This is a genomic window from Rhodococcus sp. RS1C4 (genome assembly GCF_002258225.1).
Lineage (GTDB): Bacteria > Actinomycetota > Actinomycetes > Mycobacteriales > Mycobacteriaceae > Rhodococcoides > Rhodococcoides fascians_E.
The window spans coordinates 1-115,343 of sequence record NZ_NOXZ01000014.1; the positions used below are offsets into that span (position 1 = coordinate 1).

A 115,343-nucleotide genomic window follows, 5' to 3' on the forward strand; every position below is an offset into this window, starting at 1 on the left:
GGTCAAAGGGCCTACGCGCCAGTCGATGTCCTCCAGAGCTACGCCTTCGTCCCGTACCAAAGCGCGGGTCCAGGTGTTACCACTGTCCGGCCATCCGGTCAGGCCCACGGTGGCCCCGCGCAACTGTGTGAGCGAGTGCAACGGCGAGTCGCTGCGAGTGATGATGCATCGATGTCGAAACCCTTGCATGACGAACACCGGTAGTGCGGTCACCGAGTGGTCCCCGCGGGCTCGGTGTTGGACGTACTGGCTGAACGAGGTCTCGGCAACGTCGATCCGTGGTTCGGCGTAGATGTTCGGGGTGCTGTCCGACGTTCGAAGTGCAGGTCGACTCCTTCGGCCGTGACGTCTCCCAGCGCGAGTGGCAGCAGGTGGTCCCAGTGCCGCGCGACGAATGTCAGCGTCATGCCGCCCCTCGATCCGAGGTTGTCGCCTGTCTGATGGACTCACCCAGCACGACGAATCCGGCCACCGCGAGAGTCAGCACTCCAGCGGGGTACACCAGCAGGTGCGGTGCCGCCTGGAAGTAGTTCTGTGCTGCCGACAATTGCAGACCCCACGACTGCGCCGGAGGTTGCAGGCCGATTCCGAGGTAGGTCAGCGTCGCCTCGGCGGAGATGACTGCGCCGATCTGCAGTGTCGCCAGGACTATGACCGGGCCGACGGTGTTGGGCACCACGTGGCTGACCAGTATGCGTAACGTCCCGAGACCGGACGATCGTGCAGCGACGATGAAGTGGCGGTTTCTGATCGACAACGCTTCCCCGCGGGTCACGCGCATGGCGGTGGGCCAGGCGAACACCGCGAGAACGACGCTCAACAACCAGACACTGCGCCCTTGAATGGAATTGAGTACCACGATCGCGCCGAGCAACAGTGGTAGCGCGAAGACGATCTCGGACAGTCGCGAGACGAAGGCGTCGACGAGCCCGCCGAAGTAACCGGCCGCAATCCCCAGGACCACAGCAACGACGGACGTCAGCAGGGTCACCGTCACTCCGACGACGATCGATGCACGAGCGCCGTGCACGACACTGGCGAACAGGTCGCACCCCTGCACGGTGAACCCGAACGGATGTCCGGTGGACCAGTCGGGAGCGCCCCTGCTCAGTGACAGTTCGCACACACGCGGATCCCCGTGACCGAAGAGTCCGGCGATCGGGCCGGGGAGTACTGCGATGAGGAGGAAGAAGGCAACGATCGGAGCGCCGATCCAGAAGCCGGGGCTGCGTTTCAGGCTCGTCCAGACTCGTCCGGTCTCGATGTCTTCCCCGGGTGGAAGTTGGATCATCTACTTGTCCTGTCGAATACGTGGGTCGAGCAGGTGATGCGCGATCTCGACGACGATGTTGACCGCGACTGCGACCAGCACCAATGCCGACACGATCCCGACCACCACGGTTCCCTGTTGTGAGCTGATTCCGGTGAACAGTTCGCCACCGACACCGGGAAGATTGAAGATCCCCTCGACCACCACCGATCCGCCCAGTAGGCCACCGAGATCGAGACCCAGGTAGGTCACTACGGACACGAGGGCATTACGCAGGATGTGCCGCACCGTCAGTCGTCTGGTCGAGATGCCCTTGGCACGAGCAGTTCTGACGAAATCCGCCGACCGCGTCGACAACACACTCGACCGAGTCAGACGCGCAACCGGCCCGAATCCCACTGTGGCCAGGCAGATTGCAGGCAGCAGGTACGACGTCGGCCAGCCCTCGGAAATTCCGGCCACCGGGAGGATGCCCCAGGACACCCCGACGATCGACTGCACGAAGAAGGCCAACACGAACGTGGGAACCGCGAGCGTCAGTACCGTCGCCGCCAGTACCGCTTTGTCCAGCAGACCGCCAGGTCGCAGCGCGGCGAGCGTGCCCGCGGTGACACCGACGATCAGTTCCAGGACCCACGCTGTCAGAGCAAGTTTGATCGTTACCGGCCAGGCACGCGCGAGAATGGTTCCGACGTCCTCACCGCCGACGGTGGTACCGAAGTCTCCGCGAGCGATACCCGAGACATAGCTCCAGTACTGCACCAGCAGTGGATCGTCGAGATGGTATTTGGCGCGGATGGCCGACTCGACGGCGTCGGTCAGTACTGCGTCGCCGATCAGTGCTTGCACCGGATCACCAGGGAGGGCGAACACCGCGACGAACACTATGAGTGACGTGCCGATCAGAATCAGCAGGGCCTGGCCCAGCCGCGCCGCAATCCGTCGTGCAGTTCGTGTCTTCGTGGCGCCCGCGGTGGAGGCGGACCGAGGCTGTTCTCGGTCCGCCACCGCGAGTGCCTGCTCAGGCAACGGTCACCGTGGTGAACGGGCTCTTGTTGAACGGATCCTCGGTGTAGCCCTCTACGTTGTCCGCGACTGCGACCGCCCGCCCGGCACTCCACAGCGGAATGTTCGGAAGCTCGTCGAGCAGGATGTCCTTGGCCTGGTCGTAGAACTGGGTCGATTCCTCGTTGGTCGCCGCCGCCGCCTGATCCAGCAATGCGTCGAATTCGGGGTTCGAATAGCCGTTGTAGTTGGTGCCGCCTCCGGTCCGGTATGCATTGCCCAGCAACGCGAACGGCGACGGGTAGGCAACAGGGGTGTTGAGCGACACCGGGTTGGGGACTTGCCTGCCCCGAAGTGCAGCATGGGTGTTCTCCGACGGAATGAATTCCAGTGTCACATCGGTCAGACCCAGCACCGTCGCCCACTGGTTGAGGACGGCCTCACTCCACTCGTCGCGTCCGGTGCCGGTCACGACCGTGATCTTCACCTGGCCGTCGATACCGCCTGCTTCGTCCCACAGCTGCTTCGCGCGTTCAGGGTCGTAGTCGAGGTTGGTCGAGTCGGTGTCGGCACGGTAGCCGTTCCCGGACGGCGCACTGAAATCGGTCAATGGCTGGGTCGACGAGTCGAGGAGCGCGTCGATGATGCCCTGACGGTCGATCGCCAGCGACAGTGCTCGGCGGATTCGCGGATCCGCGTAGGCCGGGCTCCAGGTCGGCACCCCGAGGTAGGTGAAGTTGGAGCTGGCCGACTGGACGAACTTGTCGCCGAGGGTTGCCTTCGCGCTTTCCACGTCCTGCTGCAGCAGTGCGGTCACGTCGACTGCACCGGCCTGGAAATCGCGGTAGGCGACGTCGTATCCGGTGTAGATCTTGAAGGTGACGCCGCCGTTCTCGGCTTTCTCACCGCCATACTCGTCGTAGCGGACGGTTTTGATCTCCGGTCCACCTGTCCACGGCTCGCTGATCTCGTAGGGGCCGTTGCCGATCGGCTTCGCCGCGAAGGCTTCGAGATCATCCAGCGCTGCTGCCGGCAGAGGATAGAACGCCGGTTGGCCGATCTGGTACAGGAACTGGCTCTGTGGTTTGGTCAACGTGACGGTGAGGCTCAGCGGCCCGGTGACCTCGACGCCGGACAGGGAGTCGGCGGTCGGTGCGCCTTCGTCGGGGTTGAGCGCGTCGTAGCCTTCGATGCCTGCGAGCTGCGAGCTGCCGACCCAGGCGTTGGCTGGGTCTGCTGTGGTGTTCCATCCTCGCGCGAAGGACTCGGCGTCGACGACCTCGCCGTTCTGGAAGGTCCATCCGTCCTTCAGCGTGATGTCCCAGACCTTCTGATCCTCGGTCTCGATCGAGTCGGCAACGAGGTTGACCGGTTCCCCGGTGTCGCTGTCGTACTTCACGAGTCCGGAGAACAAGGTCTCGGAGACCGACAGTGCGAAGTACCCGCCTGAGTTCCCGGGCACGATGGATGTCGGTTTCTGCGTCGCGACGCGGAGGATGTTGTCCGACGGCTCGCCGGACGCCTCACTGGACGAACCTCCGCCGCAGGCGGTCAGTACTACTGCTGCGACAGCGAGCAGAGCACTGCCGATCAGGGGTGTGCGTTTCATCTGTTCTTTCCATTCGACTTGCCCGAACCTGGTCAGGTTCGGTTGTGCACCGTTGTGTTTCAGACTTCGATCGGCACGCGAAGACCCGGAACGGCACCGAGCAGTTCTCGGGTGTAATCGTGTTGCGGGTTGTCGAACACCGTTGTTGTCGAGCCGTATTCGACGATCTTCCCTTTGGTCATCACGGCCACGTCGTCGGCGATCCGGCGCACGACGCCGAGGTCGTGCGAGATGAACAGGTACGTCAACCCCAGATCTGTCTGCAGTGTCTGCAGCAGGTCGAGCACCTGCGCCTGGACCAGGACGTCGAGCGCGGAAACCGGTTCGTCGCAGACGATCAGCTCGGGTTCGGCGGCGAGAGCACGGGCGATGGCGACGCGTTGGCGTTGCCCACCGGAGAGTTCACTCGGTCGCCTGCGCAACGTGGCCGCCGCAAGTCCCACAAGGTCGAGCAGCTCGACTGCACGGGCCTTGCGGGAGGATCGATCACCGATACCGAACGCAGACAGGGGCTCTCTCAAGATTCGGTCGACGGTGTACGTGGGGTCGAGCGAGGCGTACGGGTCCTGAAAGATCGGCTGGACGCGCCTGCGAAACGCACGAAGTTCGCGCCCCTTCAACGACGCGACATCGGTGCCTTCGAAGAATACGCGGCCCGCACTCGGGGTGTTCAGACCGAGGCACGACCACGCTGTCGTGCTCTTTCCCGAGCCGGATTCCCCGACGAGTGCCAGCGTCTTGCCTCGCTCGAGAACGAAGGACACGTCGTCCACCGCGGGTACTCCGCCGAAGCTCTTGGACAGGTTTCTCACTTCGAGCACGATCGACGCCTCAGCCGGGGTCGCGGCTTCTCGAACCGGCCGCGCCGAGGGGACGGATGCCAGTAGCGCCCGGGTGTAGTCGTGTTCGGGTTGGCCGAATACCGCAGCTGCAGTGCCGGATTCGACGACACGGCCGTGACGCATCACGACGATTCGATCGGCGCGTTCGGCGGCGAGCGCAAGGTCGTGCGTGACGAGAAGAATCGCGGCACCGGAACCGGCGACGACCTCGGCCAGGTTGTCGAGGATGCGCCGTTGCACGGTGACGTCGAGCGCTGAAGTGGGCTCGTCGGCAATCAACAGTGCGGGCGAATTCACCGACGCCATGGCGATCAACGCGCGCTGACGCATACCGCCCGAGAATTGGTGCGGATACTTCCGGCGCTCGGCACCGGGAAGGCCTGCACGAGTGAAGGCCGACGCAGTCTCGTCGTGCACCTCTGCGCGCGGCAGGCGCCTGTGCGCCCGCACGGCCTCGTCGACCTGGTGTCCAATTCGTAGCACCGGATCCAGGTTGGACATCGGGTCCTGGGGCACGAGGCCGATGCGGCGTCCTCTGATCGTTCGCCAGTCGTTCTCTTTCCAGCTCGTGGTGTCCGAACCGTCCACCCGAATGGTGCCGGAGGTGACGGACGCGGAACTGGGGAGCAGTCCGAGGATGGCCGATACGAGAGTGGACTTGCCGGACCCCGATTCTCCGACCACAGCGACCACTTCGCTCGGTCCGATCTGCAGGTCCACGCCGTCGACGGCGACGTGCTTGTTCTTGCCCGATCCGAACTCGACGACCAACCCGGCGATGTCGACGATGGAATTCGACTCGGGCACTGCACTTTCCGACACTGGCTGCATCCTTCGCTTCTCAACGCTTGCTCGCTTCGGTTTGAAGCGAGCCAGGTTTTGCTCGGAAGCACCCCGCCGCTGAACGAGGGTTGCTGTCCACCAGCCGAGCCATACGGTGGATCTCTGAACCGAGTTCGAAGATAGCGACTTACTGATGAGTTGTTTAATTTACATACCTATGACTATTGCCACTATCCAGTAACCACGGACGAGGTGGACCCGTCGTGACCTGCGCAAACGACCCACCGGCCGAACCATCTCATTTCGGACATCGGCTCACGTCGGAATCAGACTGAACGAATATATTGACAAACTCGGGTTACAGCGCGTCGTAGAAGAACGATGCGACTTTGGGGCCGTCCAGGCCTGAGAATCGGATGGAAACCTTCCACTCCCCCGGCGCTGGGACGACCAGGTGCTCGCTGCGCCAGATGGTTCGGTCACCGTCGTGCACAGGTTCGGTGAGTTCGACGGGCAATCGGGCGACGTTGGCGTCCACCGAGGACAGGTCGGCGCTGACGCCGACGTCGGAAGCCCCCGCACCTTCGTACGTGACGGTGAGCTGCTGGGGTCCTCGCCTGATCGAGTCGATTCCGATGTCGAGGACATCCGAGGAACCGAAGTCGAGGGTGGTGGCGATGTTCGTCGTGTACACGTCCTTGGCCGGCGTGTGCGAGGACAGGATCGAGGTCAGAGCCAGAACCGTCACGGCCACTGCGGTTTCCACGAGAAGGGTCCGGCGTCGGAATCGTCGGTACGCCAGATGTCCGAGGCCGACGGCGAACGCGACTGCGAGAACTTTGGCCAGCAACACTGCTCCGTACGACGTCCTCCACAGCGCCGGCAGCGGCTGGACCTGCAGCAGCGACAGACCGAGGCCCGCAACGACCACGAGTCCGACGTGCACCGTCGCGATGCGGTGCCATCGCTGCAGTCGGGGTGCCGCACGCAGTACGAGCAGCATCACCGCGAGGCCGCCCAGCCACACCGTCATGCCGTAGACGTGCAGGAGCGTCGCCAGGAACGCCCACGGCCATCCTCCGGCAGAGCCGCCGTGGCCGCTGAGAGTCACGGCGAGAATCGCCGCGCCGGCGTACACGAGACCGAACACGATCGGGGTGCGCCCGATTCCGGCCGCAACCATCGACAATCCCACTGCCACAAGCAAGGCCGAACCGTGCGGCGTGACGAGCACAGTACCGAGTCCGGCGGTCGAGATCTCTCGTGCGCCCCCGGATTGTTGCGCGACGAGTACGAACAGTCTGCCTGCCAGTCCGAGAGCCACTGCGAGAGCACCGATTCGGTACACCACCCGAAAACGGGTCGTACCCACCGCTGATCTCCACACGAGCAACGAGGACAGCAGAACACCCGCAGTGGCCACCAAGCCCAAATAGGCAAGGGTTTTGGCCGGGTAGTTCAGGTATTGTTCGACGCCACCGCCGGACTCCCCTGCGTCGAATTTTCCCTGCTGAGTCACCGATCCGACGGTGAACTGGATCGACAACGACACCACGTGTGTGTCGGCCGAGACGACGCGAGCCGTGGCCAGGTACGCACCGTCCTGGACGGTGACGGCGGGGACGAGGACGATCCGGCGTCGACCGTCGTCCACGCGTACGTCTGAGAAGTCGAATGTCTTTCCGTCCCCGTCGATCAGCTGCGCCGACCCCTCGATGAGGGTGACGGGTTCGTTCAGCTGCAGAGTCAGCTCGCTCGGGGCGTCGTCGACGTGCGTTCCGGTGGTCGGAGTCGCCGAGATCAGACTTGCGTGTGCGGACGCGGTCCCGCTGCCGAGCAGTAGCCCGGCGGCGAGCACCACGAGCACGATGCCGAGGTCACGAACCCGCGCCACGACCCCGCCGCACCACCAGTCCCAACCCGGCGATCGCGGCTACGGCGAGCACCAGGCTCACCACCGAGACGGTCGGCCACACCCAGGTGGTGCCATCGGTTTCGGTGTCCTCGTGCCGGGCCGACGCGGTGTCCCCGTGTCCGTCGCCGTGGCTGTGCGCGTCCGACGCCGCCACCAACGCGACCTCGGGTGCGGGGTGCTCGGGTTCGCTGGCGTCGTCGACGGCGACCTCGTTCCAGGACACGACCGAGCCGTCCGAGTAGGCCTGGTCCGACGGCAGTGCGATGGAGTCGACGTCGTCCGGCCACGGTCCGCCGGAGAACGAGAAGTCACGGAATTCGTCGACGCCGTATCCGCCTGCGGGGTCGGTGACCGTCCAGCTGATCCTGGCGACGCGGCCGGTGTCGCCACCTTCACGCTCCACGGTCGCCGTCCACCCGGGGACGGGAAGGGTGCGCGCCGACGTCAGGTCGACGCCGTCCGGCAGCGTCACTGTCAGCCGGACGGTCGACGCCTTGGCCGATTCTCCCGGCACGATCAGTCGGACGATGCCGTAGCCGCCCTGGGGGACCGGATCGCCGTCCGTCCGTACGTGTGCTGCCGCGGGTGCCGCGAACGCGAGGAGTGCCACCGCTGCCGTCGTCGTGACGGCACCTGCCCGGCGCAAGGAATGGGTCATCGTCTTCTCTCTCGTCAGTTGGTGTGTGCGGCAGTCACAGGGATGTTCGCGCCGTGGTATTTCGATTCGAGGAACCGTGCGGTTTCGGGGCTTTCGAGCGCGTGCGTCAGTTCGAGCACCCGCTCGTCGCCTGCGAGACGTGACGGGGCGACGACGACGTGTGCGTACGGATTCTCGGGTCCTGGTTCGACGGCGAGTGCGTCGGTCGCCGGGTCGAGTCCGATGGACTCTGCCTGCTTCGGGGTCAGGACGACGGCGTCGTAGTTGTCGTACAACCCGTCGACGAATTCGCCGTACTCGAGCGGTAGCAGGGACAGGTGCCGCAGCGAGTCCACCACGTTCGCTTCCGTGACGGTCAGGTCCTGCACGGTGGTGCCGCCGAAGGGTCGGTCCAGCTGCGTCAGGCCGGCGCTCTGCAGCAAGTAGAGTCCGCGGGCAAAGCCGGTCGCGGTGTTCGGCAGGACCACCTTGGAGCCGTGCGGCAGGCTACTACCGGTGACCTGGTCCTCGACGAGGTCGACGTTCAGCCAGTCGGCAGTGTCGGCGAGGTCCTTCCATGTCGACGAGTACAGCCCGTAGGGAACGACATTGACCTTGGACACGATGCTCAGCGCGTCCAGGCCGTTCTCCTGCTGGTCCGCCTCGAACGCCGGAATGTGCTGGTAGTACGACAGATCTCCCTCCCCGGCCGCCACCTTGGAATTGGAGTGCTCGTCGGCATCGATCAGTTCGAGCCGAAGGTCGGGTAGCAGAGTGTCGGCCGCGTACTGCAGGATCTCGCGGTCGTCACCGGCACCGACGTACACCGTCAGTGTGTCGGTGCCGGCCGAACCGTCGTCGATCCGAATGTTCGAACCGCACGCGACCAGCAGCGGAATGACGAGTGCTACCAGTGTTGTTCGGTATCTCATCTACTCGTGAGTCCTCGTTGCCATCCGGTCACCTTCCACTCGACGCCGGTCATGACGGCGTTGACCAGAATGCCGATCAGGCCGAGAGTGAGGATGCCTGCGTACATCTGCGGAGTTTGGTAGCGAAGTGCCGCGTTGTTGATGTAGATGCCGATGCCTTGTGCACCGCCGACGAGTTCGGCCGCGACGAGCGCCGTGAACGCGTTGGCAGCGGCCAACCTGATGCCGGGGAAGATGCCGGGAATGGCGGCGGGCAGCACGACCTGGGTGAAGATGTACACCCGTCCTGCACCGAGCGTGCGTGCTGCATTCAGCAGGATCCGTTCGACGCTCGACACTGCGCCGACGGCGGTGATGAAGATCGGCCAGAAGCACGCCCAGAAGACGATGGCGATCTTCGATTCCTCACCGATGCCGAGGAAGACGACGAACACCGGCAGCAACGCCAGCAGCGACAGGTTGCGGAAGAACAGCAGCACCGGCTCGGTGAGCTTCTGGAAGATCTTCACCGAGCCGACGAGGATGCCGAGCGCGATACCCCCTACCAACGCGAACGCGAACCCGACGAGTGCGCGCTGCACGCTCGGCCAGATCTCCGACGTCAGGGTGCCGTCGACCAGGCCGTCGACGAACGCCGAGAACACGTCGAGCGGCTTGGACAGGTAGAGGTCGGAGACGTAACCGAAATCGACGACAGCCCACCAGACGACGAGAAATCCGACCAGTCCGATCGCGCCGTAGACGAACCGGTCGTACTTGTCGAGGAAGGGATTTCTTCCTTTGGGAGGCGTCGTCACCTCCTCCTGCTCATCGAGCGCCGAGGACATTGTTCACCTCGTCTTCCAGGACTCGGGCGACGCGGGAGCGAACGTGCACGAACTCCTCGGAGCTGCGGATCGCATTGTCGCGGTGGCGTGGCAGATCGACGTCGATGATGTCCTTCACCCGGCCGGGAATTTTGGTCATGACGGCGATGCGGTCGGACAGGAAGACCGCCTCGTCGATCGAGTGGGTCACGAACAGGACCGTCTTCTTCTTCTCGCCCGACTCCCAGATGCGCAGTAGCTCGCCCTGCAGGAATTCACGGGTTTGCGCGTCGAGGGCCGCGAACGGTTCGTCGAACACGAGTATCTCCGGTTCGTACGCGAGCACGCGGGCGATCGCGACGCGCTGACGCATACCTCCGGACAGCTGGTGGGGCAGCCGGTCGGCGGCGGATTCGAGCCCGACGGTCTTCAGTACTTCCGCGGCACGCGCCCTTCTCTCGGCCTTGGGCACACCGCGGATCTTCAGGCCGACCTCGACGTTCTTCTGCGCGGTCAGCCACGGGAACAGAGCGTATCCCTGGAAGACGACGCCCACGTTCTTGTCGACGCCGTCGACGCGCTTGCCGTCGATCAGGACGGCGCCACCGTTGTAGGACTCCAGGCCGGCAAGGATGTTGAGGTACGTCGACTTTCCGCATCCACTCGGTCCGAGCAGGGACACGAATTCGCCGCTCTCGATCCGTAGGTCGAAACCGTCGAGCACGGTCGTGGTCCCACGCCGTGTCCCCGGCGTGGGGTACAGCTTGACCACCCGCTTGGCTTCGATCTTGGCGTGTGTCGTGTTGTTCGTCGCGCTGCGTGCGCCGTCGAGCAGTTGTTGACTCATGGCAGTTCACCTGTTCCGATCCGTGGTGGTCATTCTTCGAGTCCCTCGATGTCGACCAAGTGGGTCTTGAAGATTCCGTCGTTCTGTTCCTCGGTGACGATTTCGGTGTTGAAGTCCTGGGACTCGATCAGGTCGGCCGACGTGGCGTACGGGTTGAACGCGTTGGTGGCGATGTCCTCGGGCTTCAGGTGCTCCGAGCCCGGCAGCGGTGTTCCGACTTCTTCGACCAGGTCCCACCACAGTTGCAGGCTTGCTTTGTCGAGCAATGCATTCGGTGCGTAATGCCAGTTGGTGGTCTGCTCGACGGGGTAGCCGGTGGTCTTGCCTGCGATCTCGGCGGACTCCTTGGGGTGTGCGTTGGCCCAGTTCGCCGTGCGGGCGATGACACCGACGAATGCGCGTGCAGCGTCGGGGTTTTCCTTCAACCATTTGTTGCTGGCCACGTACGGGGCTTGGCCACCGAGCGGACCCCAGTCCTCGTAGGAGGTGAACGCCTGGGTGAACTTGTCCGGCTGGCTGAGCAGAACTCCGATGAGCGGTGGGTGGAAGACACCGAGGTCCACTTCTCCGCGCTCGATGGCCGGTGCGATCAACTCGTTCTTGAGTTCGAGGAAGTTGACCTTGTCCAGGTCCACACCGTTCTTCAGCAGGTACCGCTTGAGGACGAGGTCGGTGCAGCTGTTGAAACCCGAGAGCCCGACGGTTTTGCCCTCGATCGCTTTCAGGTTGTCTCGCGTGATGTCGGAGCCCGCCTGGGTGAAGTACGACATGTGCGGTTCTTCGGGCAGATCGAGCATGCTCGACGCGATGGCCGTGAACTCGAATCCTTTGACCTTGCCGTCGATGTCGTTGTTGAACATGCCGGTGGCGATGTCGATGGCGCCCTGGTCGAGGAGTTGCACGGCAGGGACGGCCGTTGCGGGGCCGACGTATTCGGGCTTGACTCCGGCGTCGTCCCAGTAGCCGAGTTCGTCGGCGATGCGAACGAGGGACAGCGCAGTGGGTGAGTTGGCGAACCGGAAGGTGACGGCTCCGTCGTCGGCGGAGCTGGTGCATCCGGCCAATAGTGGCGCGGCGACGAGTGCGGCGATGATCGGCACCAATTTCTGGATGGAACGGATTCTCATGCCGATGTCCGCTGATGTGTTGTGGAGCTGCTCAAGACATTTCCTCTCGTGCACGTATGTCGGATTGGAGGAACCATAGACAACTGTGCATCCCGACCACCATGAATAGATTCATCGTGATTGCAGGTCGAAATTCGGATGAAGTAATTCTGTACGGTTTTCTGAAATCCCGAAGATTCGAATTGTCATTCGGAACCTTCGACTGAATTACTTTGGCTGTAGTACGCATTCGATTCGAAAGGTTGTCGATGACCACCGCCACCGAAGTAACAACAGACCCGAGAACCCATCCGGTATATCGTGAGTTCGCCCGCCTCGTCGAGGAGGTCATCGCGCCTCGTGCGGTGGAGATCGACCGCACCGAGGTGCCGAGATCGCACATCGAGGCGTTGCGGGAGGTCGGGTACCACCGGTGGTTCGTTCCGGCCGAATACGGAGGTCTCGATGTTCCACGGGAGGTGCAGAACGCAGCGGAGGAACTTCTCTTCGGCGCGGACCCGTCGACGGCCACCATCGTCACCCAACACGGTGCACCCGTCGTACCGGCCATCAAGGCCGGGACGCCCGAAACACTCGCTTTGCTACCGCAACTGGCGACCGGAGCGCTGATCGGCGGAGCCGGGATGGGTCACGTCCGATCCTGGCCGCAGCGCCGAGGAACGATAGCCCGCAAGGTGCCCGGCGGATATCGCATCGATGGGGTGATCGGCTGGCACTCCGGCTGGGGCCTCACCGATGTGGTCTGGCTCGGCGCTGTCGACGAGGCCCGCGAGGACTACGTGTTCGGTATCGCGCCGCTCGACCAGCCCGGCGTCTCCGGCCGAGTGTCGAGACTGACGGCCGTGTTCGGCTCACGGACTGCCACGCTGACGTTCGAGGATGTATTTCTGCCGGACGAGTTCGTGTCCGAGGTAGTTCCGGTCGCGGAGTGGAAAGCGCGCGACGGAGTGCTCGGCCTGGACGCGCGACGGGCGCTTCAGCTCGATCCGACGGTCGACCCCGCCACCGTGACGACGTATCCGCCGGTGGGTCCCTACGGTCTCGCCAGGGCTGCACTCGACGACGCGGCGGCACTGTTCCCCGACGACCGATCGTTGGCCGCCATCTCCGATGAACTGGAGCTCGCGTACGCGACTCCGCTACCGGATCCGCACTGGCGCGTGGTCCTCGACGAGATCGCAGTTCGTGCCACGACCGCGGGTGTTGTGGCACGCGGTGGCGTCGGGCTGCTCGAGGACGACATCGCGCAAGTACGAGCCCGCGCAGCTCAGTTCCTCCAGGTACGCGGGCTCGCCCCGGCCGTCCGGGCGGCTCATTTCCAGCGTTACACCCGCTAGCCCCTTGTGAGTAGTGGCAGCAGCTGGTCGCCGATGCGCGCGACCTCTCGGGCGTAGGGGGTGTCGGACAGCACGAAGTGGCTGACGCCAAGGTCCGCGTAGCGCTCCAGGGCCGCCGCGACTTCTGCTGCCGTTCCGACGAGCCAGGTGGTTCCGGCTCCGCCTCCGCCGTGCCTCCCCGGCGCGGTGTAGAGGTTGGTGTCGAGAACATCGCCTCGTTCCGCGAGGTCCAGAAGCCGCTGCTGTCCGGTGGCGTCCCGAGGATTGGCCGGGCGCAGCGGATCTTTCCGGCCCGCCATCTGCGCCACCTTGGCTTCGGCGTCCCGCCACGCTTCCTCGGCGGTGTCACGGATCAGAGTGGTGACGCGAAGACCGAACTGCAGTGGTTCGTGTTCTCGTCCCACTTTGTCGCTCAACACCTTCAGGCGGTCGATGCGTTCGGCGACGCCGTCGAGCGGCTCACCCCAGAAGAGTTGAACGTCGGCCTCGGCGGCCGAGACTTCCTCCGCGGCAGCGGACGCGCCACCGAAGTACAGCCGGGGTCGGCCACCGTCGGGCAGCCGGGGAACGACGGTCGAGTTCTCCACCTGCCAGAACTCGCCGTCGATGCTGACGTTCTCCTCGGCCCACAACGTGCGCACGATCTTCAGGAATTCCCGCGTGCGGTCGTACCGTCGTGACTTGTCGAATTCACCGTCGCCGTAGGCTCCCAGATCGTCGGTGCCACTGACGATGTTGACGAACACCCGCCCTCGGGTCAGCGAGTAGAGCGTCGCTGCTGCGCTCGCGAAGTGAGCGGGCTGCCAGTACCCGGGCCGGATCGCGATGAGCGGGGTGAAGTTCTCGGTCCGCGCCGCGAGAGCGGTGGCGACGGTGAAGGTGTCCGGCCTCCCCCATCCCGTTCCGATCAATGCTCCTCCCCAGCCGTGCTTTTCGGCGAGGAGAGCCTGCTCGACGGAGAATTCGAGCGTCCCCCAGCCGTCGACGGTGTCGTCGCCTCGGTGGCCTGGTGAGGTCGTGTTGGGGATGTACCAGAGGAATTCGCGGCTCACGTGAAGGTTCTCCGTTTCGTCGTGCGCGTGGGTGTCAGGAAGGGAGGGGCGCTTCGGTGCCCAGGTTCTCCGGCTGAATCGAGCGATGCCCTGCCACCTGATCGGCCAGCTTCGCGAGCCTGGCTTCCTGATCCGCCGTCAACGTGACCGCCAGCGCACCCGCGTTCTCGCGGACGTACTCGGCGTGCCGAGTTCCAGGAATGGGCACGACGTCGTCGCCGCGTCCGAGAATCCACGCCAACGCCACCTGCGACGGTTTCACACCGAGATCGGCTGCGACCGCGACCACCTCGTCGGCGAGGGCTTTGTTGGTCTGGAAGTTCTCGTCGGCGAAGCGGGGGTGGTCCACCAACCTGCCCTTGATGTCCTCTTTGGTGTGCACTGCGCCGGTCAACCACGCGCGTCCCAGCGGGGAGAAGGGCACCAGCGCGATGCCCAGTTCTCGCGCGACGGGCACGGTGGATGTCTCGATGTCCCGGCTGAACAGTGACCACTCGCTCTGAATCGCTGCGATCGGGTGTACGGCGTGAGCGCGGCGGATGGTGTTCGGTCCTGCCTCGGACAGTCCGATGTGGCGGATCTTGCCGGCGTCGACGAGTTCCTTCAGCGCGCCGACGGTGTCCTCGATGGGGACCGTCGGATCCACGCGGTGGAGGTAGTAGAGGTCGACGTGGTCGACGTCCAGCCGTCGCAGTGACGCGTCGATGGCGGTCCGGACGTACTCGGGGCTGCCGTCGATTTTCGCGTTCGGATTGGTCTCGCGGTCGAGCGGGTTGCCGAACTTGGTTGCGAGGACCACCTTGTCGCGTCGACCCTGCAGCGCTTTGCCGAGCAGGATCTCGCTGTGTTCGGGTCCGTACACGTCGGCGGTGTCGAAGAACGTGATGCCGGAGTCCAGTGCCGCATCCACGACGTCGGTGGCGGCACGTAGGTCCTCGGGGCCGGAGCCGGTGCGGAAGCTCATGAAGCCGAGGCCTGTCGGCGAGACCACTGGTCCGTCGGTGCCGAGCTGTCGTGTCGATGTGTCCGTCATGTCTTCTCCTTGTTTGTTGTCGATCGGTCGGTCGCGATGTCAGCCTGTGTGTTGTGCGAAGTTGTCGCGCAGCGTGGTTCCGGAGTATTCGCGGCGGTGTACTCCGCGTTCCCACAGCAACGGAACGATGTGGTCGGCGAACTGCGGCAACGACTCCACGAATACCGTGAACCCGTCGGCCGCTCCGCGCTCCGTCCACCCGATCAGGTCGTCGGTGATGGACTCCGGGGTGCCGAAGACCCGGCGATGACCGCCTCCGCCGAGGACGATGAATCGGCGGAGCGTGAGGTCGCGGTTGCTGCGGGCGAAATCGGCTCCGCCCTGGGCGAAGCCGATCGATCGTGTGTTGTCGGTGACCGCCACCTGGGGTGGTACCGGTCCGTCGAGGTCGATCTCGTCCGGGTCGAGGTCGAATCTGGATGCGAAGCGGTGCAGCGCATCCGTTCCGTCGAGTGCGTTCTCGGCGTCGTGCAGCAGGCGATCCACCTCGTTCGTGGTACTTCCGACGGAGAAGAAGATGCCGGGCAGAACGAGGACGCCCTCGGATCCACCGCGGGTGTTACGGGTCTCCTTGTTCAGTCGCTCGCGGTAGTCCCGGGACGCGTCTTCCGTGAGGCCCACCGAGAACACCGCGTCGGCGAATCTGGCTGCGGTCTCGATTCCTCGATCGGACCCACCCGCCTGGAACAGCACCGGTCTGCCCTGCCGGGAACGCGGTAGTTGCAACGGGCCTGCGACGGAGAAGAATTCGCCGACGTGGTCGACGGGCTCTCGTCGGAGATTCTCCAGGTCCCAGTCCTCGGTGACCTCGTCGCGCCACGAATCCCAGAGCGCCAGAACCACCTCGGTGAATTCGTCGGCCCGACGGTACCGTTCCTCCCGCGGCGGTGGTTCGCCGACGCCGAAGTTCCGCGCGACGGTCGGGTCCATCGTGGTGATGATGTTCCACCCGGCTCGGCCGTGGGAGATGTGGTCGAGCGACAGAATCGACCGAGCCAGCGCGTACGGCGTCGAGTAGGTCGTCGACGCCGTCGCTACGAGACCGACGTGCTCGGTCTCCCGGGCAAGCGCCGGCAGCACTGTCAGCGGATCCAGGTACGCGAAGCCGCGCCCGCCGGGCGGAATGCCCTGCGAGTCGGCGAAGAACACCGCGTCGAGCCTCGCCTGCTCGGCGAGTCGAGCCGAGCGGACGAAGTCGTCGATGTCGACGAACGGATGCGTCGCGCCCGGCCCTTGCAGAGCGCCCGGGATGAGATTGGTGGTGAAGCGCAGGTACCGGCTCATGCGCCGTGGAACGGCTCTCCCGAGACTGCCTCGGACTGTCGTCCGTCGACACCCACCGGTACGTCCCCTTCGAGCGTGACGCGGTAGAGCACTCGGTCGTGGCCGAGGTGTCCGGCGTCGGCGATCGCGAGGTGAGCGGTTGCGCGGTTGTCCCAGAACGCGACACTGCCGGGCTTCCACTGGAATCGGACCGTGTACTCGGTCTTCGACGCCTCGGCCCACAGCAACTCGAGCAGCCGCTCGCTCTGGTCCGGGGTGAATCCGCGGATTTCGCGTGCGCCGCGCGTGAATCCGGGGCTGACGAACAGCGCACGCTCGCCGGTCAGTGGGTGGACTCGAACAGCCGGGTGGTAGGCGACGAGGTTGGCTTCCTTGATCTTTCGGTCGCGCTGGCTGCCGGCGGCTGCTCGTGCCTGGAACTGGTGCTTGATGTCGAGTGTGTCGACGAAGTTCCGCAGTTCCTTCGGTAGGTTCTCGTACGCGGCGACGAGGTTGGCCCAGGCGGTGTCACCGCCGTAGGGCGGGAGGATGTCCGCCCGCAGGATCGACGCTGCCGGCGGGTTGATCAGGGCGGTGACGTCGGTGTGCCAGCTGTGGTCGTAGGACGTTCGTTTGCGGCCGAGGTTCTTGTCGTAGCGCCTGCTGTCGATCGGCAGGATCTCCGGGAATCCTTCCGGCGGGTTCTCCTCGTGCGGATGAGCCGGGGTGACCTTGCCGAACTTGCGGGCGAACGCGACCTGCTCGGCGTGCCCGATCTGCTGGTCGCGGAAGAACACGACCTTGTACTGGTTCAAGGCGCCCTGGATCTCGGTGACGGTGGCGTCGTCGAGGTCGTCACGGAGGTCGACGCCGGTGATCTGAGCGCCGATGTAACCGGCGACGGGAACGACGTCCAGGCCTACGGCTGTGTCCGGTGAAGCGGTCATGCTGTGTCTCCTTTTTCGTTGGGCTCCCAGGTGGGGATCGATCGGACGAGCTTTCGGGTGTACTCGCTGGTGGGCGCCGAGAACACGTCCTCGGTGCGGCCTGCTTCCTGGACGACTCCGCGGCGCAGGACGGTGACCGTGTCCGACAGCTGGCGTACGACGGACAGGTCGTGCGAGATGAACAGGTAGCTGACGCCGAGCCTGACCTGTAGCTCGATCAACACCTGCAGGATCTGTGCCTGCACGGTGACGTCGAGCGCGGACGTCGGTTCGTCGAGCACCAGTACTTTCGGGCTCAGGCTCAGTGCCCGGGCGATGGCGACTCGTTGTCGTTGGCCTCCGGACAGCGCGCGTATTCTTCGGCGCAGGAACGTCTGGTCCAGTCCGACGAGATCGAGTACTTCGACCGCGCGTTCCCTCCGCTCGGTTCGTGAACCGATCTTGTACCGCACGAGCGGTTCCGCCACGAGTTGCTCCACGGAATACGTCGGGTCGAGCGAGTGGAAAGGGTTCTGGTACACCAGCTGTAGGTGCCTGCGGGCATCACGCAGTCCACGTGTACCGAGGTGGGAGATGTCCTGTCCGGCCACGACTATCTGTCCGGCGTCCGGTTCCTCCAGTCGCAGGACGAGCCTGGCCAGGGTCGACTTGCCGGAACCCGATTCGCCGACGAGTGCGTGCGTCCGGCCTGCCGGGATCTCGAAGGACACACCGTCGAGAGCTTGAATGCGGTGCCGACCGACGTCGAAGGCCTTGTGGATGTCGACGACCGACAGGGCGGGTTCGGTATCAGGCAGGGCGCGTTCGGCCTTCGCCGCTGCGAATCGATCGGGGTCGATGCTGGGAATGTCGCCGATCAGGTTCCGTGCGTACGTGGACTTCGGATCGGCCAGGACCTCCGCCGACGTTCCGGACTCTTCGACTCTGCCTCGGTTCAGCACCACGACGGTGTCCGCGCGCTCGGCGGCGAGTGACAGATCGTGGGTGATGAGCAGAACCGACAGGTCCCGCTCGGTTTTCAACCGATCGATCAGGTCCAGGATCGTCTTCTGGATGGTGACGTCGAGCGCCGACGTCGGTTCGTCCGCGACGATCAACGCAGGTCGCTGCGAGATCGCGATACCGATGAGCACGCGCTGCAGTTGACCGCCGGACAGTTGGTGCGGGTACGAGTGCAGCGCCCGCTCCGGCGTCGGGATCCCCACCGAATCCAGCAGTGCGACAGCCTGATCGTGGAAGTTCCTCGGCTGTGCGTATTCCGGGAGGCCGGAGGATCGGAACGCCTCGAATATCTGGCGATCGATCCGCCGGACCGGATTGAGCGACGCCGTGGGATCCTGCGGCACGAACCCGATGCGCCGTCCGCGGATTCGTCGAAAGTCGCGCTCCCGCAGCCGCAGGATGTCCCGCTCTCCGAACTCGACCGTCCCACCGACGGCAACGCGGTCGCCGAGAAGTTTCAGAACGGCGCCGACGACCGTCGACTTGCCGGATCCCGATTCGCCGACGATCGCCACCGTGCTTCCGGCTCGAACGTCGAACGAGACACCCGAGACCGTCGGGTGATTCAGGTTGCCGTCGTACGCTACCGCGAGATCACGGACGGCCAGCAGTGGTGCCGGGTCCGAGATCGAGTGGGCGTTCTCGCGCAGTTCCGCCGTTGCCGTCATGTCACCTGTCCTTGTTTCCGATGGACTTGCTGAGTTGCTGGAGAGCGAGCACCGACGCCACCATCACGACGCCCGGGGCGTAGACGAACCAGGGGTACCGGTAGAAGAAGTCCTTCCCCTCGGCCACCAACAGTCCCCAGTCCGGGCTGGGTGGCGGGTTGCCGTAGCCGAGAAACGCGAGGGCGGAGACGTTGATGATGGCGAGCCCGAACTGCAGGACTGCCAGCGCCAGCACCGATCGATACACGTTCGGGAGTACGTGTTGGAACAGGACCGTCAGCGTGCCTCCGCCGATCAGCTTCGAGGATTCGACGAAGGCCGAGTTCTTCACTCGGAGCGTTTCGGAACGGATGAGCCGGGCGAACACGGCGATCGACGAGATACCCACGGCGATGGCGGTATTGACGCTCGCGAACCCGAGTGAGACGACGACGATGACGGCCAGCAGGAAGCCGGGGATCGCGAGCAAGGTGTCGATCACGCGGCCGAGGACGGCGTCGACGCCGCGCCCGAAGAATCCGGCGACGAGCCCGACGATGCTGCCCGCGACCGATCCGATGGCCACCGCGAGCAATGCGGTGAGTACGGCCGACCGAGTGCCGTGGATGACGCGGGTAAGAATGTCGCGGCCCAGTTGGTCGGTGCCGAACAGGTGGCTCCAGGACGGCGGCAGGAACTTGTCCGCGGTGGTCCCGAGGTATGGGTCCTGGCTGGTGAACAGGCCGGGTGCGATCGCCCATGCCGCGATCAGCAGGACGAACAGCAGCGCGGCGACGGTGTAGCCGTTGCGTGCCTTGGTGGCGGATCCGAGCACGGCAACCGCTCCCGTGACGGTGGCGGTGCGTGGGCGGTCGAGGATGCTCATGCCGTCACCGTCCGACGCAGGCGCGGGTCCAGGACGGGATACACGAGGTCGACGACGAGGTTGATCGCGAGGAACAGCACCGCCGCGAGTACCACGGCCGCCTGCAACACCGGCACGTCCTGCTCGCCGACGGCTTTCTCGACGACGCTGCCGACGCCGTTTCGGCCGAAGATCGCTTCGGTGATGATCGACCCGCCCAACAGATCGCCGACGATGATCGCGGTGATCGTCAAGGTCGGCAGCGCCGCGTTGGGCAGCAGGTGCCTGGTCAGCAATTCGAATCTGCCGATTCCCTTGGAGACGGCGACGGTGGCGTACTGCTCGGACCGCGCGGTGTCCAGCGCGCTGATGAACACCTGTGCGATCGGCGCCGACGCCGGGATGGCGAGGGTGACGGCCGGGTAGATCAGCGAGTCCACGCTGCGGAAGTCGCTGAGTACGAACAGTCCGAGCTGGAAGGAGAACACGTTGATGACGACGAGCCCGATCAGGAAGTTGGGCAGCGACAGGAACAGCGACGGGAATGCTCGAAGTACCCCGCCGCCGAATCTCGTCGGCAGGAAGAACGCGCCGACGGCGACGGCGGCTGCGAACACGATCGCGATGACGAACGCCGTGCCCGCGAGCTGCAGGGTGGACGGAACTCCCGACCACAACAGCGTCGACACCGGAAGGTTGGACGCATACGACAGGCCGAGATCACCGTGCAGCAGTCGTTCCAGCGCCACCCACAGCTGCTCCCAGGCCGGGCGGTCCAGTTTGAAGTAGACGAGCATCTCGGAGATTTCGTCGGCGGTGTATCCGTATTCGGGGTTGCTCAGCCTGCCGGACACGGGATCGCCCGGCAGCAACGTGACGATGACGAACACCACGATGTAGACGAGAAACACCGTCAGCAGAGCCTGCCCGATTCTCGAGAGCGCGTACCGCGTCGTGTGAGACAAGAGAATGAAGTCCTTACGTCGTTCGCCGGTTCGACTCGTCGATCCAGGCGTCGTAGAAGTTGATCAGCCCGAGACCGTCGACACTCAGGTCCTTCAGGTGGTTCGCGGCGCCCCAGGTCTGACGGAACTCGTGGATCGGTATGTACAGGGCGTTGTCGATCACGTACTCCTGCACCGCCTTGGACGCGTCGATGCGAGCGGGCTCCGATGTCGCCTGCACCAGCGTGGTGAGCAGGCCGTCGAGTTCCTCGCCCGGGGTCTTGAACTGATTGGCTTGCGAGCTGTGCCACCACCGCCACATCTCGCTCTGACTGCCTGCAAGCCAGTGGTTCTCGTACAGCGGCACGTCCGGCTGGGCCGTCACGGTGTTGTAGTTGGAGAAGTCGGTGCCCTTGATCTCGAGCCGAACCCCGATCCGACGCCAGTGCTGGGCGACCAACTGCAGGTCGGCCTCGGAGGTGGTAATGAACACCGAGGGGTAGATCAGCAGGCTGAGCTGCTCGCCGTCCTTGACGCGGTATCCGTCGCTGTTGCGGTCCGTCCACCCCGCCTCGTCGAGCAGACGGTTCGACAGGTCGGGGTCGTACGCGAATCTGTCGCGCAGATCCAATGTCCCTGGCACGATCTCGTTGAACGTCGACTTCGCTTCGGTCCATGCGCCGCTCGGGTAGTTGGTGGCGATGATGTCGGCGCGGTCGACGCCGTGGGTGAGCGCTCTACGCACTCGGATGTCGTCGAGATGTGCTGCGGTCAGGCGGAGTTGAAGACCCCAGACGCTGCCGAAGAACGTCGGTGCGATGAGGGTGAATCCGTCGGTGACGAACGGCTCCTCGGTCGGTTGGACGTAGTGGATGATGTCCACCTGGCCTGCCTGGAGCGATCCTCCGCGCAGCGAGGGTTCGATCACCTGCTGCACGGTGATCTTCTCGAGGTAGGCCGGGCCGTCGTGCGCGGTATCACTGCGCGGCCAGGAGTAGTCCTCTCGGCGGCGTAGCACCACCTCCTTGCTCGGGAGCCATGATTCGACGACGAACGGCCCGGTCCCGAAGATCTTGCTCAGATCGGACTGATCGGCGAGGCCGGCGTCGATCGTCGCGGGGGCAAGAATTCCGACGGTCGTCCACGCCCCGAGTTTCTGGATGAAGTCACCGAACGGTTCGGTCAGGCGGATCGTCACGTCGTACTCACCCGTCGCCTCCGCTACGTCGTAACTGGGCGGGAAGTACGCGGCTCTCGGGACTCCTCGCCCCTTGTCTCCCGTGCCCAACAGGTTCAGGTTCGACGCCACCGCGGCGGCGTCGAGCTTCTCGCCGTTGGAGAAGGTGACGCCCTGCCTGATGGTCAGGCCGAACTCGGTGCGGTCGTCGTTCTCGGTGAATCCTGTTGCCAGGTGCGGACGGAACACGCCGTCGGCGTCGTAGTAGAACAGCCTCTCCACCACTTGGTTCCACACCTGCGCCACATGCCAGGATCCGGTGCTCTGCTGCTGGTATCCGTCGATCAACTTCTCGTTGAGGTACGTGACGGTACCGCCGGGTGTCGGGGAACCCGATGCCGTGGCACTCCCGGTCGGACTGGTGGCGCCGCCGCATGCAGCCAGAAACCCGGTACCGACCAGCGCAGCCCCGAAACCGAGGAAGCGGCGTCGATCGAATTCGTGAGTCATGTGAGGAATTTCTGGCCCTTTCAGGATGATTCGTGGCATCGCCGGGGGAACGCACTCAGTGTGGGGTCCGTCGCCGCGAATACCAACGAAGTTCATCTACCGAAATGGTCAATTACAACTTAACGATGCGAATTCGGGCCTCCTACCTGCACGTTCGCCGCGACCGTCCGAAGGCAAGGGATGAAATCATGGTGAGCGTTACACGCTCTGGAATCATGCTGAGTGGAACTCGTGAATTCCGTGACCGAAGGGGTTACGTTGTGCGATGGCCGTTGTCGCAGCGTCGACCAGCTCGGCCTCGAACGTCATGGAGGTGGACGACATCACGGATCTCGTAGCGGACCAGGTGATCACGACAGCACCGTCGGAATCCGTCCTGGGCCTCATCGGAAACACACCTCTGGTGGACCTGGGAAGACTGGGATCCAGCACCGAGGCAACACTTCTGGGCAAGGTCGAGTTCGTCAATCCCGGAGGATCGGCCAAGGACAGAATCGCGGCGTCGATGATCGAACATGCCGAGCGCGAGGGTGCGTTGACCCCCGATTCTGTGATCATCGACGCGACGTCGGGCAACACCGGCGCCGGTCTTGCGATGATCGCGGCCGCCAAGGGGTACCGAACCATCCTGGTGGTGGCGGACAAGGTGTCGCCGGAGAAGATTTCGGTTCTTCGTGCGTTCGGTGCGGAGATCGTCCTGACCAGCGCCCAGTATCCGCTCGGCCATCCTCGAAACGCCCGTACCATCGTGACGCGTCTGGTGGAGCAGGTGCCGAACGCGTGGACCTCGGCGCAGTACGACAACCCTGCCAATCCCGCCGCGCACTTCCGCGGGACGGGGCCGGAACTGTGGGAGCAGACGGAAGGCCGGATCACCCACTTCGTGGCCAACATCGGAACCGGTGGAACCATCAGTGGCACAGGGCGTTATCTGAAGGAAGTATCCGACGGCCGGGTCCAGATCATCGGAGCCGATCCCGTCGGATCGGCCTATTCGGGCGAGGTCACTCCGTACTACGTGGAGGGTGCGGGCCGCGCGATGCCCGACGGCGACTGGCCGACCACGTACGACACCGACATCGTCGACCGCATCATCCGGATCGACGACGCCTCCAGCTTCCGCAGCGCTCGGGCGCTGGCCCGCAACCATGGGCTGCTCGTCGGGATATCCTCGGGAACGGTGGCGGCTGCGACGGTCGAGTTGGCGCGCGATCTGCGGGCGACGGACACGGTCGTCTCGTTGCTCATCGACTCGGGTCGGGGATACCTGGGCAAGCTGTTCGACGACGCGTGGCTGACCGAGCGGGGACTGCCGACTCCCGCCGACGAAGGATACTCCGACGTCGTCGACGTGCGAGACGAGGGTCGGGAACTGGCCGCCGACCTGGCCCATTTGGCGCCCACCTACTGACGTTATCGTTTCGTTATCACTCGGTGATGGCACCGTGATGGAACGATTTACGGCTACGAGACCTTCTGCTGCGAGAGTTGACCTCGACGAACTCACGACGCGAAGGCAGAGAACATGATCACTGCAGCACATCCACTGTCCGTCGACCTTGCTTCCGACCCACAGGAGCACGCTCCTCGGTTCACGATCGACACCGAGTCCTACTCCTCCGACTTCGCGGTGCTCCGAGCCACCGGCGAGCTGGACATGACCGCACGCTTGCCCCTGATGGACAGCATCGAGGAGCTCACCTCCGAGCACTCGGACGTCCGCGTCGACCTGTCGGCTGTCACGTTCATCTACTCCGGAGCCGCCAGCGTCATCGTCGACGCGGTCACGGCATCCACCGCCGAGGTTCGCATCTTCGCGCCGACCAGGCCCGTGCGCATGATCCTTGATGTCCTCGGTGCCGGCCACCTCATCGTCGACAGCCTCGACCCGCAGGAGTCGCAGCGATGACAGGCAACGACGACACCGGACCCGAGGAACGTGACGAGCAGCCGAGTACAACGCCGGGTACATCGTTTCTGCAGATGTTCCTGGAAGCGAAGAACTCTCCGGGGCAGAACTGACCGCATCTAGCGAGCAGTGACTGCACGCGTGAGAAATTCGTGGTTGGACCGGGTTTTCGCGAGTTGCGTGACCAGTAGTTCGATTGCCTGCTGCGAGTCGAGGCCGCTGAGCAGGTGTCGGACTTTCTGTACGGCCGAGTATTCCTCGGCCGACATCAGTAGTTCGTCTTTCCTGGTTCCCGACGGGTTGACGTCGATGGCTGGGAAGATTCTTCGTTCGGCGATCTTGCGATCGAGTTTGAGGTCGGCGTTACCGGTGCCCTTGAATTCCTCGAAAATGACTGTGTCCCCTTGGGAGCCGGTTTCGACGAGGGCTGTTGCGATGATGGTGAGCGAGCCACCGTTCTCGATGTTGCGGGCGGCACCGAGGAAACGTTTCGGCGGATAGAGCGCTGTGGAGTCGATTCCTCCGGAGAGAATCCGGCCCGACGCGGGCGAGGAGTTGTTGTAGGCGCGCCCGAGTCGGGTGATGGAATCCAAGAGCACCACAACGTCTTCACCGCTTTCGACGAGACGCTTGGCTCGCTCGATTGCCAGTTCGGCGACTGCCGTGTGGTCCGTCGGCGGCCTGTCGAACGTCGACGCGATCACTTCGCCCTTCACCGACCGCATCATGTCGGTCACTTCTTCCGGGCGTTCGTCGACGAGGACCACCATGAGATGGCACTCGGGATGGTTGAGCGCGATGGCGGCGGCGATGTCCTTGACCATTGTGGTCTTACCCGCTTTCGGCGGTGACTGGACAAGCGCGCGTTGACCTTTGCCGATGGGCATCACGAGGTCGACAATGCGGGTGGACAGGCGGTCGGGAGTGGTTTCGAGCCGCAGGCGCTGGTTGGGGTACAGCGGGGTCAAAGCGTCGAACTTCGGGCGCTTCTCCCCGGCGTCTCGGCCGTTGATGTCGTCGACGCGAACGAGTGCGTCGAACTTTTGACGTGCTTTCTCCGGTGCACGTGCGGCGCCGGTGACGAGATCGCCTGTACGTAACCCTTTCTGGCGCAGGATGTTCGATGGTATCTGAACGTCGATGGGTCCTGGCAGGTAGCCGGTGGTCCGTAGAATGGCTGTGTTGCCGTGCATGTCGACGATGCCGGAGACCGGGCGTAATTCCGATTCCGACACCGCATTCGATACAGGTGTGGCGTGTGCTGTGGTCATGAGTCTCTACTTCCGAGATTCGCGCGAAACGCGATGTGAGCGGGAAACGAGAATTTCCCCCGATAAATCCTCGACGCGGACCGTATCGGTCGGCGGAGAACTACCGCCAAGCTACATCAGCACTCCGGGTTCCACAACCCCCTCAAAAACCTGCCCGGTCACGCAGGGTGCGAATCGCCTGGTCGGACTCGGACAGAAGTGCCTCGGTGTCGACCCTGACCAATTCGTGGCCACGCTTGTGGACGACCCCGTCGATCATGACGAACGACACGTTCGACGGCCGGGCCGCTCGCACTGCGAGGCTGGTCGCGTCGTATATCGGGGCTGTGTTGAGTGCGTCGGCGTCCACCAGGATGATGTCCGCCGGTCGACCCACTGCCAGTACACCGGCTGTGTCGCCGAATCCGATGGACCGTGCGCCTGTGGCCGTGGCCCAGTCGAGGACGCTCGCGTCGGTGACGGTGCCCTGTTTCGTCTGCATTCCGCCGGGGAGGTCGGCCGTCAGTTTCATCACCTCGAACATGTCGGCGGTGCCGGACAGTACCGTGTTGTCCACCGAAAGCCCCAGCGCCACTCCCGAATCTCGAAGGGCCGCAATGGGAGGGAGCCCGTAGCCCACCTGCAGCTCCGTCCACGGGCTGATCGACACCGCCGTTCGTGTCCGTGCGATGGTCTCGAGGTCGGCCGGTGTCGCGGCGGTCAGGTGAACCAGCTGCACGTCGGGTCCCAGCCCTCCCCTGGCGTCCAGCTTGGCGATCCCGCCGAGCGCCGCGGCGGCAGCGTCGGACGCCATGTGCGTCGTGATGGGAAGTCCGAGGGAACGTGCGACATCCCATTCCTGCTGCCACACAGCATCTTCGGACCGATCAGGGCCGCGCGCGCAGATGCCGAGGGAGATGAGCCCGTCCGGGAAATCGGATGACCAGGAGCGTAGATGGTTCAGATCCATCGGCTGATCGGCGCCGAGATCCTGCGGGTATCCGTAGGCGAATCGCCCGCGCACTCCGGACTCGGTCATGGCCTGAGCCTCGGCTTCGGCGTGCTCAGGGCTTCGGACGTTGTGGGCCCAGTTGTGGACGGTGGTGATTCCCGCCGACACGGCTTCGGCCAGTGCCAGCCGAACTCCGAGGGCACTGTCCGACGCAGTGAACAACGGCGAGATCGACGCCATGGACGGTGCGAATCCGCCCTTCGACGTCTGCCCGAAGCCTCGGGCGATGGAGTTCCACATGTGCCAATGCGTGTCGACCAGACCGGGCATGACGATCGATCCGGATGCGTCGATCTCGTCGGCGCCGTCCTGCTGCAGCCCCGCGCCGATCTGCGCGATGCGCCCGGATTCGATCAGGATGTCTACATCGTTCAACTCACCGACGTTCAACTTACCGACGTTCGACTCTCCGACGCTCGAATCTCCGACGCTCGAATCTCCGACGCTCGGGTCCATCGTCAGGACCGCGCGTGCGTTGCGGATCAACACCGCACCGGACTTCGCTTGATCGGTCTGCGTCTCGTTCGTCTGTGCCCGTGCGCAGGAGGCCAAGGCTGTCGATCCGCCGACCGCGGCCGCCAGCCCACCCAGTAGTGCTGTTCTCCGCGAAACTCCCGACATGATCGCCCTCTCTAGGTATGAATGTCCTTACAAATCAAAATGGACATATCCACCAGAAAGTAGCCGTAAACCCGTCTCACCGCTCGGCCCGACGCCTCCCTCGCACCATCGCGTCGACTCCGCCGACGGCGAGCAGTATTCCGAGCAGCGTCAATCCTGTGTACGCACGGGGCGCCCAGATGTCGAGAACGAGGTACTGCCAGAGCGTCCACCCGACGGCGACGATGCCGACGACGCCGGCGAAGACACGTGCACCGGGGATGTCGACGATCACGGCCGCCGCACACACCAGGGGTGCGATTCCGAGGGCTACGAGCACGAAGGCGCCTGCGTATCGGTAGTCCCAGGTGTGCCATTCGGGGAGCATGTCGACGCTCAGGCCCAGGGTGCCGCCGTCGGGATCGGAGACCAGGGCGATGCCGTTGAACAGCCCTGCTGCGCCGAGCATCAGCAGCACCGCTGCGGTGACGAACTTCTTCACACCTTCACCTTGCCGCATTCGGGCACAAAATTGCCCCCGACCCATGACGGGTCGGGGGCAATCCCGAGTCGAGGGAAATCAGATTCCCATGCCCTTGGCGAGCACCGGCCACGAGTCCTTCAGGGCCTGCTCCCAGTACGGCCAGTAGTGCGTGCCGACCGGCGGGAACTGGTACGTCGCCGGGATCCCGATGGAGTCCAGCTTGTTCTTCAGGTTGTGCGAGCAGAAGTTGGTGGCGCCTTCGATGACGATGCCGAGACCGAGGTTGATGACACCCTGAGGTCCGTTGCCCTCGGTGTAGTAGCGGATGTCCTCGGGCTGGGGGTTGCCGTTACCGCTGGAGATGTACAGCTCGGTTCCGCGAAGCTTCTCGGCGTTGACGACCGGGTCGTTCTCGACCCACGCCGGGTCGTTGTCCGGGCCGTACATGTTGATGGTGTTACCACCCTTCCATGTCTCGACGGAGAACTTCACGAACTGGCGGCCGATGGGATCGGCGATCTGTGCGCATCCGCTGTACGCGGCGACGGCGCCGTACAGGCCGGGCTTGGCTTCGGCGAGCTGCAGAACCGAGGTACCGGAGGTGGAGACACCGGCGATCGAGTTCTTGCCGGTGGACCCCAGGGTCTCGTCGAGCAGGGGAGGCAGTTCCTCGGTGAGGAAGGTCTGCCACTTGTTGACGCCGAGGACCGGGTCTTCCTGCTTCCAGTCGGCGTAGTAGCTGCCCTTGCCGCCGATGGGGAGCACGAGGTTGACGTGCTTGTCGGAGAAGAACTCGAGCGCGTCGGTCTGCTGCTGCCAGCTCGCCGATCCTTCGCCTGCGTCGAGGCCGCTGAGCAGGTAGGCGTTGGGGGCGGGCTTGGACTCGTCCAGAGGGCGCTGAACCTCGACGGTGATGTCTTTGTTCATCGCGGCGGAGTAGACCTGAAGGTTCCAGTTCCGCCCGTCCTTGTCGATCGACGAGACTGCAGGCGCCTTCGCGGGCTCGGCCGTCGCGACGCCGCCGAGAGCGGTCATTGCCAGAGTGCCTGCCGCGATGAGTGCAGCGGCACGTAGTGAAGAAAGCTTCATCTCGAAGTCGATTCCAGTTCCCGGCCGGTCCTGAGCCGTGTTAGTTCGTCCCCCGCACGCATGCGGCCTTCGTGTCCCTCGACACTTTATGTCTTCCGGAGCCCGCTGTTCGTTACTGGGTCGAATCAGACGAAATTCTTGACCTGATCGTGTCTGAAGTCCTCAGCGGATCAAATTCAACCTCGACTCGTTGACGACCAGCACCCCGGCGCCGGTTTCCTGGAGTGCGACTTGCTCGGATCGCCCTCCGGTGTTACCGAGCAGGCCGTCGAGCGACACCGATGCCCGACGGTGTCCTGTGGCGGGATCGATGACGAGAATGTCCTGCCATCCGACGGTGTAGGCGGATCCGTCGTACGCGGCGGTCGGCAGTACGGACTGTTGTTCCAAGTCCGGTTCCCACAAGATCGCGCCGGTGCGCAGGTCACGGGCCGGGCCGTACATCCACATGACGACGCCGTCGATGATCGCGAGGTCGGAGACAGGGCTCTCCTCGTCGAATTCCCACAGCTGAGCACCGGTACGGGGATCGTAGGCTTTGCCGTCGAACAGGACGGGGTCTCCCGCACGGGAGTTGTCGACGGACAGGCGCTGCCACACCTCCTCGTTCGCAGTGGCGATCACGTTCGATGCCGAGTCGACCAGGTCGGTACGGAATTCGAACAGGTCCGAACAGCGTCTGCCGATCACGAAGAACGCGTCGCCGTCGCGCAGCTCACGGCTCCGCGCGCAGTCGGGAGAGTCGAAGGTGTCCACGGCTGCGCCGGTGCCGGCGTCGAACACCGCGGTTCCCGAGGTGAACCTGGCGACACCGACACCGACACCGACAGCGAACTGCACGATGTCGCCGAACGTCGTGGAGTCGACCCAGGTGTTGTCGTAGGTGGTCGTCCAGTTCTCGTCGAGATCCGACAACGATCCACTGTGGACGCGGACGGTGTAGCCGTCCGGGTCCCCTTCGACGACGTAGACGTCGGTGCCGTCGGTCCCGACGCCGTGTATGTTCCATCGGGTCCCGTAACGCGTGAGCTCACCGTCGCCCGGGTCGATGGTGACGACGTCCGAGTGGCTGCGGCACAGTATCTTTCCGTCGAGCAGTGCCGTCGAGCATCGTCCGGTCCCGTCGGCAGGCGTCGTCCACCGAACAGCGCCGGACGCCGCGTCGATTCCGACGAACTCTGCCCGCTCGAATTTCTTCGAGTCCTGATTGGTGAGGCCGGCTTCGGCAACGAGCACGTCCCCGGCGTCGACGACACCGCCGAACACTTCACCGTACCTACCGCCTACGGGGTCCTCGAACGTCGCGAACTCGTTTTCGAGTACATCGGAGGCGTCGACGGTCCAGACAGCGCCAGGGGCGGTTGCCGTGGCCACCGAGGGCACATCGGACTCGTTCGTGGACGTCGAGACCAGGTACACGGCCGCACCGACCGCCACCACCGCGACCACAGCTGTTGCGGCCAACCTTCGGTGCGCGTTCACAGGACATCCAACCCGTCGGCAGTCGCGATGGCGATGAGTGCGTCTGCGGTGAGCGGCTCGTCGGGTTTCTCGGCGTGCGACCGGACGTCCACCTGCGTACCCGACGGGTAGGTGACGGTCACGACGCGCGTCGACCCCCCAGCCGGGCCCGATTCCGGCGCAGGCGAATAGGAGTAGCCGTTCTCGTCGACCTCGAGTACCGCTCCGCTGTCCAGAGTTTCGGTTCTCATCGGCCGGTCGGCGTAGGACGGGTCGTAGACGTCGGGGACCACGGGGAGTTCGGCCCCGCCGGTGATCGTGACGGTCAGGTCCGCACCCGTGTTCTGTACATCGACGTGCGTGCACACTGCCGACGTACTGAAATCGACGAGCATCAGGCTGTCCAGTGCGGGGCTGAAGGACTCACCGATGTCGAGGTCTCCCAGCGCGTCGTTCAGCTCACCGGCTGTATCGCCGTCGATGGTCGGTCCGTCGTATTCGAAACCGAAGGAATCGGAGCACCCACGGGTCGGCTCGGGCGTGTCCGCGGGGACCGGTGCACTCACACGCAGTTCCGGTTGCTCCGCGATCTTTTCGAGCTCGGCGACGGTCAGCACGATGTCGCGATCACCGGTCCTGGTCGACGGAAAATTGGGCGCGTCCGACGCTGTCGCGGTCACCTGCGTTCCGTCCGGATAGTAGGCCTCGACGGTGCGAAAGTTCGTTCTGTCCGGCCCGTACTGGTACCAGGATTCGTTCACGTCCACCACCGATCCGTCCGCGGAAACACTTCTCTCATCGACCTGACCTGCCACACACGACGGCACCGAACCGTCGCCTTTCCGGACCGAGACCGCGAGCAGTCCCGACGTGTCGCCTCGTGCCATGTCGGCTGTCGCCGAGGCGAATCCTGGAGGCCGCGGTCCACTCGGATCAGCGGGAGACTGGGGAATCGGTTGGAAGATCAGAGAAGTGCGGCGGCTGCCGAACTGGACCTCGACCCTGTCCGGCAAGGCGGCAGCAACGGCGTCGGTCATCATCACCGCTCGCCGACCGTCGTACCAGGGGTACTGCGGGTTGCCGTAGGTGTCGACGCTGGTCGAGATCTGGCCCCGGATCGCGGACTCGGCAGGAGGTTCCACGGTGTCGCAACCTGGTATGGGCGCGTCCGCGTCGACCTCGGGTTCGAGGTAGGTCGTGTCCGTTGGTTCGGGCACGGGGATGGGCTCTCGGGTGGGCTCTCGGGTAAACGACGACGGGGCGGCCTCGGACTGCACCGTGTTCGGCGGAGACACCCGGTCGACGACGGCCGCAACGCACACCCCGAGTGCCACGAGGGACACGATCGTCAATGCGTCGGCCCAGATGCCTGCGCGGCGCGAGTCCAGTCTTCTCACCGGTCGAAAGTACCGGGTGCACGGCTGTCGGTTCCCAGGCAGGATCACGGGTATGAACACATTTCAGCGAGTCGCTGCTCGGTTCAATGCGCTTGTGCGTCCGCTGTTGAACGCGCCGGTCGTCGGCAAATTGGTGTCGGGCACGATCACCGAGGTCACCTACACGGGCCGCAGATCCGGCAAGCAGTTCAGCGTCCTGGTGGGCTACCGTCGCCGCGGTGACGAGGTGATCATCGGCGTCGCAATGCCGGACAAGAAGAACTGGTGGCGGAACTTCTACCCCGACGGCGGCCCCATCTCCATCGACCTCGACGGCATCACCCGGACCGGCCACGCCGTCACCCGCAAGGACGGATCCTCCGTCTCGGTGAAGGTGACACTCGATCCGCGCGCATGATCGCGTCGAGGGTCCAGCCTCTTGATCAGGCGCGGCTGGACCCTCCGCTGACTTACTTCTCGAACAGTGCATCCGGCAGTGCGGTGTCGACGCTCAGAATGTCGAGATCCCGCGCAGATCCCTCGGTTTCGAGGTAAACGCAGATCCCGGTCTGGACGTCCAGTCGCACGGTCGACGGTGGTCCGGGTATCCATTCGTCTTCGACGAACTCTCCCGAGAGCATCGGGCAACAGTCGCATCGTGGGTCGTACGCGGCGGTCGGGGTGGCGATCGCTTCCCACGCGGTGCGGCCGTGATGGGTCACCACCCTCGCCTGCGACAGATCGACCGTCGGGCCGGAGGTCGTGTCGTGGGCGGATCTGGCCAGTTCGACGGGGTTGAGCATCGCGACCCACAGGTAGTCGTCGAACATCGGGTCGTCCCACTCCACCGACGGGCCGTGCGTCTCGGGCGGCACGCTCTCGACGAGACCGTCGGCGTCGTACACCGGAACCACTGTGGACGGCCAACGTCCTTGCACCGGCAGCAATGGGCCATTGTTGCTCCGCGTCATGGCACCGTCGAACGGCCTCCTCGCCTTGTGCACGACGACGCGACCGTCGTTCACTTCCACCCGCATCGCCCCTGGCCGACGGATCCACGCGTGGATACCGGTGTCGAATCGGTCTGGCGAACGGGTGAATTCGACGCTCGTCCACCGCCACGGCGACGACTGCGCGAGGCGGCGGAACTGCAGAATGGACGGGTTCTCGATCACCAGTTCATCCTCGCAGGCCCCGCCACTGATTTTTCCTTCTCGCAGTTCGGTCCGCCTTCGGGCAGGATCAGGCAAGTGATCACTGCGGAAGTGCTCCTCACTACGCTGAGAACGGCGTCGAGTCGGACCACACCTGCTCGTTCCTCGGCCGGCCGTGTCAGGCCGAGCACCGAGAGTCTTTCGGTTGCATTGTGACTGTTCCTGGCGGTGAACTCCGTCGTCGACTCGGGCTCGTCGATGCAGTGACCGTCGGATTGGGCGCCATGATCGGCGCTGGAATCTTCGCGGCGCTGGCTCCCGCCGCTCGGGCTGCGGGATCGGGTTTGCTCGTTGCATTGGCCGTCGCCGCTGTGGTCGCCTATTGCAACGCCACGTCGTCGGCACGGCTTGCCGCGTTGTATCCCTCGTCGGGAGGAACGTACGTATACGGGCGTGAGCGTCTCGGCGAGTTCTGGGGTTACATCGCCGGGTGGGGATTCGTCGTGGGCAAGAGTGCGTCCTGTGCCGCAATGGCATTGACGGTCGGTATGTACGCATGGCCCGAACACGCGCATGCAGTGGCTGCGGCGGCGGTGCTCGGGCTGACCGCCGTCAACTACGTCGGAGTGCAGAAGTCCGCGTGGTTGGCGCGGATCATCGTCGCCGTGGTCGTCACGGTTCTCGTTGTGGTCGTGGTGGCATCGCTGGTCCACTCGCCCGGGCATCCGGTGGAAGTCTCGGCGGCCGATGTCACCACCATAGGTGTACTGCAGGGTGCGGGCCTGTTGTTCTTCGCCTTCGCCGGTTACGCGCGCATCGCAACGTTGGGTGAGGAGGTCCGCGATCCGGCTCGTACCATTCCCCGAGCGATTTCGATCGCGCTCGCCCTGACCTTGGTGCTGTACGCGTCGGTCGCCACAGCGCTGCTGTGGGCGCTGGGCCCGTCGGGGCTCGCGCAAGCAAGCGCACCGATCGCCGACGCGGCCCGCGTCACCGGTCGATCCTGGTTGGTGCCAGTGGTGAGTGCGACCGCTGCGGTGGCAGCGCTGGGATCGTTGCTCGCCCTCGTACTCGGCGTCTCACGAACCATTTTCGCAATGGCCCGTGACCGGCACCTTCCGCACGTTCTGGCGGCCGTGCACCCACGGTTCGGCGTACCTCACAAGGCAGAGCTGATGGTCGGGGTGGTCGTCGCCGTCACCGCAGCCACCGTCGACATCCGTACCGCGATCGGCTTCTCGTCGTTCGCAGTGCTCTGCTACTACGCCGTGACCAATGTGTCGGCGTCGACCTTGTCTCGCGCCGAGGGCCGCCCAGCGCGCCTCGTTCCTGTGATCGGCCTCGTGGGTTGTCTCGTGCTGGCGTTCTCGCTACCTGTGTCATCGGTGGCAGTGGGTGCAAGCGTACTCGCAGCGGGTGCCGCCGTCTACGCGCTCAGGAAGCGCCGATCACACGACGACTAGTCGGAAGCTGTACCGGCAGAACGCATCGCGCCGGCAAGAATGACGGGCGGATTCGCACTGATGTTCGAAAGCTTGTCGGTGGCACCGGATAGTCTTCTCACATGCTTTCAGGGGGAGATTCAGAAGCAATGGCTCAGTCCACGATTGTCACTGACACACAGCCACATTGGCGGTCCTCCGGTGACGGTGTTCCTGTAATCGGCCCCTCGTCCCTGCGCGAGGTCGTCGAGATGATCGAGAAGGGCACGGAGGACGTCGGTCGCATGCAGACAGCCGGGCTTCACAATGCGGATCGACGCGCTCTACTGGTGCGCATGGAAGTGGTTCGTCAAAAGTTGTTCGCGTACAGCCACACCTGGATCGCAGATCTCGTCGACCAGCGAGGCTTGGACGACATCTACGGGTCGGTCCCTGAAGCACTGTCCGTGTTGTTGCGATCCTCCGGAACGCGAGCGGGTCAACGTATCCGCTTGGCCATGGAGTTCGGTGAGCGCACATCCGTCACGGGTGAGCGTTTGGAACCGTTGTCACCGAACACTCTTCGCGGCGCGGAGGACGGGCTGATCAACGAGGAGCATCAACAGATCATCAGAAAGTTCTTCTGGCGTCTGGGATCGAAGGTCGACATCGAGACGCGGGAGAAAGCGGAGGCTCAGCTGGCGGAACTGGCACGCCAGCTCAGCCCCGACCACCTGAAGGCAGCTGCCTCGCGCTTGTACGACCTGATCGACCCCGACGGTGATGACGAAGACCCCGCGCGGGTCGCGGATCGATGCTACGTCCAGTTCGACGAACAAGGAGCTGACGGGTTGTCCCGCGGAAAGATGGTCGTCGACTCCGAACTGCGTGCGTACATCGAGGCCGTATTCGACAAATGGGCGAAACCCGGACAGGCCAATCCAGCAGATCCCCCACCGGTCGTCGACTCACCTGATGACGCGGATGGTTGTGACGATCGACCTGATCAGTCGAGCGTTCCGAAAGACGCCACGGACGACGGCCAGCCCGCCGAGGGCGAACCGGTCGATGAAGAGGCGGCAGCCCGGGCGCGTCGAGATCATCGAGGCAAGGGACGACGGCAGCACGACGCGATGAAGATGGTGTTCCGGCAGATGCTCGCGTCCGGAAAGTTGGGGATGCACAGGGGACTTCCCGTGACAGCCGTGTTGACGATGAGTGTGAAGGATCTCGAAGCCGCTTCGGGCCATGCGGTGACCGCAACCGGGTCCCTGGTGGGGATGCGGGATGCCATTCGGATGGCGTCGCACGCCTATCAGTGCTTGGTCATCTTCGACAACGACGAACGTCCGCTTCAACTTCGGCGCGCCAAGCGATTGGCGTCACCGGACCAACGAATCGTGTTGATAGCAGCCGATCGTGGATGCAGCTTCCCCGGCTGCACCCGCCCTGCAACGTGGAGCCAGGTCCACCACATCGAAGAGTGGGCGGCCGGTGGAAACACCGATATCGAGGACCTTACTTTCGGATGCGATCGGCATCATCCCTTGGTCGGCCCGAAGGACACCGACTGGGCCACGACCAAGGCCGGCCCCGACCACCCCTATCCAGGCCGAACGCTATGGCATTCCCCGACAACGCTCGACCCACTTCGACGTGGGCTACTCAATCACTATCACCACCCCGACGAGTACATCCGACCTATCCCGGAACTCCCCCTGTTCGGTCCCGTCGACTCCACCGATACTGAAACGAGCGACCCCGAAACCAACGACCCAGAACCAGGCAACCCAGGGGCCGCCCGAGAATAGGTCGACGCCCGAGCCCACGGTGGCGGGTGACACGAGCCCACCGTGGGCAGGTAGCAGACCCACAGCGGCACAGAGCTTGACATGTGCCGCCTACAGTCATGCCCTGAGCCCGCTGCCTGTGCCGTACACCGCTGACCGATGCGTCATGATTCGATTCCGAGTTGCGACGACCACTTCGGCCGAGCTCTCAATCGGCGAAATTAACTCGGTCCGACACAGAAGCAACTGGTCTACGGAAATGTGGCTGTAGTGCGGCAACGATGGCGGCGAAGACTGCGGCAGGTAACGCTCCCATCAGCATCAGCACCCAGAACCCGGTCCAATTGAGCAAGCCGAAGATGGCCATGAATCCCAATGCAACTGCTGCACAGAGTGATACGTTCCGGTTCAGGGCGACACCCGCAATTACAGGTGGAGCCGCCAGCAAGATGCCGAGGAGCGCAACGGGCACCAACCCCACTGCGTCGAGAATGGAATCCGTACAAGTAAATCCGGATCTCCCGTAGAACGGGCTCAGTTCACCAATCTTCCCGCACGACATCGAGATTGTCGCAACCGGAGACAGTCCGGAGACGATGGCGTACGCCATCGCCAGCGCGGCGAGCGCGAACCATGTCCCACGGAACAGCACTCGACTCCTCATAGTGCGAGACTAATCGAGACCGACGATGACACCCAGCTCTTCTCAGCTCGGTGCGCTCACTTCGACGTGCGCTGGCCAGATGTGCATCTCGACATGCACTCGAGCTTCCTCGTCCGGGGCTGTGTAGGTATCGAAGTACTTCGCGCGACCACGGACGAACACTCGGATGCGGTAATCGCCTTCAGGCAGTGTGAACGGTGCGACGACTTCTCCGGTGGATCCGTCGAGGAAGACCTCCGGGTCCTCGCAGGCGTAAGCGACCTCTTGGGTTTCCTCCCATAGCGCACGCTCGGCGTCGGTCAGTGCGGGTGCTGCTGGTCCAATTCTCACCGTTACGTGGACTTTGCCGCGCCCACCTGCGTGGATCACCACCAGACCTCGGCCTCCCTTCACCAGATCGGGCGGTGTCGGAAAGCGTTCGGTAGGTACTCCTTCCCTGTTGCCGATCGAGTCCAGGATGAGAGCCCCAGCCATCAGGTCGACGTCCACATCGATTACTTCGTGCACCTCCCCGACGTTACCGACGAGCATCAGAGCAGTACCTCGAGGATGCCGTCATAGGGGCAGCCCTGAGATATCGACTAGCCCTCGGCCCCGCCACCAGAAGGCATTGCCCGTATGTACTGCCCCGGTGTGGTGCCTGCGACGCCTTTGAAGTCGCGGATGAGATGTGCCTGGTCGGTGTAGTCGAGTGCTGCGGCGATGGCGCTGACGTCGGCGTCGGGGAGTGAGAGTCTGCGCACGACTTCTTGGAGGCGGATGCGTCGGGCTATAGCTTTGGGCCCCATGCCCAGTGTCTCCTTCAGTGCACGTTGTATTGCGCGTTCGCTGACGCCGAGTCGGTGCGCGAGGGCGGGTCCGGTTCTCGATCGAACGCTCTCTGCCAGGTCGTCTACCACCGCGTTCGCGAGTAGCCGGGACTCGGTGATCGGGTGCTTCTGCAGCAGATCCTCGATCAATCGGTCTGCTCGTTCGGCGCGGTCCGACGGGGATTTTTCGGCCGCGATGGTCGTCAGATGCCGGGTGAGGGCGGCGTCCAGATCAGCGGTGACGGGTTGCTCCTGCTCCACATTCGACGGGTCGAGGTCGGACAGCACGGCCAGTCCTGCCGGGCGCAAACGGATCGCGAAGACCCTGCCTGTGCCGCGGATCGTTCTCGACCATGCCCGGCGTTGGACGTTGGTCAGCATGAAAGGTGCGGGGACCGAGCCGGATTCGATGCTCAGCGTCACGGCGGGGAATTCGAGCACCTGCTGATCGATGTCCGTTCCGTCCGGCAGGTTCCACTCGACGCTCCAGTACGTGTCGACGACGTCGCGCACGGACTGCGCGGGCGTGAACCACTGCGCGTCGAACAAGGGCAGGTTGGCCGGACCGAGCACGCCGGACCGTTCGGTCACGTCGATCGGTCGATCCACCGGGTGTCGAACCATGTCGCAATTGTGCAATACGCTGTCGCTGCCGGTGGGTGACGATGTCGCCATGAGCACCGATTACCGCAATGTCTTCATCGAGGCAGCCCCGGACTGCCCTGCCACCGAAGGCGAGGAGCCGCCCGCCGGGCGCGGGAATCCCACGGTCGCGAGGCTGCAGTACGAACTGCTCTCGCAGGCGCCGTACGAGATGAGCTCGGACGACGTGCTGTTCGCCGTCCATGCCGCGAGAACCGGCGTTCCACCGAGCGAGTTGGACGAAGCGAGGGCAGCGTTCTTCGCCAAGGATCAGCCGTGCCTGCGTGCTTCCCCGCTCGGCAAGCGCTACGGGTGGGGCACGCACCACGACGGTGAGGGTCGCGTCGCACTCTATGGCGTGGGCACAGTCGAGTACGAACGCCTGGCCCGCGACCCGAACCTGGGGCACAAGGCCGCCATGAAATCACGACGGTAAACAGCGCCTGGGGGGCTGTGGAGAAGCATGTTCGCGGAGCGTCGAGAGTGGAGCGTGCCGTCGGGACTTAGCACCCCTACTGACGACTCCGCACGCCTGCTCTGACGCGAACAGGCGTGCGGGGTCGGTAAAAGGGGTGTCAGGTTCCTGCCTGTGCCAGCCCCTCGTACGGGAAGGGTGGCGAGGACACTGCGAGGCTGAGTCGCTCGTCGTCGGTGAGCCTGCCGATCAGTCGGTAGCCGTCGGATGATGTTGCACGGACGGATCCGAGGTCGTCGGCAGATCGGTCGTCGACGCTCCATCCCCAGTCCGCCCAGGCGTGCGCGAGGACGGACAGCGCGTCCCGCCCGGTGCATCCGAGTACCCAGTACGCGGCCGAGAAGCGATGTGGCCCATCGATGGTGGTGTTGTCGTCGTAGGCGGGCTCGAACTTGCCGAGGGCGAGCTGTGATTCCGGGAAACTGGGGTGCTTGCGGTTCAACTGCACGTCCGACGGCAGTGCGCGTCGAGACTTCTCGAGTGCGTCCAGTGCGCTGTCTCGTGCGTCGGTGCCGAATAGCGTTGTCATGCAGCACCCTTGCCTGCGATGATTCGGCCGATGGTGTCGAGGGCGGGGTTTCCGCGGTCGAAGTAGTTGCTTCCGTCGAAACGCGCGGTGCCCTCGACCGGGCTGGTGGCGTCGAGCGATCCAGGAAGCGACGTGTCGGCCGCGGCCACGACGACGTCTCCGTCACCCAGCGAAGCCCGCTCGACGACGACACTGCCGTACCCGTGACCGAGGACGGTGTGGTGCGCGGCGTCGCCTTCGTGGGCCGCACGCAGACCTTCCTGAAACCGTTCCAGCCGCGGGGCACCGGCGTCGGCGAAGCTGTCCGAGGTGGCGTCGAGCAGGGTGGGAGGGGCGTTGTATCCGAGCCACGCGATGACCGAGTTGCGTGCGCCGCTGACCATGTTGGCGGAGTCGAGCAGGTTCTCCGCGCGTGAGAGGTCTCGTCCGATGGAGGCGAGCACCGTGGATGCTCCCGGCACGTAGGTGGCGACGTTCTGGGCGGTGTCGGGGTTGTTCAATGCCAGTGCGCCTCGGCCGTGTTCGTCGATGTTCAACAGGTAGGTGGGCGCTCCGGCTCGGCTGAGTTCGGCTTGGACGGTGTCGTATCCGGCGAGGGCTGTCTCGGCGGCGTCGCGGTCGTCGAGCCATCGGGCGTAGTCGCGCAGGGCTGCTGCGTCGTCGTGGTTCTCGCTGGGGAGGTTGCGATCCTGCAGCCAATCGCCATGGCGCGCTTCGACTTCGGCGACACGGTCTCGCGCGTCGGACACGAGGGTGTGCAGGAGGACGGTGTTGTATCGGGATTTGTCGTCGGCGGGCAGTCCGTCGCGGTTTCCGATGGTCGGGTCCCACACCGCCAGGCCGTCGCGCTCGTACGGGGTGAGCCTGCTCCACAGCTCGGCCAGGTCGTGGGGTTCGTCGGGGAGGATCGACCGGATCTCCGGGATGTAGGGCTGCGGCTCGGCGACGGGCTGGAGGCCGAGGACCACGTCGACTGCGCGCTGCAGTTTGGTGGCGTAGGTGTAATCGGTGTCCACTGCGCTGCTGAGCATGGATTGCAGTTGGGTTTCGATGCCCTGCGCACGCTGCTGCAGATCGGGGTCGGCGACGCGCACGCTGCCGTCGTCGTGGACGTCGAATCCACCGGCGAGCGCGGTGTCGACGACCGCGAGAACGGACTGGCGGACGGCGGCGATCTCCCGAGCGGCGGCGTCGAACACTGCGGTGTAGGCGTCGATGGCGTCGACGATGCGGGTGTCGGCGACCTGGTCGACGAGGACCCGGGCGGTGTCGGCGGCGTCGCCTTCCCACCGTTCGAGGGTGTCGCGTGCAGCGCGGGCGACGCTGCGGAGGGACTCGTCGAACACGAGGTTGATCTGTGCCAGATCGTCCCCGACACAGGTCAGGGTGGCCGGATTCCAGGCTCGCAGTTGCGAGACGGTGACGGTCATGCCTGCTCGCCGAGGAACTTGTGCAGTTGCTCGCGGAACGCAGCTTCGGTGCGGTCGTAGCTGGTGGCACTCGATCCGGCGGCCTCGGCGATCTGACGGATGCGTTCGGCGGCCGTGCGGTAGGCGGCGAGAACTGTCTCGGCGGAGTTGCCCGCTACAGCCCCGAACGCCGAGTGAGGCATGGCCTCGACCCCCACCCGGAGCGGCGGCGACGGGTCGAGTGATGCCACAGCGTCGGCTGTCCTCGTCAGTGACGACGACAGCGCACGCAACGAGTCGGGATCGACCTGAAGCATCCGTACCCCCTCGGTTCGGCGGCCGTGCCTCAGGCCGCCATCCGCATCAAACGCCTTCTATTCCTGTTCGACGCAGCGGGGAGTGAAACGGTTCCCTCGATTTCCGAGATGAAGCTACAACTTGCCTGTCATGGCTGCGGCAGCGAGAGCTATCAGCACTGCAGTCCACAGGCCGACGACCGCGGCAACATGGAGGGGACGATTCTTACCGGGTGGGCGAGGGGGCGCCGTACGTGATGGCATGAGGACGATTGTGCAGGAACATGCTCTTGGATTGGTTTCGAGAACAAAAAAATACTTCAGTTGAATGCATGAGCTTGGTCATACCGCGCGTCTTGTTCCACGCAGCGTCACAGGCAGCCTGTCTAGCTTCCGATCGGCCGAAATCCTGCTCCTGTGCCGCCGCGTGTGTTCAACCGGGCCAGAGATTCGGCTGCGGATGCGTAGACCGTCGGGCTCAGGACGGGGACGGTGTCGGCATGGCTGGCGATGCCGACGAGTGTGGTTCCGCTGACCAGAGCTCCGCCCGAGTCGGCCCAGAACGTGGGCGTTCCCGTGACGATGTCGGTGTCCGGTCGGACGTCCAGGACGGTGCCGCATGTGGTTGCGGTGGCCGCGCCGATCTTGCAGACAGGCTGGCCGGGCAATGTGGGTCCGATGTCGGTGACGGTGATCCCGCCGCGCGAGGACACGGGTATCACCTTGGCTGGGTCGAGTTCGACGACACCGTAATCCGGACCCCAGTGGCCCGAGACGGTGACGCCGACCGGTCCGGCACCGGGGTTGTCGACGAGCGTGACCGGCAGGCCGGGCGACAGCACGCAGTGTCCGGCGGTCAGTCCGACGAGTCGTCCGGCCGCGTCGTATCCGACGGCCGCGAACGAGCACGCCGTGAGGTCTTCGATGCCTCCGGTCGTGATGTATCCGGTGCCCGGCCCCACGAGAGCAGCGGGGGCAGCTGGGGCAGCGACGGCCGGCGATGCCACTGCAATGCTCGCGACGAACGAGAACACGGCGGCTGCGCCGAGCAGCGTCGCTTTCATTCCTTGTATCGCCTCGACGGTGCAACGCCGTTGTCGAGTGCCCCCGGCTTGCGCACGGAGGTCGCCGGAGGCCGCGGGGTTCCGGGCGGGGTTCCGGGCGGCGTGGCCGTCGGGGGACGCGGTGTCGACGTGCGAGACGGCCCGGCCTCGTACGACGTCGGCGCAGCAGGCTGTTGTCCCGTTCCGTACGGCGATGCGGGCGGCGTGACCGGCGGCGGGGTCACCGGGGGCTGTGCGGCCGGATGCGCGACCGGTGGTGATACCTGAGGCGACGCGACCGGTGGTGACGCCTGAGGCGGCGCAGCCTGCGGTGCGGCGGCCTGTGGCGGGGAGGCCTGGCTGCCGTCCCATGCTGTGACGCTCGATCCCGGTGTCACCGGGTTGGGGGTCTGACGAGGGATCGACGAGTCCGTCTCGTAGTAGTACGAGTAGTTGTCGCCGCCCTTGCGTCCGGCGGGCATCATCGTGAACACGGCGCCGAGGATGTGCGCGCCGATGGTTTCGAGGTTGCCGACGGCTCGGGCGACCTCGTTCTCGGTGGTGTGGCCGTAGCGTGCGACGACCAAGGCGCCGTCGCTGTGGGTGGTCAGCAGTGCGGAGTCGGTGACCGGAAGCAGCGGGGCACCGTCGACGATGATGTAGTCGAATCGGCCGCGGAGTTCGTCGATGACGCGCCTGGATGCTTCGGAGCCGAGGAGCTCCGAGGGGTTCGGCGGCAGCGGTCCGGAGGCGAGTACTTCGAGGCCTTCGTATTTGGTGGGCTGCATGACGTCGGACAGGTCGGCCTGGTTGGCCAGGACGGTGGACAGACCGACGGATCCGATCAGTCCGAGGTACTTGGAGACCCGCGGACGCCGCAGGTCACCTTCGACGAGTGCGACGTGGTGGCCGGCCTCGGCGAGGGCCAGGGCGAGGTTGACGGCGACGGTCGTCTTTCCTTCGGCCGGAACGGCACTGGTGACGACGATGACGCGCGGCGGGTGGTCGACTTCGAGGAACTGGAGGTTGGTGCGCAGCTCGCGGTAGGACTCGGCGCTCGGCGAGTGTGCCGCGCCGAATTCGACGACGGCGTTCTCCTTGAGGTTCTTGTCGAACGGCAGGCTTCCGACGAGGGGGGTCTTGGACGCTGCTTCGAGCTTGGTGCGGGTCTTGATGGTGTTGTCGAGTCGGTCGCGCAGTACTGCGAGTGCGATGCCGAGCAGTAGGCCGACGGCGGCACCGAGGGCGAGGTTGCGGGTGGTCTTGGGGCTGACAGGGGCCGACGATTCCTGTGCCTGCTCCACCAGTCGCACTCCCGCGGCGGGGGTTCCGCCGTCTTCCGGCGTCTCGAGTTCACGGACCAAGGTGGTGAGCTGCGTTGCGAGGGAGTTGGCGATGTCGCGTGCCAGGCCGGGCGAGGTATCGACGACGACGATGTCGAGCAGCACGGTGTCCGGGGTGGACGTGGCCGTGACCTTCGACGCGAGCTGGGCCGGCGTCATGTTCAGGCCCAGTTCGTCGATCGTCCGCGCAGCGAGCGTCTCACCGGTGACGAGCTCGGAGTACGACGCGACGCGCTGCTGCGAGAACAGGTTGCCCTGGTAGGTCTCGCTGACGGTCGATCCTCCCGACGTCGAGACGAACACTCGGCTCGACGACTGGTAGGTCGGAGTGGTCAGTAGCGACACCGCAAGTGCACCCAGCACTGCGACGGCCACGGTGACCACGATGACCATCCATCTAGTTCGCAGTATCTGCAGGTAGTCCTGGATTTCCACTTGGGGCTCCCTCATCTTTTCCAGCAACGCTCGTGTTCATGTTTTCATGCTTGTCGGTCTTCTCGCGCGCTAGTTCATCAGCACTCGCCCGGCGTCAGGGTGAACTGCACGACATCTATGCGTCCGTCCTTGAATCTGGACGAACATCCGGTCAGGTAATGGATGTATCGCTCGTAAACTTCGCTCGAAGACAACGCAATTGCGGCTTCTCGCTGGTCGACCAAGCGATCGGTCCATTCGTCGAGCGTTCTCGCGTAGTGCGGCCCGAGTGCGTGCTCACGTTCGAGCCGTAAGCCCGCTTCGGACGCTTTGGCGACCACCATGTCGGATTGTGCGAGCTGTCCGCCGGGGAAGATCTCCCGCATGATGAAGCGTACGAAGTGTGCGTCCTCGCGGGTGAACACGACGCCGCTCGCCAGCACTTCGGCGATCGGCCGCATGACGATAGTGTGCAACAACATTCGGCCGTCGGGTGGCAGCACGGCCCGGCATTTGTCGAAGAACGCGGAGTAGCGCTGGCGCCGGAAGTGCTCGAACGCTCCGACGCTGACGATGCGGTCGATGGTTCGACCGGCGGGTGGACTGAACTCCTCCCACCCTTGCAGACGGATCTCGACGCCGTCGAGGTGCGCGACGACGGCACTGGCGCGGTCGAATTGGTTGCGGCTCAGTGTCAGTCCGATGACGTCGACGCCGTACTTCTCGGCGGCACGCTTGGCGAGTGCACCCCATCCGCATCCGATGTCCAGCAACGTCATTCCAGGCTGCAGATCCAACTTGCCGAGCGCCAGGTCGATCTTGGCGGTCTGGGCCTCTTCGAGCGTCATGTCCTCGCGTTCGAAGTACGCGCAGCTGTAGGTCATGCTCGTATCGAGGAACAGGGCGAAGAATTCGTCCGACAGATCGTAGTGCGCTTGGACGTTGTCCACATAGGGCTGCAGATTGGTGGTCATCACGCCACACCTTCCTTCGGCAGAAGCAGGCCGAGTTCTCGGCCGAGTGCGTGGGCGCCTGCTTCACCCAGCATGTTCTCGTGTTCGGCGTCGACCCGCACTACCGAGACCGGGCCGTCGACGAACTCGTCCCACTGCTCCGCGCCGCGCGATCCGCGTGCTGCGAAGTAGAGAACGTCCCCCTTGAACACCTGCGGCCGGTACGCGGCGACCCACTGCGGCGCGTCGGCGACGGGTGCGTACATGCGACGCAGGTTCTCGACGGTCAGGAAGGCGAGTTCGCCGCGGCCGTGGACCAATCCGTCTCGGATCTCGTCGAACGATTCGCCGTCCACGCCGAGCTGATCGGCGAGGTCGGCGATGCTGAACGGTGCGCTGTCGGTGGGTGCGGTCAGGGTCGCGTCGACCAGCGTCAGCTGCGCCACTTCCTCGCCCATGGACTGCAGCTGAACGGCGGCAGCGTGGGCGATCACGCCGCCGAGCGACCATCCGAGCAGGTGGTACGGGCCGTCCGGTTGCACGGCGCGGATCTCCGCGACGTAGCGCGCCGCGAAATCCTCGATGGTCGACGGCGCATCCTCCCCGCCTGCGATGCCGGGAACCTGCAGTCCGAAGAGCGGCCTGTCGGTCTCGCTCAGCAACAAGAGGTAACTCCACGCGATCCCGATGGCGGGGTGGATGCAGAACAGCGGCTCACCGGGGCCGTCGGTGCGGATCGGGAGCAGCACGTCGAACGCGCCGCCGTGGTCACGGGCGCCGGTCCGGAGCTGCGCGGCCACACCGGCGACGGTGGGGTGAGTCAGCATGGCCGTCACCGGGACGGTCAGCCCCAGCCGATCTCCGAGAGCGTCGACCACTTGCACCACAGACAGCGAATGCCCACCGAGATCGAAGAAGTTGTCGCCGACGCCGAATCGGTCGGCCGGTAGATCCAGCACGTCGGAAAACACTTGGTGGACTGCATGTTCGAGCGGTGTCGTCGGCGCCAGCTTCGGATCCGACGCCGGTGCCGGCTCCGGCAGGCGTGCCGCGTCGACTTTGCCGGACAACGTGGTCGGGAGGGTGTCGACGCGGGTGACCGTGCTGGGAACCATGTAGGCGGGCAGGGTGCGGGCCAGGAACTCGCGCACCGAGCGCGGCCGCGCCGGTCCGACGATGTAGGCGGCAAGCGATCCAGTGCCGTTCAATTCACTGCCGTTCGCTCCACTGCCGTCCGATCCCCTGCCGTCCGATCCACTGCCGTCCGATCCCCTGCGCCCGATTGCCGACGCCTGTTCCACTCCCGGGTGTTGCAGGAGCGCGGACTCGATTTCGCTGAGTTCCACTCGGTGACCACGGATCTTGACCTGCGAATCGGCGCGGCCCAGGTATTCGAGTGAGCCTCCGACCCATCGGACCAGGTCGCCTGTGCGATAGAGACGTCCGGTTCCGAACGGGTTGGCCACGAAGCTGCTCGACGTCCACCCCGGCTTACGCAGGTATCCCTCGGCGAGGCCGTCGCCTGCAAGGTAGAGCTCGCCGACGATGCCCTCCCCCACCGGTCGCAGCCGGGAGTCGAGGACGGCGGTGGTGAATCCGCGGGTAGGTCGGCCGATGGTCACCGGACCGGCCGGGGGCGCAGCGTCCGTGCACGTGCTCATGACGGTACCTTCGGTGGGTCCGTAGGCGTTGTACACGCGGCGACCTGTCGACCACCGTTGCAGCAGAGCGGTATTGGTGGCTTCACCGGCCATGATGACGACCTCGACCGACGGAGTGGCGTGCGGGTCGGTGATCTGCAGGACCGTCGGGGTCAGGCACACGTGGGTCACCTGGTGCTGCGCGATCAGGGTTTCCAGTGCGCGTCCGGCGTACACGTCGGGCGCGCCCACCACGACGGTTCCGCCGGAGCCGAACGCGAGCAGCAGTTCGAAGACGGATGCGTCGAAGGCGAGCGATGCGAACTGCAACACGCGTGAGCCGGGCGTCACGTCGAACAGTTCACGCTGGCTTTCGACCAGGTCCGCGATGCCTCGGTGCGTGACGCGCACACCCTTGGGTGTTCCGGTGGAACCGGAGGTGTAGATGACGTACGCGGTACTGTCCACGGGAACGGTCCGAGCAGTGAAGCTCTCGTCCGACTCGGTGCCCACCGTCAGCCATGTCGGCTGGGCGAGGCCGGAATCGATCGCTGCGATGCCGGTGATCGGCGCGGCGTCGGACAGGATTTCGCGGATCCGGTGGGTCGGCAGCGTCGTGTCGATCGGGAGGTATCCGGCACCGGACTTCGCAACGGCCCAGAGAGCGATCACGGATTCGGCCGACCGCGGCAGGGAAACGGCAACGAGCGATCCTGGCTCCACGCCACGGCAAACCAGGTTCTGCGCCAGGGCATTCGAACGCTCGTCGAGCTCGCGGTAGGTCAGCTCCTCGTCACCGTCGAGGATGGCCGTGTTGTCCGGCCACCGACGCGCCGCCTCGGTGAACACTGTGGCCAGCGTGTACTGCTCGGCCGAGCCGTCGGTGCTGACGATCGCGGACGAGTGGGCTGCGGCGAATTCGGCGCTTCCCAACCGGACGCTCGGATCGTGCGCGACGAGGGTGAGCACGGCCGCGAGCCTGTCCGCCAACGCAGCGGGCACCGACGGCCCGAAGCGAGTGGGCGAGTACGCCAGCCGACCGGTCAGCCCGTCGACCGTTTCCTCGACGACCACTTCCAGGTCGAATTGCGTGCTCTCGATGTCGATGCGCCGGGGAGTCACGGAGGTGGAACCGAATTCCAATGTCGGCGCGCCGAGTTCACCCATCGCGAGCAACACCTGGAACAGCGGGTGCGTGTCGAGTGTGCGGGTGGGCGCCACGGCGTCGACCACCCACTCGAACGGAACGTCGGAGTTGGCGAAGGCGTCGAGGTCGCGATTGCGCACGTCGATCACGAATTCCTCGAACGTCGTCGACGGCTGCACGTCCGTTCGCAGTACGACGGTGCCGACGAACATGCCCACCAACTCGTCCAGTGCAGGGAGCGACCTGCCGGAGACCGGTGTACCGATGGCGATGTCCGACGAGCCGCTGGCCTCGGCCAGCACCGCTGCGAGGGCTGCGTGAACGACGACGAACACCGTCGCGCCCAGGCGATGCGCCAGGCCACGTAGGTCACCGAGAGTGTCTGCGTCGATACGGAATTCACCGGGAGTGTACGCAGCGTCGGCGTCCAAGACCCCGGTCGGCAGATCGAGGTAGCCCGGCAACCCCGCCAGTGCAGTGCGCCAGTAGTCGAGCTGTGGTGCGGCGACACTGGCGAGGACGTCCTGCTGCCACAGGCGGTAGTCGGCGTAATCGACTGCGAGCGGTTCGAACTCGGGTGCCGAACCTGCACTGCGCGCCGTCAGTGCAGTGTCGACATCCCGCGCCAGCGGCCCGAGAGACAGCCCGTCCACAGCAACATGATGCGCAACCACCGTCAGAACCTTGACTGTGTCTTCGGGTCGCTCCTGCAGGCTCCGCTCCTGCCTGGGTCGCTCCTGCAGGCTCCGCTCCTGCCGGGGTTGCTCCTGCAGGCTCCGCTCCTGCCGGGGTCGCTCCTGCAGCGAGAGCCGTACCGGTGGTTCCATCGTCAGATCGAAGCCCTCGACGGATGCTGTCGACGCGTCCGCGTGGCGTTCGTCGAGTGAGGAGACGACGGTGACCGCGTCCAACAGCGTGGTCGTCGGGCCGTCCGGCGTCGACGGGTACACCGTGCGCAGCGGCAGGTGGCGCTCGACGACGTCGGTGATGGCAGCTCGTAGTACCTCGACGTCGAGGTCGTCGGGTAGTGCGAGCTCGAACGCGATGTTGTAGGCCGCGGAGTCGGGTGCGTACCGGTTCTGCAGCCAGATCCGGCGCTCGGCGGGGGCCGGCTGCGTGAACGATCGCGCGTCCGAACGGTGGGTCAGCGCAGGCCGGGGAGCGTATTCGGTGGACAGCTTCTGCACCGATGCGCCGAGAAGCTTTGCCGTCGGCGATTCGAAGATCGTGCGAACGGGCACGTGGGTCCCCAGGGCTGCGCCGATCCGGGTGGCGGCTCGGGCCGCGCGGAGCGAGTCGCCGCCCATGACGAAGAAGTTGGCGTCGACGCTCACGTTCTCGGCAGCTTCGCCGAGGGTGTCGGCGAAGATCCCGAGGATCACGTCTTCGGCGAGGGTGCGAGCTACCGCGTCACCCGCGAGTGCGTCGGGCGACACCAGGGCACGAGTGTCGACCTTTCCGTTGGCGGTCAGCGGTAGTCGATCGATCGGCACGATCGCCGTGGGCATCAGCGCCAGCGGCAGTCTGTCCAGCAGCCACAGCTTGGCGTCCTGCTCGCCCACTCCCACGACCCAGGCCACGATTCGGCCGTCCCGTGCGTCGGCGACGGCCGCGGTGACGTCGGGATGCGTGCGCAGTGCTGCCTCGATATCGCCCAGTTCCACTCGCACTCCGCGAATCTGGACCTGGGTGTCGATGCGTCCGCGGAAATCGAGCTCGCCGCCCTCCCCGATGCGTACCCGGTCGCCGGTGCGATAGAGACGGGTACCGCCCGGACCTGCGACGAAGCGCTCGGCGGTCAACGCTGCCCGCGAGCCGTAACCCCGGGCCAGTCCGCCCGCCAGATACAGCTCGCCGACGCCGCCGCGCGGCACCGGCCGCAGCCGTGTGTCCAGCACGTGCGCCGAGATGTGCGCGAGGGGGCGCCCGATGGTGACGGGACTGTCGGTCGTCAGGCCATCGGTCAGCGTCGCCACCACCGTAGCTTCGGAGGGGCCGTAGGCGTTGAGCATCAGCCGGTTCGGGCTCCACTGCGTCACGACGTCCGCTCCGAGGACGTCGCCGCCGACGGCTACCGTCGTCACGCTGTCCACGGGCGGGATCGTGGCGAGGACTGCGGGTGTGGACAGGAAGTGGGTGACGGCGTGTTCGGTGAGGAACTGGGCCATCGCGTCACCGTCGACCAGGTCGGTCGGGGCGATCACGAGGGTCGCGCCCGCACCGAACGCCAGGATCAGCTCCAGCATCGCGGCGTCGAAGTTGACCGAATAACCGTGCAGTACCCGGGATTCTGCGTCGACGCGGTAGCGCGGAACAACCTGCTGAGCCAAGGCGTGGACGGTTCCGTGCGTCACGGCGACCGGTTTGGGTGTGCCCGTGGATCCGGAGGTGTGGATGACGTAGGCGGGGTGCGCCGGCAGCAGCGTCGAGGTGCGCTCGGCGTCGGTGACGGGTGCGTCGCTGAGCAGTAGGGCAGCGGCTTCGTCGACCCAGTCGATTCCGGTCTCGTTGCCGCCGAACCCGATTCGGATGCCGTCGAGGATTGCGGTGCGTCGGGCTGCGGGGTAGGTCGGGTCGACGGGGACGAACGCGGCCCCGGCCTTCACCACGGCCCACAGGGCCAGCACGTAGTCCGCCGAGCGTTCCAGCGACAGTGCGACGAGTGATTCCGGCCCGACTCCCTCGGCGATGAGCAGGCGCGCGATGCGGTTGGAGCGACGATCCAGCTCGTCGTACGTCAGCGTCTCGGCTCCGTCGAGAGCGATATTTCCGTCGGTCCACACGTCCAACAGAGTGCCCACGGGTGCATCCACGGCGGGGTGCTCCGGCTGCCCCAGCTCGATGTCGCCCAGCTCGATGTCGCCCACGACCGCATCGGGTGTGTCGGCGACGGTGCTGAGCACGGTGAGCAGGGTGTCCGCGAAGTGCTGGACCGTCCGGTGCTCGTACAGGTCGGCGGCGTACTCGATCTGGCCGGTGATGCCGTCGGCGGTCTCGGTGAGTACCAATCCGAGGTCGAATTCCGAGGTGTGCGTCGGAACCGGCACGACGGTGATCGGGAGGTCGTCCACCGACCGGTGCTGTGCGTTGTCGAACGCGAGCATGACCTGGAAAATCGGGTGCCGGTCCAGTGATCGGTCCGTCGCGAGGGCGTCGACGATGCGCTCGAACGGCAGTTCGGTGTGCGCGAACGCGTCCAGGTCGTTGTGCCGCACGGCGGCAAGCAGTTCCGTGAAGGTCGACAAGGGATCGACGTCGACGGCCAGGGGCACGGTTCCGACGAACATTCCCACCATGTCGTCCAGTGCCTCGTGGCCGCGGCCGGCCGACGGTGTGCCGACGACGGTGCGCGAGGCGTCCCCGAACCGGGTGAGAGTGGTGGCGAGTGCTGCGTGCACCACCATGAACGTCGTTGCGTTGGAGGCCTTCGCGAGATCGCGAATCGCGGAGTGCACCGACGCGTCGACGGTGATCGGGACGTCGGCCGTGACCAAGGACTGCACCGGCGGGCGTGGATGGTCGGCGGGCAGCGCGGCCAGCGGACGATCGGTATCCAACACGGTTGTCCAGTAGGCGAGTTGGCTTTCCGCGACGGCGTCGACGACCGCTCGGTTCCAGACCGCGTACTGGCTGTACTGCGCGGGGAGTCTCGACCACGTGGGTGCGTGCCCGGCCAGTCGAGCGGCGTGTGCGACGGCGAAGTCACGGACCAGCGGGTCGATGGACCATCCGTCGATCGCGATGTGGTGCAGCACGATCACGACGGTCACGTCCTGCTCGGACTGCAGAACGGCGGCGCGGATCGGCACGTCGTCGGCAACGTCGAAGCCGGCCGACGCCAGTGCGGCGATGCGCCCGCCCAGGTCGTCCGGGTGCACCGCGTACGTGGGGATGTGGTCCAGTACCTGGCCGGTGGGCTTCACCACCTGGCGTGGGCCGTCCTCGTCCGCCGGAAAGTATGTGCGCAACGACTCGTGCCGTTCGAGCACGTCTCGCAGTGCGGCCACCACGATCGATCCGTCGCCCGCGGTCGCATCGGTGATCCGCAGCGCGACCGGCATGTTGTAGGCCGGGGAGCTGGCGTCGAACCGGTTGAGGAACCACATGCGCTGCTGCGAGTAGGACAGTGGAATCCGTTTCGGCACCGGCATATCGAACAGAGCCTGGGTGTCGAGCAAGTCGAGCGACGAACCCTGGTCGGCGGATGCGTCGAGGGCGGCAGCGACTCCGGCAACGGTGGGGACATCGAACAGCGTCGGCAGAGTCACCGTGCCGCCGAGCCTGGACAGCACGCGCGTGGCGCTGAGGGAGTCCCCGCCGAGGTCGAAGAACGAGTGTTCGCGCCCGACAGCCCGTCCTGTGAGACCGCCGGCGCCGAGGACGTCGGCGAAGACGGTCGCGACCAGCGTTTCGGTCTCGGTCCGCGGCGCCACGTACGCGGTGTCCTCGCCCACGACCGGCGCCGGCAGAGCACGTCTGTCGATCTTGCCGCTCGCGGTCATCGGGAAAGCGTCGAGAACCGTGACGTGGGCCGGCACCATCCACCGAGGCAGGTGCGCGGAGAGATGCGAGTCCAGATTGTCGGTTAAACCAGTGACGTACAGCGTGATTCGTTGATCGTGCACGGCCGCGACGGCCGCCGTGACGCCGGGCGATCGGGCGGCGACCGACTCGATCTCGCCGAGTTCCACGCGGCGCCCCTGCAGTTGGACCTGGCGATCGCTGCGGCCCAGATACTCGAGCGCGCTGCCGTCGACAGCCCACCGCACGACGTCTCCGGTTCGGTACAGCCGGGCGCCACCGACGTCCGCGACGAAACGCGAGGCGGTGAGACCGGGTTGGCCGTCGTATCCGCGGGCGATGCCGTCGCCCCCGAGATACAGCTCGCCGACGCCTCCGCGCGGTGCATGACGCAGGTGCCCGTCGAGAACAACGGCGCGGACGCCGGGAAGAGCGGTACCGATCGTGACGCGTTCGCCCACCGTCATGGGCTCGGAAAGCGTGGCCAGGACGGTCGCTTCCGTCGGTCCGTAGGCATTGAGCATCTGCCGACCGGACAACGCGTTGGCGGGCATATGGTTGGAGGCTGCCGCGAACCGGTCGCGCAGTTCCGGTGGGCATTCTTCACCGCCGACGTCGAACACGTCGATGCCCGCGAGGTCCTCGGGTTCGAGTGTCGCGAGGACTGCCGGGGAGGTCACGAGATGGGTGATGCGTTCTGCGGCAATGAAATCGGCCAGCATCCTGCCCGCGTACACCTCGGCGGGCGCGATCACCAACGTGGCACCGGCTGCGAACGCGGAGAGTATTTCCTGGATCGACGCGTCGAAGATCGGCGATGCCAGGTGCAGCACCCGAGATCTTGGTGTCACCGAATAGCGTTCCACCACAGCGGCTGCCAATTGCGCGAGTCCGCGATGAGTGACGCTGACGGCTTTGGGACGCCCGGTACTCCCCGAGGTATGTACGAGGTAGGCCTCGTTGTCGACGCGTGTTGTCGGAGTAGTTATCTCGAACGACTGCGCGTCGAGCAGATCCTCGATGGCCAGCCATCGCACCGACCCGGGTAGCGACGCGGCGAGCTCGCGGGTGGTGACGCCGACCTCGACGGAGGCGTCGGTGAGGATCTGCGTCAGCCGATCGGCCGGCTCGAACGGATCGACGGGCACGAACGACCCACCGGCCACCGAAACCGCCCACGCCGCCAGAAGCGAGTGATACGACCGTCCGATCGCCACGGCAACTCGCGTCTCGGTACCGACCGGCAGCCCAGAGGCCACTCCCGCCGCGCTCAGGGCGAAATCGGCAGCGGTGTGGTCGATTCCGCCGTACCGAACGACTGCAGATTTCTGCAGCAACGAGGTCAACAGCTGCGGCTCGGTGGTACCCCACGCTGCGCTGTCCTCCGCGCCGGGGACGGTGAGCTCCGAGACCGACAAGCCGTCGGGAGCGCCGACGAGTTCCCGCAGCAGGTCGAGAAACCGTGCGTGGTGGTAGCCGAGCTCGTCGGCGGTGTACACGGCCGGGTTGCCGAGGAAGTCGACGCGGGTGGTCGCCCCGGCGACGCCCGGGTAAACGTTGACCATCATGTCGTCGATGGGACCGCTCGACAGCACTCGATACTCACCGACGACATCGCCGAGTCGAATTGTGCTGTTGTACATCATGATATTGACCGACGGACCGAAGATGCCGCGACCGGCGGCAGCGCCGACGTCGGTGCCCGCGGCACGCTGCATGTCCTCCACCCGGAACCGCTGGTGCCGGAGTGCGCCGGTGAGCTCGACCTGAATGCGTCGGAGAAGCTCTTCGACGGTGACCCCGGGCTCGACGCCGATGCGCAGGGGTACGACGTTGGACATCATGCCGGAGGAGTCACGCAGCTTGGTCGTCGCGCGGCCGGAGACGGGGAGGCTGAGCATGACGTCTTCGGTGTCGGTCATCCGCGCGAGGTACAGCGAGAACGCTGCGAGTACGACGGGCACGTCGGAGGAGTTGTAGCGGCGCGCGAGTTCGGCCATGGCGTCGGCGATCTCGGGCTCGAGCTCGGCCCCGACGCTGATCGAGACGCCGCTCGGCACCGAGGACGAACGCGCGAGGCGCGGGGCGTCACTGTGTCCGTCGAGCCGGCCGAGCCAGTACTGACGGTCGGCCTCGTAGCGGGACGACGCGGGGTAGGCGGCCTCGTAGTCGTAGATCTCACGGACGCCGACGGCTCGGGTCTTCGGCGCATCGGTGCCGGTGAGCAGAGCGGTGTAGATGGCGGCGGTGCGTTCCTGCACGGAGATGGCCCCGAGGCCGTCCATGACGATGTGGTGGGCGCGGCTGAACCAGTAGTAGTGGTCGTCGCCGACCTGGATGATGTCCGACGCGATCAGTTGATCCCGCACCAGGTCGACGGGTGTACGGTACTGCGCGTTCATGTACTCGTGGGCGTAGGCGACGGGATCGAGTTGGCCGCGGAAGTCCCGGTGGATCATCGCGTAGGGCACGTTGGTGTCGAACCATTGGTAGGGACGGCCGTCGATCTCGGTCAGCCTCACGCCCGGCGACTCCAGGTCACGACAGGCGATATCGGTGGCGCGGATGAGCGTCGGTGGGTCGATGTGCCCGCGGATCTCGACGTACTGGGCGATCGTGAACGGCACGTCCGGTGCCAGCTTCTGCGCGAAGTAGATGTTCATCTGGGCAGCAGAAAGCGGAAACAGGCCATCCTCCAGCGGCGCACTTCCAGACGACACTTCTGCTACCCCTCCTCAGGCTCACTGCGGACGGCTTCGCAGACAACTCAGCTACCCATACGGTCGTTCTGTAGGGTCGCAAAAACGACCTCGACCTCTCGTGGCCCCTCTACAAACTAGTGGACGGGCGGCAATTGCTCTACTTGCCGGGAAATGTCGGGGCATTTCGATGTTCGGGATTCGGCGAACCCTCAGAAATGATCCCGAAAAAGGTCGACTTGCTTGTTTTTCGACGGGAAATCACACGAGGTCAGGTCGTTTTCCAGCCGTAACGAACCGCGCCGGCCGTCAGGATCAAGATGCGGATATCACGGAAAAGCGACCAGGACTCCACATACGTCCTGTCGAGCGAGTGAATGTCCTGCGGTGTCAGTTCGGTCCGGGGAGTGAGCATCCAGAGTCCGGTCATGCCCGGGCGCAGCCGAACCTCGATCGGCAGCTGCGACTGTGATGTCCGTACCGGCCGGGGCCGTGGACCGACAAGGCTCATGTCTCCGCGCAGTACGTTGAGCAGCTCAGGCAGGTGGATCAGACCGTACTTGACCAGCGGCCGGGTCTTCCGCTGGTCAGCCGGGGCAGAGAAGTTGAGCAGGTCGAACGCCTCACCGCCGAGACCGAGCCGGGGCAGCGTGGTCACCGGAGCCTTCGAGGGACCGGTGACCTTGGCGTAGACCCAGCAGCACACGAACACCGGAGCGAGCACCGCGAGAGTGCCTGCGGCGACGATCTTGTCGAACACTTCCTTGGTTGTTGCATCCCACGAACCGAGCGCTACAACTCCCGCATTCGAATGTGACGGGTCACCGCCACTTCGACCCAGTCGGTCGCCCTGCACCGATTCTTCACCCCAACTCGTACGTCTGCCGAAACTCGACTCGAATGTCGTATGTAAGCACCATCACGTTACGATCACGCTAACGCGTTGGCCTTTCCTCGGTTTCGCGCATTGTTTCGATTGCTTGAAATGTCATTCACGTGAATTAATCGCTACTCTTCCAGAGCATCGTCACATTTTTCAGGGTGTGACGCTCACCGACCTAGCCCACAGGAGTTCTGGCGACATGACGACCGGTACCGAGACCCGCTCATCGTCACGTGGACGCAAGAAGCGCCCGATTCTGTGGGCCGTCGTGATCGTCCTCGTGCTCCTCGTCGCGTTCGTGGCATGGCTGGCGTACGAGGCCGTGACAGCGAAGTCCAACCTCGAGACGACGCGCGACGCCGCCAACAAAGCCAAGGATTCTCTGCTCGACGGTGATGTAGCCGGTGCGCAGGCCGCAGCGGCGGAGGCGTCGGACTCCGCGAAGAAGGCACAGGACGCCGCGTCGTCGATTCCGTTCTCCGTCGCGGGAGCGATCCCCTACCTGGGCAGCCCGCTCGCGACGGTGTCCGATATCGCCGACGTCGTGCACGGTCTCGCCGTGGACGTGCTGGAACCGGCGTCCGCTGCGAGCGAAAGTATTTCACCCAACAGCGTCATCGAGGGCGGCGGGCGAGTGAACCTGCAGGCGTTGACGGATGCCGAGCCGGTTCTCGCCGAGACGTCCGCCGCTGCGGAGGATCTGTACGCCCAGGCTCAGGCGATCGAGGATCCGGCGTTTCTCGGAGTGGTGCAGGACGCCAGGGTCCAGCTCGAGAACCAGACGCACGATCTTGCCGGATTGCTCACCAATACCTACACCGCGAGCCGCTTGGTTCCGTCGATGATGGGTGCTGACGGACCGCGCTCGTACTTCATGGCGTTCCAGACCAACGCCGAGGCACGCGGAACCGGCGGTCTTCTGGGCGGTTTCGGCATCATCAGGGCAGACAACGGCACCGCTCGCGTGGATACCCTGGGCGCCAACAACGAGTTGGAGTTCGCCGAGCAGCCGATCGATCTCGGGTCGGAGTACAACGCGCTCTGGGCGCCGCGCAACACCACCGTCGACTTCCGCAATTCCAATGCGAGCCCGAACTTCCCGTACGCGGGACAGATCTGGTCGTCGATGTGGACGGAGCAGACCGGTGAGCAGTTGAACGGTGCCATCGCGACCGATCCGATTGCTCTGAGTTACATCCTCGACGCCACCGGACCCATCAGTCTGGCCGACGGCGAGGTGATTTCCGGAGACAACGTCGTCGAGGTGACACTGTCCACCGCGTACGCGCGCTTCGGGGACGATCAGATCGCACGCAAGGCGTACCTGCAGGAGATCGCAGCGACCGTCGTGGCCAAGATGACGACGGGCGTGGCGCCGACACGCCAGCTGCTCGACGCCGTCGGCCGCGCCGGAAGCGAAGGCCGCATCTCGGTATGGAGCGCGGACCCGGCTGAGCAAGAAATTCTGGCTGCGACCAAGATCGGCCATGCACTGCCGACCGAACCTGTCCCGTATGCCAATGTGATCGTCAACAACGCCGGCGGCAACAAGCTGGATTATTACCTGGCCCGCGACATCACCTACACCGCGGAAAGCTGCAACGGTCCCACCCGGAAGTCGACTGTCACAGCGACATTGACCAACACCGTGGATCCGAACGGTCTGACGCAGTACGTCGCCAGCACCTTCCAGCCGGGCGTTCCGTACGGCACCAACGAGTCCATCGTCTACCTGTACGCAACCCAGGGCGCCAAGATCCTCTCCACGAAGGTCGACGGGCTCAGCGCCTTCGCCGTTCAGGGCGGCGTCGAACTCGGCCACCCCGTACAAGCTGCCTACGTCACCATCCCGCCGGGTGAATCCTCGACAGTGACATGGGAAGTCGAGGAGCCCACCGTTCCGGGCGAAGCGTTGGTTCCCACGCAGCCTCTCGTCGACGACCCCAGCATCACCGTCGACGTCCCCACCTGCTGACCCCGGAATGCCCCATGGTTTCCGTGTCGTTCGTTCGTATGTAATCCGATTGCCGGATACCCGTTCCGCTCGCCCCCTGTAAGCATTGATTCGACCGATGACACTCATTGTCGTTCGAAACTACGTGTGCGGAGCAAACATGTTGAGCAATAGACTGATCCGACGTTCCATCGCTGTGTCTGCGACACTCGGCGCCGCTCTTCTCCTCGCGCCTGGCGGTGTGTCCGCGCAGCCGTCGGTCGGGAGCGCCGACGGAGCCATCAGCGGCGGCAGCGCAATTCTGGACAGCGGTAGCAGCGTTCTGAACGGGAACATCGTCGACGGAGTGACCGGCATCGTCAACGGCGGCAGCTCGATCCTCAACAGCCTTCCGGGGACCGGGTCGTTCGCTCCGCGCCAGCCGTGCAACCAGGGCACGGTCTCCGGTGGTCCTGGCGTGACCCAGACCAATCACGACTTGGGACGGCCCGGGCCTGCGTCGTTCGTGATCAACTACGAGACCGAGAGCGTTCCCGACGTCATCGAGGTGTTCTACCAGGGCGGCCTGGTTCAGAGCATCGGCCCCGTGGGTGACAACATCAACGAGGGCACCGGTTCCGCCGTCGTCGCTCTTCCGCCCGGTGGCGACACGTCCGTTCTGGTGAAGGTGACGGGCCCTGCGGACACCATCTGGGAGTACACCGTGAACTGCCCCTTCGCCTGATCAGCGGTTCGGCGCGTGCATCGACGGCGCCACTCGTGTGAAGCTGGGTCCCATGGGAACGCGAAGATGGTTCGACAACACATTCGCCGACACGTGGGGCCCAGTTCTGATGTTGGCACTGCTGGCCGTGATCGGTCCCGGCGTGATCGACAGCGCGCTCGACGAGCGGTCGCCCTGGCAGATCTTCCTCGTCCTGGCGTGGGCACTGCTCGTCGTCGTCCAGGTGACGGAGCTGATTCGTCGACGCACCCACCATCCCAGCACTCAGCGGGTCGACCCGGCCACCATTCCGGTCGATGACGTGGCCGACGCGATCTCCGAAGCTCCGTCACGTGTGAAGGCCGTCAAGCTGCTGCGTGAACGTCATCCTGGCCTCGGGTTGAAGGAGGCGGCGGACCTGGTGGACGCCCGCCGATAGTTCAGTATTTCCTGAATACAGATTTCAATGTACAGTCACCGGAATGGACGTCCTGACCCGTGTATCGGTGCTGTCGCGCTTCGGCCATGCCCTGTCGGATGAGACCCGTACGCGGGTACTGCTGGCGCTGAAGGAAGCGCCGGCCTACCCCGCCGAGCTTGCGGCAGACCTGGGCGTGACACGTCAGAAGATGTCGAATCACCTCGCGTGCTTGCGTGGCTGCGGTCTGGTCGTCGCGGTCCCGGATGGCCGGAGAACACGCTACGAGCTGGCCGACGCCAACATCGGGCGGGCTCTGGACGATCTGCTGCAGGTCGTTCTCGCCGTGGATCCCACGTGTTGCCCGGCGTCGACCACCGAGGACTGCTGCTGATGGCCACCGACATCGGACTCCCGGTTCCGAACGCTCGTCGACGGGCAGTGCTGTCCAGGCGTATTCGGTGGTTCGTGGCGGCGACGATTGCCTACAACGTCGTCGAGGCGGTCATCGCCATTTCCGAGGGTGCCCGGGTGTCTTCGACGGCACTGATCGGGTTCGGTTTGGACTCGATCATCGAGGTCTCGTCCGCGGCCGCGGTTGCGTGGCAGTTCTCGGCCTCGGATCCGGAGTCGAGGGAGAAGGTCGCGCTCCGCATCATTGCGTTCTCGTTCTTCGGGCTCGCGCTCTACGTCACGGTGGATGCCGTCCGGACACTCTTCGGAGCCGCCGATGCCGAACACTCGTCCATCGGAATTGCGCTCGCGGCAGTGAGTTTGGCCATCATGCCTGCACTGTCCTGGGCTCAGCGACGTGCAGGCCGAGAGCTCGGGTCGGCGAGCGCGGTAGCGGACTCCAAACAAACACTGTTGTGCACTTACCTGTCGGCCGTCCTGCTGGTCGGGCTCCTGCTCAACAGCCTCTTCGGGTGGGCCTGGGCCGATCCGATCGCGGCACTGGTGATCGCCGGCCTGGCCGTCAAGGAAGGGCTGAACGCGTGGAAGGGCGACACCTGCTGCGCGACGCCGGTATCCGCGCAAGCCTCGGCCGGAGCCGATCACTGCGACTGCTGCGACTGACCCGCATCACCATTCCCTCAGCGCTGCTCGGGCGGAATCCAGTGCCGATTGCGGACTTTCGAGCAACCAGTTGGCTTCGCCTGGTTTGTCGAAGTCGAACCACAGCAGCCCCGAGACGCGGGTGGTGCCGAGGTAGGCGAAGAGGTCGGTGATCCATTGCGCTTTGTCTCCCAGGGCATCTCCGCTGCCGGTTTCGTAGATCCACACAGGCTTGGAGGGTGCCACCGAGTTCGCGGTAGCGATGGCGTCGGCGAAGAGGTTGTCCGGGGTCTGCCAGTACGTCCCTTCACCCCCGCCGTTGTATCCGTCGATTCCCACGAGGTCGACGTAGAGGTCGCCGGGGTAGGTCTGCGCAGCGATGTCCAGCCCTCCTGGGCGGTCGCTGCTGGCGTCGTAGGACCACACCCATTGCACTTTGCTGGCTCCGGCTTGGAGAAAGATGTCGTGCACCCGGCGGTAGGCGGCGACGTAGTCCTCGGCGGTCGAGCGTGAACCGTCCACCGACCACGGGTACCAGTTGCCGTTCATTTCGTGTCCGAACCTCAGCTGCATCGGCTGGTCGAACTCGGCGGCACTTCTCGCCCATCCGGTGATGTACTCGTCGAACTCCCCCGCTGCGATCCGCGCGGGCCGGAATCGTTCCTGATACTCGCCTTCGTCGGGATGCCACGGCTCCCACGTGACGGCAGGGATGGCTCCTCGGTCGTGGATGTCGTACAGGGTGTCGAGCGCGAGTGGGCGCTCCCAGGCCCACGCCTCGAAGTAGTTGATCACTTCCGGGGACCGGTCGAGCGCATCCCCGGTCGTGAACGCCGTCGCGACACCCGAGTTCTCGCCTTGCGAGGACAGGCCGAACGTTCGCGGTGGCGTGTCCGCGGTGGCCGCACAACTTGCCGCTGCGAGCACTGCCGTCGTGACCACAGCCAGGGACGCGAGCGTGAAGCGGGTCATGAGGATCCAATGTGTCGGTCGAACAGCGGACAGGTTTCGAAAAGCGGTCAAACCAAACTCGAGGTAGGTTTCAGGAAGTCGGGTGTCACTCAGGTCAGCGTCGACCATCTTTCTTCCTCTGCGATCGAAACTACAACAGTCGATTGGCCTCCATGACATCTACATACGAGGACCGGATTGCGATTGCATCCCGGTCCGTCGACCCAGCGCTCGTGTCCCCTCCTACCGATCCAGGTTTGCCGTCGCCGCCGACGGACGTCGAACGTGATTCCTATCTCCAGAGTGAAAATCGTTGGATTCCTTTGGCTTCCACGTTCGGCGGTTTTCTCACGACGGTCAGCTTGCTGTATCTCGTCCAGGGCCAGATGTGGGCCATACCCCTGCTGATACCCCTTGCCATCACGACGACGGCGATGGTCGTCTCCCTGCTCACGTCCGTGCAACCGCGTCGAGACACCTTGGCCGGACACATCGCACGCGTGCGTTCCTACGCGCCGGTTCACTATCCGAGTGTCGATGTGTTCCTTCCCAGCGCCGGGGAAGACATTGCTGTGCTGCACAACACGTTCTGGCATGTCAGCCGGTTGGATTGGTCCGGCGAGATCACCGTGTACGTGCTGGACGACTCGGACCGAGGCAGTGTCCGCGAGCTGGCGGAGACCTTCGGCTACGAGTACCGAGTGCGCCCCAACCGTGGATTCCTCAAGAAGGCAGGCAATCTGCGGTTCGGTTTCGACGAGTCCCACGGAGAGTTCATCACCATCTTCGACGCAGATTTCGTGCCCCGGCCGGACTATCTGCACGAGCTCATGCCGTACACCACCGAGGACGACGTGGCGATCGTGCAGAGTCCGCAGTTCTTCGACACCACGCACCGAATGAACTGGATGGAGTACGCCGCGGGCGCCACACAAGTCCTGTTCTACCGCTGGATCCAGGCCGCGCGGGACAAGAGCGACGCGTCCATCTGCGTCGGCACCTGCGCCGTCTACCGCCGGAGTGCGCTGGAGCTCGGCGGTGGATTCTCGGCGATCGAACACAGCGAGGACGTCTACACGGGCGTCGACCTCATGCGCGTCGGGTTCCGGACGCGGTACGTCCCCGTCGTGGTGTCCAAGGGCTTGTGCCCGGAGACTCTGGACCAGTTCGCCAACCAGCAGTACCGCTGGGCCAACGGATCCATGAGCTTGCTGAAGTCACGCGATTTCCACAAGATGCCGTTCACGCTTCGTCAGCGACTGTGCTTCTGGTCCGGGTTCCTGTACTACATCGACACCGCGGTGAACGTGTATGTCATTGCGCTGCCGCCGATTCTGATGGCGTTCCTCGCGCCCGACGACGTGTCGATCAACAACTACCTGTTCGTGTTCCTGGCCATGGTGGTGCGCTTCGCGCTGGTACCGGTCATCACCATGGGCCGCGAGAGCACCCTCGGACTCGATCGCGTTCAGGCCTTCTACTCCTACATCCACTCCCTCGCGGTCGTCGACGTCATGCGCGGACGTACCGATGCCTGGCAGGCCACCGGAATCAAGACGCGATCGACCACCGCGAGGCGCGTCAAACGCGTCATGACGTCCTGGTTGGTCCTGGTGCAGGTGCTGATGTGGGTGGGCATCTTCTGGCGGGCACCGCAGTACGGGTGGTCCAACTACGCTCCGATGATCGGTTTCGCTGTCTTCAACCTGATCGTCGTCTATCCGTTGATGTTCTGGCGCACGGAGTTCCCGTCGTTGCTGGATCCGATGACGCTCCGCCGCAGACTGTTTCGCTCGGAGGTCATGACCTTCACACAGCCACCGTCGTCGGAGAGAGTGCCGGAGCGTCGACGCAGGATCCGCATCGAGTGGTCGGCGTCCGCGGCATGGCCGTGGCTGCTCGTCATGGCCGTCGTCTCGGCGGTTCTTTCGCTGCGGCCGGGTTCCAACAACACCGCGTTCCAGGACGAGGGGCTGTACCTGTTCATCGGTCATCGCATGCTCGAGCACGTCGCCGACGGTGCCACCGTGACCGAGTACCCGGGCGGCTATCTGTCGGGCGCGCCGGGGCTGTTCCCGGTGTTGGGTGCGCTCGCCGATACGGTCGGCGGTCTGGAAGCGGCGCGGCTGGTCAGCTTGTTGTTCACCTGGGTTGCCATCGTCGCCGTCTACGGAATAGGTAACCGCTTGTTCGGCACGCTGGCAGGACTGTTGGGGGCTGCCGCATTCACGTTGTCGGGATCGGTGATCTTCGTGTCCCACATGGCGACGTTCGACGCGATGGCCATGAGCCTCGTCGCCGTCGCGCTCTGGCTCACTGTACGCAGTGCTCAACAGAATTCGCTGTTGTGGGCTCCGGTCATCGGCGCGATCCTCGCTCTCGCGTTCCTGACGAAGTATGCGACGGCGGTCTATGCGCCCGGCGTCGCGGTGATCGGCATGATTCTGGCGTGGCCGAGCATCCGCTGGGGTGCGGCGCGTCAGGCTCTGCTCATGCTCGCGTCGGGCACGGCGACGGCCTTTTTCATCCTGGTCTTCTGGGCTCAGGATCTCATTCCGGGAATCATGTCGACGACGACCAACCGGACGCCCATTTCCCCCGCGTCGGCATCACTGCTGTCGACGAACGTCGCGACGTGGGTCGGCGCGATCCTTCTCCTGGCGCTGGTGGGCGCGGCGACGCAGTACCGACGGTGGCCGATCGGGCTCGTCATGTTGGCTTTCTCGGTCATCGGGCCGGCCCAGCAGATTCGGATCGGCGAGGAGACGTCGCTCTCCAAGCACGTCGCTTTCGGTCTGGTCTTCGCCGCGCCTCTGGCGGGTGCTCTGTTGGCGTGGTTGATCATTCGAGCCAAGTGGGTCGGCATACCGGTGGCCGGTGCGGTTCTGGTGATGCAGTCGGTACTCGGGTTCACTCAGTCTCAGCAGTTCTTGACGACATGGGTCGACGACACCGCCATGGTCGCGGCACTTCGCGTCGAGATCGCTGCGTCTCCGGGGAAAGCGATTCTGGGCGAGGAACCTTCTGCTCAGCGTTACGCCCTGCGCGGTGAGGTGGAGCCGATTCTGTGGACGGACACCTTTGCGCTCGGTTACGGCAACAAGACCGGGATGCCGGCGTACCGCGAGGCGATCGACCAGTCCCACTTCGGCACGATCTACCTCAACCTCAACACCGAGAACGGCAAGCAGATCAACGAATATCTCACGACGGCGGAGACTCCGTATCGTCTGTCCAATCGAGTCCCCTTCACCCGCTACGACGAGTTCGCCGGCTACTACCTCGTCTGGACCCCGAAGGTGTTGGAACGGTGACACATCACTTCGCCGGCGTGCTCGTGTGCGTGCCCACCTACAACGAGTCCAGCAACATCGAGTCGCTGGTCCACCGCACACTCGCTGCGGTGCCCGGTGCATCGATTCTGGTGATCGACGATTCGAGCCCGGACGGAACCGGGGATATCGCCGACGCGTTGGCCGCGGAACACCCGTGCATCTCGGTGCTGCACAGGCCCGCGAAATCGGGCCTCGCGACGGCGTATCTCGATGCGTTCCGCATCGGACTCGAACGGGGGTTCACTCGTCTGGTGGAGATGGACGCCGACGGTAGCCATGCTCCCGAGCATCTGCCGGCGATGATCCAGGCATCGGGCGAGCCGGGCGTCGGCCTGGTCATCGGCTCTCGGTACGTCGCCGGCGGGCGTACCGAGGGCTGGCCGTGGACCCGGAAGGTCCTCTCGCGGGCCGGGAACAGCTATGTCCGTCTACTGACGCCTCTGAGAGTTCGCGACGCGACCGCGGGTTACCGGGTCTTCACCGCTGACGCCCTGACGTCGATGGACTTGGATTCGGTGACGTCGAAGGGATACAGCTTCCAGGTGGAGATGGCGTTGATCGTGCATCGGGCGGGTCTGGGTATCACCGAGGTGCCCATCACCTTCCGTGAACGAGAACTCGGCACGAGCAAGATGAGCCGTGCAGTGATCCTCGAAGCACTCTGGCGGACGACTGTCTGGGGTGCTACACCACGGTCGACACGATGAGGATGAGCACCAAGGAGACGACGGAGCAGATCGACGGGCCGAGGGTGTAGGTCTTGAGGGTTCCGCGGACGGACAACCCGTAGACGGACTTGAACAACCAGAATCCGTTGGCGTTCGGTAGACCTCCGAAGAGAGCGCCCGCGAGCGCGGCCAGTGCGAGAAGCATTGCGCCGCTGGGGCTTGCTGCGGCGACGACGGGTCCGAGAATGCCGACTGCTGTCATTGCGCCGAGGGTGATGGATCCGACGGCAGCGTGCAGGATGGCCGCGATGATCCAGGCAACCAGGATGGGTGCGCCGCCGCTCGCTCCGAACATGTCCGTCAGTTGGTCACCCACACCGGAACCGTTGACGAGGGCAGCGAATCCTCCGCCCACGCCGGTGAGAATGAGGATCGAGCCGCTGGTACGCATTCCGTTCCCGACTGCGGCCGATACTTTCTCGACTCCGAGGTAGCGACGCGCCAGGACATACGCGAGGCAGACCCCGACGAACAGTGCGAAGCTGACGTTGCCGAGCGCGTCCGTCACCGGGCCCTCCACTCCGAACACCGCCAGGAACGCACCGGTGAGCATCAGGCCGACGGCGACGATCAGCGGGCTGGCAAGGAGCAACAGCGGAGGCACCGAGTCCTTCGGCCGTGTCGCTGTCACCGTCCCGGTGCGCTTCCCTCGAGTTGAGCCACCTTCGGAGGAGTCGGATTCAGCGGTGGCCGAATTGTTCTCGGCCCCGACTGCAACCGCCTCACCCAGGCTCTCCGATTCGTCACGCGCTTCGTCCCACAGTCCGATACGGATGAGGGTCGAGTACACGGCAACGGTCACGACGATGGCCACGATTCCGAGGGGTAGCGCGTAGAGAAGGGCGGTTCCGATCGGGATGCCCAGGATGCCGACCACCGCCATCAGTGCGGTGCCCGGCACGACGAAGACGAGGCCGGCTGTGATGCCGGTGATCGCGACGCCCGACAGCAGACCGTGCCCGTTCTTCCCCAGCTTGCTCGAGGCGTGTCGGGTGAGCGGGCCGGACAGGACGATGAGCACGTCGGCGAACACCGATGCGAGAACAACTCCGAGCGAGAGTCCATGCGCGTAGGGCAACCCTCGTCGCCCGAAGATTCGCAGCATCCCCTCGGCCACCCGTTGAGGAACGCCGAGTGCCTCCACCAGCGCTCCCAGCAGTACGCCGAACGCGATGAACAGCCCGATCTCGGTCATCACCGAGCCGAAGCCCTCGACCATCTCGGTCGTCGTACCGGCGAATCCCTGCCCGGTCGCGATTCCCAGATATCCGCCGCCCAGGACCAGCGCGATCACCGGCTCGATCTTGAAGGCCACGATGATGGCAACCACTCCGACAACGCTGATGGCGATGTGGACCAGCGACATTGATTCCATTGAGCGGGTGCCCTTCTCGTGTCCGAACCGTGCGGCGATCGACGGCCCGCGAGCGAACCTCGATCACTTCGGCACGCTATGTGTCCTGCATCACCAAAGTCAAGCGTTTGTATACATTTCTGTGCTTATGTAGCCTTCAGACACCTCTTGAACCACTGAATGCATACATACTCGCTCACAGAACGGACAGCGCTCATGACGGAACAGCCCCGATCCGACGGTTCGGCCGGCCCCTTGGCCGGGCTGCGAGTGATAGAGATGGGCCAGCTCATCGCCGGCCCGTTCTGCGGCCAAATACTCGGCGACCTCGGTGCCGAGGTCGTCAAGTTGGAACAACCGGGAAGCGGTGATCCGATGCGTGCGTGGGGACGCACGCTCCCCAAGGGCGAGTCCATGTGGTGGTCCGTCGTCGGTCGCAACAAGCAGTCGGTCACCGTCGACTTGCGCACCACGGAGGGACAATCGATCGCGAAGCGCCTCATCCGGAATGCCGATATCGTCGTCGAGAATTTCCGTCCGGGCACGCTGGAACGCTGGGGACTGGGGTACGAACAGTTGTCCGAGCTCAACCCGAGCGTGATTCTGACGCGGGTGTCGGGTTTCGGTCAGACAGGCCCGTATTCGTCACGGGCCGGGTACGGAGCGATCGGTGAGGCCATGGGTGGGCTCCGGTACGTCGTCGGCGATCCGTCCACTCCTCCGTCGCGAGTGGGCATTTCGATAGGCGACACGCTTGCTGCTTTGTTCGCGGCCATCGGGACTCTGGGAGCGGTGTTCGAGCGCACCCGCAGCGGCCGTGGCCAGGTGGTGGACTCCGCGATCTACGAAGCCGTGCTCGGCGTGATGGAATCCCTTGTTCCCGAGTGGGTTATCGCCAACTACCAGCGCGAACGGAGCGGCGCGATCCTGCCGAACGTGGCGCCGAGCAACGTGTACCCGACCAAGGAAGGTGCGTGGATTCTGATTGCCGCCAACCAGGACACCGTCTTCGCTCGACTCGCCGAGGCCATGGGCCAACCAGAACTGGCCGTGGACGAGCGCTTCGCCACTCACACTGCGCGCGGTGAGCGGCAGCAACAGCTGGACGGCCTCGTCGCCGAGTTCACTGCCGGTCTCGACGCCGCCGAGCTGGAGAAGCTTCTGCACGAGCATGCTGTCCCGTCCGGCAAGATCTATCGGCCGTCGGACATGCTCGAAGACGAGCAATTCATCGCTCGCCGCAGCATCATCGAGACCGAGCACCCGGTGCTGGGCTCGGTTCCGATGCAGAACACCTTCCCCCGTTTCAGCCGCACCGATGGCAGTGTGCGTTGGCCAGGTCCGAGTTTGGGGGAACACACCACCGAGGTTCTGCACCGCCTGGGCGGGTACACCGAGGACGAGGTCGCGCACTTCGCGGGTCAGGGCACCGTGTGATGATCGGCCGCGACTTACCGAGCAGTGCAACGGTTGTGGACGTCGGCCTACGGGACGGCCTCCAAGCCGTCGAGAACGTCCTCGACACGGACGCCAAACTGGAGATCCTGAACGGGTTGTTGGCGTCGGGCTTCACGACCCTGGAGATCACCTCCTTCGCTCACCCGCGCGTGCTCCCCCAGTTCGCCGATGCAGAGCAGGTGATCGCAGGCGCGCCGAGGACTCCCGGCGTCACCTACAAGGCGCTGGTGCCAAATTTCAAGGGTGCGCTGCGCGCACTCGAGACGAAGATCGACGAGATCGTCATGGTCGTCCCGGTCGATCCGGAGACCGCTCGACGCAACCAGAACGCAACTCCCGACCAGTTGCTGGCGGCGCTGGCCCAGGTGGTCGACCACGCGCATGCGTCGGGCAAGAAAGTCACTGCTGCCGTGGCTACGGCGTTCTTCGCTACCTGCCGGGGACCGATCCCGAACAACGAACTGAAAGACGCTCTTCGACGGGTGATCGACGCCGGCGTCGACTCGCTGTATCTCGCCGGCACCAGTGGAATGGAGATCCCGTCGGAGTTCGAGAACGGTATCGCCCTCGCCAAGTCGCTGGCACCGGACATCCCGGTCGGTGTGCATCTGCACAACCGAAACGGGTTCGGTCCGATCAACGCCCTTGCAGCGCTGGCCGCGGGCGCCGACTGGCTGGAGGCGTCTTTCGGGGGTCTCGGCGGAGACATGTGGTTCCCGGGTGACAAATCCGTCCTGGGGAACGCACCCATGGAGGATGTGCTGAACCTGCTGCACAGCATGGGCGTCGCCACCGGCATCGACTTGGACCGCTATCTCGACGTGGTCCGGTACTCGGAGAAGGTCACCGGAACCGATTCGTACTCGTTTCTGTCCCGTGGTGGTACACGGGACGACGTGGCTCGTACACAATGGTTGGACTGACGCGCAAGGAGCCACGCCATTGTCCGAACTCAGCAAGGCCATCTTCGACCTCATCATCAGCGGGCAGTATCAGCCCGGCGAGAAGCTCAGAGAGATCGAACTGGCCGAACGCTTCGGCGTGAGTCGCACCCCGGTGCGGGAGGCCTTGAAGGCGCTTGCAAGCAGCGGCGTCATCACCATCGAACTGAACAAGGGCGCCCGCGTCGTCGAATACTCGCAGGATTCCGTCGAGATGATGTATTCCGCACGCTCGATGATGGAACCGCACGCCGCGCGCCTGGCCTCGGAGAACATGAGCGACGACGACGTGGCACAGCTCCGCACCTTGGCCGACGACATGTATTCCGAGGTGGTGGGCGAATCGAACTTCGCCGCGATCGCGGTTCTGAACAACGCTTTTCACTCGGCGATCCTGGAACGGTGCCCCAATGCTCGAATCGCGGAGATGACGTCCAGCATGCTGAAGCCAGTAGTGGCGTCTCGAACATTCCTCAGCTACAGCGGGCGTCAGTTGATGCGCAGCGCCCTTCATCACCTCGAAATCGTCGACGCCATCGAGGCCCGCGACCCCGAATGGGTCGAATCGATCATGCGCGCCCACATCCGATCCGGGTATCACAGCGCCGTTACCGCCAGCAGGTCTCAGGCAGACGGAACCTGATTCTCGGGCCCACGACGGGGATGTCTGCAAGGATGACCCGATGCGGCTCGGAAGATCGACTGCGGTCCTTGTCGCTGCGTCAGTGTTGCTCGTCGGGTGCTCGGCGGATCCGCCGGCCCCGCCGGCGCCCGTGGTCGTCTCCTTCGACGACGGCGCTGGCCAGGTCTTCGTGATCAATGCCGACGGGACTGGTCTGCGACAGGTCACTCCGACGGTCGCCGACGACATGTCCGACGGGAACTACACCGACGACGCGGTGGTGTCGCCCGACGGCAGACAAGTGGTCTACAGCGTCCGAGGGGGGCTCGTGGCCCGCGACCTCGCGTCGGGTGAGGTTCGCACGTTGCGTGAAGGCGGGGGCCAGCCCGAGTTTTCTCCCGACGGGTCGTTGATCGCGTTCACGAGCGGCGAGAACATCAGCGTGATGAACGCCGACGGCACCGACTTGCGGGTGGTGTCCGACGAGGAGGCGCTGTTCGGGTCGTCGTTCTCCCCCGACGGTTCCCGCCTTCTCTTCGATGTTGCCGGCTACATCCTTGAAGTGCCCACCGCAGGAGGGGAATCGAAGGTGGTTCTACGAGACCAGTTCTGGAATGCGGACCCCGTCGTGTCACCCGACGGATCCACGGTGGTCTTCGCCAGCAACCGCGGCGGTAACAACGGATCGGAGCTCTATTCCATGCCCGTGGGTGGTGGCGAGATCACTCAGCTCACCACAACGTACGCAGTCCATCCGGAGTTCAGCCCGGACGACTCTCGCATCTTCTACACAAGGGCCACAACGCCGTCCGGCGAACTCGTCACCGACGTCAGCCTGTCGACCGGCTCCGAGCTGACCTCGATGAAGCCCGACGGCTCCGATCAGAAGCGCTTGACTCCCAAGTCCATCACCGGCCAGCACCCCAGCGTCGGCGGGGGACGGTAAAAAGACAGCGACAATGGATCGCGCGTTGACGGCAGAGGGTATGCACCGGAGAACCCTGGCGGAGCGTAGAGACCAGTACTTGTCGTGGGCACGTAAGAACCAAGCATTCTTCGCGTCCGGCGCGTGCCACATCCTCGCCTACGCATGAAGTACGGGATACGGTCACGCGGTACAAAGCATTCGGTCGAATACGGCAGCCTCCCTGTTTATTCGGACATTGCCCCCCATGAACCCCGTACTACATCCGAAAAGCCATAACCTGCGGGAGGATTCGTAGCTTACGTCCAGCAAATCCAATCGCTGTTGCGTAGCATCGGCCGTACAAGCCCGCCGGGCCAGGTCTGTCCGTTATCAACCAAGGCTCATTCGAAGAGTGGGGGCACCTTTGAGTCCGACGGTAGCGATTATCGGTACCCGCGGTTATCCGAGCTTCTACGGTGGATTCGAGACACTCGTTCGCCATCTTGCGCCTTATCTCGTTGAACATGGATGGGATGTCGTTGTCTACGGACGCGAAAGGTCACTCGACTGCAACCCGGCTCACAACGATCCCCGGGTGCGCTCGGTGGTCACGCCAGGGGTCGACAGCAAATCAGCGAGCACGCTGACCTACGGTTTCACATCGGTGCTTCATTCCGCGGCCACGAAGCCGGATGTCACCTTGGTGATGAACGTAGCGAATGGGTTCTGGTTACCGTTGCTGAGATTCAGAGGAATTCCTACCTTGGTCAACGTCGACGGCGTGGAGTGGGAGAGGGAGAAGTGGGGCCGCCTGGCCAAGGCAATCTTCTTCGTCGGGGGTCGACTCACCGCCAAGTTCGCAACGACCTTGATCTACGACTCGCGCGAGTTGGGTGTTCGCTGGCAGGAGCTGTCCGGTCGCGAGGGGGTGTTCATTCCTTACGGTGGCGATCCCCGCAGCGGGGAAGATCCACCCGACGATTTGCCCAAGCGGAAGTACGTGCTCATGGTTGCGCGGTTGGTACCGGAGAACAGCATCGGCCAGTTCCTGGAGGCGGTCGAACTCATCGGATCCCGTTGGGATGTCGTGATAGTCGGATCATCCGGGTATGGCGGTGAGATCGAACGACGCGTTGCGAACATTGTCGAGCGGAATCGAAACGTGCGCTGGTACGGTCACCTCAGCGACGACGCCAAGCTGTTCTCGCTGTGGGAGAACGCGGGTGCCTACTTTCACGGCCACAGCGTAGGTGGAACCAATCCTGCTCTGGTACAGGCGATGGCGTGCGGCGCACCGATCGTCGCTCGCGACACTGTGTACAACCGCGAGGTCCTCGGTGAGACCGCACTGTTCGTCCGGCCGGACGGTAGAAGTATCGCCGACGGCATCGACAGGATGATCAGCGACGTGGACCTGCAGCAATCACTGAGCGACAGCGCCGTGCAGCGCGCGAAAGACTTGTACACCTGGGACCGTGTGTGCCGCGATTATGACGACGCTCTTCGTTCTCACCTCGAGTCCAACGGAATGGCCGGCTCGCAGGAATGATTCACGCTGCTGTGTTGACGTAAATTAGTGTTCGCCCAGCTATCGCGCGAGAGTGCTCGAGAAATCGGCCTGCAGACACTCTGTGTGTCGGGGCATTCCGTCGATCCACTATCGATTGGATCAGAAAGACACAGGCACGCAGGCTCAGGCCACTGGACACGACGACGCCCCACCACAACCGCTGAGCTCGATTGCGTGCAAGGTCAGCTGCATAGAAATCGTAGAGGTTGATCACCCAGGCCGAGTTGGTGTGTGTCGCTTGTTCACTGTTGCTGCTACCCACGAGATGTTGTGCGGTCGCGGCAGGTTGGACCAGAACTTTACCTCCGGCCTTGCCTACACGCCAACAGAACTCGATGTCCTCGGCGTACATGAACCATCTCTCGCAGAGGCCGTCCATCCGACGCCATGTTTCTGCGTCGACCATCAAGCAGGCACCAGTCACCCAATCAGCCTCGAAGGGTGATGATTCGAGATCTTCGGACGGTAGACAGTAGTGTCCTTCCAGCCATTCACGCCCCTCGGCAAGCCTCGACAGACCGAAGTAATGGGTGAACATCCGCCACGACGTAGGCATCCTTCCGGCGGACACCACCCTGACGAGTCCGGAGGAATGCTCGATCATCGGCGCCACCACCCCGCCGCGGGTGCTCGGTACGGCGTCTCGGAGTACCCCTACAGACACGGAGTCGATCACCGCGTCAGGGTTGAGGAGCATGATGTTGTGACCACAGGCTACTGACGCCGCCCTGTTGACCGCCTTGGCGAACCCCAGGTTCTCTGCGCCTCGGATGACGTGGACCGTCGGAAAGCGTTCCAACACAACATCTACGGTCTCGTCGCTCGACGCGTTGTCGTAGACGATCACCTCGATCTCGATCGCTGTGTCACTGTCGATCGCTGTGCCACTGTCGACCACGAGTGCACCGAGACACGCCTCGATGACGTGGGCGCTGTTGTAGGTGACGATCACCGCCGACACGTCAGGCTGTGTCATCCGGGTTTCCTGCTCTTGATGAACTTGGCGGGAACACCCCCGTGTATCTCGTATGCCCCGACGTCCTTGGTCACCACCGAGCCGGCGCCGATGATGGCGCCCTCACCTATCGTCACTCCGCGCGTCACGACGCAACCCGCCCCGAGCCAGGTGTCCGCACCGATCACGGTAGGGGCTCGCAGGTAGCCCTGCCTGTTCATCGCGACGGTCGTATCCGCCGATCCATGATCCTCGCTGAAAATGGAGACGTGCGGCCCTATCAACACGTTCTCGCCGATCGTCACCCCGCCTTGACCCCAGATGACGTTGTACATCCCTACCGCGGTGCCCTTTCCGATGCTCACTCCCACACCGGGTTCCGAGATGACTCCCGACCCGTTGATGGACGACCCCCGACCGACGGTGACAGAGTCGCCGAAGATGATGCCGTGTGCGGAGTGCGCGTCGATGGAGACGCCGTCTCCGAAGACGACACCGCTGCCCACCTGAAGTTTGGCCGCGTTCTTCACCCGAACCCCGCGGCCTCGAAAGTGCACGGCGGGCCCTTTCAGGTAGGGCATGCCGAATACCTGCCCGCGGGCTGCCTGGACCATTCGGCTCCAGACGAAGCCGAGCAACGTTCCGGCTGCAAGGTCTTCGGGTAAGTGACGTTGTCGCAGACGCCAGTAGATCCTGTCGATGACGCTGTGCAGCATGGATTTTCTCCTCGTTGTCTGGACAGCGGTCCGCATTGTGGTGACGACGGAGGCCCAACTGTTGGGCTCGAAGTGCGGAGCCACGTCGGGTCGTGGTTCGTCGAGTATGCGTCGCATGCGGGCACCGATGGCACTTTGATCCGACGGATCCGCGTAGTCGACGTGCCCCGCGAGCACCTCACGAAAAACCGGAATGTCGCTGACAAGAACAGGTGCGCCGAAGTGCAGTGCTTCCAGGGGTGGCAGACCGTACCCCTCTCCGAGCGAGAGATACACGAACAGAGCTGTGTTGGTGTAGAGCCACGACAACTGCGACTCGCCCACGAAGCCTGTGTAGACGATGGATCCGTCCGAGACAGCGGCGGATATGACTGGGTCGGCTACGTCACCGGCTCCGTTTCGCTCACCGACCACGACGTACGGGAAGTCCGGGGTCACAATGCCCGCGGCGAGGGCGCTGCGAAGAGCCATCGCGAGGTTCTTGCGCACGTTCAGTCGGCCCACGGACAGCAGGAAGCCCCGTTCCCGCAGCTTCAGATCGACGGGTGCCGACGGGTCTGCCCGCACCAGCGCCTGCGACAGACCCAGTCCGGTGGGCACGACCCCTTTGAGCGCAGGGTTATGGTGCTCGATCCGGGCGGCTTCGGTTCTCGATGACGTGAACAGCACGTTCGCCAGGCGTGCGTTACGGGGGTAGATGGACAGGTAAGCCAGCTCGAGCCTCGAGAACCATTCGGGATTGGACTGGAACAGAACATCGTGAAGGAACACGGCCGACGTACCTAACAGAGGGGTGAAGTTCTGGGTCACGACACAGTCGAAACCGCGTCTGAACGAGAGCTCGAATCCGTTCTTGAGAGGATGCGTCGGCAGTCGCGTGCGGATCCAACTCAGACCTGCAGCGGTCAGCTCGGCTACCTCGTCCGGTGACGGATCACGCGCCAGCGCAATAACTAACTCGTCGTCCTGGAACTCGGAGCCCCATGCCTCCACCAGGTCGTGAATGATCGTGATGCCGGCAGGCGGGCCTTCGAACCAGTGATAGGCGTCGAACAGGATTCTCATGCCTGGCCTTCCTGCAATGCGGATGGTTCCACGGGTCGCCCGACGCGAGGAAGGACGAGCAGCATCCCGGTGGAGATGATGACCCTCACTCCACTGGTCACGACCAAGGCCACGATGAGCCCTCCCGCCCCTCCGAGCGCCACACCGAGTCCCTGGAAGCCGACGTCGGCGAGAACGGATACGAGGCGAGCCCGGTGGATCACCACGGGCGTCATGAAGAATCGGCACCCGAGCAATGCTGCGTCGAACATCTGGGCGGACAGAATGGCAATGCCGACAGGCACGATATAGGGCACTGCGGCGTTCGGCCCGAGTTCGGCGAACACCGTCGACAGGATTACGCCGCCGACTACACCGCATACCGCGAGTCCGACTGCGACGACGACGTTCCACTTCATGCACGCGGCGGCGGCGGCTCGCGGGCCTACCGCACTGATCCGCGCCACGTGCTTGAAGATCAAGGGCTGAAGACCTTGGATGACGACAAAGGCCGGCGCGAAGACGAGTGCGTACGCGAATCTGATTCCTGCGGTGGCCTCGTCGTCCTGAGCGAGATACAGCAGAAGCGTTGCAATCTGGCTTCCCACACCCAGATACAAGGCTTCCGCGGTCATGCGCCACGCGAACGCGATGCGGGATTCGAAGCCGATGTCAGTGGTTTCGTCACCGCAGAACGCTATGCCCACGGTCAGGATCAGAACCAACCCCACACACCACGTCGTGAGCAGGTAGGCAAAGCCTTGATCGAACCTGAACGCGAGCGACCCGACTACGCCGAACACGACGTAGATTCCGCTCAACATCGCGGCTCTGACGTACCCGCCCCGAATGATGAGTACCTGCCTTGGCAGGTCGGACACCACCAGCAGAGCGGCCAGCGCGCCCAGCACTGCAGCTTGGCCGATGTCACCGCTGCGGCCGACCCAGCCGAACACGATCAGCCCGGCGACGGTGGCGAACAAGCATGCGCCTCGCCATGCCGACCATCGGTCGATCGACGTCTCCGGTGAAACACCGAATCGCGCCGCCGCGACCATCGCGGAGTTCACACCCCATGCCCGTGATGCGCCGACGGCGATGAATCCGATTGCGGCAGCGACGGACAGGGACGCGAACTGATCGACGGGGAGTGCGATGCCTGCTGCAAGATTGAGTGCGAAGAATCCGAGCGACCACATGCCCTGGTCGATCATGCGCAGCACGAAGACACTCTTCGTCGCCATCACGTCAGCGCGGGTCATGTGCCCACCAGTCTTCGGTGAGAGTGGCGCCCATTTCCGCGAACACTCGCTCGAAAAACGAATCGACGTTCATCAGATTCGAATCATCCACCACCGCAAGACAGATGGCGTTCTCCGAGCGCTCGGTGTAGATGTTGAGACCGAGGCCGTCGTCGAAGACACCGGAACAGTAGAGGTGCCGGACTCGTGTGCTGGACCACGGCAGATGTTCGAAGACCGGTGTTCCTTTGACGTGCGAGATCGTAACCTGACGGCCAGGGGTGAAGGGTCCCTTGTTCGATCGGTCCGGAACGAACGGTGGTGGCCGAAAATCACGAACCGCTCCGCGCACGATCGAGCCGAGAGGCGCCGCGGAATCCAATAGGCCTCGTAGTCGATCACTCACGAGTTGGCCGGACCAGCCGTCTTCACGAAGCCTACCGATACTCAACGCAGGCGCGAAGTTTCCGCTGACGAAGCGCTCGGTTCCGATATAACGCCTGCTGTCGACGGACATGTTGACGGCAAGATCGATCGACGGGTCGACCTCAGCGGCAACCGCACGGATGATCGCGACCGTGATGCCCTCGTTGATGGAGATGCGGCGTCCGCCTTCGCCCAGTCGGTCCGCGAACTGCCGAGCCTCGCGCGCATCGATCACCTCGCACCTGGTCACACGCCAAGGAACCTCGGGAAGTGGGGTCGGACGGGGGAGGTTGGGCTGATGTTCCTTGAGTGAGGTCAGTGCGTGACGCAGCATGGACGGCCTGTACAGGCCGGTCCTGAACACGGCCGTGATGAAGGGGAGGAACGCTGCGCGTCTGTCTGTCTCGCGCACGGCGTCGGTACCGGTGATGGCGGCGATGATGTCGCCGATGTACGCGCTGCCTGATATCCCGTCGAACCACACATGCTGCGGCCGGAAGGCGACGTAGCTGTCGGTGAGCGTGATATCCATCGGGAACTCGCACGCCGGCCGAGCGTGCAGTTCGTAGCAGAGGTCACCCATGCTCTTGGCGTCGCTCCGTGAATACACCAGGCGGGCGTTTGCCGTCCGGTCTCCTCGGAGAGCACGGAAACTCGCTGTGCTCCTGTCGATTCGACGCAGGAGCATTCGACCGTTCCGGGAAGTAAGGAACGCCTCCAGCCTTGCATCGGCCGTTTGCGCGTCGGGTAGGTCGAAGGGTCCGTAGATCCGCAGCGATTGCAATTTGACGAAGGACACGTCGCGCGGAGCCATCAGTCTGGTCCGCGGCATCGGAACTCTGGGGACCGTGATCCTGCGGTACCAGGGCGGTGAGGGGACTCCTCCACTCGGAGTGCTCATGACGCTCCGACCCGACGGGTTGACCGATGCTCGATTCCTTCGTCCCACAGCTGTGCGGCGAGGTCGACGAAACGCGATGTACTCCAGACCGCCGACTCGCGTCGCGGCATCGCAGCAGCGTCCACGACGGCTGCTGCGATTTCTTCGCGGCTCGTACCCGCCCGAGCCTGCAGAGCGATCCCGGAGGTCCTTGCAAACTGCAAGACGGATGCCGCTCCGGTGCCGGTGAAGCACACGACGGGGAGCCCTTGCGACGTTGCTTCGCCCACGACCCCGCTGGCACCTTCTCGTCCGGAGGGGTGCAGGAGCACGCTCATTCCTGCCATCATTGCCAGCACCTCCGAGTGTTCGATACCGCCGTGGAACACCACGCGGCCCAGCACGCCCGTCCGCTCGCACTGGGCACGCAGGGCAGCAGCATGTGGGGTGCTCGTCTGTCCGACGATGTGCAGGGTCGCTGATGCAAGCGTCGGTGCGAGAAGGGCGTCGATTGCTATGTCGATCCGCTTACGCGCGATGAGGTGTCCCACGCACAGAATGTCCAGGCCCTCTCGATGGTCGACGCTACGGGCCGATTCGGCAGAGCGCGGAACCACTACATTCGGGAAGATGCGCGTCGGAGTTCCTGTCGATCCGAGCACGTCGACGACCGCCTCGTTCTGAGCCAACACCAGGTCACACCCACTCGCTGTGCGCCGTGCCGGCCATGCGATCAGAAGGTCCCGAAGCGCCTGCATACAGAATTGCCGCAGCGACGTCGCGGTCCGTGGACGGATGCGGAACACAGCGGCCACTCCTCCAGCACCGATCGGACCCCAGACCTTGAACACGTCTGCGGGTAATCGGGTTATCGGTGTGGACAACAGTTCGGTAGCGAAGACGACGTGGTGCGTATAGACAACGTTGTAGCGCCGTGCCAGTGACGGCATGCAGCGGCCGGCGAGACGCACCCAGATCTCGTGTTCGATGCGGGTGAAGCGTGGTTCGTGCCAGCGGAAGAACGAGGGCGCTCGGGGAATGTCGATGGCAACTACCTCGAATCGGTCGGCGAATCGGGCCGGAACCCGGCCGCGACAGGCGATCTCGGACCGACGGTTGGTGACGAGCACGACAACTGCGTCGACGGCTTCGGCGTGTTCGAGGGTTGCCAGCAAAAATTGCCATCCGACGCCCGGCTCGCTCGGCATGTCCGGGTGCACGACGAAGGCGGACACGACCACCGCATTGCGACCCGCCACCAGTCCCCCCTCGTCGATCCGGAAGACGAACAACATTTGCCGCCGATCCATACCGTAACTGTGAGGGGCACAAACGTCACCTCGATACGAGTTCGCGCGGGGTCGGAAATCGCATGGGCGTCAACGGAAGCGACGATTGGGAGGTTCGACAGCCACGATTCCGTCCTTCCGACCGTTATTCGATACCTTCTCCCGATGACCAGTCGACTTAATTCAGAAACACCCGCGCGCAGGGAATTTCGGGCAGCTAACAAGTCTCACGACTGGCAGGAATTGCAGGGCCATTGGGGTTAGAGTTCAGCAAATACCGTCCGGTCAGGTCAGCGACCGCTCGATTACCCACGAGGAACCGAATGACACTGCTTGCAGGGCGCGGGGGTCCGGAAGCGGAGACGACTCGAAGTCCGGACGTTCACACAGGGAACGCTTTCGGATACCGTGCCGATATACAGGGACTGCGCATGATTGCCGTTGTCCTGGTGGTCCTCGATCACCTTTTCGGCTGGCCCCATGGGGGTTTCATCGGTGTCGACGTCTTCTTCGTCATTTCGGGTTTTCTCATCACCGGACTCCTGCTTCGCGAGGGAAACCGCAGCGGTCGGGTTTCGATCTCCAACTTCTATCGTCGTCGAGCCCGTCGCATTCTTCCCGTATCGTTGCTCGTACTCGGCACTACGGTCACCGCCTCGTACGTGCTGCTCCTGACCAGCCGATTCGAAGACGTCGTCGGGGACGCCTGGTGGTCGCTCTTCTTCATGGTCAACTGGCATTTCGAAGCGGTCGGAACCGATTACTTCCAGTCCGCTCTGCCCCCGTCGCCACTGCAACATTATTGGTCGCTGGCGGTGGAGGAGCAGTTCTACCTGGTCTGGCCGCTCCTGATCGTCGCATTGTTGATGGCGACCAAACGTATTGTCCCTAGGTTGTCACTGGCAGTCCTGACGTGCGCATTCGCTGCGGCCATTGTTGCGTGTTCGTTCGCGTTGGCGTACCGCCAGAGCATCAGCGCACCGACTGTCGCATACTTCTCCACATTCACCAGGGCATGGGAACTCGGCGCAGGCGCTCTCGTCGCGGCCGGAGCATCGCTTCTCACCCGACTCCCCGGCATCATTCGAAATGCCATGGGCGCACTCGGCATTGTCGGAATTGTCGCATCCGCTTTCGTCATCGATCCCGCGTCTACGTTTCCTGCACCGACGGGTGCGCTGCCGATCGTATCGACGTGTCTGGTCTTGGCCGCGGGCATCGGCGTCAGTTCGGTCCGCTCCAATTGGATCTTGACGCTCCGACCCTTCGTGTACGTCGGGGCAATCTCCTACTCGCTGTACCTCTGGCACTGGCCCGTGATCGTCCTTCTCGAGTCGGTTCTGGCGCCGGGACTCGTGTACTACGTAACGGCCATTTCCTTGATGACCGTGCTGACGGTCGCTTCCTACCACCTCGTGGAGAAGCCGATACTGGGTTCGTCCTTCCTCGCGCCTGTCCGGCACGGCAGGGGCCGTAGGCGGAGCGCAGGCTCTCGCTCGAACCACGATGCACATGTGGTGGTTGTCGGTGCCCTGGGGGTTGTCCTCATCTTGTTGTCCATTGCCGTCTTCAACCAGCCCACTCGAGTGGTATCGAGCGACGCAGCACCCCCAGTCCTAGCACCCGTCGCCGCGTCCGACGCTCGGGCCGAAGACCCGCTTCAGGTGGCAATCAAAGATGCCCTGTCCGCAACGGAGTTCCCATCGTTGAGTCCGCCGTTGGACGACATCGAGAGCGGCATTCCCGAGGAGATGAATCCGGACATGAAGTGTATCGACTCACCCGACATCAGCTTGGACCTGTGCAACTTCGGAGATCCTGCTGCTCCTCAGTCCGCGTTCGTGGTGGGAGACTCGGTCTCGATGTCGTGGATGCCCGCGATTCGCGGTGCGTTGGAACCCAACGGCTATCGCGTGCACGGTTTTGCAATGGCGAACTGCCCGTTCGTCGCTGCGGACATTCTCATCGAGGAAGATCCCGAGTACTCGCAGAAGTGCAACGACAGCCGCGACACCGTCGTAGAGCAGATAAACACTGCCAGGCCAACTCTGTTGATCATCTCGGACATGGAGTACGGCATCGAGCGACTGGTCGACGAACCAGGATCACCCCAGGCTTGGATGAAGGCACGGACAGGTCTGATCGATCAGGTGGCGGAAAGCGGCGCCCGCATCGTGATCCTTGCCCCGGATCCGTTCGGCAAGGCCGTCACCGAATGTGCGACGCGAGTGTCATCGCCGTCGGACTGCGTCAGCCCGATTTCACCCAACTGGACGACCAAACGAAACGCAGACGAAGCCGCAGCCAAGGCCACCGGAGCAACCTTCGTCGACACGAGGCCGTGGTTCTGCTTCCGATCGTCGTGCCCGATTTTCGTGTCCGGCATCGTCGTACGTTGGGACACAGGCCATATCACGTCCAACTACGGGCGGTACTTGATCCCGCGCATGACCGAAGTGCTGCTCCCGTCATGATCACCCGCGCGCTGCCGGCAACCGTGGTCGCCATGGCCGTAATGGTGGCTGCGTTCCTGTTGATCCCGGCTCGCCATGCCGGCGCGCTGGATCCGTGGTTCGGAGTGGACAGCTCGGATGCGCTGCGGTACATCACGATGGCGAACGGTGGAGAGGTCGAGTACCCGTGGGGTGGGCGATGGTCGATACCGTGGATTTCCTCCCTGTTCGGAGATTCGGCGACGACGGTACTCAGAGTGCTCAACTACGTGTTCGCCTTCGCGGCAACGACTCTGATCACCTACAGCGCAGCCAAGCTGTCCGGCTCGTACCGCGCGGTGGCTGCAGCGTGGTTGTTCACTGCGACCGGTGCCGCCTACACCCTGCTTTTTCAGAACCCGTATCTCTTGGACTCGGCTGGATTGCTCGTCATCGCGCTGATCGGTTTCTGCTACCTCCGGCACCGAGACCTGCCCATGCTTGCCCTTATCCTCATCGGCGTCACGGTGAAGGAGGTAGTGATCGGCTTTCTGGTCCTTCTCCTCTTTCGGCGTCAGTGGGCCTTGTTCTCGATCGGCGCCGTGGCGTCGTGCGCTCTCCTCGCGTACGGGGTTCACAGATCACCGCCCGGGTCGGCCCTGTTCCCCGAACCAGGGTTCGGCATCGTCGTCAAAGGTTGGTTCGGCTTCGGCGCCGGATGGGTGCTGATCCTCGCAGGTATCAGCTCTCTCGGTCTGTACATTGCTCGGTCGTCGCACAAAGCGAAAGCAGTCCAGGAGCTACGCTCGAGTGGGCCAGCTCAGTACTTCGCGACGGTTGTCGTGATCGCGCTCGCGTCGTTGCCGTTGGCGACGGATACTTCTCGACTGCTGGTGTTCGCTCTGCCCGCCACACTCCCGATCACTGCCGTGGTGCTGTCGAAATGCACCCGCCGCACGCTGCTGATTGCCTGCGGACTCGCTGTCCCGGCCGTGTTCGTGGTTCTTCCGACTCGTGTGTCCTTCGCCCTCAAGCCTGAAGTGCTGACACAACTCGAGGAGTGGTACGCCGCCAACATCGCTGCCATCTTCGTCGCGACCGTTCTGTCGACCGTCGGCGCGTGCATTGCCGCGCGCCCATTACTCGCTCGGTCACCGAGCCGAGTCGACGCGTTGAGCGATTTGGGAGTGACACAATGACCGAAACCGATCGCTTATCCGGTTTGCATCGACGCAATTCGTCGAATGTATTGAACACCCGTGAAATTGTCGTCACAAACCGTTGTTCTGCAGAGGACGATATTCGCTTGTGTAGAAGTTTCCGTTGTGCCGCCAGTACATTGATCAAGCAGTCTCGAACACGTACGGCGGCGGCGTGTACATTACGCGGGCCGTCAGCTCTTTCGTTTCGGTCACCGTCGAGCGTGATCGCAGAAGATGAGGAGACAGCCAGTGGGCGTTCGTGAGTATGCGCTGGCCCTACGATCCCGGTGGTTGACGATCGTGGCGACCACGCTCGTCGGCGCTATCGCGGCCCTTCTGTATTCGCTGCTGGCCACGCCCGTGTACCAGGCATCGACTCGCTTTTTCGTATCCACAGCTGCGATATCAGCGAGCGACGTCTATCAGAGCAACCTCGCTTCACAGCAGCGTGTTGTCTCCTATACCGATCTGCTGTCCGGACGCGCCCTTTCGGAGCGCGTGATCGATCAGCTCGGCCTCGGGGTCAGTCCGAACGAACTGTCGGCGCAGATACTGGCGACGTCCAAGCCGAACTCGGTGCTGCTGGATGCCGCTGTCAACGACACGTCACCCGAACGTGCCCGTGACATCGCAAATTCCATCGGCGCACAGTTCCCTACGCTGGTGAGCGAACTCGAAACTCCATCGGACGGAGGCACGGCCAGCGCGACGGTCGCGGTCGCCGAACAGGCCGAGCTGCCGACGCAGCCGATCTCACCGAAGAAGGTGCGCAACGTCGCGCTCGGGATCACTGTCGGTTTCCTCCTCGGCGTCATCGGCGCGCTGATCCGCGACCGCTTCGACAACACCGTCAAGGACGCCGCCGTTCTGCAAGAGCTGACAGACAGCGTCCTGGTCGGCAACGTTCCGTACGACAAGCAGGTCAAGGACAATGCTCCGATCGACTTCGGCACGTCCACTGCACCCGTCGCAGAGGCCTACCGGGAACTGAGGATCAATCTCAAGTTCCTCGCCGTCGACAACCCCCCGCGGATGCTCCTCATCACCAGTGCTATTCCGGGAGAGGGTAAATCGACCACGGCGGTGAATCTGGCATTGTCGCTTGCCGAGATGGGCAATCGCGTCGTCATAGTCGACGCCGATCTTCGGCGTCCACGGATTGCCGATTACCTCGGCATCGTGCCCGCGGTCGGCGTCAGCTCGGTCATCTCCCACGACGCCAAGGTCGACGAGGTTGTTCAGGCGTCGGGATACGAGAACGTGTGGGCCGTCGCAGCCGGGCCACCGCCGCCGAATCCCAGTGAGTTGTTGGGTAGTTCAGCTGCGCAGTCATTGCTCAAAGACCTGCAGCGGGCATTCGACTATGTCGTCGTGGATTCCCCGCCGGTGCTACCGGTCACCGATGCCACCGTGCTTGCTACGCAGTGTGATGGCGCGATACTCGTGACGCGCTACGGGCACACGACCAAGGATGAAGTCTCTCGTGCCGCCGCGACTCTCGAGACCGTCGGCGCAGCGTTGCTTGGGGTCGTGATGACGGTGATACCGACGTCGAGCCGTCCGGGCTCGCGGTACGGATACGACGCGCCGCAACCGGCGCAGCCGCCCAAGCATGCCCCCGTCCCGACCGCCGCCGCCCGCAAGCATCTTCGTTGACCGGCCGCCCCATGGCTCGGCGCTGGAGATCTTTGCCCGTCGAAGGGTCACTGCGGGAGCTGTTTGCGTTCGTTGCGATCGCATTCGTGGTCACCTACGCGACTCTGGCCGAGACGTTTCTGGTCACTGTCGTCGCGTCCATCATCGTGGTGGGCGTAGCCGTCGCGGTGTCGCTGTCCGATATCCGATGGGCATGGGCCCTGTACTTCTTGGCGATCTGCTCCAGCGGCCTTCAAACCACGGTTTCGGGCCTGACAGTGCGGCCGGAGTACTTCGCAGCACCGATTTTCGTTCTCGCTCTGTACGCCCATTCGCGACGCGACGGCACCTCGGCGGCTCGCCGTCCGGTGCCCGGGGGCGTGTACATAGGCGCGGCGGGCCTGGTGGCAACAGGTCTCTTGTCGAGTCTGCTGGTTGCCCCCGAGGCCGGCGCGAGCTTGCGGATGGGCGTGCAGTTGATCGTTGCGCTACTGGCCATGATTCCACTGGCATCGGTGAACATCGATATCAGGACGACGATCTTGCGGGGCTCCGTCATTCTCAGCACGATCTCCGTCGCCAGCATCCTGTACTTCCTCGTCGATCCCTCACGCCGGGTCAGCGGACTGGCTTTCGAATACAACATCATGGGCAGTCTGTGTGTCGGCTGGATCGGAGTGCTGTACTACTTTGCAGACGACGCCAAGGTGGTCACACGGCAAGTCTTTGCGATGTCGGTCCCGATCGTGATCGCGCTGATCCTCACCTCGACCCGTGCTGCCTGGGTTGCCCTGGGATTCATCCTGCTTTTCTGGGCTGCGCGTAACGTGACGAAACAGCCTGTCACAGTGATCAGTTCATTGCTCGCGGCCGCGCTTGCTGCCTTCTACCTGCAGGAAATCTACTACTCGGTCGGCGACCAGGACACATTCCTGTGGCGAGTGGTCCATGTCGTGGACATTCAGACAGGAACCGGCGCTTACCGGGTGCAGCTGTGGAACGACGCGCTCACTCAGATTGCGACACGAGATTGGGGCGTGCTGTTCGGAACCGGGTTGAACTCGTTCCCCCAGTTCAATCCGGTAGATCCCACCTTCGTCGCTGCGGCGTACCTGAGCTCGATGTGGCTGGCCGTTCTCTACGACGTCGGAATCGTTGGCACCATCTTCTTCCTGGTCCTCGCCACCAGCCTGTTCCTGGCGGTGAAGAACAAGTGGCGGGCAGTTCCTCTCTTCGTCGCACTTGCCGTCTGCACGTCGATCACCAACATCATCTGGTTCGCATTTCCCTGGACTCTCATAGCGCTCGTCGTCAATGCATCTCTCGTGGGGACAACTGTGCCTCTGCGAAAATCGAAGCGATCTGCTCGCGGTGCCCACCGTCGCCGGCACAGGCTGGTCCCGTCGTGAACACGTGCTCCCTTGCAAGGAGGTCTCCACAGTGACCCGGAATGTTCGGTGGGCGGCAGCATGTGTCGCCCTCCTTGCTGCCGCCGCGATGCCGGGATGCAGCACTGCGTCCGACGATTATCAGTCGACGACGGCAGCGACTTCTACCGCTGAACCGACGCAAACCTTCGCCTCTCGTCTCGCCGCAACCGACGCCCCGCTCGATATCTATCTCGTGGGAGACGGTACGGGCGCGTCGCTGGGCGGCTGGGTCTACCTGACGATTCAGTCCCTCGCGCAGACGTCGGGGCGTCCCGCCGATATCCGCGAATGGGACGTACTGGCGGGCGAGGGATACATCGAACCCGCTATTCATGTGGCCGACGGCGCCGGGCAGCCCATCACATTGTGGAACGCCTCGGTCTCCCGCAACATCGACTTCATCAACGACGTGCTGCCCCAGATGCGACCACCTGCCGAGATCGACCTGGTGCTGGTGAACAACGGGCTCGACATCGGACCGGCCATGCTCGCCCAGGAGTCGATACCTCTGATGCGTGTCCTCCGAGACCAGAATCCGGGGGCATCTGTCGTCTCGATCCTGCAGCCCGCACCAAGTCAGCCCGAAGCTCAGAGCGATCAGCAACGCGCCAACACCCGGGACCTGAAGATATCGAGCCGGAAGAACGAGTTTCAGACCATCGACGTGGCGACGGCCCTGAGCGAAGCACTCGACGTGTACGACGGCGTGGACCGCTATGCGAATACGGAAGGCCAGCGCATCTGGGCATCGGTGGTCGCCGACAGCCTGACCTCCGACATCACGGTGCCAAGCCAATAGCGTCGAGCGAACCGGGGGGGACATGAACAGCAGCGAAGATCTTCCGAAGCGCCGGACCAGGCGACGACCGAGCGTCGTCGCATTCGTGTTGGTGTCGTTGCTCGTGTTGATCGTCAGCGGCATCGCCGGCTGGTCGATCGGCTCGATGTCCGAACCTCCGGGTCAGGGCAATGGCCCGTCTGCCGGGACACCGGACGTTCCCACGTCCGTGCCCGTGGTGGCGTTCATCGGGGATTCCTACAGTCAGGGAATCGGCGCGTCCTCAGCCGGCACGCGGTGGACCACGTTGGCATCGGCGGCCCTGGGATGGTCGGAAATGAACCTTGCCGTCGGTGGCACCGGTTACACGACCTCTTATCTGGGACAACCAACCGATTACGCGACCAAGGTCGAGTCGGTCCGCGCGGCACAACCCGACATCATCGTGGTCTCCGGGGGTAGGAACGATTACCTCACCAGCGGCCCGCCCGAGATCGGCATGGCAGCCGCAGCGCTGTACGGGCAATTGCGCTCGGCAGTCCCAGATGCCGAGCTTGTAGTGGTCAGCCCGATCTGGGAGGCGACGGACATTCCAGCAGAGTTCGCCAGAATCATCGGCAGCATCCAACGAGCAGCCGAGGGTGCGTCGGTGAAATACCTGGACATCGGTGAACCGTTGGTCGGTCACCCGGACCTCATGGTGGCGGGCGGCCTGCACCCCAACGACTCGGGCCACCACAACATCGCAGAGCAGGTAGTCGCCGCCCTCGGCTGAGCTCATTGGGTGATTCGGATCTCGATCGGACCCAGAAAGCGACCACGAGCTTGATTTATCCGATTTTCCAGACCATTCTGTTGGTCATGTGGTTGTTCAAGCAACTTGCGAGACTGGGATTGGTATCAAAACCACAGCCAGCTGAGCAGCTGGAGTGCAACTGCTCAGGGTGTTGCTATAGCCGATAGTCAGACAGTTTGACGGGTTCGCGCAAACAGTTACCGACAAGGTCGACCACCCTGCGATGCATACTCACAACGCTACTTCTTTAGCCGAAACAGCTCTCACCATGTCGCGGACAACAGTGAGTTGGAAACGCCACGTCCCAGACCCAAGACACCATCTCTGCACTGGCAGCACTCCGCCATACTCGATGACTCAACTCCGTGACCGGCGTCGTGTGCCTTCAAGCCCACGATGGGATGCGTCGCCAGCAGTAGACCACACTGTCCTGAGGCTGATCAGACCCACGATCCGCATTGACACAACCCAATCGAGACAGTCAGGACACAACTTGACCTTGGTGTCATCGTGGCATGTACACGCTGCACTCAGACAAACGCCGGGCGCGGTTTAGACGCATCGCGCCGATAGCCGTTCAAGGACAACGTTTCACACTTTGTGTAGGTTAGTAAACGCTTCCGAAATCTCAATAGCGCCAGTCCTACATTTCGGTGTATCCAGATCGGCGGACCCGACGGTACGTGCCGGCTACCGTGCGAACGCTTTCTTTAAAGTTCATGACAAATTTCCAGCCCAATCCATACCCGACGTACTTGGGGACAGACCGACCGCCCAACCGTGCGCCGAAAACTCGTGCAGCTACGGTCCTGCGCCGATTTACCTGATAGCGCTGCACCAGCGGGAATCGCTTTAAATCCACCGATTCAATATTCAGAAAACCCGCCTCTTGGGCTGCTGCAACTACCTTCGCACCCCGCGCGGTCTTTGCAATCAACAAGGTCTGACCCGGTCGCTCTTCCAGGATGGGCCAACCTTGTTCATCTGAATCCCAATAATCAGCACCGGCAATATCCGCACTATCACCGACTCCGTCCGGACATATTTTGCAGCGCCATTGCAAAGTCTGGTTCAAGTACTTGCCCCAAGAATCGGAATAAGCCATATAGCCTTCTTCGCCAATATCAGATTTGACATAAAAACCGCCAGGCCAACCAAATCCTCGGTAACGCAAGTTCGTCACGCGCGCCGAGTTACCGATTAGCGCGCTCTTCAAAAGACTAGTCGACTTTTGAGAGGGTACGCCTGCGCAGAAGAACGAAAGTCTTATTGGCGACGTTTCGCCTGAGCCCCCAGCCTGACGCACTGCACTAATCTCGCAGGGTTTTGCGGTCACAACAGACGCAGAATCCAGCAGATTCATCCCAATCAGACTCGAAGACGGCGCATACCTGGAGCCCGCCGACGTAGTAACATCGGACGGCCGTGTAGCGAGATGCGTTACGGTTAACTCAGGTGACTCGCTACCCCCGCTGACCCCATGAGCCGAACCTACAGTACCGCTCGCAAGCAGATACTGCTGAATCGCAGAAAGTGCACCCCCACTGCTACCCCTAAACCGAAGTGCAGGATCGACCGCACTAGCTGTCCACACGGCTACCGCATCGCCGAGACCGCCGGGTAGCGACCAAGACCCCGCCGGCGGCTCCGGGCGAGCGACCACCAAGCCAGGACAAGAACGCATGAACGTCTGAGCACTTTGGATTGAGGGTTCTGGGAGGCCGGGATCACCAGACACTACAGGCCTAAGGTACTGATCATTGTCCAGCGCCATCGAAATCGACGGGTCTAGTGTCGCGCAGAAGCCACACCCAGAACAATTTCCTGCGAGGACAACGGACCGAATCGACGCGTGCAGTTTATTCATGGTTTACCTTCAATACCGTCTCAGACAGTTTTTCCAAACTGCTATCTAGGCGCGACCGAGCATAAACCGCCACGCGCGCTGCCTCCTCCCTTGCATCGACTAATTGCATCGTGTGTTCGAGCAGCTGCGATGCGGATGGACCAGACTTCAGATCCCGCACGTGACTCCACCCGATGTCCTGCATAAGCGGAGCAAACTTACGAGAATAGGCGAGGGCCAGGCTGGGGACCCCCAGGGAGAGCGCGTTCAAGCAAGCATGCATTCGCGCGCCGACAACCACCTCATACGCACCAATCAACTCCCGAGCAGACGTCAAATTCGACGGGAAATGCGATTCGACGTCAAACCCGCGGCTTAATAACGAACTTACCGCGTGCGAATCATCGTCTAATTGATTTTGACTACCGTGAACATGAGCAAGAAGCGCATGACTAACACCGCGATCCGACAACATCCCCAAATAGTCCATCATTGTTCGTTGATAAACCCGATAATCGACATGCTTGTTTGGATTCCATAACAATCCGGACACGTTAACAAGTACACCAGACCGCACTGCATCGTTCACAGGAGGAAGAGCAAAAACTAGATCGGTCGACGACAACCTAGTCGTTGAAGGTGCGAGATGCTTCACCGCCTGATCACTTCGCGCGTCACGCGTCATTACGGCGGAAACACCCATAAGGCTCCATCGAGCAACACTACGCCCTAGCATCGAATCAAATGGACCTACAGTCTGCGGTCCCAACACAGTCGTCACATTTGCCTTAATAGCTAATTTTCTGAACATACACAGATGTTGAAGGCGCTGTTGCCCGTATATGTCAGCAAAACTATCACCGGAACCGGTATCGAACACGATATCGAACCCGCTCAGCCAATGCGTGATCGGACCAGGCTTCACTAGTTCTTTTAACAGATTCCGTCTACCAATTTCAAACCCTGGACCTATATCCCCAAAGTTGTACTGGACGACATCGGTGAAACCGGCCCGATCCAGTACAGCCTGAGCCCCCTCGCCGAGAACTCGAACTCCTAAATTAGCCGACGTTGGACTTCCCCAAAGCACTAGGGCACGCATAGCAACCTCTCCAAGACAAAGATGAACCGTAGACCACTATTTCCTAAAAATCATCCCAATTCCCGCCCACAGCATTGCCCGGTCAAAAGCAAATGTGCGAACCCCAAGGCGCAGACATCGCATTAAAAGAAAAAGTGTAACGACGAAACCGAATGAAGAGGCAATAGCCGCGCCAATGGCACCAAAATCAGAGGCTAGAAGAAAAAGCAGAAGGACACTTGTTGCTAGGCCCAAAAGCTGACATAGCGTCATTGCAATACCCCGATTCTCGGCAGCCAAGGCCAAAGAGCAAACGTATCCGCCTACGACCGCTACTGATCCAACAAGCGCAATTAGAGCGACCGGTATCGACGCACGAAAAGCAGGACCAAAGATAATCGGTATTAAAAACGGAGATGCGATGCCCAGTGCTATTGACAGCGTCAGCCCGACCATGATGCTCGACCCAACGGTCTCCTCCAACATTGACTTAGACCGACCGGCAGCTTTCGCCATCTCGGAAAACCTAGAAGCTCCAAGTGCGTGGGCTACAGGAATTGGTAAACCTGCTATTGTAACCGCAATTGCATACTGTCCGGCCGAAGCTGCGCCAATGAGTGGCAGCACCAACACCTGATCCAGGCGGTGTGTAGCGACTTCAGCAGCCTGGCTGCCCACCAAGCGACAACCCTCGCCAAGTAGAGATGCCAACTCGGTCGGAGACGAAGTCCATCCCATCGGATTTAGAGCTATAGCCACCACGCAGGTGAGTACCACCGAGACAGTGTTGAGAACAACAACTGACAACATACTCACGCACGAAAAAACCGATAGAGCAACAACGCCAACAAAAAATACAACCGCCTGGACCGACTGAACGACCGCTACCCTAAGATACTTCTTTCGAGCGACTAGAACGTTAACATCGATCATCCACGAGATTGCTAACGGAAGAATGCCCATCCCGCAGAGAAACGCGACTTTCACACCAAATGGGAGATCACGAAGAAGCGTCTCCACAAGAGCAAAGGCCACACCAATACCAGGTAACGACGCAATAGCACTGATCACGCGTGCCGAACTCACAACACCCGCGGGGGAGGCGGTGACAGATACTCGCCTGCGAATTGCTAAAGGAACTCCGAGTGCAAGAATAATCGGCGAAATGGCCAGAACAGCCAGCAGCGCTGCGACGTATCCGCGGTCTGCCGGCCCCAGCGCACGAGCAACTATTGGCGCCGTTGCTAGACCGAACAACGCAGACAAAATCCGACTGTAGGTCAATGCAACTGGCGCGTCCAAAAGACGCACTATTCTTCTCAGACCTGTCGCCGACCTTAGATGCAGCCCCTTATTCATCTACTACCGACCGCCCTGCACACTTCGATTACACGATCGCCAGGCAAAACGACGGCCAATGGAGAAAGTGCTGCGAGCAGCAATCTACGGAATTTGAATCGCTTTAGCGGCCGCACAAGGAAGTCAATTACCCAATGCAAACCGAAAACCAAAATCGACGGACTGCGCAAAGTCGGATATAGCTTGATGCGGTTACGGGCGCTGAAAAAGAATTCGAGATCAGACGACACCGCATTCGTGGACGACCCCGCGTGATGCACAACCAGGTTGTCGGAAATTAGGCCGACCGTATATCCGGATTCCATCTGCCACTGCAGCTCTTCGAGGTATAAGAAGAAGTCATTTCGCCAATCCACTGCTCTGACGAGTGTCCTTTTGGGTACGACGATGTTTGCACCCGACGCCCAGGATGTTTCCTCGACAGTACCAGCGCGATGAGACTCGATATCTTGACCGTATAGAAGATGAGATGTTCTGCCACTGCGCCGGTCTACCCATCCACCGCCGTACCAGATGGTTCGGTGATCCCCGAATGTAGAGAAAGATGTGTAGAGGTCGTAATTCTCTCGTTTATCGGCCTTTTCATATTGCTCGATCGCGTCACCGCTAACCTCGCAATCGTTATTCAGAATCCACAGATAATCGACGTCTAACACTCTTGCAGCATGCATCAACAAGTTAACAGCACCAGCATAGCCCAAGTTTGAGCCAGGATGGACAATTTTAACCATCTTGTTGCTGGATATGTAGGTTTGCGAATTGTCAACAACAAGTATGTGCAAAAAATCGCCACTATGTTTTGACTTGAGGACCGTCTCTATACACCTATTAGTCGAGTCCGATGAGTTATAGTCCACAAGCCCAACAGCCCAAGTCGTCATGCGCTCTCAACCACCGAGGAGTAAACAGTCGCATATGATGCAGCGGTGTTCCGAATGTTGAAGCTACTTTCCGCTTTCAATCGGGCCTTGATGGATAACGCATCATATTCGGTGTCAGTGAGTGCCAACGCCTTTCTAATCAAATCTGCCAGACCATCACTGTCCCTAGGCGCGCACACCATCCACGACTCCGCCGCCAACAACGAACATGATCCGACGTTCGTAGTTAAAACAGGAACGCCATACGACAAGGCCTCAATTCCAACCATAGGGAGCGCCTCGCCGTAAGCGCTAGATATAATCAGAAATTTAGACGTTCGTATCACGGGAATAGGATCCGACAAAGCACCCAGTGCTGTGATGGGTAGTTGGTCGATATCGACCCCCCCTCTGTTTAGTACGTCGAGTTCTGACTTATCCACGCCGATGAAAGTCAGACCACAGCTTGGCCAACTCTTTGCTATCCGGCTGAACGCCAAAAGAAGCGTCGAATGGTCTTTCATCAGATGCGGACGACCAACATGAACGAGGTCGCCGGTCTCACCCTTGCGAAGTTGCGCCGTCGGCATCACGACACCATTGGGTATCTCGACAATTTTTTGTTTAGATATACCTGTCTCTATGGAGAACTTACTAGCCGCTGCCGTGCAGGAAATGACCCTGTCGACGCGAAATGAAGCAAAGCGAATGACTCGTGCGAGGACCCTGGTTCTAAAGCGGTCACCGTCCCCATAACCTGATGAATGGATTGTCCAAAGAAGTGGCTTCTTCCTAAAAATCAAAAGTGCGAGTGAGCTGATCAAATCTGACTGCAGCAAATGAGACTGCACTACGTCGGGATTCACGAACCGAATCTCTTTGACCAATTTTTTCAATGCCGTGTCGATGCGCCACGATGACCGCTGAATGCTCAGGTGCTTTACTGAAGAACAAGCTCTTTCCAGTCGCGGCGCCAACTTTCCCGGTGTTGAAAGCACTACACAGTGAACCTCGACACCACTGTTTCGACCTTCGATGGCCAAGTTCTCAATTAGCGTCTGCGCGCCGCCCAATCCTGAGTCATTAATAATGTGGAGAACTTTCATACCCACACCTCCTTCGGTTGATCGCGACCTGACCAATATTTCGCTTCTATCGTCGAAGAATTTATGAACGGCACACCTACAAATACGCCTATCGTGATCCAGACCAAGCTCGCGGTGTCGTACGAAATAGCCAGAGTCGGTACTACTAGCGCTGTGATAGTCGCACATAATGCCTGAATGACGGATAAATGTTGGCGCAGGGATCGGTAGGCCAACAGAGTAAGCAGGAGCAGTGGAACAAGACCGAATACGATTCCGCCCTCGGCAATGTACCTCACCGTAATGCTGTAGACGCCTCTTGGTAAGTAGGTGGGGTCTAGATCCAGAACAGGTATCTTGTTCTGAGAAAACAGATATGCCGATGAGTCACGTCCGAGCCCAACAAGTGCGGTCCTGGCATCCAGGAATGCATACCTCAACGCCCCATAGGTGGAAGCCCACCGGTCACCCCATGACCATTGAGCTTCTGATACCCGGCTTTGGTAGACCTGCAGCGCGGTATATGCACCAACCGCTGGAATCAACGTCAATACAAGGGCTCGTCTTCCCATTTGTTTGGAGCTTAGAGCAAACACGGTGAGAGGGCATATGCAAGCGATAAACACGCCGGACCTAGTTTGGACCCCCACAACTACGCATACGAGTAGGATTATCCACGTAGCCTTGCTCAGTTTATCCTTCGTCGCTTTTTCGCAACTAAGAAGAGCAGCAACACCCAGGCATAGACTGCCTGCAAGGAATGATGGTTCAGGAAACCAACCATAGGGTCTTTGCGTCGAGTAGACTCCGCCGCTACCTGTACCCTGCGCTTGTGGGTATCCAGCAAGATCGTACATTTCAGCAAATGGTATTACACCTTGTCCAATCTTGAATGATTGCCACACCGCAAACAACGCAGACACAGCTAGGCCGAACTTGAGCGCCCTCACGACCACTTCGAAATAGCTGGTCCGCATCATGTCGTAAACAGCAAATATTGGTATTGCCCATAAGGTGAACAACAAGGATCCAAGTATCGCCGAGGGTGCCTGAGGGACAAACATTAGCACCCCAGCAAATACCGATATCATCGGAGCTAGAAGGAAGTACGAAACTCGCAAACTCGGCGCTGTGAGTCTTGATGTAGCAAGCCATATCGCCGCTGCAATTACGCAAATCGGTACGTGACTGTTTGAACCAACTGGAATCGCTAAATACGGCATAAATGCCGCTAAGATGACCACAGAAGCAAGTAAGCTACGCATCCTAGAATGCTTCCGAGAAGGTTTCGCCGAGGACTGCATCCGCGACCGCCTCCCAACTTGAGTCGGTCTTCAAGTCTCGAATGTCGATCTCCTTGCTCATTGCTCTGAGCAATGCGCTCTCAAGGTCGCTACTGTCCCCATTCTTGAACCATACCGGCCAGTCCGACCCGCATTGCTCCAACAAAGAAGGGAGGTCGCTACACACCACAGGCTTTTGATGACGCCTTGCATGCTCAATTATACCGCTTTGCGCCTGAAACTCCCGGTATGGCAATACGATTACGGACGCATTCCTCACGAGACTTTCAAACAAATTTTGGTCCAGAAATCCCGGAGTATAATGCACAAGATCTGGAGATGACTCCTGCAAAGATTTAAGCGCTTCGTCTTGGTCGGCGTCAATCACTTTACCCGCGACCTTGATTGCCAGCCCAAGTTTCACCGCTGCCCGTGCTGCCAAATCGAAGCCCTTGTTCCACCGAATCTCTCCAATGGCCAGCAGGTAATTTTCGTTATCGTTGGTCGACTTATCGACTAGCTGGCGAGTCTGTTCTACCCATCCTATAGTCGGCAGTGGAACTGTGGCCACAGTGCTCTTTGGGACCAGGCTAGATAACAGCTTCGCCTGTTGGTTGCCGTGCGTGATAACCGCGTGGCAGCTGTTAATTAGCCTTATCTGTAGCCACTCTTTGAGCCTGGTTCTAATAGACAGCGCGCCCGATGCGTGCATCTTTGCATTGTGGGCGAAGAGCACTTTTCGATTAGCGCGTACGAGAGACAGAACCGGGAATCTTGGCTCCTCAAATAGAACCACATTTATGACGCCAGCCGTGCGTGACCAGCACAGCAAACGGTAATTTTCCTTCATGAAAGTCCGGACACGCTTACTCAGTCCATCAGCATACGAGAGGTCGGCGGCCGCAAAGATCTCGATTAGACGTACACGCTCAGGAAGTTTGCCGTGCATGTAGTCGCCCGCTCCAGACCGGGTAAGTACAACAACGTCCATCTTGCTACGCGTAACCATCGCGGCCGCCAGGTTCAACGCATGCTCGATATGCCCGCCCTGTGGAGTCGAGCACACAATTAAGTTCATCATTGTCGGGGGCCATTCTTCAGAACGCGAGGCAAACTTTCATGCACAGTGCATCCCCTGCGTAACCGCGCAGTTGCGCGTGAGTTTTCGGCGGCCAGATCGATCGCTTTTGAATAGGCGAGCCGCAGTGCAATTGACATTTGGTCAAAGCTATTATGACGTGCGACTTCTCCCGTTTGGAACAAGACCTGGTTCTTGTAGTTCTCGTCTTGAAAAAATAGCTTCATTGCAGTAGCCAATTCTGCATCGGACTCTCCGAATGTTGCGTAGCCGAGGCTGACCATGCTTGGTATTGCTCGCGCCAACACCGGTAGACCGAGACTTGCGGCCTCTATCGAAGAGATCGGTGCGCCTTCCCATTTAGCTGTATGCACATACAAAGAACATTCAGCCAATATTTTCAGCGCCTCGCTGGGCTGAATCCACCCGGTTACATGTACTCCGGACTCCCTGAGTCTAGTAGTTGAGTCTGGGTCCCCGCTGCCTATCCACACAAACTTTAGGTTTAGTTTCCTATTTGCGCGCGCTGCCTGCGCAAAAAGGTCGGGATCCTTTTGAGCACATATTCGTCCTACCGCTACGACGGTGTCAGACCGCTCGACGACACCAACACTGGCAAATATCTTTGGTGCCGGATTCGGGACAATGGTAATAGATGCTCTTGGCGCTAACTCTGCCGCAAGGCGCGCCTCATAGGGACTGACTGCTGCCAACACCTGCTTACGTGCTTTAAGCAAGATAGATTCGACTTTTCGAATTGCCCACCGGTTGATGTAGCTAATATCCCGTCTCTCCATACCAAAGCAGTGCGGTGAATACACGATCGCGACCCGTTGCTTTATAAGACCACGCAACACTCCCGCGTGACTGGAGTGAAGATGCACAATGTCAGGTGAATATTTGGTTAGCTTTCTTAGTGAATATAAAACGAACTTAGGCAAAGAGCCTTCAACTATTATAGAGTCGGTGTTGGGTGGCCAGTCGTAAGTTTCTTGGCCCGGCCGTTCACGTGCGACCACAATATGACGAAAGTCTGGGCAAGCCTCGATATAATTGACTATTGCTGATCGGACTCCGCCTCCGAGTGCCTCCGTGATGTGCAAGACCGTGCGCTGCTTCACTTTTCCCCATCAATCATAATTTTCCAGTGAAGCACGTGGCACGAGCGGTTAATATGCACCGTCACTACCTGCCACGGCCTTGACTGTCTTGGCTATTATCAGCAGATCGCCAACCATTGACCAGTTCTCGACATAGGAGAGATCCAGGCGGACAGTCTCCTCCCAAGACAGATCCGACCGTCCGCTCACCTGCCACAGACCCGTAATACCGGGCTTCACCAGTAGGCGTCGCCGGACTTCACCGTCGTACGTTTCGACTTCTCGACGTAGCGGCGGCCGGGGACCGACAACACTCATCTCTCGTTTCAGCACATTCAGGAACTGTGGCAGTTCGTCGATGCTGAAGCGGCGCATGAACTTGCCAACCTTGGTAACCCTTGGGTCGTCGCGCATCTTGAACAGCACGCCGCCCTCGCTCTCGTTCTGCGCGAGTAGAGCGTCGACCTGTTTGTCGGCGTTCTGGACCATGCTGCGGAACTTGATCATGTCGAACGGCTTGCCATCGATGCCCATGCGCTCCGACTTGTAGAACACCGGACCGCGGCTTGTGAGCTTCACGGCCAACGCTGCAACCAGTAGAACGGGAGTGATCATGAGGAGAACCGCACCGGCGAATGCGAAGTCGAAAGCAGTCTTGCTGAAACGAGTGGCACCGTTGTATTGCGGCTTCTCGACGTGGATGAGCGGGAAGCCTGCAACGGGGCGCATAACCAATCGCGGGCCGGCCACGTCAACCACGCCAGGCGCGACCACGAGGTCCACGTTCTTCTTTTCGAGGTCCCAGACCATCTTGCGGATGCCCTTGGTGCCGAGGTGCTCAGTAGCGGTCACGGCGACGGTGTCGGCGCCGGACTTTTCGATCGCGTCGACCACGCTGTACTCGTCACCGAGGATCGGGATCTCGAACCCGTCGACCGTGATGGCATCACGCTCGGGTTCGTAACCGGGCAGGCACATTCCCACCACGCTGTAGCCGGCGGCGGGGTTGCGCTCGAACTGCTTTGCCATCGACACTGCCGCCTTGCGGCTTCCGACGATGAGAACCGCGGTCTGATATTGACCTTTACTTCGCTTCGCGGCGACAGTCTTGCGCCACGCCCATCTGCTGAGCAGGAGACCGAGGAGCCCCACGGGGAGCGCGATCGCCAAGTACAGCCGAGCGATATCGATCTTGAAGAGAAGCGACAGAATGGCGATGACGCCGAACAGTCGGAACGTCGCGGACACGATACGGCGGTATTCTTCCGCGCCGTTGCCGATGACCCTGGGCGAGCGGGTACGGAAGATCGCGAGAAACGAGATCCAGATAGCTGCTAGCACGACGGACACTCCGGTGTAGCTCGCGAAGGCGCGTGCTCCCTCTGACTGCAGCTCGCCGAACCTGATCAACTGAGCTGCGGCGACCGCTGCGACGACAACGACAACGTCCGTGACACGAAGCCTGTCGACGTACTGATGCTCCCAGACACGGCGCGAGGTAAGACGTCTCTCACGCTTCGGTGCCTTCTCTAGCGTGCCCCCGCCCGGAGTCCGCTGCACTGATCCGATAGTTGCCACCGACTCCCCCTCCTCACTCTGCTTCCGCAGCTCGAAGGCCGGCGGAATGTCGTCAATGAACCGTGGCTCGACACATCTGCACTGACGTGAGGGAACCGATCGCTACCTGCCCGCTGCTCGAGCATTCAAATTTTCGCACGCAATCGGAAAAGCGACTCTCCAAGTGGGTCACATCACAGAATGATTACGCCGACCCAACTGGTTTACCACACCCGCAATCCCGCCCGTGGGCAAGTTTGTGAGATTTCCCGACGCGAGGTGCATCGACAAAAATTCAACCTTCGTTACAGGCAAACTCGACCCCGGCCCAAGCTTGGTGAGTTTCACTGCAGCACAACAGATGTCTGCGGAAGTTTCACAAGCGTGACTCGATGAGTCAGCTTGATTTACATCGTCGAAACATGCAAGTACGCCTGATTTTTACACAAGACGTCCAAATGCTTCGACAAACCTTCCATGCGACGTGCGTTTTCGCACAAGCGGCCATTGTGCCGGTTTTGCGGGTCTCGCACAAACGTCGAATGGGAATTGTTAATTCACATGAATGACGCTGGTTTCTGGCAATCTTCAAAACCCGAGTTCAGCGTCTTGAACGGGCTGAAACAAGCATCAGGGACGGTTACGGACGTCCTAGCCCGCGGTAAGTCCATCCCGCGGCTCGCCACTCGTCCGGGTCGAGGCAGTTACGACCGTCGATCAAGGTTTTCGACCGAACCACTCCGTCGAGGTCCGCCGGCTTCAGTGCCTTGAACTCTTTCCACTCGGTAAGAACAAGCACAACGTCAGCACCCTCACACGCCTCGAGCGCCGTCGTGCTGTACGACAAGGTCGGGAACAGTGCACGTGAGTTCTCCATTGCCCGTGGGTCGAAGACGTTCACGGATGCGCCCTGAAGCTGGATCTGACCAGCCACGTTCAGGGCGGGAGAGTCCCTTACGTCGTCGGAGTCGGGCTTGAAGGCTGCTCCCAGGACAGCGACACGAGCACCAAGCAATGACCCGCAGGCCTCCCGAGCAAGCTCCACCATGCGCGTCCGTCGACGCATGTTGATGTTGTCCACCTCGCGTAGGAACGTCAGGGCCTGATCAGCACCGAGCTCGCCAGCGCGAGCCATGAAAGCTCTGATGTCCTTGGGAAGGCAACCACCGCCGAAGCCGATGCCCGCATTCAGAAACTTGCGGCCAATCCGGTCGTCGTGGCCGATCGCGTCCGCCAAAACCTTCACGTCGGCGCCGGAAGCCTCGCACACCTCGGCGATGGCGTTGATGAACGAGATCTTGGTGGCCAGGAAGGCGTTGGCCGACGCTTTGACCAACTCCGCTGTGGCCAGGTCGGTGACCAAGAACGGGATCTGCTCGTCGAGAAGCTGGGCGTAGACCTCACGAGCCAGCCCCTCTGCCCGTCCCGGACGGTCCCGGTCCACACCGAGGACCATCCGATCGGGGTGCAACGTGTCCTGCACGGCAAATCCCTCGCGGAGGAACTCCGGATTCCACGCGACCTCGACATCGTCACCAGCCGGTGCAAGTTCGCGAGCACGGGCGCCGAGCCTGGACGCTGTTCCGACGGGAACCGTCGATTTTCCAAAGATGACTGCCGCTCTGGTAAGCAAAGGCGCAAGAGTCTCGATGACGGAGTCGACGAACTTCATGTCCGCGGCATACTCACCACGCTTCTGCGGAGTCCCAACACCCAGAAAGTGGATGTCAGCGAATTCCGCGGCTTCGCTGTACGACGAGGTGAAGCGCAGTCGACCCGCGGCAATATTGCGCTGAAGGACTGCTTCTAGGCCAGGCTCGTAGAAGGGGACCTGGCCGGCTACGAGCTTGGCGAGCTTCGACTGATCGGTGTCGACACCCAGCACGTCGTGCCCGAGCTCGGCCATGCACGCCGCATGGGTCGCGCCCAGATACCCGATCCCGAAAACTGTCACTTTCGCCATTGCATTCCCCACTTGTCGACGCACTGCACAGGACTGTCTGATATCCGCTACGGCCCCCGTCAACACATCCGGTCTGGAACAAGGCGCGGAGGCGCACGTCGCAATACGACTACAGCGGTCGACACGGCCGGTGAAGGCAACGTGGACGCGCGACCAACTCGGGTGGTCGACTCAACGAATTGGGCGGTTATGAATCATCACGATTGCAACGGTGGCCCTACTGTGCAGGTTGCCGGAGTATGAGCACTCCCCAGCCGAAAGAGGTGACACCATGTCCGATGCCCCGCACACGCACATCGAAGACGACGTCCAGATCCTCGTTCGGCTGTGTGGCTACTCCCCCGAACATGCTCGCGCGGAACTGACTGCCTTCTCCTACCGCGAGCGAGCCGGGTTGATTCCTGTCGGGGATGCGCTCGCGACCCTCGCCCGTACACCGGACGAAGGCAACGCCGTCGGTAATCGTCGGCGTTGGCGGGATGCCCTCCGGGGCTCTGCCGCCGCCAGCGAACTGGCAGCGTGACGAGGCACGGTACCGGCGTCGCCCAGCCGTGATAGTTCCGGCGGTAGACCGTCGCCGGATCGGCTCAGGCCTGAGGGGCGATGGTAAATTTCCTCCGCCAGCAGACTGCCTGGGAACAGGTGGTCAGGGAATCCGGTGGGAATCCGGAACTGACGCGCAGCGGTGAGAAGGACCGGCGGGGCGACACGCCACTGAGCACGAACGCTCGGGAAGGCGCTTCGTTGGGATGAATTCGAGTCCGAAGACCGGCCGGCAACGCTTCGCCGAAGGCGGAGTGTTCACACCGAGACGGACTCCGCGACCCGAGTCCCCGACGAAGCGAGCGTTCCTGCATGCGCATGGCCACACCCAGATTCACCACCACCGTTCTCGCCGTCCTGATCGCGGGTTCGGCAGTTGCCTGTTCCTCTGACAGCGGCGACGCATCCGCGGAGAACGGCGCCGCCGCGTCTGTGACCAACTGCGATCGAACGGTCACTATCGACGAACCCATCGAGCGAGCGGTTGCCGTCAATCAGCCCGCCGCCGAGCTACTGCTCGCGCTCGGCCTCCAGGACCGGATGGTCGGGTACGCAATCAGCGACGACGGTGTGCTTCCCGAGCTCCAAGACGCGCTTTCGCAAGTCGAACCCCTCGATGCCGAGTTCCCGTCGTTCGAAACCGTCCTCGATCGAGACCCGGACTTCGTCTACGCCACCTTCGACTACACCTTCACCTCCGAGGGCATCGCGAGCCGCGACCGGTTCGACGAGATGGGTGTTGCAACCTACCAATCTCCCAGCGAGTGCAGCGGGCAGGAAGCAGAACAGACACGACCGCTGACGCTCGACGACCTCTACGCGGAGATCCGTGAGGTCTCGGCTCTGTTCGGGGTCGAGGAACGCGGCGAAGAACTGGTCACGAGCTTGCGTGATCGGGCTGCCGAGGCGACGACGGATCTCGGTGCCGAGGACGTCAGCCTGGCCTGGTGGTACGCCGCCACCCGCACTCCATACCTCGCGGGCTGCTGCGGTGCGCCCGGGCTCATGACGTCGGCGGTGGGCGCCACCAACGCCTTCGCCGACAGCAACCAGTACTGGCCCGAGATCAACTGGGAGGCCGTCTACGACCGCGATCCCGACGCCCTCGTCCTTGCCGACCTCGACCGCGGTGGCGACGGAGACAGCGCGGCCGCCAAGATCGCTTTCCTCGAATCCGACCCCGTGGCAAGCCAGCTCACCGCCGTGAAGAACAAGCGCTACATCATTCTCGACGGCACCACCATGGATCCGTCCATCCGCAACGTCGGTGGCACCGAGCAACTTGCGGACGGGCTCCGCCGGTTCGGGTTGGCCGGATGAACTCACAGGAGATCCTGGCGAGCTGGGACGCGCAGCAAGCTGGCTGCACTCGTCGAAGCAGGACTGCAGCAGGACCAGAAGATCGGGAGGAAGCGGTTGTTCAGGTCAAGAGGACGTAGCAAGAAACTTGCCACATCTCGGGTACATGTAAAAATTTCGGCCAAATCTTTGCATGTCATAACCCGGCCGGGCTCGACGTGCAGTTGCGTCGCCTCACGCTGACCGGGCCTGGCATTGATTCGCTCTACCACCTGGTGAATGCGCGCGGCCGCCTCACGGAACTTGCGCTCGGCTTCTGCCGGTTACGAGTCCACTACGATGCGAGACATGTCCGATCACAGTGACGCCGCCACCAAAGTCGAGGCCCTGTCCGCTGAGCTACGGCAGTTGGACGAGCGGCGTATCACGATCGGTGCCGAGTTGGTGGACCTGCAGTTCGGGCTCGACGCCGAAGCGAAGATCGCCGCAACCTCAGTGCTGAAGGACGAGTACTTCGGTCGGCTGTTCGCGCTCGCCGACGAGTTGAAGAAGGACCACTAGCACCGACTCACAGACAAGACGAGAGGATCCACCCGTGGCGACGATCAGGCCCGGAACCGCAGCCGACGCAGGCGAAATCGGTGAGATCTTCAGCGAAGCATTCGAGGGCGATCCGGTGTGGGCGGTGCATCTTCCCGATTCATCGTCCCGCCGCCGCGCACTCGCCGAGTTCTACGCAAGCGAGGTCGAGAGCGAACCCGAGCACGTCGATGTCGCAGTCGACGAGGACGGACAGCTGCTCGGCGCACTGATCTGGGAACCTCCCGGCTCCCGCGAAGGATCCGGCAGCTTCAGCCCCACCGAAGCCGGACAGGCACATGATCGAGCGATCGACGATCAGCGGCCTGACGAACCGCACTGGTACATCCACGACATCGCTACCTCAGCACGAGCCCGAGGCACCGGAGTCGGCACCACGTTGATTCAGCACCGATTGGACCACATCGGCTCCGCGGGGGCCTTCCTCGAATCCACGACTCCCGTGAGCCGAAGGCTGTACGAACGCTTCGGGTTCGAAGCCCGCGTCACCGACAACATGATTCCCGGCTCGTCGGCGATGACCCGCCGCCCGTCGAAGTGACGCACACCTGGTTGTACACCGTTCCTCGGCCGAAAGACGTCAGGTGACTGCACCCTTCGGCTATGAGCAGACTGGCGCATGTTTGCTCGCTCGGAGACCGCGCTGGAGCCCGATACGCAGCCGGTAACAATCCGCCGGTTCATGTGCGAAACAAAAGCTTTCAGACTTTTATGCTCGCACCGGTCGCGGGTGCGTGCTGGCTCTGATACCAATGGAGCCGGTACCGGCAGATCACCGATCTCGCTACCTACACCGACCCCAACTCTCGAGGAGCTCAACAGTGTTTTCGTCCAGTGAAATCACCCCTTCCCTTCTGCTTCTGCTCGCTCAGCTGTTCTCGGGAAGCTCCGACACCGCGCCTACCGGCGAAATCTGAGCGACCGAACACCTGGCACCGGCGGTCATCGGCAACGGTGACCGCCGGTGTTCTCGTTTCTCCCGAGCCACCGAACGCCTCGAGACCCGGATCGCCGGTCCGGGGATAAGCAGGGTGTGGTTCGGTAGCCCGAACGGGCGCACAGTCGAAGCATGAACTCAGACGGAAACAACACGATCTTCATCCCCGGCGCTACCTCGGGCATCGGCCTCGGTCTTGCCCTTCGACTCCAGGCCGAGGGCAACACCGTCATCGTCGGTGGACGTCGAACAGCGCTGTTGCGCGAGATCGCAGCCGCCCATCCGGGAATCGACACCGTCGAAATCGACACGTCGAGCACGGAGTCCATCTCCGCCGCTGCAGCCACCCTCACCGAGCGGCACCCGGCACTGAACACCCTGGTCACGATGGCAGGAATCATGGAGCCCGAGAACCTCCTCGACCCTGCATCGATCGACGTCGCCGAACGTACTGTCACCGTCAACCTCCTCGGCACCATCCGTCTCGTCCACGCGTTCCTGCCGCACCTGCAGGCCCAGCCGAGTGCCACGATCATGACGGTCAGTTCCGGGCTCGCGTTCGTTCCCCTCCCCGTGACGCCCACCTACAGCGCGACCAAAGCAGCCGTTCACTCGTTCACCGAATCGCTACGCGTGCAGCTCACCGACACCGCTGTCCGTGTGGTCGAGTTGGCACCTCCGGCCGTCCAGACAACGCTCATGGGCCAAGAAGACAGCCCGTCGGCCATGCCGTTCGACGAGTACCTCGACGAGGTCATGTCCCTGCTCGCCGCGCAGCCCGAGGCCAAGGAGATCTTGGTCGAGCGCGTAAAATGGCTTCGCAACGCCACTGCCGAAGGCCGTTACGACGAGGTCCTCCACGCCCTCAGCGGCCGCAGCCACTGACACAGATTGCCAGGCCATGCCCCAATTTCAGCAGCAGCAACTCGGAGAGTTCCTCCGCAACCGGCGTGACCGCCTGCGGCCCGCCGAAGTCGGCCTGACCGCCGGTCCGCGTCGTCGAACACCGGGATTGCGCCGCGACGAGGTGGCGATGCTGGCGACCATGTCCACCGACTACTACGAACGCATCGAGCAAGGCCGGGGACCGCAACCATCCCCGGCCATGCTCGGCGCCATCGCACGCGCCTTACGCCTGACCCTCGCCGAACGCGACCACCTCTACGTCCTCGCCGGACACTACCCACCCGAACCCGCCGTCGCCCTGGGGTTCGCCGACCCGGGGCTGATGACCGTCCTCGACGCCCTCGCTCCTCGCGTGCCGGCATTGATCACCGACGACATGCACAACATCGTCGGACAGAACCCACTCAACATCGCACTGCTCGGCAAACTCGTCGGCGAAAGCGGTTTTCACGCCAACTTCATCTGGCACTGGTTTCTGGACCCGGACTACCGCGCGCTGTACGCGCCCAACGACCGAGACCACCTGAGCCGCAACTACGTCGCCGACCTCCGCGTCGCAGTGACACGGCGGCCCGACGACACCCGTGCAACCAGCCTGATCGACGAGTTACACCGCGAGAGCGACGAATTCACGCGGATCTGGGAACTCGGCGACGTCGACACAGTAGCGAAAACCCGAAAGCGGTTGCAGCACCCACGCGTCGGACTGCTCGACTGCGAATGCGACGTCGTCATCAGCCCGCCCTCCGGGCAACGGCTCGTCCTCTTCCGCGGAGCGCCCGGCACCGATACCCACGAAAAGCTCGAACTGCTCGGAGCAATCGGTATGCAGGAGATCGGCTCCGAACACTAGAGCCGATACGCTGACTCGATGGCGCGAAGGACATCGCTCGACAGTTGGGTCTATCGGCGGCTGACGGCCGAGCCGACCCTGGCCAAGCCGCCTGGTCCGATACTGCTGACCTTCGTCACGGTTGCCGCCGCGGTGTGGGTCTGCGTCAAGCGAAACTTCTGGCCGTCGCCGTTCGGCGCGCACACCTGGCTCGACCCGCTACTCGCCCACCTGGTCGTCCTCGCAGTCCTGGCCGTCACCGGGCTGATCTGGGCCATCCGAACCCTCTATGTGCTGGGTCGCGACCGACGGTGGTCCTGGTGGGTAGTGCCTGCGCCCATCGTCGTCCTCGGCGCTTTCGCGTTCGTGGTGTGGGGACCTTCCACCACGTTCCTCGACAAGCGCGTCGAGTTCGAAGCCATCGCCATCGACCTTCGGGAGAACCCCGGCACGTACCGCGACGAGTTCGAGATCGGGCCCTTCGACATCGATCGTGCGAACAGCTACACGCCAGGCGAGGTCTACTTCGTCGACAACTCGACCATCTTCTTCAGCTTCACGAGCGGCTGGGTGTACTCACCGGACCATCCACCGACCGGATCCGCCAGCGAGGACAGCTCCTTCACTCACCTCGACGGCCCATGGTACGAATACGAATCGGTGTACCGATTCTGAAACGCACACGGTCATTCTGCAGCAGCAGGCCCAGCCGCACGGCCCGGGGGCGAACTCCTCACAGCCCACACCCTCGCTGCCGCGAATGTGCCCGAAAGAACAAGCATCACAACAAGAGTTGACGCCACGATGGTGTACGGCCGGGTACTGAAATCGAACAACGCTGCTGTTCCCACTCCGCAGGCCGTTGCAATGATTCCACCAGCCGGCAGCCCGAACGCGACGTACATCGTCGTGCGTCGCCTCAACCCGTCACCCGCGGCGCGCAACGCCAACCAGATCAGAAGCAGCGCTGCACCATAGGCCAGGACAGCGCTGATCCCGTACAGCGTCAACAGGGAAACCGTCTCGACTGCCACGCTGTACCCGACCTGCATCTCACTCAACGCGTCGGCGAGCAACACCCACACAGGAACGAGGCCGAGGGCGACGCCCACCAGACCCGCTCCGACAACGCGTCCGACGCGGTGTCCGGCCGTCGTGGTCATTCGCACCCCCGCGAGGTGCGCGACACCGCCGATCAGAGCACCCAGAACCGCTCCGACGACGGCGATTCTCCACAGCTGCCCCCAACCCGGACCGTAGTACCGGACTGCGAAGCTGGTCCCGCCGTCGAAAATGTCGGGAGGATTGGGCCCGAACGCGATATCCCCTGCACCACTGCCGAGGACAGCGATCAGACATCCGAGCACAGCAAACCAGAGGGGCAGCTTCCACATTCGGACATCATCTCGCACCGGCAAGCGTTCCGGTGTCGACGCTCCGGGCGGGCGCGAGTCCACCGACGAAGACATCCGCAATGACCTGTGTAACACGCACCGGACTCCAACCGACCAAGTGGAATGAAAATGATCCGGCTTGCCCGCTATGCCTCCGTCCTCGCTGCCTGCGCAGGCGCGGCGGTGTTCGCTGCCCCGAACGCGTCCGCAGAGGTCGTCTCACTCGACATCCTCCCCGGGCTGAGCTTCGGACCGACAACCCAGTACGGCGTCGGATGCACCTATGTCGCGGTCGCTCGAACCGAGAGCTTCTCGGAGCCTCGAACGGACATCGGGCCGATGGATTACAGCATGGTGATGCCCATCGAGGAATTGATGTGGCAGTTCGACGGATACTGGTACTCACCAACGATTCTCGGGCACAAGTTCACTCTGGTGACACCCACTGCACCGGGCGAACACTCACTGATGGCCTACCAGACCTCGGCGGGCGGACCGATCGCGACCATCGACGTCAACCCTGCAGTTCCCTTGGGTCCCATATGCCTGGTCGCGCCCTGAGATGGGCAGATGCTGCACAACGATCCCGTCACAATGAACCACCAGGCCGAGCCGACACGTCACACTGAGGAGTGCTCACCCCGGTTCGGGTGCGAGTGCGGCGAGGATCGGAGACTGATGATTCGACTCGGCAAGGTCGCGGCGGTGGTCGCGGCCGCAGTCATGGCCATCTTCGTCGGTTTCGGCGCCGGCGCCGTTGCGCACGCCAATCCGGCCGTCGATCCGGTATCCGCCCTGCGCTCCGCTGGCGTACCAGCCGAGATCGCTGCGCTGGCCACCGCGCCCACCCCTGTCGCAAGCACCGTCGATACCGTCAATCTCGCCCACCCGACGGGCGGATTTCCCGGATCGCGGGTCGACGCCGTCATCGATCACTCGGCCCGCTCCATCACCGTCGTGCAGCGCTGGCTGGAGTACGAGCCGTCGGAACTCCACGCAGGATGGGTCAACCTGAGGACCGGGCAGTCGGGAATCACCGAATTCCTCGGCACCGCACCAGGAACTATCGACGGCCTCTACCCGACCATCGACAGGACCGCCGTATTGCCCACCGGCAGCGGCCCGGTCGTCGTCATGGTCTACGGCCGCATACCAGGATGGTCCGGATTGATCCCCCTGGCGCCCGAATACTTCGGCATCCTCACCCCAGCGGTCGCCCTCATCCAGGTCTAGACGAGCAACCGAAACCGTCGTCACCCCCCGAAGTCCCCTCCTCCGCCGAAATCCGCAACACCGAGCGTGGCTCCTTCGTATCCGAAATCGTCGTCGGGCCCGGTTGTGACCACCGTGCATGCCGCTGCCGAGAACGTCACCACGGCAACGACCGTCGCGAGAATGGCTGCGCGTGTACTCATGCGAACACCGACCCCGCTGTCTGCACGATGGACCCGCATCAGTCCACACACGCTGCTTCCCCACCCGAACTCCGTCGGTAATCGAGTCGACCCGCGGTCAGCCGCCTGGAACACGGCCATGAGACATCGCAGCGACGAGCTGGTCGATCACAGCCCGCGTCGCGGCGGGCGACGGCGCGTGTGTCAGAAGACCTTCGACGACGAACGTCCCGATGCGGATCATTGCATCTGCCTCCGAACCGGAGAAGCCCGAGGTGGCCACGTCGACAGCGAAGATCGATTCGGCGTACGCGTGAAAGCCGTTGTGCCAGATGTTGATGACGTCGGACTTGGTCGCACGTTCATGCACGGTGGACACCAACGGCCCCACTCGCTGTAACCGCTCGACAAGCCATTCGAGACGTTCGGCGAGGGGACGATCGGCGATGTCGGCGTAGTCCGCTGCGTCCTCGGCCACGATCGCCGTCAGAACGGCGACCAGGATGTCGTCCTTGTCCTCGAAATACCAGTAAAGAGTGTTCGCCGTGATGCCGACAGCTTTGGCCAACCGACTGACGGATGTGCGCTCGAAACCGTCGGACACGAACAGCTCGCGAGCGACGCCGATGATCTCGGCCCGCTTCGCCTCCCTGTCATGTAGTCCGCGGTTTTTCGGCATGCCGGACATCCTATCTTGAATGCCCATCAAGACACTGCTACCGTTCTTGATGACCATTCAAGAGACGGGGGCCTGCAATGACCACGACCGGACGAACAGCGCTGATCACAGGAGCATCGGCTGGTATCGGCGCGCAATTCGCGCGCCACTTGGCCGCGGAAGGACACAACCTCGTTCTCGTTGCACGTCGCGAGGAACGGCTCGTCGCACTTGCGGAGGAACTGACGAAGCGGCACAACGTGCGCTGCGACGTCGTCGTCGCCGACCTGACCGACAGCAGCGCCCCGCGCACGATCGTCGAACGCACGAACTCCCTCGGCATCGACGTCGACATCTTGATCAACAACGCAGGCATGTCGGGCAACTCGTCGTTCGCGGACGCGCCGTTCGACGCGCTCGCCGCCGAGATCCAGGTGATGATCACCGCCGTCACCGAACTCGCACACCTGACCGTCCCCGGCATGAAGGAACGCGGATACGGACGGATCGTGAATCTGTCGTCGTTGGCTGCCTTCATGCCGCCGGCAGCAAGCTTGCTCTACACGGGCATCAAGTCCTACGTCCTCGATGTCTCGCAAGCTCTCGACATGGAGCTTCGTCCGTACGGCGTCCACGTCACTGCTCTCTGCCCGGGCTTCACCCACAGCGAGTTCCACGACGTCATGGGGACCCGCGATGCAGCCACCTCGAAACTACCGTCGATTCTGTGGCAAGACCCCGAAGCCGTTGTGCAGGAGGGCTGGCGGGCAGTCGAGGCGGGCAAACCGGTGTGCATACCGGGCGTCGTGAACAAGGTGACCGCAGCCGCAGCTAAGCCGATTCCCACCCGGCTCGGGTACTTCCTGGGCAAGACCTTGAACCCGTTCAAACACTGAATCACTCATCGCGAATCGCAAGGAGATACTCGATGACCACCAACGAACGTTCCAAATTCACCCGCACCGAAGGATCGTTCACCTCCGACGGTATCCGCTGCGCAGCAACCATATTTCGACCCCAGGAAGCAAGCGCAACAACGCTTCCGGCGATCGTCATGGCACACGGCTTCGGTACGCCCCGGGCAATGCGGTTGTACGCGTTCGCGGAACGTTTCGCCGCGGCGGGCTACATCGTGTGTGTATTCGACTACCGACACTTCGGTGACAGCGACGGCGAACCACGACAACTGCTCGATATACCGAGACAACTCGCCGACTGGCGTGCTGCTGTCGACTACGCGCGGACGCTCGACGGAGTCGATCCGAGCAGGATCGTCGGATGGGGTACATCCTTCGCCGGAGGCCACGTACTCACCCTCGCGGGCACCGGCGTCGAATTTGCCGCCGTCATCGCGCAGGTACCCCACATCGACGGGATCGCCGCCGTCCGCGCAGTCGGATTCCGGCACACACTGCGTGTCCTGCCCTCGGCCGTCAAAGACGTCGTGCGCGCACTTCGCAAGAAGCCACCGCACTACATCGACAGCGTCGGCCTGCCTGGAACGCGCGCTGTGATGGTCTCGCCGGATGCGTACTCCGGTCGCGATCGCATGATGCAGGAATCCGGCCTCACCCACGGTGACTACCCCGAGACCGTCGCAGCTCGGATTCTGCTGAAGATCGGGCTGTACTCGCCCGGCCGAACGGCGTCGGCGATCGCGTGCCCCACGTTGGTGCAGATCATGTCCGAGGACACGGTGACTCCCGCCTCGGTCGCCCTCCGTGCTGCGCAGAAGATCCGCACAGCCACGGTCCGCACCTATACCGGCGGTCACTTCGATCCCTATGTCGATTTACTCTTTTCGGCAGTGATTCGCGACCAGCTCGCCTTCCTCGCCGAGAACGTGCCGCTCACTGGGCGCTCAGCCCCCACCGCATAGCTGACCGGTTCACCGCTCTCCTTCGTTTCCAGCCGATAACGTGTTGGACATGTCCATCGATCGGGTACCTGTATGGGGCGGAAGCATCGCCGTCGAGACTCTCTCCGGCACCACCGAACCCATTCTCGTGGTGCACGGGGTCTCCAGCCAGCGCACACTGTGGGGTTGGCTGCACGCGGAGGCTCCGCACCTGACGCTCGTCGCACCGGATCTGCGCGGGAGGGGTGACAGTGTGGACGTCACCGGCCCGTCGTCACTGGCTCAGCACGCCGAGGACCTGGACGCGGTTGTCGATGCACTGGGCCAGGAGGCGGTGCACGTGTGCGGAATGTCGATGGGTGCATTCGTGGCGGTCGAGTTCGCGGCCCGCTATCCGAACCGGGTGAAGAGCCTCGTCCTCGTCGACGGCGGCGTGCCGGTAGGACCGCCCGAGGGGTTGACGCAAGAAAACGTTGCAGCAGTGTTCGGGGACAGGATCGCCCGAACGCAGCAGCACTGGAACAGCGTCGACGACTACATCCAATTCTTGGTCTCGACGTCGTTGCCCCTACTCGACCCAGCCGACCCGCTGCTCCGGCAATACGCCGAACACGACCTGGTCGACGGCGCCGTCCGGCTGTCGGCGGATGCAGTCGTCGCCGACGCCACCGACGTGTTCTTCGGCCGCTCGAGATTCGAGGAACTGACGGTGCCCATTCGATTCCTGCACGCGCAGTGGAGCGTCGGAGCCGATTCTCCGCCGATGTACTCACCGCAGGACATCGAGGCCGTCGACATGACCTCCGTCCGCCCGTTGGCCGGACTCGATCACGCCGGAACGATCATGACCTCGGTCGGTGCCGCCGCTGTAGGCGCGATGATCGACGAGGCAGTGCTTGCAGGGTGATCGCCGGCGATCAGTGAGTTGTTCGCGATGACCCGCCGGCACGTTCACGTCTTCGGGTTTGCGGCAACCTGCACCCGGGCATGTACCTCCACAGTGAAGTAACTTCGTCACAGCGATACCTGATCGATTCGCGGGAGGAACACCATGTCGAGATCGGATCACCGGCCCACTCGGGTCCTCGTCACCGGCGCGAGCATCGCCGGGCCCACGTTGGCATGGGGTCTGTCCAAAGCCGGATGCGACGTCACCCTTCTCGAGCGATCTCCAGCTCCGCGCGAGACCGGGCAGAACATCGACATACGCGGACTCGGGCGCGACGTGATACGTCGAATGGGGGTCGAGAACACCATTCTGGAAAATCTGACCGGCGAGCAGGGCACGCGGTTCGTCGACCGGCACGGGACGCCCCACGCGGTGTTTCCTCGCGAGGAGGGCCAGGACGGACCGACCGCAGAGATCGAAATCCTCCGCGGACGGCTCGCCCAGATTCTCGTCGACATCGTTCCCCGCGACGTGGATCAGCGGTTCGGCGACTACGTCGTCGGTGTGGAGCAAGACTCGTCCGGTGTCGACGTCACCTTCGACGGTGGCAGCACCGAACGCTTCGATCTCGTACTCGTCGCCGAAGGTCGAAGCTCTCGAACCCGACGCATCGTGTTCGACGACGAGACCACGCTGCGGGATTTCGGGGTCAGCATCACCTACGGCACCATCGATCGCCTTCCCACCGACGTCGATACCTGGGATTGGTGCACTGTCGGCGGGGGCCGCGTCGCGACGCTGCGGCCCGACAACGAGGGCACGATACGAGCGTCGCTGTCCTTCGAGTCCGAGCCCTTCGGATTCGAATCCCTACCGGTGGACGCCCAATTGCACATCCTGACAGAACGATTCCGCGGGGCGGGCTGGCAAACCGAACGCATACTCGACGGCTTTCACCAGCGGCCGGATGATTTCTACACCCAGCGAATGGAGCAGGTGCTCGTCTCCACGTGGAGCAAGGGCCGCGTCGTGCTCGTCGGCGACTCTGCATGGGGATCCGGCCCGACCGGCATGGGCACCACACTGTCCCTCGTCGGGGCACATATTCTCACCGGCGAACTCGCAGCGCACCCCGACAACCATCGAGAAGCGTTCAGCCGCTACGAGAACCAGATGCGCGCGTACGCTGACAGCGCACAAGGAATGCGACGCGGAGGCGCTCGGCTACTCCACCCGTCGTCGAAATTCGGTGTGAAAGCCCTGCATTCGGCGTACAAGGTCGCGGCTTCGGCACCGGTACGCCGGTTCTTTCAAGCCAACCTGCTGACGCACGAGAACCAGGTTCCGACGCTTGCGGACTATCCACTTCTGCGCGCCTGACCACCGCCTCGCCGAAAGGATGGATCGATGTCGACAGTGAGAACCGAAACGCTCGAAGCGCTTCGTCACTATGCGGTGAGCTACCAGGAGTCCGCGTACCAGCTTGCTCGCTGGATGAACCTGCCGACCACCGACGGCAACGCGCTCGGCGAGATCATCTGGGCCGAAAACGAAGGCACACCACTGTCTCCCGCTGTGCTGTCGGCCCGGATCGGATTGACCTCCGGGGCGACGACCGCACTGATCGATCGCCTCGAAGGACAGGATCTCGTGCGCCGCAGCCGGGAGAGCACCGACCGGCGAAGCGTGGCATTGCGCTCCACGCCCCTCGCGCGCGAACGAATCGACCCGTTCGTTCGTCGAGCATCCACCGATCTCGAAACCGCTCTCGCCGATTACGACGACACCACACTCGTCGTCATCCGCGACTTTCTTCTCCGCTTCGCCGCCGTCCTTCCCCGGGAGCGACGGACCTGAACTACGCACTGCCGTTCCGTCGCCGCTGCAGCACCACCACGCCGACGGCCGATGCAGCGACAGCGACCAACGACGTTGCCCACAGCCACGAATAGGGGGCAGTCAATGCGCTGGTCAGAGGGGTGTACGCGGTCCACCCGAACTGCACGGTGATCGGTATCGCCGCTGCAAGCGGAATCGCGGTGACGGCAATTACCGTCGCCGGACCACTCGACGGACGCACCGACGCGTACAACATCCCCAACGCCAACGGCACGAACACCATCCCCATGAGAAAAACGCCCAACGCCTCGGCGACGACACCGACGGCCAACAAAGCCAGCGCAACCACAGGTCGCGACCACCTCCACCCCACCCCAAGACCTGCGAGCAGAGCGGCCAGCAAGATGACACCGGACTCGGACCCGTACACCGGAGACGCCACCGACGCCAGAGTCACCAGCGCCGCGAGCACCACCATGCCCGTCGACCCAGGCAACACGAACGCCGCACCGACGAACACGACGATCATCAGCAGCGCCAGTGGCCACCGCTCGAAGAACTCGAACGACGAAGCAGCCAAAAGGCACGCCGGCAGCCCGAGTCCGGCGACGATGAACCGTCGTCGATCCGCAGCCGTGATCGGGTCACCTGTGCCCGCCGACTGGAAGAGGCCAGCCCAGAACGCCGCAAACAACAACACCGCGAAAACGCCCATCGCAACGTAATGGGTTGTCGGTATGACCGGCTCCGGGAGGTAGTCGGCGTACCGCCGCGGGATCGACTCGAACATCGGCGACAACGCGAAGCCCGCGACGGTGCCGACCACCAACGCGCCCAGCGCTGCTCGGGTCCCGACAAGTCCGGCGGCAAGACCACCGACAACCAAACCCGCAGCAACACCCGTCACCGGTTCCGAGAACGGAACAGCGAGAATCAGAACACCCAACACCGCAGCTGCACAAGCAGTTCTACCACCGAGGACCATTGCCGCCGCAAGAGCCACGACCGCGCACACCACACCCGACCCGACACTGCCCTCCATCGTCATTCGCAGCGCGACGACGAACGCACCACTCACCGACGCCAGAACCGCGAGAGCAGGTTTCATGCAGTGACCCTAGCGCGCCGAGCAGAAGCCCCGACGCTGCCCATTTCCCGATGTACCCGACGGTCCCTCCCTCGCACGATGACCGATACGCGCTGTTCTACGGGCTAAGCTTTGCTGGTGCGAGATACCCGGCGACGCGGTGGCGTGTGGATCGACGTCCTGGTGGTGGCGGCTATAGTGACCGGCGGGACGGCGATTGCCGGTGCGACCAACGACCCACAGCCCGACGCCGCGGCGATACCTGGCTGCGATGCGGTCCAGCCCGCCCAAGACGGTGTCTCCTTCGCCATCGGCTGAATCACTGCCCACTGGAGTCGAACTGCAGTTCGCGGCTCCGTCGACCTCGCTTGTGTTCCAGTCACCGGGACTGGATCTGTAGAAAGCTCCCGATCGGCATGCCGGGACAGCATGGTCCAAAAACGATCACCGTCTCATTCGACGAGCTTGACGATCGAACTGGAGCTCACGAAGTACACCCCGGATTCCGCCTCCACAACCGTTCCCGACGCAGTGAACCCGTCGACATCCACTGGCAGTGACCACGCCCAGAACACATCCCCGGTTTCACGGTCAGCAGCGATGATCGAACTGCCGTCCTGGGAGTAGACAGTCCGTCCGATCGTCTTCTCGACCGCGTACGGATCCTCCAGCTTCCATACCTCGGTGCCGGAGTTCGTGTCGAGGACTGTTGTTTGCGAGCGTAATTCGAGGCTGTCGACGGCCGATCCCGTCACCGTATCGAAGAACTCGACGTCGCTACCGAGAGTGATGACGCCCCGATCGTCGTGCACGTGTATCAATGTCGACTCGATACCGTCCCAGGTGGCGAACCCGGTGACGGGTAGAGACCAGGCGCCGGCCAACGCGTCGACGCTGCCACCGTGCAGGACCGATTCACCGTCCTCCGGGTTGCCCTCCAGGATGAACACCGATTCGCCGTCGGACTCGATTCCGTAGGTGAACCATTCTCGCGGCAAGGGAACTCGGCGCATGGCCCCATCCTGCGCATCGATGGCGACGATGGCCGGCACGTCCGCGTACGAATCCAGGCACACCAGTTCTCCGCGAGTGAGTCGACTTGCGCAGGTGTCGACACCTCCGGGCGACGCCGACCAGCGCACGGTGCCGTCACCGGCGTCGATTCCCAGCAGCTTCGGCGAATCGAACGAGTACGTTCGTGGGTTGGGCAAGCCGACGGCGGTGATCAGCACGTCGCCACCGTCGACGACGCCGTAGGAGCTCGAGTCGAACAACAGCCCTGCCGAAGGCGCACGCAAGGCTGCGAAGTCACGCCCGTACGCGGCCGACGCGTCGGTCGCCCATTCCGGTGTGTGCGCCGGACCGGACGAGGCCTCGGTGGTGGTCGCTGACTCCACTTCGCTGTACTCGGCCCAGTCGGTCACCGACGCATCGTCGGTGGGCGCATCGGCGGTGGGCGCATCGGGGGTGGTCCGAGTGAGGGCGACGCCCGCTGCCGCGACGGCAGCCAC

Annotated in this window: 100 protein-coding genes, 2 pseudogenes and 2 riboswitches (1 of these 104 running past the window's edge); of the genes and pseudogenes, 40 read left to right on the plus strand and 62 right to left on the minus strand. The window is 63.1% G+C overall.

Annotated elements, in window-relative coordinates; all coding sequences use genetic code 11:
* The 12 genes from CH289_RS28485 to CH289_RS05305 all read right to left on the minus strand — a co-directional run.
* A partial coding sequence (locus CH289_RS28485) for a PhnD/SsuA/transferrin family substrate-binding protein (protein ID WP_462052394.1) occupies positions 1-294 on the minus strand: 294 nt, incomplete at its 3' end.
* Complete coding sequence (locus CH289_RS28490; RefSeq protein ID WP_094727492.1) at positions 210-407, minus strand: hypothetical protein; 198 nt, start codon at positions 405-407, stop codon at positions 210-212. The genes CH289_RS28485 and CH289_RS28490, both read right to left, overlap by 85 nt.
* Positions 404-1,291, minus strand: coding sequence for an ABC transporter permease (locus CH289_RS05260; RefSeq protein ID WP_020110704.1), 888 nt, complete (start codon positions 1,289-1,291; stop codon positions 404-406). Before CH289_RS05260 ends, CH289_RS28490 begins: the two co-directional genes overlap by 4 nt.
* Positions 1,292-2,299, minus strand: a complete 1,008-nt coding sequence (locus CH289_RS05265) for an ABC transporter permease (protein WP_256977043.1) — start codon at positions 2,297-2,299, stop codon at positions 1,292-1,294.
* The gene (locus tag CH289_RS05270; protein ID WP_094727493.1) at positions 2,292-3,884 is read right to left on the minus strand and encodes a peptide ABC transporter substrate-binding protein; all 1,593 of its coding nucleotides are present in this window, start codon (positions 3,882-3,884) and stop codon (positions 2,292-2,294) included. The genes CH289_RS05265 and CH289_RS05270 overlap by 8 nt, the downstream gene beginning before the upstream one ends.
* Before the next feature lie 59 nt (positions 3,885-3,943).
* Positions 3,944-5,557 carry an ABC transporter ATP-binding protein gene (locus CH289_RS05275; RefSeq protein ID WP_179276739.1) on the minus strand — a complete coding sequence of 538 codons (1,614 nt, stop codon included), beginning with the start codon at positions 5,555-5,557 and terminating at the stop codon, positions 3,944-3,946.
* 8 nt (positions 5,558-5,565) lie between these two features.
* Positions 5,566-5,678, minus strand: a riboswitch (SAM riboswitch).
* Positions 5,679-5,867: 189 nt separating this feature from the next.
* Positions 5,868-7,403, minus strand: a complete 1,536-nt coding sequence (locus CH289_RS05280; protein ID WP_094727494.1) for a copper resistance CopC/CopD family protein — start codon at positions 7,401-7,403, stop codon at positions 5,868-5,870.
* On the minus strand, positions 7,387-8,082 hold the full coding sequence (locus CH289_RS05285; protein ID WP_094727495.1) for a YcnI family copper-binding membrane protein: 696 nt from the start codon (positions 8,080-8,082) through the stop codon (positions 7,387-7,389). The genes CH289_RS05280 and CH289_RS05285 overlap by 17 nt, the downstream gene beginning before the upstream one ends.
* A 14-nt stretch (positions 8,083-8,096) precedes the next feature.
* Positions 8,097-8,993, minus strand: coding sequence for a MetQ/NlpA family ABC transporter substrate-binding protein (locus tag CH289_RS05290; RefSeq protein ID WP_094727496.1), 897 nt, complete (start codon positions 8,991-8,993; stop codon positions 8,097-8,099).
* Positions 8,990-9,820 (minus strand): ABC transporter permease, encoded by an 831-nt coding sequence (locus tag CH289_RS05295; RefSeq protein ID WP_019663905.1) that lies wholly within the window; start codon positions 9,818-9,820, stop codon positions 8,990-8,992. Before CH289_RS05295 ends, CH289_RS05290 begins: the two co-directional genes overlap by 4 nt.
* Positions 9,801-10,646 carry an ABC transporter ATP-binding protein gene (locus CH289_RS05300; RefSeq protein WP_094727497.1) on the minus strand — a complete coding sequence of 282 codons (846 nt, stop codon included), beginning with the start codon at positions 10,644-10,646 and terminating at the stop codon, positions 9,801-9,803. Before CH289_RS05300 ends, CH289_RS05295 begins: the two co-directional genes overlap by 20 nt.
* A gap of 29 nt (positions 10,647-10,675) precedes the next feature.
* Positions 10,676-11,773 (minus strand): ABC transporter substrate-binding protein, encoded by a 1,098-nt coding sequence (locus CH289_RS05305; RefSeq protein ID WP_033189100.1) that lies wholly within the window; start codon positions 11,771-11,773, stop codon positions 10,676-10,678.
* A 248-nt stretch (positions 11,774-12,021) separates the two neighbouring features.
* Here CH289_RS05305 and CH289_RS05310 point away from each other — a divergent pair, with 248 nt between their 5' ends.
* Positions 12,022-13,110, plus strand: coding sequence for an acyl-CoA dehydrogenase family protein (locus CH289_RS05310; RefSeq protein WP_094713970.1), 1,089 nt, complete (start codon positions 12,022-12,024; stop codon positions 13,108-13,110).
* Here the strand turns inward: CH289_RS05310 and CH289_RS05315 are convergent.
* From CH289_RS05315 to CH289_RS05350, 8 genes are read right to left on the minus strand one after another with little or no spacing between them, the layout of a single operon-like run.
* Positions 13,107-14,162 carry an LLM class flavin-dependent oxidoreductase gene (locus CH289_RS05315; protein WP_020110694.1) on the minus strand — a complete coding sequence of 352 codons (1,056 nt, stop codon included), beginning with the start codon at positions 14,160-14,162 and terminating at the stop codon, positions 13,107-13,109. The two genes, CH289_RS05310 and CH289_RS05315, sit on opposite strands and share 4 nt — an antisense overlap.
* A gap of 34 nt (positions 14,163-14,196) precedes the next feature.
* Positions 14,197-15,195 carry an aldo/keto reductase gene (locus tag CH289_RS05320; RefSeq protein ID WP_094727498.1) on the minus strand — a complete coding sequence of 333 codons (999 nt, stop codon included), beginning with the start codon at positions 15,193-15,195 and terminating at the stop codon, positions 14,197-14,199.
* A gap of 39 nt (positions 15,196-15,234) precedes the next feature.
* Positions 15,235-16,479 carry an NtaA/DmoA family FMN-dependent monooxygenase gene (locus CH289_RS05325; protein WP_094727499.1) on the minus strand — a complete coding sequence of 415 codons (1,245 nt, stop codon included), beginning with the start codon at positions 16,477-16,479 and terminating at the stop codon, positions 15,235-15,237.
* Positions 16,476-17,405, minus strand: coding sequence for a TauD/TfdA dioxygenase family protein (locus CH289_RS05330; protein WP_020110691.1), 930 nt, complete (start codon positions 17,403-17,405; stop codon positions 16,476-16,478). The genes CH289_RS05325 and CH289_RS05330 overlap by 4 nt, the downstream gene beginning before the upstream one ends.
* A complete protein-coding gene (locus CH289_RS05335) occupies positions 17,402-19,075 on the minus strand; it encodes an ABC transporter ATP-binding protein (RefSeq protein ID WP_094727500.1) in 1,674 nt (557 codons plus the stop codon). The genes CH289_RS05330 and CH289_RS05335 overlap by 4 nt, the downstream gene beginning before the upstream one ends.
* A 1-nt stretch (position 19,076) precedes the next feature.
* The gene (locus CH289_RS05340; RefSeq protein ID WP_094727501.1) at positions 19,077-19,940 is read right to left on the minus strand and encodes an ABC transporter permease; all 864 of its coding nucleotides are present in this window, start codon (positions 19,938-19,940) and stop codon (positions 19,077-19,079) included.
* Positions 19,937-20,884, minus strand: a complete 948-nt coding sequence (locus CH289_RS05345; RefSeq protein WP_037184515.1) for an ABC transporter permease — start codon at positions 20,882-20,884, stop codon at positions 19,937-19,939. The genes CH289_RS05340 and CH289_RS05345 overlap by 4 nt, the downstream gene beginning before the upstream one ends.
* 13 nt (positions 20,885-20,897) lie before the next feature.
* Positions 20,898-22,550 carry an ABC transporter substrate-binding protein gene (locus CH289_RS05350; protein WP_094727502.1) on the minus strand — a complete coding sequence of 551 codons (1,653 nt, stop codon included), beginning with the start codon at positions 22,548-22,550 and terminating at the stop codon, positions 20,898-20,900.
* A 265-nt stretch (positions 22,551-22,815) separates the two neighbouring features.
* Here CH289_RS05350 and CH289_RS05355 point away from each other — a divergent pair, with 265 nt between their 5' ends.
* Both CH289_RS05355 and CH289_RS05360 read left to right on the plus strand, forming a co-directional pair.
* Complete coding sequence (locus CH289_RS05355) at positions 22,816-23,961, plus strand: PLP-dependent cysteine synthase family protein (RefSeq protein WP_094628521.1); 1,146 nt, start codon at positions 22,816-22,818, stop codon at positions 23,959-23,961.
* A 114-nt stretch (positions 23,962-24,075) separates the two neighbouring features.
* Positions 24,076-24,459, plus strand: a complete 384-nt coding sequence (locus CH289_RS05360) for an STAS domain-containing protein (protein ID WP_019663918.1) — start codon at positions 24,076-24,078, stop codon at positions 24,457-24,459.
* A 119-nt stretch (positions 24,460-24,578) separates the two neighbouring features.
* On the opposite strand, the pseudogene rho reads toward CH289_RS05360, so the two are convergent.
* From rho to CH289_RS05390, 6 genes and pseudogenes are all read right to left on the minus strand, one after another.
* Positions 24,579-25,694 (minus strand): annotated as a pseudogene (gene rho / locus CH289_RS05365) (transcription termination factor Rho); the annotation flags it as partial.
* 178 nt (positions 25,695-25,872) lie between these two features.
* On the minus strand, positions 25,873-27,342 hold the full coding sequence (locus tag CH289_RS05370) for an amidohydrolase family protein (RefSeq protein ID WP_094727504.1): 1,470 nt from the start codon (positions 27,340-27,342) through the stop codon (positions 25,873-25,875).
* Positions 27,343-27,418: 76 nt separating this feature from the next.
* Entirely contained in the window at positions 27,419-27,823 is a 405-nt protein-coding gene (locus tag CH289_RS05375) for a hypothetical protein (protein ID WP_230593838.1), read from the minus strand.
* A 78-nt stretch (positions 27,824-27,901) separates the two neighbouring features.
* On the minus strand, positions 27,902-28,894 hold the full coding sequence (locus CH289_RS05380) for an alpha/beta hydrolase (RefSeq protein ID WP_019663923.1): 993 nt from the start codon (positions 28,892-28,894) through the stop codon (positions 27,902-27,904).
* Between the two features lie 162 nt (positions 28,895-29,056).
* A complete protein-coding gene (locus tag CH289_RS05385; protein ID WP_256977044.1) occupies positions 29,057-30,376 on the minus strand; it encodes a PQQ-binding-like beta-propeller repeat protein in 1,320 nt (439 codons plus the stop codon).
* The gene (locus CH289_RS05390) at positions 30,373-31,752 is read right to left on the minus strand and encodes a hypothetical protein (protein WP_094727506.1); all 1,380 of its coding nucleotides are present in this window, start codon (positions 31,750-31,752) and stop codon (positions 30,373-30,375) included. The genes CH289_RS05385 and CH289_RS05390 overlap by 4 nt, the downstream gene beginning before the upstream one ends.
* 52 nt (positions 31,753-31,804) lie before the next feature.
* Here CH289_RS05390 and CH289_RS05395 point away from each other — a divergent pair, with 52 nt between their 5' ends.
* A complete protein-coding gene (locus CH289_RS05395; protein WP_094713961.1) occupies positions 31,805-32,149 on the plus strand; it encodes a hypothetical protein in 345 nt (114 codons plus the stop codon).
* Between the two features lie 52 nt (positions 32,150-32,201).
* Here CH289_RS05395 and CH289_RS05400 read toward each other — a convergent pair whose 3' ends face one another.
* Entirely contained in the window at positions 32,202-32,906 is a 705-nt protein-coding gene (locus tag CH289_RS05400) for a hypothetical protein (protein ID WP_094727507.1), read from the minus strand.
* Positions 32,907-33,094: 188 nt separating this feature from the next.
* Here CH289_RS05400 and CH289_RS05405 point away from each other — a divergent pair, with 188 nt between their 5' ends.
* Positions 33,095-34,348, plus strand: a complete 1,254-nt coding sequence (locus tag CH289_RS05405) for an APC family permease (RefSeq protein ID WP_033189086.1) — start codon at positions 33,095-33,097, stop codon at positions 34,346-34,348.
* Between the two features lie 230 nt (positions 34,349-34,578).
* Positions 34,579-36,117: an HNH endonuclease signature motif containing protein gene (locus tag CH289_RS05410; RefSeq protein ID WP_094727508.1), complete on the plus strand. Its 1,539-nt coding sequence runs from the start codon at positions 34,579-34,581 to the stop codon at positions 36,115-36,117.
* Between the two features lie 187 nt (positions 36,118-36,304).
* On the opposite strand, the gene CH289_RS05415 is transcribed toward CH289_RS05410, so the two are convergent.
* From CH289_RS05415 to CH289_RS05425, 3 genes are read right to left on the minus strand one after another with little or no spacing between them, the layout of a single operon-like run.
* The gene (locus tag CH289_RS05415) at positions 36,305-36,760 is read right to left on the minus strand and encodes a hypothetical protein (RefSeq protein ID WP_033189085.1); all 456 of its coding nucleotides are present in this window, start codon (positions 36,758-36,760) and stop codon (positions 36,305-36,307) included.
* Between the two features lie 42 nt (positions 36,761-36,802).
* Complete coding sequence (locus CH289_RS05420; RefSeq protein WP_094727509.1) at positions 36,803-37,291, minus strand: hypothetical protein; 489 nt, start codon at positions 37,289-37,291, stop codon at positions 36,803-36,805.
* Positions 37,292-37,341: 50 nt separating this feature from the next.
* Positions 37,342-38,193: a helix-turn-helix domain-containing protein gene (locus CH289_RS05425; RefSeq protein ID WP_094727510.1), complete on the minus strand. Its 852-nt coding sequence runs from the start codon at positions 38,191-38,193 to the stop codon at positions 37,342-37,344.
* Positions 38,194-38,242: 49 nt separating this feature from the next.
* On the opposite strand from CH289_RS05425, the gene CH289_RS05430 reads away from it, so the two are divergent.
* A complete protein-coding gene (locus CH289_RS05430; RefSeq protein WP_255182854.1) occupies positions 38,243-38,647 on the plus strand; it encodes a DUF6157 family protein in 405 nt (134 codons plus the stop codon).
* A 139-nt stretch (positions 38,648-38,786) separates the two neighbouring features.
* Here CH289_RS05430 and CH289_RS05435 read toward each other — a convergent pair whose 3' ends face one another.
* From CH289_RS05435 to CH289_RS05475, 9 genes are all read right to left on the minus strand, one after another.
* Positions 38,787-39,215, minus strand: a complete 429-nt coding sequence (locus CH289_RS05435; protein ID WP_094708863.1) for a hypothetical protein — start codon at positions 39,213-39,215, stop codon at positions 38,787-38,789.
* Positions 39,212-40,645: an alpha/beta hydrolase gene (locus CH289_RS05440; protein WP_033189080.1), complete on the minus strand. Its 1,434-nt coding sequence runs from the start codon at positions 40,643-40,645 to the stop codon at positions 39,212-39,214. The genes CH289_RS05435 and CH289_RS05440 overlap by 4 nt, the downstream gene beginning before the upstream one ends.
* Positions 40,642-40,941 (minus strand): type VII secretion target, encoded by a 300-nt coding sequence (locus CH289_RS05445; RefSeq protein WP_033189079.1) that lies wholly within the window; start codon positions 40,939-40,941, stop codon positions 40,642-40,644. Before CH289_RS05445 ends, CH289_RS05440 begins: the two co-directional genes overlap by 4 nt.
* A gap of 114 nt (positions 40,942-41,055) precedes the next feature.
* Positions 41,056-41,184 carry a hypothetical protein gene (locus tag CH289_RS28670; RefSeq protein WP_254924982.1) on the minus strand — a complete coding sequence of 43 codons (129 nt, stop codon included), beginning with the start codon at positions 41,182-41,184 and terminating at the stop codon, positions 41,056-41,058.
* A 122-nt stretch (positions 41,185-41,306) separates the two neighbouring features.
* On the minus strand, positions 41,307-41,984 hold the full coding sequence (locus tag CH289_RS05455; RefSeq protein WP_094708865.1) for a chymotrypsin family serine protease: 678 nt from the start codon (positions 41,982-41,984) through the stop codon (positions 41,307-41,309).
* Positions 41,981-43,741 (minus strand): polysaccharide biosynthesis tyrosine autokinase, encoded by a 1,761-nt coding sequence (locus tag CH289_RS05460; RefSeq protein ID WP_256977045.1) that lies wholly within the window; start codon positions 43,739-43,741, stop codon positions 41,981-41,983. Before CH289_RS05460 ends, CH289_RS05455 begins: the two co-directional genes overlap by 4 nt.
* Before the next feature lie 77 nt (positions 43,742-43,818).
* On the minus strand, positions 43,819-44,694 hold the full coding sequence (locus CH289_RS05465; protein WP_094713951.1) for a cyclopropane mycolic acid synthase family methyltransferase: 876 nt from the start codon (positions 44,692-44,694) through the stop codon (positions 43,819-43,821).
* Positions 44,694-54,701 (minus strand): non-ribosomal peptide synthetase, encoded by a 10,008-nt coding sequence (locus CH289_RS05470; protein WP_256977046.1) that lies wholly within the window; start codon positions 54,699-54,701, stop codon positions 44,694-44,696. The genes CH289_RS05465 and CH289_RS05470 overlap by 1 nt, the downstream gene beginning before the upstream one ends.
* A gap of 250 nt (positions 54,702-54,951) precedes the next feature.
* Positions 54,952-55,536 carry a sugar transferase gene (locus CH289_RS05475; RefSeq protein WP_020110663.1) on the minus strand — a complete coding sequence of 195 codons (585 nt, stop codon included), beginning with the start codon at positions 55,534-55,536 and terminating at the stop codon, positions 54,952-54,954.
* Between the two features lie 226 nt (positions 55,537-55,762).
* On the opposite strand from CH289_RS05475, the gene CH289_RS05480 reads away from it, so the two are divergent.
* The 5 genes from CH289_RS05480 (at position 55,763) to CH289_RS05500 (ending at position 59,715) form a co-directional block, all read left to right on the plus strand.
* Complete coding sequence (locus CH289_RS05480; protein WP_094727513.1) at positions 55,763-57,538, plus strand: DUF4012 domain-containing protein; 1,776 nt, start codon at positions 55,763-55,765, stop codon at positions 57,536-57,538.
* A gap of 139 nt (positions 57,539-57,677) precedes the next feature.
* Positions 57,678-58,241 (plus strand): hypothetical protein, encoded by a 564-nt coding sequence (locus tag CH289_RS05485; protein ID WP_026347577.1) that lies wholly within the window; start codon positions 57,678-57,680, stop codon positions 58,239-58,241.
* A 52-nt stretch (positions 58,242-58,293) separates the two neighbouring features.
* Complete coding sequence (locus tag CH289_RS05490) at positions 58,294-58,659, plus strand: hypothetical protein (RefSeq protein WP_037184456.1); 366 nt, start codon at positions 58,294-58,296, stop codon at positions 58,657-58,659.
* 43 nt (positions 58,660-58,702) lie between these two features.
* Positions 58,703-59,032, plus strand: a complete 330-nt coding sequence (locus CH289_RS05495; protein WP_033189070.1) for an ArsR/SmtB family transcription factor — start codon at positions 58,703-58,705, stop codon at positions 59,030-59,032.
* Positions 59,032-59,715: a cation transporter gene (locus tag CH289_RS05500; protein ID WP_037140162.1), complete on the plus strand. Its 684-nt coding sequence runs from the start codon at positions 59,032-59,034 to the stop codon at positions 59,713-59,715. Before CH289_RS05495 ends, CH289_RS05500 begins: the two co-directional genes overlap by 1 nt.
* Before the next feature lie 6 nt (positions 59,716-59,721).
* On the opposite strand, the gene CH289_RS05505 is transcribed toward CH289_RS05500, so the two are convergent.
* On the minus strand, positions 59,722-60,666 hold the full coding sequence (locus tag CH289_RS05505) for a glycoside hydrolase family 26 protein (protein ID WP_157773149.1): 945 nt from the start codon (positions 60,664-60,666) through the stop codon (positions 59,722-59,724).
* Between the two features lie 152 nt (positions 60,667-60,818).
* Between CH289_RS05505 and CH289_RS05510 the strand changes: the two genes are divergently transcribed.
* Positions 60,819-63,959, plus strand: coding sequence for a glycosyltransferase family 2 protein (locus tag CH289_RS05510; RefSeq protein ID WP_094727514.1), 3,141 nt, complete (start codon positions 60,819-60,821; stop codon positions 63,957-63,959).
* A complete protein-coding gene (locus tag CH289_RS05515; protein ID WP_019663948.1) occupies positions 63,956-64,687 on the plus strand; it encodes a polyprenol monophosphomannose synthase in 732 nt (243 codons plus the stop codon). The genes CH289_RS05510 and CH289_RS05515 overlap by 4 nt, the downstream gene beginning before the upstream one ends.
* On the opposite strand, the gene CH289_RS05520 is transcribed toward CH289_RS05515, so the two are convergent.
* Positions 64,665-66,074, minus strand: coding sequence for a GntP family permease (locus CH289_RS05520; RefSeq protein ID WP_094654221.1), 1,410 nt, complete (start codon positions 66,072-66,074; stop codon positions 64,665-64,667). The two genes, CH289_RS05515 and CH289_RS05520, sit on opposite strands and share 23 nt — an antisense overlap.
* A 204-nt stretch (positions 66,075-66,278) precedes the next feature.
* Between CH289_RS05520 and CH289_RS05525 the strand changes: the two genes are divergently transcribed.
* The 5 genes from CH289_RS05525 (at position 66,279) to CH289_RS05545 (ending at position 71,539) form a co-directional block, all read left to right on the plus strand.
* On the plus strand, positions 66,279-67,499 hold the full coding sequence (locus CH289_RS05525; protein ID WP_094727515.1) for a CaiB/BaiF CoA transferase family protein: 1,221 nt from the start codon (positions 66,279-66,281) through the stop codon (positions 67,497-67,499).
* Positions 67,499-68,443, plus strand: a complete 945-nt coding sequence (locus CH289_RS05530; protein ID WP_094727516.1) for a beta/alpha barrel domain-containing protein — start codon at positions 67,499-67,501, stop codon at positions 68,441-68,443. Before CH289_RS05525 ends, CH289_RS05530 begins: the two co-directional genes overlap by 1 nt.
* Positions 68,444-68,462: 19 nt before the next feature.
* Entirely contained in the window at positions 68,463-69,104 is a 642-nt protein-coding gene (locus tag CH289_RS05535; protein ID WP_094727517.1) for a GntR family transcriptional regulator, read from the plus strand.
* 40 nt (positions 69,105-69,144) lie between these two features.
* A complete protein-coding gene (locus CH289_RS05540) occupies positions 69,145-70,029 on the plus strand; it encodes a TolB family protein (protein WP_094727518.1) in 885 nt (294 codons plus the stop codon).
* 373 nt (positions 70,030-70,402) lie between these two features.
* The gene (locus CH289_RS05545) at positions 70,403-71,539 is read left to right on the plus strand and encodes a glycosyltransferase (protein ID WP_306427513.1); all 1,137 of its coding nucleotides are present in this window, start codon (positions 70,403-70,405) and stop codon (positions 71,537-71,539) included.
* Position 71,540: 1 nt separating this feature from the next.
* Here CH289_RS05545 and CH289_RS05550 read toward each other — a convergent pair whose 3' ends face one another.
* The 5 genes from CH289_RS05550 to CH289_RS05565 all read right to left on the minus strand — a co-directional run bounded on the left by CH289_RS05550 (position 71,541) and on the right by CH289_RS05565 (position 78,132).
* Positions 71,541-72,536: a glycosyltransferase family 2 protein gene (locus CH289_RS05550; protein ID WP_037158554.1), complete on the minus strand. Its 996-nt coding sequence runs from the start codon at positions 72,534-72,536 to the stop codon at positions 71,541-71,543.
* A complete protein-coding gene (locus CH289_RS05555; protein ID WP_179275368.1) occupies positions 72,533-74,296 on the minus strand; it encodes a glycosyltransferase in 1,764 nt (587 codons plus the stop codon). Before CH289_RS05555 ends, CH289_RS05550 begins: the two co-directional genes overlap by 4 nt.
* Positions 74,293-75,537 carry a hypothetical protein gene (locus CH289_RS28175; protein ID WP_179276740.1) on the minus strand — a complete coding sequence of 415 codons (1,245 nt, stop codon included), beginning with the start codon at positions 75,535-75,537 and terminating at the stop codon, positions 74,293-74,295. The genes CH289_RS05555 and CH289_RS28175 overlap by 4 nt, the downstream gene beginning before the upstream one ends.
* A complete protein-coding gene (locus tag CH289_RS05560) occupies positions 75,524-76,756 on the minus strand; it encodes a hypothetical protein (RefSeq protein ID WP_094727520.1) in 1,233 nt (410 codons plus the stop codon). Before CH289_RS05560 ends, CH289_RS28175 begins: the two co-directional genes overlap by 14 nt.
* An 83-nt stretch (positions 76,757-76,839) precedes the next feature.
* Positions 76,840-78,132, minus strand: a complete 1,293-nt coding sequence (locus tag CH289_RS05565; protein WP_037158562.1) for a glycosyltransferase — start codon at positions 78,130-78,132, stop codon at positions 76,840-76,842.
* Between the two features lie 302 nt (positions 78,133-78,434).
* On the opposite strand from CH289_RS05565, the gene CH289_RS05570 reads away from it, so the two are divergent.
* From CH289_RS05570 to CH289_RS05595, 6 genes are all read left to right on the plus strand, one after another.
* A complete protein-coding gene (locus tag CH289_RS05570; protein ID WP_094727521.1) occupies positions 78,435-80,585 on the plus strand; it encodes an acyltransferase family protein in 2,151 nt (716 codons plus the stop codon).
* The gene (locus tag CH289_RS05575) at positions 80,582-81,742 is read left to right on the plus strand and encodes a hypothetical protein (protein ID WP_094727522.1); all 1,161 of its coding nucleotides are present in this window, start codon (positions 80,582-80,584) and stop codon (positions 81,740-81,742) included. Before CH289_RS05570 ends, CH289_RS05575 begins: the two co-directional genes overlap by 4 nt.
* Positions 81,743-81,994: 252 nt before the next feature.
* Positions 81,995-83,401, plus strand: coding sequence for a polysaccharide biosynthesis tyrosine autokinase (locus CH289_RS05580; RefSeq protein ID WP_218828454.1), 1,407 nt, complete (start codon positions 81,995-81,997; stop codon positions 83,399-83,401).
* A complete protein-coding gene (locus CH289_RS05585) occupies positions 83,398-84,789 on the plus strand; it encodes an O-antigen ligase family protein (protein ID WP_143545045.1) in 1,392 nt (463 codons plus the stop codon). The genes CH289_RS05580 and CH289_RS05585 overlap by 4 nt, the downstream gene beginning before the upstream one ends.
* Before the next feature lie 31 nt (positions 84,790-84,820).
* Entirely contained in the window at positions 84,821-85,609 is a 789-nt protein-coding gene (locus tag CH289_RS05590; protein ID WP_143545046.1) for a hypothetical protein, read from the plus strand.
* Between the two features lie 22 nt (positions 85,610-85,631).
* Positions 85,632-86,363 (plus strand): SGNH/GDSL hydrolase family protein, encoded by a 732-nt coding sequence (locus tag CH289_RS05595; protein WP_094727526.1) that lies wholly within the window; start codon positions 85,632-85,634, stop codon positions 86,361-86,363.
* A 664-nt stretch (positions 86,364-87,027) separates the two neighbouring features.
* Here CH289_RS05595 and CH289_RS05600 read toward each other — a convergent pair.
* The 11 genes and pseudogenes from CH289_RS05600 to CH289_RS05640 all read right to left on the minus strand — a co-directional run bounded on the left by CH289_RS05600 (position 87,028) and on the right by CH289_RS05640 (position 99,596).
* Positions 87,028-87,747, minus strand: a complete 720-nt coding sequence (locus tag CH289_RS05600; RefSeq protein WP_256977047.1) for a Coenzyme F420 hydrogenase/dehydrogenase, beta subunit C-terminal domain — start codon at positions 87,745-87,747, stop codon at positions 87,028-87,030.
* Between the two features lie 24 nt (positions 87,748-87,771).
* A pseudogene (locus CH289_RS29005) lies at positions 87,772-88,251 on the minus strand (coenzyme F420 hydrogenase/dehydrogenase beta subunit N-terminal domain-containing protein); the annotation flags it as partial.
* Positions 88,244-89,332 (minus strand): polysaccharide pyruvyl transferase family protein, encoded by a 1,089-nt coding sequence (locus CH289_RS05605; protein WP_094727528.1) that lies wholly within the window; start codon positions 89,330-89,332, stop codon positions 88,244-88,246. The pseudogene CH289_RS29005 and the gene CH289_RS05605, both read right to left, overlap by 8 nt.
* Positions 89,333-89,368: 36 nt before the next feature.
* Positions 89,369-90,670, minus strand: coding sequence for an oligosaccharide flippase family protein (locus CH289_RS05610; protein ID WP_094727529.1), 1,302 nt, complete (start codon positions 90,668-90,670; stop codon positions 89,369-89,371).
* Complete coding sequence (locus tag CH289_RS05615) at positions 90,667-91,551, minus strand: glycosyltransferase family 2 protein (protein ID WP_094727530.1); 885 nt, start codon at positions 91,549-91,551, stop codon at positions 90,667-90,669. Before CH289_RS05615 ends, CH289_RS05610 begins: the two co-directional genes overlap by 4 nt.
* Positions 91,548-92,636 (minus strand): glycosyltransferase, encoded by a 1,089-nt coding sequence (locus tag CH289_RS05620; RefSeq protein WP_179276745.1) that lies wholly within the window; start codon positions 92,634-92,636, stop codon positions 91,548-91,550. Before CH289_RS05620 ends, CH289_RS05615 begins: the two co-directional genes overlap by 4 nt.
* A complete protein-coding gene (locus tag CH289_RS28180; RefSeq protein WP_179276746.1) occupies positions 92,633-93,880 on the minus strand; it encodes a hypothetical protein in 1,248 nt (415 codons plus the stop codon). The genes CH289_RS05620 and CH289_RS28180 overlap by 4 nt, the downstream gene beginning before the upstream one ends.
* Before the next feature lies 1 nt (position 93,881).
* A complete protein-coding gene (locus CH289_RS05625) occupies positions 93,882-94,979 on the minus strand; it encodes a glycosyltransferase family protein (RefSeq protein ID WP_094727532.1) in 1,098 nt (365 codons plus the stop codon).
* Positions 94,976-96,097, minus strand: a complete 1,122-nt coding sequence (locus tag CH289_RS05630; protein ID WP_094727533.1) for a glycosyltransferase — start codon at positions 96,095-96,097, stop codon at positions 94,976-94,978. The genes CH289_RS05625 and CH289_RS05630 overlap by 4 nt, the downstream gene beginning before the upstream one ends.
* 48 nt (positions 96,098-96,145) lie before the next feature.
* Complete coding sequence (locus CH289_RS05635; protein WP_462052392.1) at positions 96,146-97,654, minus strand: sugar transferase; 1,509 nt, start codon at positions 97,652-97,654, stop codon at positions 96,146-96,148.
* A gap of 619 nt (positions 97,655-98,273) precedes the next feature.
* Complete coding sequence (locus CH289_RS05640) at positions 98,274-99,596, minus strand: UDP-glucose dehydrogenase family protein (protein ID WP_037111754.1); 1,323 nt, start codon at positions 99,594-99,596, stop codon at positions 98,274-98,276.
* A gap of 271 nt (positions 99,597-99,867) precedes the next feature.
* On the opposite strand from CH289_RS05640, the gene CH289_RS05645 reads away from it, so the two are divergent.
* The 7 genes from CH289_RS05645 to CH289_RS05675 all read left to right on the plus strand — a co-directional run bounded on the left by CH289_RS05645 (position 99,868) and on the right by CH289_RS05675 (position 105,388).
* Positions 99,868-100,119 (plus strand): hypothetical protein, encoded by a 252-nt coding sequence (locus CH289_RS05645; RefSeq protein ID WP_037111756.1) that lies wholly within the window; start codon positions 99,868-99,870, stop codon positions 100,117-100,119.
* Between the two features lie 81 nt (positions 100,120-100,200).
* Positions 100,201-100,387, plus strand: a riboswitch (cobalamin riboswitch).
* Positions 100,388-100,451: 64 nt separating this feature from the next.
* Positions 100,452-101,459 carry an ABC transporter substrate-binding protein gene (locus CH289_RS05650; RefSeq protein WP_094727535.1) on the plus strand — a complete coding sequence of 336 codons (1,008 nt, stop codon included), beginning with the start codon at positions 100,452-100,454 and terminating at the stop codon, positions 101,457-101,459.
* 327 nt (positions 101,460-101,786) lie between these two features.
* Positions 101,787-101,999: a P-loop NTPase family protein gene (locus CH289_RS05655; RefSeq protein ID WP_037158591.1), complete on the plus strand. Its 213-nt coding sequence runs from the start codon at positions 101,787-101,789 to the stop codon at positions 101,997-101,999.
* A gap of 34 nt (positions 102,000-102,033) precedes the next feature.
* The gene (locus CH289_RS05660; RefSeq protein WP_094727536.1) at positions 102,034-102,579 is read left to right on the plus strand and encodes a GNAT family N-acetyltransferase; all 546 of its coding nucleotides are present in this window, start codon (positions 102,034-102,036) and stop codon (positions 102,577-102,579) included.
* 528 nt (positions 102,580-103,107) lie between these two features.
* Positions 103,108-103,860, plus strand: coding sequence for an SDR family oxidoreductase (locus CH289_RS05665; protein WP_094727537.1), 753 nt, complete (start codon positions 103,108-103,110; stop codon positions 103,858-103,860).
* A gap of 16 nt (positions 103,861-103,876) precedes the next feature.
* Complete coding sequence (locus CH289_RS05670; RefSeq protein WP_094727538.1) at positions 103,877-104,734, plus strand: helix-turn-helix transcriptional regulator; 858 nt, start codon at positions 103,877-103,879, stop codon at positions 104,732-104,734.
* Between the two features lie 18 nt (positions 104,735-104,752).
* Positions 104,753-105,388: a DUF1109 domain-containing protein gene (locus CH289_RS05675; protein WP_094727539.1), complete on the plus strand. Its 636-nt coding sequence runs from the start codon at positions 104,753-104,755 to the stop codon at positions 105,386-105,388.
* A gap of 11 nt (positions 105,389-105,399) precedes the next feature.
* Here CH289_RS05675 and CH289_RS05680 read toward each other — a convergent pair whose 3' ends face one another.
* Positions 105,400-106,107: a hypothetical protein gene (locus tag CH289_RS05680; RefSeq protein ID WP_094727540.1), complete on the minus strand. Its 708-nt coding sequence runs from the start codon at positions 106,105-106,107 to the stop codon at positions 105,400-105,402.
* 129 nt (positions 106,108-106,236) lie between these two features.
* Between CH289_RS05680 and CH289_RS05685 the strand changes: the two genes are divergently transcribed.
* Together CH289_RS05685 and CH289_RS05690 are read left to right on the plus strand one after the other, a co-directional pair.
* A complete protein-coding gene (locus tag CH289_RS05685) occupies positions 106,237-106,668 on the plus strand; it encodes a hypothetical protein (RefSeq protein ID WP_094727541.1) in 432 nt (143 codons plus the stop codon).
* A gap of 117 nt (positions 106,669-106,785) precedes the next feature.
* Positions 106,786-107,340: a hypothetical protein gene (locus CH289_RS05690; RefSeq protein WP_094713916.1), complete on the plus strand. Its 555-nt coding sequence runs from the start codon at positions 106,786-106,788 to the stop codon at positions 107,338-107,340.
* 20 nt (positions 107,341-107,360) lie between these two features.
* On the opposite strand, the gene CH289_RS28185 is transcribed toward CH289_RS05690, so the two are convergent.
* Both CH289_RS28185 and CH289_RS05700 read right to left on the minus strand, forming a co-directional pair.
* A complete protein-coding gene (locus tag CH289_RS28185) occupies positions 107,361-107,522 on the minus strand; it encodes a hypothetical protein (protein WP_155291571.1) in 162 nt (53 codons plus the stop codon).
* A 97-nt stretch (positions 107,523-107,619) separates the two neighbouring features.
* On the minus strand, positions 107,620-108,180 hold the full coding sequence (locus CH289_RS05700) for a TetR/AcrR family transcriptional regulator (RefSeq protein WP_256977048.1): 561 nt from the start codon (positions 108,178-108,180) through the stop codon (positions 107,620-107,622).
* A 77-nt stretch (positions 108,181-108,257) separates the two neighbouring features.
* Here CH289_RS05700 and CH289_RS05705 point away from each other — a divergent pair, with 77 nt between their 5' ends.
* From CH289_RS05705 to CH289_RS05725, 5 genes are all read left to right on the plus strand, one after another.
* Positions 108,258-109,055, plus strand: coding sequence for an SDR family NAD(P)-dependent oxidoreductase (locus CH289_RS05705; protein WP_094727543.1), 798 nt, complete (start codon positions 108,258-108,260; stop codon positions 109,053-109,055).
* 32 nt (positions 109,056-109,087) lie between these two features.
* A complete protein-coding gene (locus CH289_RS05710) occupies positions 109,088-110,038 on the plus strand; it encodes an alpha/beta hydrolase (protein WP_094727544.1) in 951 nt (316 codons plus the stop codon).
* A 49-nt stretch (positions 110,039-110,087) separates the two neighbouring features.
* Positions 110,088-110,924 carry an alpha/beta fold hydrolase gene (locus CH289_RS05715; RefSeq protein ID WP_256977049.1) on the plus strand — a complete coding sequence of 279 codons (837 nt, stop codon included), beginning with the start codon at positions 110,088-110,090 and terminating at the stop codon, positions 110,922-110,924.
* A gap of 144 nt (positions 110,925-111,068) precedes the next feature.
* A complete protein-coding gene (locus tag CH289_RS05720; protein WP_094727546.1) occupies positions 111,069-112,286 on the plus strand; it encodes an FAD-dependent monooxygenase in 1,218 nt (405 codons plus the stop codon).
* 27 nt (positions 112,287-112,313) lie between these two features.
* Entirely contained in the window at positions 112,314-112,763 is a 450-nt protein-coding gene (locus tag CH289_RS05725) for a MarR family winged helix-turn-helix transcriptional regulator (RefSeq protein ID WP_256977050.1), read from the plus strand.
* Position 112,764: 1 nt separating this feature from the next.
* On the opposite strand, the gene CH289_RS05730 is transcribed toward CH289_RS05725, so the two are convergent.
* A complete protein-coding gene (locus CH289_RS05730) occupies positions 112,765-113,853 on the minus strand; it encodes a hypothetical protein (protein WP_094727547.1) in 1,089 nt (362 codons plus the stop codon).
* A 117-nt stretch (positions 113,854-113,970) separates the two neighbouring features.
* Here CH289_RS05730 and CH289_RS05735 point away from each other — a divergent pair, with 117 nt between their 5' ends.
* The gene (locus CH289_RS05735; RefSeq protein ID WP_020110601.1) at positions 113,971-114,150 is read left to right on the plus strand and encodes a hypothetical protein; all 180 of its coding nucleotides are present in this window, start codon (positions 113,971-113,973) and stop codon (positions 114,148-114,150) included.
* 134 nt (positions 114,151-114,284) lie between these two features.
* Here the strand turns inward: CH289_RS05735 and CH289_RS05740 are convergent, their stop codons facing one another.
* Positions 114,285-115,343 carry the 3' portion of a hypothetical protein gene (locus tag CH289_RS05740; protein WP_256977051.1) on the minus strand. It continues 54 nt past the right edge of the window, so 1,059 of the gene's 1,113 nt are visible here — the last part of the coding sequence; its start codon lies off the right edge, out of view — the gene reads right to left on this strand; the stop codon is at positions 114,285-114,287.

Bases quoted from the DNA above. Each gene is read 5' to 3' on its own strand.
- CH289_RS05680 (WP_094727540.1), bottom strand. From the start codon at position 106,107: ATGTGGAAGCTGCCCCTCTGGTTTGCTGTGCTCGGATGTCTGATCGCT.
- CH289_RS05505 (WP_157773149.1), bottom strand. From the start codon at position 60,666: ATGACCCGCTTCACGCTCGCGTCCCTGGCTGTGGTCACGACGGCAGTG.
- CH289_RS05330 (WP_020110691.1), bottom strand. From the start codon at position 17,405: ATGACCGCTTCACCGGACACAGCCGTAGGCCTGGACGTCGTTCCCGTC.
- CH289_RS05565 (WP_037158562.1), bottom strand. From the start codon at position 78,132: ATGGATCGGCGGCAAATGTTGTTCGTCTTCCGGATCGACGAGGGGGGA.
- CH289_RS05730 (WP_094727547.1), bottom strand. From the start codon at position 113,853: ATGAAACCTGCTCTCGCGGTTCTGGCGTCGGTGAGTGGTGCGTTCGTC.
- CH289_RS28185 (WP_155291571.1), bottom strand. From the start codon at position 107,522: ATGAGTACACGCGCAGCCATTCTCGCGACGGTCGTTGCCGTGGTGACG.
- CH289_RS05275 (WP_179276739.1), bottom strand. From the start codon at position 5,557: ATGCAGCCAGTGTCGGAAAGTGCAGTGCCCGAGTCGAATTCCATCGTC.
- CH289_RS05525 (WP_094727515.1), top strand. From the start codon at position 66,279: ATGACGGAACAGCCCCGATCCGACGGTTCGGCCGGCCCCTTGGCCGGG.
- CH289_RS05310 (WP_094713970.1), top strand. From the start codon at position 12,022: ATGACCACCGCCACCGAAGTAACAACAGACCCGAGAACCCATCCGGTA.
- CH289_RS05490 (WP_037184456.1), top strand. From the start codon at position 58,294: ATGGGAACGCGAAGATGGTTCGACAACACATTCGCCGACACGTGGGGC.
- CH289_RS05555 (WP_179275368.1), bottom strand. From the start codon at position 74,296: ATGAGAATCCTGTTCGACGCCTATCACTGGTTCGAAGGCCCGCCTGCC.
- CH289_RS05570 (WP_094727521.1), top strand. From the start codon at position 78,435: ATGACACTGCTTGCAGGGCGCGGGGGTCCGGAAGCGGAGACGACTCGA.
- CH289_RS05520 (WP_094654221.1), bottom strand. From the start codon at position 66,074: ATGTCGCTGGTCCACATCGCCATCAGCGTTGTCGGAGTGGTTGCCATC.
- CH289_RS05685 (WP_094727541.1), top strand. From the start codon at position 106,237: ATGATCCGGCTTGCCCGCTATGCCTCCGTCCTCGCTGCCTGCGCAGGC.
- CH289_RS05605 (WP_094727528.1), bottom strand. From the start codon at position 89,332: ATGCGTGCCCTAGTGCTTTGGGGAAGTCCAACGTCGGCTAATTTAGGA.
- CH289_RS05615 (WP_094727530.1), bottom strand. From the start codon at position 91,551: ATGACGACTTGGGCTGTTGGGCTTGTGGACTATAACTCATCGGACTCG.
- CH289_RS05500 (WP_037140162.1), top strand. From the start codon at position 59,032: ATGGCCACCGACATCGGACTCCCGGTTCCGAACGCTCGTCGACGGGCA.
- CH289_RS05610 (WP_094727529.1), bottom strand. From the start codon at position 90,670: ATGAATAAGGGGCTGCATCTAAGGTCGGCGACAGGTCTGAGAAGAATA.
- CH289_RS05600 (WP_256977047.1), bottom strand. From the start codon at position 87,747: ATGAATCTGCTGGATTCTGCGTCTGTTGTGACCGCAAAACCCTGCGAG.
- CH289_RS05485 (WP_026347577.1), top strand. From the start codon at position 57,678: ATGTTGAGCAATAGACTGATCCGACGTTCCATCGCTGTGTCTGCGACA.
- CH289_RS05430 (WP_255182854.1), top strand. From the start codon at position 38,243: ATGAGCACCGATTACCGCAATGTCTTCATCGAGGCAGCCCCGGACTGC.
- CH289_RS05420 (WP_094727509.1), bottom strand. From the start codon at position 37,291: ATGCTCGTCGGTAACGTCGGGGAGGTGCACGAAGTAATCGATGTGGAC.
- CH289_RS05550 (WP_037158554.1), bottom strand. From the start codon at position 72,536: ATGACACAGCCTGACGTGTCGGCGGTGATCGTCACCTACAACAGCGCC.
- CH289_RS05285 (WP_094727495.1), bottom strand. From the start codon at position 8,082: ATGACCCATTCCTTGCGCCGGGCAGGTGCCGTCACGACGACGGCAGCG.
- CH289_RS05665 (WP_094727537.1), top strand. From the start codon at position 103,108: ATGAACTCAGACGGAAACAACACGATCTTCATCCCCGGCGCTACCTCG.
- CH289_RS05640 (WP_037111754.1), bottom strand. From the start codon at position 99,596: ATGGCGAAAGTGACAGTTTTCGGGATCGGGTATCTGGGCGCGACCCAT.
- CH289_RS05395 (WP_094713961.1), top strand. From the start codon at position 31,805: ATGAACACATTTCAGCGAGTCGCTGCTCGGTTCAATGCGCTTGTGCGT.
- CH289_RS05690 (WP_094713916.1), top strand. From the start codon at position 106,786: ATGATTCGACTCGGCAAGGTCGCGGCGGTGGTCGCGGCCGCAGTCATG.
- CH289_RS05300 (WP_094727497.1), bottom strand. From the start codon at position 10,646: ATGAGTCAACAACTGCTCGACGGCGCACGCAGCGCGACGAACAACACG.
- CH289_RS05540 (WP_094727518.1), top strand. From the start codon at position 69,145: ATGCGGCTCGGAAGATCGACTGCGGTCCTTGTCGCTGCGTCAGTGTTG.
- CH289_RS28180 (WP_179276746.1), bottom strand. From the start codon at position 93,880: ATGCGTAGCTTACTTGCTTCTGTGGTCATCTTAGCGGCATTTATGCCG.
- CH289_RS05425 (WP_094727510.1), bottom strand. From the start codon at position 38,193: ATGGTTCGACACCCGGTGGATCGACCGATCGACGTGACCGAACGGTCC.
- CH289_RS05710 (WP_094727544.1), top strand. From the start codon at position 109,088: ATGACCACCAACGAACGTTCCAAATTCACCCGCACCGAAGGATCGTTC.
- CH289_RS28670 (WP_254924982.1), bottom strand. From the start codon at position 41,184: ATGCCATCACGTACGGCGCCCCCTCGCCCACCCGGTAAGAATCGTCCC.
- CH289_RS05620 (WP_179276745.1), bottom strand. From the start codon at position 92,636: ATGAAAGTTCTCCACATTATTAATGACTCAGGATTGGGCGGCGCGCAG.
- CH289_RS05715 (WP_256977049.1), top strand. From the start codon at position 110,088: ATGTCCATCGATCGGGTACCTGTATGGGGCGGAAGCATCGCCGTCGAG.
- CH289_RS05650 (WP_094727535.1), top strand. From the start codon at position 100,452: ATGCGCATGGCCACACCCAGATTCACCACCACCGTTCTCGCCGTCCTG.
- CH289_RS05410 (WP_094727508.1), top strand. From the start codon at position 34,579: ATGATCGAGAAGGGCACGGAGGACGTCGGTCGCATGCAGACAGCCGGG.
- CH289_RS05645 (WP_037111756.1), top strand. From the start codon at position 99,868: ATGTCCGATGCCCCGCACACGCACATCGAAGACGACGTCCAGATCCTC.
- CH289_RS05670 (WP_094727538.1), top strand. From the start codon at position 103,877: ATGCCCCAATTTCAGCAGCAGCAACTCGGAGAGTTCCTCCGCAACCGG.
- CH289_RS05465 (WP_094713951.1), bottom strand. From the start codon at position 44,694: ATGACCACCAATCTGCAGCCCTATGTGGACAACGTCCAAGCGCACTAC.
- CH289_RS05320 (WP_094727498.1), bottom strand. From the start codon at position 15,195: ATGACGGACACATCGACACGACAGCTCGGCACCGACGGACCAGTGGTC.
- CH289_RS05440 (WP_033189080.1), bottom strand. From the start codon at position 40,645: ATGACCGTCACCGTCTCGCAACTGCGAGCCTGGAATCCGGCCACCCTG.
- CH289_RS05655 (WP_037158591.1), top strand. From the start codon at position 101,787: ATGTCCGATCACAGTGACGCCGCCACCAAAGTCGAGGCCCTGTCCGCT.
- CH289_RS05625 (WP_094727532.1), bottom strand. From the start codon at position 94,979: ATGATGAACTTAATTGTGTGCTCGACTCCACAGGGCGGGCATATCGAG.
- CH289_RS05575 (WP_094727522.1), top strand. From the start codon at position 80,582: ATGATCACCCGCGCGCTGCCGGCAACCGTGGTCGCCATGGCCGTAATG.
- CH289_RS05355 (WP_094628521.1), top strand. From the start codon at position 22,816: ATGGCCGTTGTCGCAGCGTCGACCAGCTCGGCCTCGAACGTCATGGAG.
- CH289_RS05260 (WP_020110704.1), bottom strand. From the start codon at position 1,291: ATGATCCAACTTCCACCCGGGGAAGACATCGAGACCGGACGAGTCTGG.
- CH289_RS05340 (WP_094727501.1), bottom strand. From the start codon at position 19,940: ATGAGCATCCTCGACCGCCCACGCACCGCCACCGTCACGGGAGCGGTT.
- CH289_RS05435 (WP_094708863.1), bottom strand. From the start codon at position 39,215: ATGACAACGCTATTCGGCACCGACGCACGAGACAGCGCACTGGACGCA.
- CH289_RS05290 (WP_094727496.1), bottom strand. From the start codon at position 8,993: ATGAGATACCGAACAACACTGGTAGCACTCGTCATTCCGCTGCTGGTC.
- CH289_RS05480 (WP_094727513.1), top strand. From the start codon at position 55,763: ATGACGACCGGTACCGAGACCCGCTCATCGTCACGTGGACGCAAGAAG.
- CH289_RS05705 (WP_094727543.1), top strand. From the start codon at position 108,258: ATGACCACGACCGGACGAACAGCGCTGATCACAGGAGCATCGGCTGGT.
- CH289_RS05675 (WP_094727539.1), top strand. From the start codon at position 104,753: ATGGCGCGAAGGACATCGCTCGACAGTTGGGTCTATCGGCGGCTGACG.
- CH289_RS05700 (WP_256977048.1), bottom strand. From the start codon at position 108,180: ATGCCGAAAAACCGCGGACTACATGACAGGGAGGCGAAGCGGGCCGAG.
- CH289_RS05350 (WP_094727502.1), bottom strand. From the start codon at position 22,550: ATGACTCACGAATTCGATCGACGCCGCTTCCTCGGTTTCGGGGCTGCG.
- CH289_RS05560 (WP_094727520.1), bottom strand. From the start codon at position 76,756: ATGGCTCCGCGCGACGTGTCCTTCGTCAAATTGCAATCGCTGCGGATC.
- CH289_RS05380 (WP_019663923.1), bottom strand. From the start codon at position 28,894: ATGAAGCTTTCTTCACTACGTGCCGCTGCACTCATCGCGGCAGGCACT.
- CH289_RS05415 (WP_033189085.1), bottom strand. From the start codon at position 36,760: ATGAGGAGTCGAGTGCTGTTCCGTGGGACATGGTTCGCGCTCGCCGCG.
- CH289_RS28490 (WP_094727492.1), bottom strand. From the start codon at position 407: ATGACGCTGACATTCGTCGCGCGGCACTGGGACCACCTGCTGCCACTC.
- CH289_RS05270 (WP_094727493.1), bottom strand. From the start codon at position 3,884: ATGAAACGCACACCCCTGATCGGCAGTGCTCTGCTCGCTGTCGCAGCA.
- CH289_RS05455 (WP_094708865.1), bottom strand. From the start codon at position 41,984: ATGAAAGCGACGCTGCTCGGCGCAGCCGCCGTGTTCTCGTTCGTCGCG.
- CH289_RS05595 (WP_094727526.1), top strand. From the start codon at position 85,632: ATGAACAGCAGCGAAGATCTTCCGAAGCGCCGGACCAGGCGACGACCG.
- CH289_RS28175 (WP_179276740.1), bottom strand. From the start codon at position 75,537: ATGACCCGCGCTGACGTGATGGCGACGAAGAGTGTCTTCGTGCTGCGC.
- CH289_RS05495 (WP_033189070.1), top strand. From the start codon at position 58,703: ATGGACGTCCTGACCCGTGTATCGGTGCTGTCGCGCTTCGGCCATGCC.
- CH289_RS05295 (WP_019663905.1), bottom strand. From the start codon at position 9,820: ATGTCCTCGGCGCTCGATGAGCAGGAGGAGGTGACGACGCCTCCCAAA.
- CH289_RS05370 (WP_094727504.1), bottom strand. From the start codon at position 27,342: ATGTCGGGAGTTTCGCGGAGAACAGCACTACTGGGTGGGCTGGCGGCC.
- CH289_RS05445 (WP_033189079.1), bottom strand. From the start codon at position 40,941: ATGCTTCAGGTCGATCCCGACTCGTTGCGTGCGCTGTCGTCGTCACTG.
- CH289_RS05530 (WP_094727516.1), top strand. From the start codon at position 67,499: ATGATCGGCCGCGACTTACCGAGCAGTGCAACGGTTGTGGACGTCGGC.
- CH289_RS05510 (WP_094727514.1), top strand. From the start codon at position 60,819: ATGACATCTACATACGAGGACCGGATTGCGATTGCATCCCGGTCCGTC.
- CH289_RS05335 (WP_094727500.1), bottom strand. From the start codon at position 19,075: ATGACGGCAACGGCGGAACTGCGCGAGAACGCCCACTCGATCTCGGAC.
- CH289_RS05725 (WP_256977050.1), top strand. From the start codon at position 112,314: ATGTCGACAGTGAGAACCGAAACGCTCGAAGCGCTTCGTCACTATGCG.
- CH289_RS05360 (WP_019663918.1), top strand. From the start codon at position 24,076: ATGATCACTGCAGCACATCCACTGTCCGTCGACCTTGCTTCCGACCCA.
- CH289_RS05325 (WP_094727499.1), bottom strand. From the start codon at position 16,479: ATGAGCCGGTACCTGCGCTTCACCACCAATCTCATCCCGGGCGCTCTG.
- CH289_RS05305 (WP_033189100.1), bottom strand. From the start codon at position 11,773: ATGAGAATCCGTTCCATCCAGAAATTGGTGCCGATCATCGCCGCACTC.
- CH289_RS05720 (WP_094727546.1), top strand. From the start codon at position 111,069: ATGTCGAGATCGGATCACCGGCCCACTCGGGTCCTCGTCACCGGCGCG.